63 protein-coding genes, 5 pseudogenes and 3 riboswitches are annotated in these 92,505 nt (G+C 73.9%); of the genes and pseudogenes, 22 read left to right on the forward strand and 46 right to left on the reverse strand.

What is annotated here, in order from left to right; all coding sequences use genetic code 11:
* From ACFVUH_RS31760 to ACFVUH_RS31835, 16 genes are all read right to left on the reverse strand, one after another.
* Nucleotides 1–12,290: type I polyketide synthase (locus tag ACFVUH_RS31760; RefSeq protein ID WP_387916854.1), on the reverse strand; the 12,290-nt coding region annotated here is incomplete at its 3' end.
* Between the two features lie 95 nt (nucleotides 12,291–12,385).
* Entirely contained in the window at nucleotides 12,386–13,990 is a 1,605-nt protein-coding gene (locus tag ACFVUH_RS31765) for a GMC oxidoreductase (RefSeq protein ID WP_387916939.1), read from the reverse strand.
* Between the two features lie 120 nt (nucleotides 13,991–14,110).
* Nucleotides 14,111–14,311 carry a ferredoxin gene (locus ACFVUH_RS31770; RefSeq protein WP_355359646.1) on the reverse strand — a complete coding sequence of 67 codons (201 nt, stop codon included), beginning with the start codon at nucleotides 14,309–14,311 and terminating at the stop codon, nucleotides 14,111–14,113.
* 8 nt (nucleotides 14,312–14,319) lie between these two features.
* The gene (locus ACFVUH_RS31775; RefSeq protein WP_355359643.1) at nucleotides 14,320–15,414 is read right to left on the reverse strand and encodes a cytochrome P450; all 1,095 of its coding nucleotides are present in this window, start codon (nucleotides 15,412–15,414) and stop codon (nucleotides 14,320–14,322) included.
* A gap of 501 nt (nucleotides 15,415–15,915) precedes the next feature.
* The gene (locus tag ACFVUH_RS31780) at nucleotides 15,916–18,654 is read right to left on the reverse strand and encodes an ATP-binding protein (protein WP_387916857.1); all 2,739 of its coding nucleotides are present in this window, start codon (nucleotides 18,652–18,654) and stop codon (nucleotides 15,916–15,918) included.
* Complete coding sequence (locus ACFVUH_RS31785) at nucleotides 18,626–21,565, reverse strand: AAA family ATPase (RefSeq protein WP_387916859.1); 2,940 nt, start codon at nucleotides 21,563–21,565, stop codon at nucleotides 18,626–18,628. The genes ACFVUH_RS31780 and ACFVUH_RS31785 overlap by 29 nt, the downstream gene beginning before the upstream one ends.
* A 9-nt stretch (nucleotides 21,566–21,574) precedes the next feature.
* Complete coding sequence (locus ACFVUH_RS31790; protein WP_387916861.1) at nucleotides 21,575–24,472, reverse strand: LuxR C-terminal-related transcriptional regulator; 2,898 nt, start codon at nucleotides 24,470–24,472, stop codon at nucleotides 21,575–21,577.
* Nucleotides 24,473–24,889: 417 nt separating this feature from the next.
* Nucleotides 24,890–25,669 (reverse strand): GntR family transcriptional regulator, encoded by a 780-nt coding sequence (locus tag ACFVUH_RS31795; RefSeq protein WP_355359634.1) that lies wholly within the window; start codon nucleotides 25,667–25,669, stop codon nucleotides 24,890–24,892.
* 180 nt (nucleotides 25,670–25,849) lie between these two features.
* Entirely contained in the window at nucleotides 25,850–26,647 is a 798-nt protein-coding gene (locus ACFVUH_RS31800; protein WP_387916862.1) for a TSUP family transporter, read from the reverse strand.
* Entirely contained in the window at nucleotides 26,644–28,068 is a 1,425-nt protein-coding gene (locus ACFVUH_RS31805) for a rhodanese-like domain-containing protein (protein ID WP_387916864.1), read from the reverse strand. Before ACFVUH_RS31805 ends, ACFVUH_RS31800 begins: the two co-directional genes overlap by 4 nt.
* Before the next feature lie 121 nt (nucleotides 28,069–28,189).
* Complete coding sequence (locus ACFVUH_RS31810; RefSeq protein WP_387916865.1) at nucleotides 28,190–29,389, reverse strand: FAD-dependent oxidoreductase; 1,200 nt, start codon at nucleotides 29,387–29,389, stop codon at nucleotides 28,190–28,192.
* Between the two features lie 171 nt (nucleotides 29,390–29,560).
* Entirely contained in the window at nucleotides 29,561–29,932 is a 372-nt protein-coding gene (locus ACFVUH_RS31815) for a DUF6508 domain-containing protein (protein WP_387916866.1), read from the reverse strand.
* Nucleotides 29,925–31,100 carry an ADP-ribosyltransferase gene (locus ACFVUH_RS31820; protein WP_387916867.1) on the reverse strand — a complete coding sequence of 392 codons (1,176 nt, stop codon included), beginning with the start codon at nucleotides 31,098–31,100 and terminating at the stop codon, nucleotides 29,925–29,927. The genes ACFVUH_RS31815 and ACFVUH_RS31820 overlap by 8 nt, the downstream gene beginning before the upstream one ends.
* Nucleotides 31,101–31,695: 595 nt before the next feature.
* A complete protein-coding gene (locus tag ACFVUH_RS31825; protein WP_387916868.1) occupies nucleotides 31,696–32,364 on the reverse strand; it encodes a transglycosylase family protein in 669 nt (222 codons plus the stop codon).
* Nucleotides 32,365–32,618: 254 nt separating this feature from the next.
* Complete coding sequence (locus ACFVUH_RS31830) at nucleotides 32,619–35,477, reverse strand: SdrD B-like domain-containing protein (RefSeq protein WP_387916869.1); 2,859 nt, start codon at nucleotides 35,475–35,477, stop codon at nucleotides 32,619–32,621.
* A 210-nt stretch (nucleotides 35,478–35,687) separates the two neighbouring features.
* Nucleotides 35,688–36,524: a helix-turn-helix transcriptional regulator gene (locus ACFVUH_RS31835; protein WP_355359616.1), complete on the reverse strand. Its 837-nt coding sequence runs from the start codon at nucleotides 36,522–36,524 to the stop codon at nucleotides 35,688–35,690.
* 112 nt (nucleotides 36,525–36,636) lie between these two features.
* Between ACFVUH_RS31835 and ACFVUH_RS31840 the strand changes: the two genes are divergently transcribed.
* From ACFVUH_RS31840 to ACFVUH_RS31860, 5 genes are all read left to right on the forward strand, one after another.
* On the forward strand, nucleotides 36,637–37,899 hold the full coding sequence (locus ACFVUH_RS31840) for a CynX/NimT family MFS transporter (RefSeq protein ID WP_387916871.1): 1,263 nt from the start codon (nucleotides 36,637–36,639) through the stop codon (nucleotides 37,897–37,899).
* Nucleotides 37,900–37,960: 61 nt separating this feature from the next.
* A complete protein-coding gene (locus tag ACFVUH_RS31845) occupies nucleotides 37,961–38,569 on the forward strand; it encodes a DUF2087 domain-containing protein (RefSeq protein WP_387916872.1) in 609 nt (202 codons plus the stop codon).
* A gap of 118 nt (nucleotides 38,570–38,687) precedes the next feature.
* Nucleotides 38,688–39,479 carry a 3-hydroxybutyrate dehydrogenase gene (locus ACFVUH_RS31850; protein WP_387916874.1) on the forward strand — a complete coding sequence of 264 codons (792 nt, stop codon included), beginning with the start codon at nucleotides 38,688–38,690 and terminating at the stop codon, nucleotides 39,477–39,479.
* Nucleotides 39,480–39,621: 142 nt separating this feature from the next.
* Entirely contained in the window at nucleotides 39,622–40,902 is a 1,281-nt protein-coding gene (locus ACFVUH_RS31855; protein ID WP_355359605.1) for a lipase, read from the forward strand.
* Between the two features lie 11 nt (nucleotides 40,903–40,913).
* Entirely contained in the window at nucleotides 40,914–41,942 is a 1,029-nt protein-coding gene (locus ACFVUH_RS31860; protein WP_387916876.1) for an alpha/beta fold hydrolase, read from the forward strand.
* Between the two features lie 75 nt (nucleotides 41,943–42,017).
* On the opposite strand, the gene ACFVUH_RS31865 is transcribed toward ACFVUH_RS31860, so the two are convergent.
* The 3 genes from ACFVUH_RS31865 to ACFVUH_RS31875 all read right to left on the reverse strand — a co-directional run bounded on the left by ACFVUH_RS31865 (nucleotide 42,018) and on the right by ACFVUH_RS31875 (nucleotide 45,900).
* Entirely contained in the window at nucleotides 42,018–42,437 is a 420-nt protein-coding gene (locus tag ACFVUH_RS31865) for an SRPBCC family protein (RefSeq protein WP_387916877.1), read from the reverse strand.
* A gap of 58 nt (nucleotides 42,438–42,495) precedes the next feature.
* Entirely contained in the window at nucleotides 42,496–43,506 is a 1,011-nt protein-coding gene (locus tag ACFVUH_RS31870) for an aldo/keto reductase (protein WP_387916879.1), read from the reverse strand.
* A 375-nt stretch (nucleotides 43,507–43,881) separates the two neighbouring features.
* The gene (locus ACFVUH_RS31875; protein WP_387916881.1) at nucleotides 43,882–45,900 is read right to left on the reverse strand and encodes a heavy metal translocating P-type ATPase; all 2,019 of its coding nucleotides are present in this window, start codon (nucleotides 45,898–45,900) and stop codon (nucleotides 43,882–43,884) included.
* Nucleotides 45,901–46,004: 104 nt separating this feature from the next.
* On the opposite strand from ACFVUH_RS31875, the gene ACFVUH_RS31880 reads away from it, so the two are divergent.
* The 3 genes from ACFVUH_RS31880 (at nucleotide 46,005) to ACFVUH_RS31890 (ending at nucleotide 47,895) form a co-directional block, all read left to right on the forward strand.
* The gene (locus tag ACFVUH_RS31880) at nucleotides 46,005–46,412 is read left to right on the forward strand and encodes an ArsR/SmtB family transcription factor (RefSeq protein WP_387916883.1); all 408 of its coding nucleotides are present in this window, start codon (nucleotides 46,005–46,007) and stop codon (nucleotides 46,410–46,412) included.
* Nucleotides 46,413–46,742: 330 nt separating this feature from the next.
* On the forward strand, nucleotides 46,743–47,324 hold the full coding sequence (locus tag ACFVUH_RS31885; protein WP_387916885.1) for a hypothetical protein: 582 nt from the start codon (nucleotides 46,743–46,745) through the stop codon (nucleotides 47,322–47,324).
* 49 nt (nucleotides 47,325–47,373) lie between these two features.
* The gene (locus ACFVUH_RS31890; protein ID WP_387916886.1) at nucleotides 47,374–47,895 is read left to right on the forward strand and encodes a DUF6529 family protein; all 522 of its coding nucleotides are present in this window, start codon (nucleotides 47,374–47,376) and stop codon (nucleotides 47,893–47,895) included.
* Nucleotides 47,896–48,018: 123 nt separating this feature from the next.
* Here the strand turns inward: ACFVUH_RS31890 and ACFVUH_RS31895 are convergent, their stop codons facing one another.
* The 3 genes from ACFVUH_RS31895 to ACFVUH_RS31905 form a co-directional block, all read right to left on the reverse strand.
* The gene (locus ACFVUH_RS31895; protein ID WP_355359583.1) at nucleotides 48,019–48,567 is read right to left on the reverse strand and encodes a TetR family transcriptional regulator; all 549 of its coding nucleotides are present in this window, start codon (nucleotides 48,565–48,567) and stop codon (nucleotides 48,019–48,021) included.
* Between the two features lie 104 nt (nucleotides 48,568–48,671).
* Nucleotides 48,672–50,348, reverse strand: coding sequence for a glycoside hydrolase family 13 protein (locus ACFVUH_RS31900; protein WP_387916887.1), 1,677 nt, complete (start codon nucleotides 50,346–50,348; stop codon nucleotides 48,672–48,674).
* Nucleotides 50,345–51,781, reverse strand: a complete 1,437-nt coding sequence (locus ACFVUH_RS31905) for an MFS transporter (protein WP_387916889.1) — start codon at nucleotides 51,779–51,781, stop codon at nucleotides 50,345–50,347. Before ACFVUH_RS31905 ends, ACFVUH_RS31900 begins: the two co-directional genes overlap by 4 nt.
* Nucleotides 51,782–52,632: 851 nt before the next feature.
* Between ACFVUH_RS31905 and ACFVUH_RS31910 the strand changes: the two genes are divergently transcribed.
* The 6 genes from ACFVUH_RS31910 (at nucleotide 52,633) to ACFVUH_RS31935 (ending at nucleotide 57,091) form a co-directional block, all read left to right on the forward strand.
* Nucleotides 52,633–53,697: a fatty acid desaturase family protein gene (locus ACFVUH_RS31910; RefSeq protein WP_387916891.1), complete on the forward strand. Its 1,065-nt coding sequence runs from the start codon at nucleotides 52,633–52,635 to the stop codon at nucleotides 53,695–53,697.
* Between the two features lie 62 nt (nucleotides 53,698–53,759).
* Complete coding sequence (locus tag ACFVUH_RS31915; protein WP_387916941.1) at nucleotides 53,760–54,905, forward strand: glycosyltransferase family 4 protein; 1,146 nt, start codon at nucleotides 53,760–53,762, stop codon at nucleotides 54,903–54,905.
* A 20-nt stretch (nucleotides 54,906–54,925) separates the two neighbouring features.
* A complete protein-coding gene (locus ACFVUH_RS31920) occupies nucleotides 54,926–55,834 on the forward strand; it encodes an alpha/beta fold hydrolase (protein ID WP_387916893.1) in 909 nt (302 codons plus the stop codon).
* A 135-nt stretch (nucleotides 55,835–55,969) separates the two neighbouring features.
* On the forward strand, nucleotides 55,970–56,437 hold the full coding sequence (locus ACFVUH_RS31925) for a nuclear transport factor 2 family protein (RefSeq protein WP_387916895.1): 468 nt from the start codon (nucleotides 55,970–55,972) through the stop codon (nucleotides 56,435–56,437).
* Nucleotides 56,438–56,471: 34 nt separating this feature from the next.
* Nucleotides 56,472–56,756 (forward strand): thiamine pyrophosphate-binding protein, encoded by a 285-nt coding sequence (locus ACFVUH_RS31930; RefSeq protein WP_387916896.1) that lies wholly within the window; start codon nucleotides 56,472–56,474, stop codon nucleotides 56,754–56,756.
* A 71-nt stretch (nucleotides 56,757–56,827) separates the two neighbouring features.
* Complete coding sequence (locus ACFVUH_RS31935; RefSeq protein WP_387916897.1) at nucleotides 56,828–57,091, forward strand: hypothetical protein; 264 nt, start codon at nucleotides 56,828–56,830, stop codon at nucleotides 57,089–57,091.
* A gap of 76 nt (nucleotides 57,092–57,167) precedes the next feature.
* Here the strand turns inward: ACFVUH_RS31935 and ACFVUH_RS31940 are convergent, their stop codons facing one another.
* The gene (locus tag ACFVUH_RS31940) at nucleotides 57,168–57,854 is read right to left on the reverse strand and encodes an alpha/beta fold hydrolase (RefSeq protein ID WP_387916898.1); all 687 of its coding nucleotides are present in this window, start codon (nucleotides 57,852–57,854) and stop codon (nucleotides 57,168–57,170) included.
* 60 nt (nucleotides 57,855–57,914) lie between these two features.
* Between ACFVUH_RS31940 and ACFVUH_RS31945 the strand changes: the two genes are divergently transcribed.
* A complete protein-coding gene (locus ACFVUH_RS31945) occupies nucleotides 57,915–58,337 on the forward strand; it encodes an SDR family NAD(P)-dependent oxidoreductase (RefSeq protein ID WP_387916900.1) in 423 nt (140 codons plus the stop codon).
* On the opposite strand, the gene ACFVUH_RS31950 is transcribed toward ACFVUH_RS31945, so the two are convergent.
* From ACFVUH_RS31950 to ACFVUH_RS31980, 7 genes are all read right to left on the reverse strand, one after another.
* Entirely contained in the window at nucleotides 58,316–58,750 is a 435-nt protein-coding gene (locus ACFVUH_RS31950) for a hypothetical protein (protein ID WP_387916943.1), read from the reverse strand. The two genes, ACFVUH_RS31945 and ACFVUH_RS31950, sit on opposite strands and share 22 nt — an antisense overlap.
* A gap of 168 nt (nucleotides 58,751–58,918) precedes the next feature.
* The gene (locus tag ACFVUH_RS31955; protein WP_387916902.1) at nucleotides 58,919–59,251 is read right to left on the reverse strand and encodes a hypothetical protein; all 333 of its coding nucleotides are present in this window, start codon (nucleotides 59,249–59,251) and stop codon (nucleotides 58,919–58,921) included.
* 18 nt (nucleotides 59,252–59,269) lie between these two features.
* Complete coding sequence (locus ACFVUH_RS31960; RefSeq protein ID WP_355359522.1) at nucleotides 59,270–60,091, reverse strand: ECF transporter S component; 822 nt, start codon at nucleotides 60,089–60,091, stop codon at nucleotides 59,270–59,272.
* Nucleotides 60,088–61,731: an ABC transporter ATP-binding protein gene (locus ACFVUH_RS31965; RefSeq protein WP_387916904.1), complete on the reverse strand. Its 1,644-nt coding sequence runs from the start codon at nucleotides 61,729–61,731 to the stop codon at nucleotides 60,088–60,090. Before ACFVUH_RS31965 ends, ACFVUH_RS31960 begins: the two co-directional genes overlap by 4 nt.
* Complete coding sequence (locus ACFVUH_RS31970; RefSeq protein WP_387916906.1) at nucleotides 61,728–62,957, reverse strand: CbiQ family ECF transporter T component; 1,230 nt, start codon at nucleotides 62,955–62,957, stop codon at nucleotides 61,728–61,730. The genes ACFVUH_RS31965 and ACFVUH_RS31970 overlap by 4 nt, the downstream gene beginning before the upstream one ends.
* A 10-nt stretch (nucleotides 62,958–62,967) precedes the next feature.
* Nucleotides 62,968–64,194 carry a hypothetical protein gene (locus tag ACFVUH_RS31975; protein WP_387916908.1) on the reverse strand — a complete coding sequence of 409 codons (1,227 nt, stop codon included), beginning with the start codon at nucleotides 64,192–64,194 and terminating at the stop codon, nucleotides 62,968–62,970.
* A 35-nt stretch (nucleotides 64,195–64,229) separates the two neighbouring features.
* Nucleotides 64,230–67,115 carry a prenyltransferase/squalene oxidase repeat-containing protein gene (locus ACFVUH_RS31980; protein ID WP_387916909.1) on the reverse strand — a complete coding sequence of 962 codons (2,886 nt, stop codon included), beginning with the start codon at nucleotides 67,113–67,115 and terminating at the stop codon, nucleotides 64,230–64,232.
* A 103-nt stretch (nucleotides 67,116–67,218) separates the two neighbouring features.
* Nucleotides 67,219–67,358: riboswitch (cobalamin riboswitch) on the reverse strand.
* A gap of 82 nt (nucleotides 67,359–67,440) precedes the next feature.
* Nucleotides 67,441–67,518: riboswitch (cobalamin riboswitch) on the forward strand.
* A gap of 127 nt (nucleotides 67,519–67,645) precedes the next feature.
* Between ACFVUH_RS31980 and ACFVUH_RS31985 the strand changes: the two genes are divergently transcribed.
* Entirely contained in the window at nucleotides 67,646–69,073 is a 1,428-nt protein-coding gene (locus ACFVUH_RS31985) for a hypothetical protein (RefSeq protein WP_387916911.1), read from the forward strand.
* A 99-nt stretch (nucleotides 69,074–69,172) separates the two neighbouring features.
* Here ACFVUH_RS31985 and ACFVUH_RS31990 read toward each other — a convergent pair whose 3' ends face one another.
* The 5 genes and pseudogenes from ACFVUH_RS31990 to ACFVUH_RS32010 all read right to left on the reverse strand — a co-directional run bounded on the left by ACFVUH_RS31990 (nucleotide 69,173) and on the right by ACFVUH_RS32010 (nucleotide 73,144).
* Nucleotides 69,173–69,637 (reverse strand): flagellar hook-length control protein FliK, encoded by a 465-nt coding sequence (locus ACFVUH_RS31990; RefSeq protein ID WP_387916913.1) that lies wholly within the window; start codon nucleotides 69,635–69,637, stop codon nucleotides 69,173–69,175.
* A 29-nt stretch (nucleotides 69,638–69,666) separates the two neighbouring features.
* Entirely contained in the window at nucleotides 69,667–70,728 is a 1,062-nt protein-coding gene (locus ACFVUH_RS31995) for a prenyltransferase/squalene oxidase repeat-containing protein (RefSeq protein WP_387916914.1), read from the reverse strand.
* Between the two features lie 101 nt (nucleotides 70,729–70,829).
* A riboswitch (cobalamin riboswitch) is annotated at nucleotides 70,830–70,969 on the reverse strand.
* A gap of 151 nt (nucleotides 70,970–71,120) precedes the next feature.
* The gene (locus ACFVUH_RS32000) at nucleotides 71,121–71,894 is read right to left on the reverse strand and encodes an enoyl-CoA hydratase (protein WP_387916942.1); all 774 of its coding nucleotides are present in this window, start codon (nucleotides 71,892–71,894) and stop codon (nucleotides 71,121–71,123) included.
* A gap of 48 nt (nucleotides 71,895–71,942) precedes the next feature.
* Nucleotides 71,943–72,401 (reverse strand): annotated as a pseudogene (locus ACFVUH_RS32005) (CbtA family protein); the annotation flags it as partial.
* Nucleotides 72,365–73,144, reverse strand: coding sequence for an adenosylcobinamide amidohydrolase (locus ACFVUH_RS32010; RefSeq protein ID WP_387916916.1), 780 nt, complete (start codon nucleotides 73,142–73,144; stop codon nucleotides 72,365–72,367). The gene ACFVUH_RS32010 and the pseudogene ACFVUH_RS32005, both read right to left, overlap by 37 nt.
* A gap of 275 nt (nucleotides 73,145–73,419) precedes the next feature.
* Between ACFVUH_RS32010 and cobF the strand changes: the two genes are divergently transcribed.
* Nucleotides 73,420–74,181, forward strand: a complete 762-nt coding sequence (gene cobF, locus ACFVUH_RS32015; protein ID WP_387916918.1) for a precorrin-6A synthase (deacetylating) — start codon at nucleotides 73,420–73,422, stop codon at nucleotides 74,179–74,181.
* A gap of 316 nt (nucleotides 74,182–74,497) precedes the next feature.
* Here cobF and ACFVUH_RS32020 read toward each other — a convergent pair.
* The 7 genes and pseudogenes from ACFVUH_RS32020 to ACFVUH_RS32050 form a co-directional block, all read right to left on the reverse strand.
* A pseudogene (locus ACFVUH_RS32020) lies at nucleotides 74,498–74,638 on the reverse strand (hypothetical protein); the annotation flags it as partial.
* Nucleotides 74,639–75,029: 391 nt separating this feature from the next.
* Entirely contained in the window at nucleotides 75,030–79,763 is a 4,734-nt protein-coding gene (locus ACFVUH_RS32025; protein WP_387916920.1) for a DNA repair ATPase, read from the reverse strand.
* 14 nt (nucleotides 79,764–79,777) lie between these two features.
* Nucleotides 79,778–81,787, reverse strand: a complete 2,010-nt coding sequence (locus ACFVUH_RS32030; protein WP_387916922.1) for a flotillin family protein — start codon at nucleotides 81,785–81,787, stop codon at nucleotides 79,778–79,780.
* Between the two features lie 50 nt (nucleotides 81,788–81,837).
* The gene (locus ACFVUH_RS32035) at nucleotides 81,838–82,428 is read right to left on the reverse strand and encodes a hypothetical protein (protein ID WP_387916924.1); all 591 of its coding nucleotides are present in this window, start codon (nucleotides 82,426–82,428) and stop codon (nucleotides 81,838–81,840) included.
* Between the two features lie 153 nt (nucleotides 82,429–82,581).
* On the reverse strand, nucleotides 82,582–83,691 hold the full coding sequence (locus tag ACFVUH_RS32040) for a PucR family transcriptional regulator (RefSeq protein WP_387916926.1): 1,110 nt from the start codon (nucleotides 83,689–83,691) through the stop codon (nucleotides 82,582–82,584).
* 414 nt (nucleotides 83,692–84,105) lie between these two features.
* A pseudogene (locus tag ACFVUH_RS32045) lies at nucleotides 84,106–84,448 on the reverse strand (glycosyltransferase family 2 protein); the annotation flags it as partial.
* A gap of 375 nt (nucleotides 84,449–84,823) precedes the next feature.
* Complete coding sequence (locus ACFVUH_RS32050) at nucleotides 84,824–85,438, reverse strand: CPBP family intramembrane glutamic endopeptidase (protein ID WP_387916928.1); 615 nt, start codon at nucleotides 85,436–85,438, stop codon at nucleotides 84,824–84,826.
* A gap of 355 nt (nucleotides 85,439–85,793) precedes the next feature.
* Here ACFVUH_RS32050 and ACFVUH_RS32055 point away from each other — a divergent pair, with 355 nt between their 5' ends.
* Nucleotides 85,794–86,171 (forward strand): hypothetical protein, encoded by a 378-nt coding sequence (locus ACFVUH_RS32055; RefSeq protein WP_387916929.1) that lies wholly within the window; start codon nucleotides 85,794–85,796, stop codon nucleotides 86,169–86,171.
* Nucleotides 86,172–86,286: 115 nt separating this feature from the next.
* Nucleotides 86,287–86,427, forward strand: a complete 141-nt coding sequence (locus ACFVUH_RS32060) for a hypothetical protein (RefSeq protein WP_355359480.1) — start codon at nucleotides 86,287–86,289, stop codon at nucleotides 86,425–86,427.
* A 333-nt stretch (nucleotides 86,428–86,760) separates the two neighbouring features.
* Here ACFVUH_RS32060 and ACFVUH_RS32065 read toward each other — a convergent pair.
* Together ACFVUH_RS32065 and ACFVUH_RS32070 are read right to left on the reverse strand one after the other, a co-directional pair.
* Nucleotides 86,761–87,285, reverse strand: a pseudogene (locus ACFVUH_RS32065) (MFS transporter); the annotation flags it as partial.
* Nucleotides 87,282–88,658, reverse strand: a complete 1,377-nt coding sequence (locus tag ACFVUH_RS32070) for an NAD(P)-binding domain-containing protein (protein WP_387916931.1) — start codon at nucleotides 88,656–88,658, stop codon at nucleotides 87,282–87,284. The pseudogene ACFVUH_RS32065 and the gene ACFVUH_RS32070, both read right to left, overlap by 4 nt.
* 290 nt (nucleotides 88,659–88,948) lie before the next feature.
* Between ACFVUH_RS32070 and ACFVUH_RS32075 the strand changes: the two genes are divergently transcribed.
* Both ACFVUH_RS32075 and ACFVUH_RS32080 read left to right on the forward strand, forming a co-directional pair.
* Entirely contained in the window at nucleotides 88,949–89,308 is a 360-nt protein-coding gene (locus ACFVUH_RS32075; protein WP_387916932.1) for a metalloregulator ArsR/SmtB family transcription factor, read from the forward strand.
* Nucleotides 89,309–89,965: 657 nt separating this feature from the next.
* A pseudogene (locus ACFVUH_RS32080) lies at nucleotides 89,966–90,154 on the forward strand (IS5/IS1182 family transposase); the annotation flags it as partial.
* 92 nt (nucleotides 90,155–90,246) lie between these two features.
* On the opposite strand, the gene ACFVUH_RS32085 reads toward ACFVUH_RS32080, so the two are convergent.
* Nucleotides 90,247–91,050: an NAD(P)H-binding protein gene (locus ACFVUH_RS32085; RefSeq protein ID WP_387916933.1), complete on the reverse strand. Its 804-nt coding sequence runs from the start codon at nucleotides 91,048–91,050 to the stop codon at nucleotides 90,247–90,249.
* A 242-nt stretch (nucleotides 91,051–91,292) separates the two neighbouring features.
* Between ACFVUH_RS32085 and ACFVUH_RS32090 the strand changes: the two genes are divergently transcribed.
* The gene (locus ACFVUH_RS32090) at nucleotides 91,293–91,487 is read left to right on the forward strand and encodes a hypothetical protein (RefSeq protein ID WP_387916935.1); all 195 of its coding nucleotides are present in this window, start codon (nucleotides 91,293–91,295) and stop codon (nucleotides 91,485–91,487) included.
* Between the two features lie 33 nt (nucleotides 91,488–91,520).
* On the opposite strand, the gene ACFVUH_RS32095 is transcribed toward ACFVUH_RS32090, so the two are convergent.
* The gene (locus ACFVUH_RS32095) at nucleotides 91,521–92,312 is read right to left on the reverse strand and encodes an alpha/beta fold hydrolase (protein ID WP_387916937.1); all 792 of its coding nucleotides are present in this window, start codon (nucleotides 92,310–92,312) and stop codon (nucleotides 91,521–91,523) included.
* Nucleotides 92,313–92,505 lie beyond the last annotated feature (193 nt).

The raw sequence follows: 92,505 nt of genomic DNA on the forward strand, positions 1-92,505 counted from the left end.
GGATGGTCGAACACCAGCGTCGCCGGCAACCGCACCCCGCAGGCCGCGTTCAACGCGTTCCGCAGCTCCACCGCCGTCAGCGAGTCGAAGCCCAGGTCCTTGAAAGCCCGTTCGGGATCGACCTGCTCCGGGGAGGCGTGGCCGAGCGCGGTCGCGATCTGCAGCCGGACCAGGTCCAGCAGGAGGCGCAGCCGCTCGGCCTCGGCCAGTGGGGCCAGCCGGCCGGCCAGCGTGCCGGAGTCGCCCGCGGCCGGGGCGTCGACGGCCCGGGTCCGTCGACGGCCGGCCCTGACCAGCCCGCGCAGCAGGGCCGGGACCTCCCCGTCCGCCGCCCGGACGCGCAGCCCGGCGGTGTCCAGCCGCACCGGGAAGAGCACGTCACCGTCGGTCGCGCACGCGGCATCGAACAGGGCGAGCGCGTCGGCGGAGTCCATCGCGGCCAGGCCCATCCGCCGGATCCGGGCCAGGTCGGCGGTGGCGAGCTTGCCGGTCATGCCGCTGCCCTCGGCCCACAGGCCCCAGGCCAGCGAGACGCCCGGCAGTCCGGCCGCCCGGCGCCGCTGCGCGAGCGCGTCCAGGAAGGCGTTCGCCGCCGCGTAGTTGCCCTGCCCGGCGCCGCCGAGCGTGGCGGAGACGGAGGAGAACAGCACGAACGCGGACAGGTCCAGGTGCCGGGTCAGCTCGTGGAGGTTGAGCGCCGCCGCCACCTTGGGGCGCAGCACCCGGTCCATCCGCTCGGGTGTGAGGGCGGAGACGACGCCGTCGTCCGTCACGCCGGCCGCGTGCACCACGGCCGACAGCGGGCGGTCGGCGGGGACGGTCGCGAGCAGCGCGGCGAGCGCGTCGCGGTCCGCGACGTCGCAGGCAGCGGTGACGGGCTCGGCGCCCAGGGCCGCGAGCTCGGCCTCGAACTGTTCCGCTCCCTCGGCCGCGAGTCCGCGGCGGCCCACCAGCAGGAGGTGCCGGACGCCGTGCTCGGTGACCAGGTGGCGCGCCACCAGCCGGCCGAGCGTGCCGGTCGCGCCGGTGATCAGCGTGGTGCCCTCGATCGGGAAGCTCCGGTCGGTGTCCGGTCCCGGGTCGGCGGTCTTCGCCAGGCGGGGCAGCAGGAGGCGACCGTCCCGCACGGCGAGCTGCGGCTCACCACTGCCCAGCACGGAGGGCAGCACCTCGGCCGCGTCGGTGTCCCGGTCCAGGTCGACCAGCACGAACCGGTCCGGGTGTTCCGACTGCGTCGAGCGCAGCAGGCCCCAGACGGCGGCCTCGGCCGGGTCGAGCGTTGCGGGTGCGCCGTCGGGTGCGGTGGCGTGACGGGTCACCACCACGAGACGTGCGGCGCTGAACCGTTCGTCGGCGAGCCAGCGCTGTACGAGCCGCAGCGCGCGGTGGCCGGCGGCGCGGACGGCGTCGGCCGAGCCCGCGACGTCCAGCGGTTCGGTCGGGTCGGGCGCCGCGGAGACGACCGCCACGTAGGCGGGTACCGGCGCACCGCTGTCGACGGCCTGCGCGAGCACGGACAGCTCGGCCTCGGCGGTGGAGGCCTCCAGCGTCAGGACCGCCGGCGCGGGCACCGCCTCGCTCGGCGGCGCGCTCACCCAGTCGAGCCGGAACAGCGCGTCCTGGCGGGTCCCGGCCGCGACGCGCAGCTGCTCGGCGTCGACCGGGCGCAGCACCAGGCGGCCGACCGTGGCGACCGGCAGGCCCGCGCCGTCGGCGACGAGCACCGACACCGTGTCCGGTCCGGCCGGGGTCAGCTTGATGCGGAGGACGGCGGCGCCGCCGGCCCGCAGGTCCACCTCGCCCCAGGAGAAGGGCAACAGGCCCTGTCCGGTCTCGGTGCCGGAGAGCAGGCCGAGCCAGGAGGCGTGCAGCGCGGAGTCGAGCAGGGCGGGGTGGAGGCCGAAGGCTCCCGCCTGCGCGGCGGCCACGGCGGGCAGGGCGGCCTCGGCGAACAGGTGCTCGCCCTGCCGCCAGGCCCCGCGCAGGCCGCGGAACACCGGGCCGTAGCCGAAGCCCAGCTCGTCCAGCCGGTCGTAGAGGTCGCCGGTGTCGACCGGGGTGGCGCCCGGGGGTGGCCAGGCGCTCAGGTCGAACGGTTCGGTCGGTGCGGGCCCGCTCGCGAGCGTCCCCCCGGCGTGGCGGGTCCACTGCTGCTCGTCGAGCCGGTCCTCCGGCCGGGAGTGCAGGTCGAGCGGGCGCCGTCCGTCGTAGTCCTCGGGGCCGACGGTGAGCCGAAGTTGGACGCCGCCGTGTTCGGGCAGCACCAGCGGGGCCTCCAGGGTGAACTCCTCGACCCGCTCGTGGCCGACCTGGCGGCCCGCGCGCACGGCGAGTTCGACGAAGGCCGTGCCGGGTACCAGCACCACGCCGGAGACCGCGTGGTCGGCCAGCCAGGGGTGGGTGGCCTGCGAGAGCCGCCCGGTCAGCACCGTGGTGCCGTCCGGAAGACCCACCACGGCTCCCAGCATGGGGTGTTCGGCCTCGGCCTGGCCGATCGCGGCCGCGTCGGCGGCCGTCGGCATCCGGAGCCAGTAGTGGCGGCGCTGGAAGGCGTAGGTCGGCAGGTCGACGCGTCGGGCGCCCCGGCCGGCGAGGACCGCGTCCCAGTCGAGGGCGACACCGTTGGCGTACAGGTGGGCGAGGGCGGTGGTGAACGCCTCGGCCTCGGCGTGGTCCGCGCGCAGGGCGGGCACCAGGACGGCGGGGCCGTCCGCCCGCGTCTCCCGGGCCATCGGGGTCAGCACGGCGGTGGGGCCGAGCTCCAGGAAGGCCGTCGCACCGCCGGCCGCCAGGGTTCCGACGGCGTCGGCGAACCGGACGGCGTGCCGGACGTGCCGCACCCAGTACTCGGGGTCGGCCAGCTCCTCGGCGGTGAGGAACTGTCCGGTGAGCGTGGAGACGATCGGCAGCGCGGGCGGTGCGAAGGCCACGCGCTGCGCGACCTCGCGGAAGCCCGCCAGCATCGGCTCCATCAGCGGCGAGTGGAAGGCGTGCGACACGGCGAGCCGCTTCGTGCGACGACCGTCGGCCGCCAGCAGGCCGACGACCTCCGCCACGGCCTCTTCGGTGCCCGAAATGACCACCGACGTGGGACCGTTGACGGCCGCGATGCCCACCAGGTCCTCACGGCCGGCCAGCAGCGGCAGCACCTCGGCCTCCGCGGCCTGCACCGCCACCATCGCGCCACCCGAGGGCAGCTCCTGCATCAACCGGCCACGTGCCACGACGAGTTCGGCCGCAGCGGCCAGCGAGAACACGCCGGCCACGTGGGCGGCGGCGAACTCGCCGATCGAGTGGCCGGCGAGGAAGTCCGCCCGCACGCCCCACGACTCGACGAGCCGGAACAGCGCGACCTCCACCGCGAACAACGCCGGCTGGGTGAACTCCGTCCGGTTCAGCAGCTCCGCGTCCTCGCCGAACACCACCTCACGCAGCGGCCGTTCGAGGTGGGCGTCCACGGCGGCGCAGGCCTCGTCGAAGGCCTCCGCGAACACCGGGAACGCCGCGGACAGTTCGCGCCCCATCCCCAGCCGCTGGCTCCCCTGTCCCGAGAAGAGCAGCGCCACCCGGGCGCCGTCCGGGCCGGCCGCGCCGCGCACCAGCCGCGGCGCCGGCTCCTCGTTCGCCAACGCGGCCAGTCCGGCCAGCAGTTCGTCCCGGTCCCGGCCCACGATCACCGCGCGCCGCTCCAGCGCGGCCCGCCCGGTGGACAGCGAGAACGCCAGGTCGGCGAGGTCCAGCTCGGGGTGCTCGTCGAGGTGGGCGGCGAGCCGCCGGGCCTGGGACGGCAGGGCGTCGGCGTCCTTGCCGGACACCACCCAGGGCAGCGGGAGGTCCACCGCCTCCCCGGGTTCGCCGCCCTCGACCACGGCCACGGCCGGAGCCGCTTCCAGGATGACGTGGGCGTTGGTTCCGCTGACCCCGAAGGCCGACACGCCGGCCCGCAGCGGGCGGTCGGCGTCCGACGAGGACCACGCCACCGGCTCGGTCAGCAGCCGCACCGCGCCCGCCGACCAGTCCACGTGCGGGGTCGGCTCGTCCACGTGCAGGGTCTTCGGCAGCAGCCCGTGCCGCAGGGCCAGCACCATCTTGATCACGCCGGCCACCCCGGCCGCGGCCTGGGTGTGACCGATGTTGGACTTCAACGACCCGAGCCACAGCGGCCGTTCACGGTCCTTCCCGTAGGTCGCCAGCAGCGCCTGCGCCTCGATCGGGTCGCCCAGCGTGGTCCCGGTGCCGTGCGCCTCCACCGCGTCCACGTCCGCCGCCGACAGTCCGGCGTTCGCCAGCGCCTGCCGGATCACCCGCTGCTGCGACGGCCCGTTCGGCGCCGTCAGCCCGTTCGACGCACCGTCCTGGTTGATCGCCGACCCCCGCACCACCGCCAGCACCGGATGCCCGTTGCGCTCCGCGTCCGACAGCCGCTCCAGCAGCAGCATGCCGACGCCCTCGCCCCAGCCGGTGCCGTCCGCCGCCGCGGCGAAGGCCTTGCAGCGGCCGTCCGCGGCCAGCCCGCGCTGCCGGCTGAACTCCACGAAGACGCCGGGGTCGGCCATCACGGTCGCGCCGCCGGCCAGCGCCAGTGTGCACTCCCCCTGCCGCAGTGCCTGCACCGCCAGGTGCAGGGCCACCAGCGAGGCGGAGCAGGCCGTGTCCACCGTCACCGCCGGCCCCTCCAGGCCGAAGACGTAGGCCAGCCGGCCGGACATGACGCTGGCGGCGCGTCCGGTGAGCAGGTAGCCCTCGACACCCTCCGGGGAGCGGCCCGGGCCGGAGGCGTACTCCTGGCCGTTGGAGCCGACGAAGACGGCGGACGGCGTCCCCCTGAGCGTGGCCGGGTCGATGCCGGCCCGCTCGAAGGCCTCCCAGGTGGTCTCCAGCAGCAGGCGCTGCTGCGGGTCCATGGCCAGCGCCTCGCGCGGCGAGATCCCGAAGAAGCCCGCGTCGAACGCGGCGGCGTCGTGCAGGAACCCGCCCTCGCGGGCGTAGGTGGTGCCGAGGTGTTCGGGGTCGGGGTGGTAGAGGGTGTCGAGGTCCCAGCCGCGGTCCTCCGGGAAGCCGCCCAGTGCGTCGGTGCCGTCGGCCAGCAGGCGCCACAGCTGCTCGGGCGACTGGACCCCGCCGGGGAACCGGCAGCTCATCGCGACGATCGCGATCGGCTCCCCGTCGGTGCCCGGGGCCGCGGGGCGCACCGCCTCGCTGCCCTCCTCGCGCTGCCCGCCGGCCTCGGCGTGCAGGTAGTCGGCCAGGGCGGCGGGGGTGGGGTGGTCGAAGACGACGGTGGTCGGCAGCCGCATGCCGGTCGCCGCGGACAGCCGGTTGCGCAGTTCGACGGCGGTCAGCGAGTCGAAGCCGACCTCGCGGAAGGCGCGTCCGGGCTGGACGGCGGACGGGCCGGCGTGGCCGAGCACGGTGGCGGCCTGGGCCCGCACCAGGTCCAGGACCGTGCGCGCTCCTTCGGCCTCGGACAGGCCCGCCAGCCGCTGGGCGAGCCCCGGCCGGCCCGCGCCGCCCCCGGCCCCGGCGCCGCCGTCGGCGTCCGCCGCGGCCCGGCCGCCGTCCAGCAGCCGGCGCGCCTCGGGCAGGTCGTCCAGCAGCGGGTAGCGGCCGGTGACGGCGAAGGCCGCCACGAACCGGTCCCAGGCGATGTCGGCGAGGGTGACCGCGGTGTCGTCGTGCTCCATGGCCCGGCGCAGTGCCTCGATGCCGAGGTCGGCGCGCATCGGGACGATGCCGCGTCGGCTGAGGTGCTGTTCGACGGCGCCGCCCATCATGCCGCCGGTGCCCCAGGAGCCCCAGGAGACGGCGGTGGCGGGCAGGCCCTGGGCCCGGCGGTGGTGGGCGAGCGCGTCCAGGAAGGCGTTGGCCGCGGCGTAGCCGCCCTGGCCGGCGTTGCCGACGACGCCGGCGACGGAGGAGAACAGGACGAAGAAGTCCAGGTCGCGGTCGGCGGTGAGGTCGTGCAGGTTGACGGCGGCGTCCACCTTGGGGCGCAGGATCCGCTCCAGGCGCTCGACGGTCAGCGCGTCGAGCACGCCGTCGTCCAGCACGCCGGCGGCGTGCACGACGCCGGTGAGCGGCGGAACCGCCGGGTCCCCGTGTTCCCCCGGCTCCCCCGGGCCGCCCGGCTCCGCGGACAGCGAGTCGAGCAGTTCGCGCAGCTGCTCCCGGTCGGCGACGTCGCAGGCGACGATCGTGGTACGGGTACCGATGGCCTCCAGTTCGGCGCGCAGTTCGGCGGCGCCCGGCGCGGCCTGACCGGCGCGGCTGGTCAGCACCAGGTGTTCGGCCCCCTCGTGCGCCAGCCAGCGGGCCACGTGGGCGCCGAGGGTGCCGGTGCCGCCGGTGAGCAGGACGGTGCCGCGCGGGCGCAGTCCGGCGCGGGCGGGGGCGGCGCTCGCGGCGGCCCTGACCAGGCGCCGGCCGAGCGCGGCGCCGTCGCGGACCGCCAGCTCGTCCTCACCGCGCGAGCCGCCCAGGGCGCCGGTCAGCACGGCGAGCGCCCGGTCGTCCAGGTCCTCCGGCAGGTCGATCAGGCCGCCCCAGCGGTGCGGGTACTCAGCCCCCACCACGCGCCCGAGGCCCCACAGCTGGGCCTGCAGCGGGCTGCGGAGCGGGTCGTCCGGTCCGGTGGAGACGGCGCCCGAGGTGAGGCACCAGAGCGGGGCGCCGAGGTCGGCGTCGCCGAGCGCCTGGACGAGGGCGACGGTCGCGGCGAGGCCGGCCGTCACCCGGTGGTCGGCCGGCTCGTGCTCCTCCTCCGCCAGCAGGCACAGCACTCCGGTGAAGCCGGCGGTGTCCAGCGCGCCCAGCCGGGCCGCCAGCTGCCCGCGGTCCTCGGTCGGCTCGACGGCCAGCAGGTGGCTGCGCGCGCCGTGCTCGGACAGCGCGCCGCGGATCGCGGTGAGCCGGGGCCGCTCGTCGGCGGACGCGGGGGCGACGACCAGCCAGTTCCCGGTCACCGCCGCCGGGGTGCGCGGCAGGCGCTGCCAGCCGATCCGGTAGCGCCAGCCGTCGACCGTGGCGGTCTCGTCGGCCTGCCGGCGCCAGGCGGCCAGGCCGCCGAGCAGGTCGGCGAGCGCGGCGTCGGCGTCCAGGGCCAGGGTGTCGGCCAGGGCCTGGAGGTCCTCGCTCTCGACGGCCTCCCAGAAGCGGGTCTCGGCCGCGTCGCGGACCGCCGGGGCCGCGGTGGCGGGCGCCTCGGGGTCCAGCCACAGGCGGCGGCGCTGGAAGGGGTAGGTGGGCAGGGCGGGGGTGCGCGCGGGGCGGCCGGGGAAGACCGCCGGCCAGTCGACGTCCACCCCGCGGACGTGGGCCTCGCCCAGGGCCCGCAGGAAACGGTCCGGGCCGCCCTGTCCGCGGTTGAGCGAGCCCACCACCTCGACGGGCGTCCCGGCGGCCTCGGCGCTCTCCTGGACGCCGATGGCGAGCACCGGGTGCGGGCTGATCTCGACGAACACCTGGTGGCCGTCGTCCAGCAGCCGCCGGGTGGCGGGCTCGAACCGCACGGTGCGGCGCAGGTTGCGGTACCAGTAGGCGGCGTCCAGCACCGCGCCCTCGACCGGCTCGCCGGTGACGGTGGAGTAGAACGGCACCTGCGGGGCGCGGGGCGTGATGCCCGCCAGCGCCTCGGCGAGTTCGTCCTCGATGGCCTCGACGTGGGCGCAGTGCGAGGCGTAGTCCACCGGCACCCTCCGGGCCCGTACGCCGTCGAGCTCGCAGCCGGCCATCAGTTCGTCCAGCGCGTCCGCGTCGCCGGACACCACGACCGAGCGGGGGCCGTTCACGGCGGCGACGCCGATCCGCCCCTCCCAGCGGGCCAGCCGCTCGGTGACCTCCGGCAGCGACTGCGGCAGGGCCACCATGCCGCCGAGTCCGGCGAGCCGGCCCAGCACCTGGCTACGCAGCGCGACGACGCGGGCCGCGTCGTCGAGGTCCAGGGCACCCGCCACGCAGGCGGCGGCGATCTCGCCCTGGGAGTGGCCGACGACGGCCGAGGGCCGGACGCCGCAGGAGGTCCACAGCTCCGCCAGGGACACCATGACGGCCCACAGCACGGGCTGCACGACGGCGGCGGCCTCCAGCGTCGGCGCGCCCGGCGCGCCGCGCAGCACGTCCTCCAGCGACCAGTCCACGTACGGGGCGAGCGCTGCGGCGCAGGCGCGCATCCGCTCGCGGAAGACCGCCGAGCCGTCCAGCAGGTCGACCGCCATGCCGGCCCACTGCGAACCCTGGCCGGGGAAGACGAAGACCACCCGCCGTCCCTCGACGGCCAGGCCCCGGGCGGTGTTCGGGGCGTCGCCGCCGTCGGCCAGCGCCCGCAGTCCGGCGGTCAGTTCGGTGTGGTCCGCGCCGACCACCACCGCCCGGTGCTCGAAGGCGGTGCGGGTGCGGGCCAGGGCGTGGCCGACCTCGTCGGGGCGCAGCCCGGGGTGGGCCTCGGCCAACGCGAGCAGAGCGCGGGCCTGGGCGGCGAGCGCCTCGGGGCCGCGGGCGGACACCAGCCACGGCACGGGCTGCGCCGCGCTCCGCGGACCGTCCTCGGCCGAGGACTCGTTGGGCTCCTTGGGCTCGGCGGGCTCGACGCGGTCGACGAGGTCGACGGGGTCGGCGGGCTGGTTCGGCTCGTCCTGGTCGGCCGGCGGCGCCTGTTCGAGGATGGCGTGGGCGTTGGTGCCGCTGATGCCGAACGAGGAGACGCCGGCCCGGCGCGGGCGGTCGCCGGAGGGCCAGTCGACCGGCTCGGCCAGCAGCCGCACCGCGCCCGCCGACCAGTCGACCCGGGTGGAGGGCTCGGCCGCGTGCAGGCTCCTCGGCAGGACTCCGTGCTGCAGCGCGAGGACGGTCTTGATGACGCCGGCGACGCCGGCCGCGGCCTGGGTGTGGCCGATGTTCGACTTGAGCGAGCCGAGCCACAGCGGCCGGTCGGCGGGCCGGTCCTGACCGTAGGTCGCCAGGAGCGCCTGCGCCTCGATCGGGTCGCCGAGCGTGGTCCCGGTGCCGTGCGCCTCCACCGCGTCGACGTCGGCCGGGGTGAGCCCGGCGCCCGCCAGCGCCTGGCGGATGACGCGCTGCTGGGCGCTGCCGCTGGGGGCCGTCAGCCCGTTGCTGGCGCCGTCCTGGTTGATCGCGGTGCCGCGCAGCACCGCCAGCACGGGGTGGCCGTTGCGCCGGGCGTCGGACAGCCGCTCCAGCAGGACCATGCCGGTGCCCTCGGCGAGGCCGAAGCCGTCCGCCCGGTCCGAGAAGGCCTTGCAGCGGCCGTCGGGCGCGAGCGCCCGCTGGCGGCTGAACTCCAGGAACATGCCCACGGTGGGCATGACGGTGGCGCCGCCGGCCAGGGCCAGCGAGCACTCGCCCGAGCGCAGCGACTGCGCGGCCAGGTGCAGCGCCACCAGGGAGGACGAGCAGGCGGTGTCCACCGTGACCGCCGGCCCCTCCAGGCCGAAGGAGTAGGCGAGGCGTCCGGAGGCGACGCTGGCGGTGCTGCCGGTCAGCAGGTAGCCGCCGAGTTCCTCGTCGGCCAGGTGCAGGCGCGGGCCGTAGTCCGGGGTCATGACGCCGACGAAGGTGCCGGTGCGGCTGCCGCGCAGGCTCCGCGGCACGATGCCGGCCCGCTCGAACGCCTCCCAGGCGGTCTCCAGCAGCAGGCGCTGCTGCGGTTCCATGGCCAGCGCCTCGCGCGGCGAGATGCCGAAGAACTCGGGGTCGAAGTCGGCGGCGTCGTGCAGGAAGCCGCCCTCGCGCTGGTAGTAGTGCCCGGCCAGGCCCGGCTCGGGGTCGTAGAGCGCGTCGACGTCCCAGCCGCGGTCGCGCGGGAGGGCGGAGGCGGTGTCCTCGCCGGCGCTGAGCACCCGCCACAGCTCTTCGGGCGTGTCGATCCCGCCGGGCAGGCGGCAGCTCATCGCGACGATCGCGATCGGCTCGTCCCAGGCGGCCACCGTCTCGTCGTCGGCCGCCTGCCCGACCCCGCCGAGCGCCTCGGCCAGGAGGCGGCGTGCCAGGGAGCCGGGGGTGGGGTGCTCGAAGACCACGGTGTGCGGGAGGGCGAGTCCGGTGGCCTCGCCCAGCCGGTTGCGCAGTTCGACGGCGCCGACCGAGTCGAGGCCGAGGTCGCGGAAGGTCCGGTCGACGCCGGCCCCGCCGGTGCCGGCGCGGGCGAGCAGCGCGGCGGTCACGGCGTGGACCAGGTCGGTGGCGACGCGTTCGTGCTCGCTCGCGGGCAGGGCGAGCAGCCGCTCGCGCAGGCCCGGGCGCCCGGCCGCCGGGGCGGGTGCGTCGCCGGGCCGGCGGAAGGCGTAGGTGGGCAGCGGGACGTGACGCCGGGCCGGGGCGTCGAAGGCCGCCGTCCAGTCGACGGCCGCGCCCCGGACGTGCGCCTCGGCGAGCGCGGTGTGCAGGCGGCGCGGCCCGCCCTGGTCGCGGCGCAGCGAGCCGAGCGCGACGGCCGGGCTGTCGGCGAGGACGGCGCTCTCCTGCATCGCCGCGGTCAGCGAGGGGTGCGGGCCGATCTCGATCAGCAGGTCGTGGCCGTCGGCCAGCAGCGCGCCGGTGGTCCGCTCGAAGCGGACGGGCCGGCGCAGCAGCGCGTACCAGTGGGCGGCGTCCGCCTCCCGGCCGTCGATGCGGGCGCCGTCCAGCGAGGAGTAGAGGGGGGTGTGGGCGGTGCGCGGGCGCAGGTCGGCCAGGCCGTCCAGCACCTGGTCGCGGATCTCCTCGATGTGGGGTGAGTGCGCGGCCATGTCCACGGCCACCTGCCGGGCGCGCACTCCGCCGGCGTTCAGCTCGGCGAGCAGGTCGAGGGCGGCGTCGGTGTCGCCGGAGACCACCACGGAGGTGGGACCGTTGTACGCGCTGACCACCACGCGGCCGTCGTAGGGTGCCAGCCGGGGCGCCAGCTGCGCCTCGGACAGCGGCACCACGACCATCGCGCCGCGGCCCGCCAGCGTCGCCTCCGCGCGGCTCCAGACGGCGACCACCCGGGCCGCTTCGGGCAGCGTGAGCGCGCCCGCGAGGTGGGCGGCGGCGACCTCGCCGAGGCTGTGGCCCGCGATGGCCTCGGCCCGCACTCCGCAGGCGCGCCAGGTCTCGGCGAGGGCCACCTGGAAGGTGAAGAGCGCGGGCTGGATGACGTCCACGCCCGCGAAGGGCCGCGCGCCGGGGGCGTCGCGCAGCACGTCGAGCACGTCGAAGTCCAGGTGGGGGGCGAGGGCTTCCCGGCACGCCTCGGCGGCCTCCCGGAACGGGGCGCAGGTGTCGAGGAGTCCGGCGCCCATGCCGACCCACTGCGCGCCCTGGGGCGGCAGCACGAAGGCGGTCCGGGCCGGGCCGGCGGTGCCCCGTACCAGGTTGGCGGCGAGGTCGCCGTGCGCCGTGGCCGCCAGTCCGGCGAGCAGTTCCGCGCGGTCCTCGCCGAGGACGACGGCGCGGTGGGCGAACCGGTGGCGGGTGGTGGCGAGGGCGTGGCCCACGTCGGCCGGGCGCAGGTCGGGACGGGCGGTCAGGTACTCGTGGAGGCGCTGCGCCTGGGCGCGCAGTGCCTCGGGGTCCGCCGCGGAGACGACCCAGGCCACCGGGGCCGGGTCGGTCGCGGGTTCGGTCGCGGCCTCGGTCTCGGTGGCGTCGGTCTCGGGCGTCACGAGGCGGCCGTCCCCGCGGAGCACCGCGTGGATCCGGTCGCCGTCGGCGAGCGCCCGGGCGAGCGGCTTGAGCAGGACGGCAGCGTGGCCGCCCGGCTCCGACGGCCCCTCGACCCCGTCCGGCCCGTCCGGCCCGGGGAGCAGCGGGTCCGGGCCGGCGACGAGCGCGAGGCCGCGTCCACCGCCCCGCAGGCTCGCGCGGGCGGCGTCCACGGCCGCCCGCGCGGACCGCGTGACGGTGACGGCCGCGCCGCCGTCGGCCAGACGCAGCACCGCGCCCACCAGCTCGGCGAAGGCGAAGACCGAGGCGGCGTCGGAGTCGGGGTCGAACTCGGGGTCGTCGGAGTCGGCGTCCGAGGTCCCGGGCCCGCCGTCCTCCGCCGCCTCCGGCGGCAGGGCGAGGAAAACACCGACGCCCTCGCCCGCCGCCGCCGCGGGGACGACACCGGCGTCCTCCAGGGCCTCCCAGAGCGGTTCCAGCAGCACGGCCCGGCCCGGGCCCGCCACGGCGGGCCCGGCGGACGGCAGACCGAAGAACTCCGCATCGATCTCGCTCGACGGCCGCGCCGGGCGACGGGCCGCACCGATGACCGCGATCGCTTCCTCGGTCGCCGTTCCGAACGCGGGCACAACCGAATCGAACTCGCTCATTACCATGCTCCATCGACCTGATGAATGACAGCCAGAACCGTGCTTTTCCGCGCGGACGCAGCGCCGCGTCCGGGAAGAAATCCGCCTGGGCCGGCCTAGGCGACCGTGATGTCCTGCTGGATGATGCGCTCGATATTGCGCTCGGCGAGCGCGGTGATGGTCACGAAAGGATTGACACCGATCGATCCCGGAATCAGCGAACCGTCGGTGACGTAGAGGTTCTGGTAACCGGCGACCCGGCCGTACGCGTCGGTCGCCTTTCCGAGCACGCAGCCGCCGAGCGGGTGGTAGCAGAAGTCGTCGGCGAAGCTCTTCGCCGAGCCGCCGAACAGGTCGTAGCGGTACATCGTGACGTTGGCCGCGTTGATCCGGTCGAACAGCGACTTGGCGGCGGCCACGGCGGGCGCGTTCTGGGCGCGGGTCCACTGGAGCTTCGCCCGGTCGGTGGCGGCGTCGTAGACGAAGGTGCCGCGCTGCGGGTTCTTGGTGATCGCCAGGTAGAGGCTGACCCAGGTCTCCAGGCCGGCCGGCATCGGCGCGATCTCCGCGAAGACCGGGGCGGCCGCGTTGTCCCAGTCGTCGATGCCCATCGCGGGGATCGACGACTGACGGGCGCCGGTGGTGTCCCACAGGTGGTTGGCGCGCGCGGTCATGATGTTGCCGTTGGGGCCCCAGCCGGCCCCGATCTCGGCGTTGAGGTTCGGCAGCGTGCCGGTGTCGCGGGCGCGCAGCAGCAGTTCGGTGGAGCCGAGGCTGCCGGCGCCCAGGAAGAGGTGGCGACAGGAGATCCGCCGGGTCTCCAGGACCTTTCCGGCGGTGTCGATGCGGTCCACGCCGAGCAGGTAGGTGCCGTCGGCCTGCCGGGTGATCGTCCGCACCCGGTGCAGGGTCTGGATGGTGACCTTGCCGGTGCCGAGCGCGGCGGCCAGGTAGGTCTTGTCCAGGCTCTGCTTGCCGTGGTTGTTGCCGTAGATGACCTCGCCGGCCAGCGCGGACTTGGGCGCGGTGCCGGCCGCCTCCCGCTGCATGTGGCCGAAGTCGTAGACGTTGGGCACGAACACGGTGCCCAGCCCCGCCCTGGCGGCCGCCGCCCGCGAGACCCGGGCGTACTGGTACCACTCGGTCTGCTCGAACCAGTCCTGCGGGATGTGGTTCACCTGGAGCATGGTGTTGGCGCGCGGGAAGTACCGCGCGTACATCTCGGCGGCGTCGACCTGCGGGAGCACCTCCTCGAAGTAGCTGCGCCGCGGCTGCACGGCCATGCCGCCGTTGACCAGCGAACCGCCGCCGACGCCACGCCCGACGTAGACGGACATCTGGTCGTAGGCGACCCGGTCCAGCACGCCGGCGTAGGACTCGATGTCGCGGTTGACCACGTCGAGCCAGAGGAAGGAGCCCAGCGGGGCCTCGGTGCGGGTCTTGAACCAGCTGGAGCGCTTGTCCGGGCTGAGCATCCCGCTGTAGACGTTGCCGTCCGGGCCGGGCTGGTTCCACAGCTGGCCCATCTCCAGCATCAGCGTCTGGACACCGGCCTCGCCGAGGCGCAGCGCGGAGACCGCCGCGCCGTAGCCGGTACCGATCACCACCGCCGGAACGAAGGTGGCGTCGGTGCCGGAGGAGGCGGCCGAGGCGGCGAAGGCGCGCCGGCCGGTGGCGATCGTGGTGGTGCCGCCGAGGGCGGCGGCGCTCAGCGCGGCCATGCCGAGCAGGCGGCGGCGGGACAGGCTCTGGTTCTCGGACACGCTCGCGGTACCTGGCCTTCCGACCCGGGGGCACCGGGTCCTCGTGGAAACGGGGTCTGGGCGTACGGCCGGCGGGGTTCAGCCGTTCTCGTGCACCGTGATGGCCGTGCACGGGCAGCGGTGCGCGGCTTCGCGGACGGCGGGGTGGAGGGCGGCCGGCGGCTCGGGGTCGAGCAGGACGACGGTGCCGTCCGCGTCGTCCTGGTCGAACACCTCGGGCGCGGTCAGCGTGCACATGCCCGCGCTGCAGCAGAGTTCCTCGGAGATCTCGATCCGCATCGGACGGGCTACCAGGCCACCGGGAGCCGGTAGACGCCGTAGACCTGCATGTCGTGGCGGAGTCCGACCTCCTCGGCCGGCACCGCCAGGCGCAGCCCGGGGAAGCGCCGCAGCAGCGCGGTCAGCCCGGAGCGCAGCTCGATCCGGGCGAGCTGCTGGCCCAGGCACTGGTGGACGCCGTGGCCGAAGGCGAGGTGGTTGGCCATCTCCCGGGTGATGTCCAGGTCCTCGGGGTCGGTGTACCGCTCGGGGTCGCGGTTGGCGGCCGCCAGGGAGATCATGACCACCTCGCCGGCCTTGACCAGGGTGCCGTCGATCTCGACGTCCTCCAGCGCGGCGCGCGTCGGGCCGTGGTGCACGATGCTCAGGTAGCGCAGCAGTTCCTCCACCGCGCCCTCCACCAGCGAGGGGTCGGCGCGCAGGGCGGCCAGCTGCTCGGGGTGGTTGAGCAGCGCGAAGGTGCTCAGGCCGATCTGGTTGGCGGTGGTCTCGTGGCCGGCGACCAGCAGCAGGAAGGCGATCGAGGTGACTTCCTCGTCGGTGAGGTTGCCCTCGCCGGTGATCAGGCCGCTCAGCAGGTCGTCGCCGGGCTCGGCCCGCTTCGCCAGGACCAGGCCGTGCAGGTAGGAGCCGAGGCTGCCGAAGGCCGCCGTGACGTCCTCGATGGAGGCGCCGAAGCTGCTCCACACCTCGGCGTCGTGGTGGAACTTGGCGCGGTCCTCGTAGGGCACGCCGAGCAGTTCGGTGATCACCAGGGTGGGGATCGCCAGCGCGAAGTGCTCGAAGAGGTCGGCCGGGGAGCCGATCCGCTCCATCTCGTCCAGCCGCTCCTCGATGATCCGCTCGATCCACTCGGTGAGCAGGCGCATCCGGCGGACGGTGAACTGGCCGACGAGCAGCTTGCGGTAGCGCTGGTGCTCGGGGGCGTCGTGCTGGATGAACATGCCGGGCGGGGCCGCCGGTGCTTCCTCCAGCACCGCGGAGCGCGGAACCGGCGGGTGCTTGAGTTCGCCCCGGGCGCTGAACCGGGAATCGGCGAGCACCGCCCGGGCGGTGGAATATCCGGTCACCAGCCAGCCGAGGTGGCCGTCCGCGAATGCCATCCGGGATATCGGGGCCGTTTCCCGCAGTTTCCGGATCTCGGCCGGCGGATTGAAGAATCCCTCGCGGACCGTCGTGAAAGTCATGGGCCGTGCCGCGGTCATATTTCGCCTTCCAGGAGTTCCTGAGGATTCGCACGGGCACGGGGGCCACCTCACCCCGTGCCGCAATGCGCCGTGCCAGCCGCGGTCATGACACTATGAAGGCGAAAGGAAGACTGTCAACGAAATCCAATACCCGCGGCACTAACCCTGTGGAGGCGGCGCGGGGGTTCGGTTACCCGGGGGTTCGGCGGGGACTTCGGTTCGGTTCGGTACGGTCGGCCGACGGTGTGATCTGGGCCGCTTCGGTTCGGTACGGTCGGCCGCGGGGCGGCCCGGCGCGCTCCGGTTCGGTACGGCCGCGGTACGGCCGCGGTCCGGGGACGGCCACCGACGGCCCCGGCGGACCCGACGGACCCGGAACCGTCCCCGACGGCCCCGGCCACCCGGGGCCGTACCGGCTCAGGCCGGCGGCGCCGCGTCGCTCGGCAGCAGGTGCGCCACACCGGCGAGTTCGGCCCGCCCCGCGACGTCCAGCTTGCGGTAGGCCTGGGTCAGGTGCTTCTCGACCGCCCGCGTGCTCACCTCCAGCCTGCCGGCGATCTCCTTGTTGGACACCCCCTGCGCGGCGAGCGCGGCGACCCGGCGCTCGGCCCGGGTCAGTGTGGCCGGCCCCAGCGACTGGGCCAGCTCCCGCAGTTCACGCGCGGCCAGGTCCGCCAGCCGGGGCGCGCCACCGGCCAGCGCCTGCTCCCGGCCCCGGCGCAGGTGCGCCTCGGCCTCCGGCCGCCCCTGCGCCCGCAGCCGCCGGCCGAGCAGCACGCCGGTCCTGGCCCGTTCCATCCCGTTGACCGCCCCCTCCAGGGTGGTCAGCGAGGCCCGCAGCAGTTCGATGCCGCCCTCGCCCTCGGTCAGTTCGCCCTTGACCCGCTGAGCCCGTCCGATCGGCCCGGGCGCGCCCCAGGCCAGTGCCCGGGCCAGCTCCTCGTCGACCAGTTCGTGGGCCCGGGCGCCCTGGCCCATCCGCAGCCACAGGCCGGCCGCCCAGGTCCGCCAGGGGACCACCGCGGGGTTGCGCCAGTCGGCCCGCTCGACCGAACGTCCCCAGTCCAGCACGTACTCCAGCGCGGTCGGCAGGTCGCCGCGGGCCGCCGCGCCCGAGGCGCGCACCAGTTGCAGCATCGAGGGGCTGTGGCCGTGGTCGATGCTCTCGCCGTAGGCCTCCAGCAGGCGCTCCGTCAGCTCGCCGTCGGTGGTCTCGATGGCGGCCCGGACCACGGCGGCCATCGACTGGATCGGTGCCCACTGCGCCGCCCCCAGGTCCAGCACCTCGCGTGCCTGCGCCCGGGCCCGGGCGAACAGGCCCTGGGCCAGCAGCAGCTGGGTGAGTTCCAGGCCGATCAGCGCCTGCGGCACGGGCGCCCGCTCACGGCGGGCCGCCTCCCCGGCGGCCTCCAGCCAGGGGCCGACGGTCTCGATCGAGTCCGTCGCGATCAGGGTGTCGGTCAGCAGCGGCAGGGTGGTGTACACATGGGCCGGCGAGGCGGGCTCGTAGCACAGGATCCGGTTCGCCAGCGGAGCGACCTCCGCGGCCGTCAGCCGCTGGGCCACGGTGGCGCCGTGCAGCAGGACGGTGACCAGCTCGCGCTCGGCCGCCGTCTCCAGCGGCGGCGTGGGGCCGAGCGTGCGCAGCCGCTCGGCGGATCCGGCGAGCAGTCCGGGGCCGGCCACCGTCACGTGCCGCAGCCGCGCCTCGATCCGCAGGGCCGGTTCACGGTCGTCGCCGGCCTGCGCGGGCGCCCCGGCCAGCTCCTCGGCCGCCTTCGCGACCAGTTCGACGCTGGGCGGCGGGCAGCCGCCGAGCAGCGCGGGGGGAAGCCACCGCACCGCCAGGGCCCGCTGCTCGGCCGACGGGAGCAGCAGCAGGGCCTGCACGACGTGCCGCATGGCCGCCGCCGGGTCGAAGGTCCGTTCGATGGCGGCCAGGTCCAGCAGCAGGGCGGCCCGCTCCGGTCCGGTCGCCGCCCCGTCCAGCAGCAGCCGCCGCAGGTAGCGCGCGGCGTCCGCCGGGGCCGCTCGGCGCACCGCCGCCACCGCGGCCGAGCGCAGGACCTCGGCCGCCCAGCCGTCCTGGCACCAGGTGGTGGCCAGCAGCTGGGCCGCCGCCTGCTCGACCGGGTAGCCCGCGTCGTGGAGCAGGACGGCGGCGCGGCGGCGGCTGTCCTCCTGCTCCGCCGGTGACATCGACTCCTCGACCGTCTCCCGGACGTACCGGTGGACGAAGTTCAGGGTCCGGCCGCAGCTCAGCAGGCCGAGGCGGCACAGCACCCCGACCGCCTCGGAGCAGCCGGTCCCGTCGAGCCCGGCCAGCCGGCCCACGAGTTCCGGGTCCGCGTCCTCCCCGAGCACGGCGAGCGCCTTCACCACAGCCCTGACGGGTGCGGGCTGGGCCGCCAGCGCGGCGAGCAGCCGCTCGCGCACGGCCGGCAGCCGCAGCCCCGCGACCGCCTCCACCGGGTCGGCGAACACGCCTCCCGCCTCGACCAGTTCGGCCAGCACCGCGGTCAGCAGCATCGGGTTGCCGGCGCAGGCCTCGTGGCAGGCGGCGGCCAGCGCGGGGTCCGCCAGCCGGTCCAGCCGCTCGGCCACCAGCGCCGCCGTGTCCGCCGCGAGGAGCGGTTCCAGCCGCAGCACGCGCGAGGCGCTGTCGGACAGCGCGTGGATCCGCGGCTGCTCCGCGTCCGGATCGCCGTCGCGCACGGCGACGACGAGCAGGATGCCCAGGCTCGCCGGCCGCCGCGCGAGCCGGCCGAGCCAGCGCAGCGAGGCGGCGTCGGCCCACTGGAGGTCGTCCACCAGGAGCAGCAGCGGCTCGCGGGCGCTGAACTCGGCCACCGCGGCGGCCAGTTCCGCGAAGAACCGGGCGTCGTACGGTGGTTCGAGGGCCGCCCCGGGCAGCAGCGGCTCCAGCAACTGGTCCACCACCCCGAGGGTCAGCTCGCGTTCCAGGACGGCCCCGCTGGCGCTGAGCACCCGCAGGCCGCGCCGGCGCGCGAGCGGCGGCAGCGCCCTCAGCAGCGCCGTCCGGCCGGTCCCGATCCCGCCGGTGACGACGAACAGTGAGCCCCGGCCCCGCCCGGCCGCCTCCATCGCCGCGGTGAGTGCGGCGAGTTCACGCCGCCGGCCGAACAGGCGCGCCATCCTCGGTCCTTTCGTCATGTCCCGGCGCCGAGGCCAGCGCCGGGGCCAGCTCGGGTCGCCCGGAGATGCCCAACTTGCGGTACGCCTTGGTCAGATGCAGTTCGACGGTGCGCAGCGTCACCGACAGTTCGGTCGCGATGGCGCGGTTGGCCAGTCCTTCGGCGGCAAGCGCGGCGACGCGCCGCTCGGCGGTGGTCAGCGCCTGCCGGCCCGGCCGCGCCGCCGCCTCCGCATCCGTCGCTGCCCCGGGTCGCGGCCGGCCGGCTACCGAGGGCGCCACGGTCCCCGGCGCCGTTCGCCCCGGCGGCGCCGGCGGACCGGCCGGCGCGCGACCGGCCGGCGCGGGTCCGCTCCTCAGCAGGCCGTCGACGGCCCCCGGGCCGGACACCGCCGCCGTCCCCACCGCGACCAGCGCCTGCCGGTACTGCCAGCTCGCGGGTTCACCCCGGGCCGGGTGCCCGGCCCCGGGGTCCGCCGTACGCGCCCGGCCGGGCGCCGCCGGGCCCGGGCCCCGGCCCGGTTCCCGCTCGACGGCGCCCGCGGCCCGCAGCGCCCGCGCGAGCGTGCGCGGCGCGCCCCAGACCAGGGCGAGACGGCGCTCCTCGGCGATCAGTCCGGCCGCCCCGGCGTCGTCCGCGAGCAGTGCCCGGGCCCGCGCGGCCGCCGAACGCCAGGGCAGCAGGGCGGGGTTGGCCACCTGCCGGGCGAGCAGCAGCCGCCCGCACTCGTGCAGGTCGCCCAGTGCCCCCTCGGCGTCCGCGCCGGCCAGCCGCACCCGGCCGCGGGCATAGGCCAGGTAGGCGCGGGCCATGCCGCCCCCGGCCTCCTCCGGCCGCGCCGCCGCGGCCGAGCGCTCCGCCCCGGCCAGGTCGCCCCGCGCCAGGTGCGCCATCGTCCGCAGGGCCGGCAGTGCCGGGGCCAGCAGCGGGTGCGCGCAGCGCTCCGGCAGTACCTCCTCGGCCCGGTCCAGCAGCACCGCGGCCTCCTCGGCGCGGTCCTCGCCCAGCGTCGCCAGCGCCTTGATCAGCAGCGCCAGGGCGGCCACCGCCCGGGCGTTGGAGCGGTGCGCGCGGGCCAGCACGGCGTCCAGGCCCAGCTGCGCCTCGGCCACGTCCTCGGTGAGGACGAGCGCGTGGCAGGCCGCCACCTGGGCGGCCAGCGGCGTCCCGTCCAGCACCGCCGGGGCGAGCGCCGCGCGGGCCAGCTCCCTGGTCCGGGTGAGGTCCCGTCCGCGCAGCGCCGACAGCCAGGCGGCGGCCCCCGCCTCCGCGGGTTCGACGGGCCGGCGGGGCAGCTCGGCCACCGCCGGACGGTGCGGCTCCCGCGCCGCCCCGTCCTGGCCGTGCCGGGCGATCCAGAACAGCGCCCGCAGCGCGGCGCGGTCCCGGGCGCCGACACCCGGGACGGCGCAGACCCCGGCGATCAGCGGCACCGCCGAGGCGAAGTCGCCCCGCGCCACCAGCAGGTCGGCCGCGCGCACCCAGGCGGGCCCGGCGCTCGGGTCGACCGGGTCGAGCAGCGCCTGGTGCAGGAAGCGGTCGCTGCCCTCCGGCGAGGCGGGAAGCGCCAGGATGCTCAGCTCGGTGAGGATCTCCACCCGCAGGCGCGGGCCCACGGGTTCGCGCAGCGCGCGCCGCAGCAGCCGGACCGATGCCTCCTGATCGCCGGCGGCCCGCAGCCGCGCCGCTTCCCGGCGCAGCACCTCCACCGCCCAGGGCGCGCCGATCACCCGGGCGCCGAGCAGCATCCTGGCCGGCGTGCCGTCCGGGAGGGCCGCCCGGTTCGCCAACTCGGCCGCGCAGGCGAACAGTTCCTCGCGCTGCTCGGCGCCGAGGCCGGCCAGGGCGGCCTCGGCGGCCCGCTCGGACCGGAACGCCGGGCGCTCCCCCGGTGCCAGCAGGCCGGTCCCGGAGAGGAGTTCCAGGGCCCGCGCGGTGTCCATCGACCGAGGCCACACCAGGGCGGCGATCATGTCCGGGGTGCCGTCGCTCCCGCACACCGCGATCGCCCGCAGCACGTCCAGCAGCGCCTCGGGCAGGACGCCCAGGGTACGGACCGCGCGGTCGCGGACCGCCTCCGTCGCGTACTCGCGCAGCCGCGCCGCCCGGTCGGGTGCCGCCGGCCGGTCCGGCCCGGCGTGGCGGTCGGGCCGGGCGAGGAGGTCGGCGACCACCCGCAGCACGGCGGGGTTGCCGTCCACGGCGAGCGCCGCGGCCTCGGCGAGCTCCGGCTCGACCGGCTCCCCGAGCGCCCCGGCCAGCAGTTCGCCCGCCCCGGCCGGCGACAGCGGGTCGAGTACGAGGGTGTGGGCGGCGACGGTCCCCGGGTCGGCGAGCGGGCACAGTTCGATCCGCTCGCCGGGCCCCGGCGCCAGCGCGTCGCTGCGCGCGGTCAGCAGCAGGACCGGGGCACCGGCCAGCCGGCGCGCCAGCGCCTGGAGGAGGCGCAGCGACTCCACGTCGGCCCACTGCACGTCGTCGACCACGACCAGCAGCGGCCGGTCGCGGGCCGCCGCGAGGAAGGCGCGGCAGAGCCGCCCGGACAGGGCGGCGTCCGGCGCCGCGCCGGGCCGCAGCAGCTCCCGCGCCAGCGGCGAGTCCCGCGGCGCGATCGCCGCGTGCAGCTGGGCGGCCACCGCGTGGCGCACCCCCGTCTCCTCCCAGCACGCCTGAGCGGCGGCGACCCGCACCCCGGCCGCGGTGGCCAGCTCCTCGGCCCGGCGCAGCAGCGCGCTGCGTCCGGCACCGGGCACGCCCCGCACCTCGACCAGCGCCGAACGCCCGTCCCGCAGCCCGCGGAGCAGGTCGTCCAGCAGCCGCTGCTCCCGGTCCCGCTCGACCAGCCGTCCGCTCGGCCCGCAGGTGCCGGCCGGTGTCCGGCGTGCCGCTTCCTCGGTCCTCCCCTTGACCACTGCCCGCCCCTAGCGACTCGGTGCGTGGACGTGCTCCGCCTCGTTCCTCGGCCGGCGTCTGGGGGCCGCGCCGGATCCCCTCGCCGGGACCAGGTCGGTGCGGCCCCGTACGTCGAGCTTCCGGTAGATGTTGGTGAGGTGCATCTCCACCGTCCGGGGGGTGATGAACAGCTGTTCGGCGATCTCCCGGTTGCTGACGCCGGTCCTGACGAGGGTGGCGATCCGCCGCTCGCTGCGGGTGAGCGTGTCGAGCGGGGAGACGGCGATCTGCGGCATCCGGCCGCCCGCGTCGGCGAGCAGCCGGCGCGCGGCGGCGCTGAGCAGGTGGTAGCCGCACCGGGTGGCCGTCTCGATCGCCTGCCGCAGGTGCCGGCGGGCGCCCGGCAGGTCGTCGCGCAGCAGCAGCTCGCGGCCGAGCCGGTAGCGCGCCTCGGCCTGCGCGAGGCGGGCCGGGGACTGTTCGAGCACCTCCACGGCCTCGGCGAGCCGTTCGGTGCGGGCCGCGCCGGTGGCGATCACGCCCGCGGCCACCAGGCCGAGCCCGCGGGCGCGGGCGGTGCCCCAGCCGTCCACCGCCTCCTGGACCTGGGCGACGATCCCCGCCGCCGCCGCGGTACGGCCCTGGCCGGCCAGCGTGGTCGCGGCGGCCAGCCACCACGGCGCCAGCACCGGATTGGCCACCCCCGCCTCCGCCAGGCTGCGGCCGCACCGCTGCCACAGCTCCACCGCGCCGTCGAGGTCGCCCAGCGCGCGCCGCAGTCGGCCCCCGACGTAGAGGTACTGGTGCCACTCCCAGATCTGCTGGTCCAGGCCGGCCGGGCGGATCCGGTCGAGCACGGCGGCGGCCTCCGTCACCTCGCCGCGCGAGAGCAGCACACTGCCCAGCTCGACGGCGGGCAGCGGCCAGACCGTGGCCCGGTCGTCCCGCTCCGCGAGGGCGACCGCCGTGCGGGCGACCGTCTGCGCCCCGGCGAGGTCGCCCACCCCGTGCAGGGTGTGGGCGCGCCCGGCCAGGACCGACAGCCGCATCCAGGGCTCGTGCAACGCGATGCCGTTGGACAGCGAGCGGGGCAGCGCCCCCAGCGCCTCCTCGACCTCGTCCGCCAGGCCGAGGACCAGCGAGGAGGCGAGCGCCTCCCACCCGGCGGGCACGGTCTCCTCCACCCGCAGGGCCCGCCGGGCCAGCGCCACGGCCTGCCGGGCCGGACGGCCGGTCAGCGCGGCGAACACGCTCATGCCGGAGAGCAGCTGACGCTCGGCCGGACTGTCGCCCCGGGGCACCGGCCAGCCGCCGACCAGCGCCCCGACCGGCGCCATCGTCGACTTCCCGTTGACGGCGGCCACCAGCAGGGCGGACTCCAGCGAGGTGCGCAGCTCCCGGTCGGCCGGGAGCGGGTCGGCGCCCAACTGCCGGCGCAGGTCGACGAGCGCCGCGCCGAGCACCCGGACCGCCTCGGGGACGTCGCGCGAACCGAGGGCGGCCCGCCCGTACTCCAGGGCGATCGACGCCCGCTCCCGCACCCCGTCGCTCTCCCGCAGGGCGTGGCGCAGCTGCTCCAGGGCGGCGGCCGGCGCCACCCGGGCCGAGGCCCTGGCCAGTTCGATCCGCACGTTCCGGCGCTCGGTCCCGCCGAGCTCGGCGGCCAGCGCCCCGCGCAGGTAGCGCGCCGCCGCCCGGGCGGTCGCCCCGCCGGGCGACTGGGCCGCCGCCTCGCGCAGCACGGTGAGCATCCACGGCTCCGGCAGTTCGGACAGCAGGGCCAGCTGGTCCGCCACCTCGGCCGCCGGGCGCCCGGCGTCGTTGAGCACCCGGGCCGCGCGCAGGCGCAGCCGTTCCAGCTCCGGGCCCGGCAGCTCGGCCAGCACCGCGGCCCGCACCGCCTCGGCCATCGGCGCCCCCGGACCGGGCCCGATCACCCCGAGGCGCCGCAGCCCGTCCAGTGCGAGGGCCGGCCGGCTGCCGCCGACCCCGCAGAGCGACCCGAGCAGATCGGGGTCGGCGCAGCCGAGGACGGCCAGCGCCACGGCCACCTGGCGCACCTGGCGCGGTTCGGCGGCCAGCGCGGTGCGGGCCGCGTCGACGCCGACGGCCTCGCCGAGCACCCGCAGCCGGTGCAGCCCGCGCTCGTCAGGGTGCACCCCGGCCGCGCGCAGCCTGCCGAGCAGCCGTTCCAGCAGCAGCGGGTTCCCGCCGCAGAGCGCCCGGCAGCGCCGTACGAACCGCTCGTCCGGCAGGCCGCCCAGGGCGCGGGCCACCGCCCGGCCGGTCTCGGCCTCGCTCAGCGGGCCGAGTTCCAGGAGCGCGCAGCAGCCCTCGGCCAGGATCTCGGTGAGCATCGCCGTGCCCGGGCCCTCGACGGCGGTGCGCTGGGAGAGCAGCACCAGCAGCGGACGTCCGGCCGCGCGGCGCAGCAGGAAGTGCACGCATCGCAGCGACTCCTCGTCGCACCACTGCGCGTCGTCCAGGACGAGCGCCAGCGGGCCGGCGGCCAGCAGCTCGACGGCGTGCCCGTAGACCTCGCGCTGGACCGCGAAGGCGGCCCTCGCCGCGGTGGCCCCGGCGGGGTCCGGCCGCACGCCGAACAGTTCGCGAACGGACCGGTACCCGCGCCCGCTCCGCTCCCCCTCTCCCCCCTCGTTCCCCCCGGCCCCGTTCCCCTCGGTCCCCGGCGCCGGGCCCGCCGACCGACGCACCGTCGTACCGGCCTCCGACACCCGCCCGGCCACCGCGTCCAGCAGCCGGCTGCGCCCGATCCCGGCCGGTCCGCGGACCAGCACTGCCCGTGCGACGCCCCCGCGCGCCTCTTCCGCCAGTCTGAGCAGCCCCGCCGGTTCAGCGACTCGATCGATCTCGCGTATCCCGGTTCGCCGGCCCATGGCGTTGTGCACGCCCATGACGTCTCCCATCCCCGAAACCCTGCATCCCCGCCCCCGGTTTGATCGACGCGATCCGGTCGGCTTCGGCTTTCCCGACGAAGCCGACCAAACCCGATCGGAATCGATGTTAGCCTCACCGCCGGTGACTGATGATCAACTTTGAGCTAAGAGACGGCCGAAGCCCGCCCTACGGCGCGCGGCCCGCCCGGACCGCCACCCCGGCCGTTCACCCCGGCCAGGACCTCGGCCGCGGCCCCGGCGGCCAGCCCAACGGCGCTGGTTCGTGAACGACCCCCCTTCGCGGGGTCCCATGACCGGGACCGGCAAGCACATCGGACACAACGGCGTGAACTGCACTATGCATGTCATGCCAACGAGCCGAACCCGCTACCCTCCGCCCCCGACCGTCTCCGCCCGCGTTCCCCTGCCGTTCCCGCCGCGTTCCCGTCAGGGTGTCTGGACCGGGGCGCCCAGCCGGTAGTCGTGCGCGGTGAACGCGGCCGCGACGGCGAAGCGGTCCGCGCGGACCAGGGTCTGCCGCCATTCGATCAGGCGCCCCTCGGCGTCCCGGCCGAGCCGGTCGATCGCGAGCAGCGCGGTGGTCGGCGGGCAGTCGAGCAGGATCCGCTCCCCGCGGCCGGGGACCACGGCGCGGATGCGCTCCCAGCCGCCGCCGATCCGGCTGCCGCAGTGACGTTCCAGCTCGTCGTAGAGCGAGGTGCGGGTGAAGTCCACGTCCAGCAGCGGGCGGGCCACGTCGGCCGGCAGCCAGACCCGGTCCACGGCGAGCGGCTCCTCGTCGGCCAGACGGACACGTTCGAGGTAGACCAGCGGCGTGGACTCCTCGAGCCCCAGGCGGGCGGCGATGACCCCGTCGGCTCGCTGGTCGAGCGCGCGCACGACGCTGCGCTGGACGGCTCCGACCTCCTCCACCGCGCGGAACAGGCTGTACGCCTCGCCGACGTCCTGCTCCAGCGGGCGGCTCGCGGTGAACCGGGAGGCCCGGCCGCGCTGAGCACTGACCACGCCCTCCTCCCGGAGCGTGCGCAGGGCCTCGCGCACGGTGTGCCGGCTGACCCGGTACTCGGCGACGAGGTCGTGCTCACCGGGGAAGACGTCGCGGAACTCGCCCTCGTCGAGCCGGCGTTGCAGGTCGGCGCGCAGTTGCGCCCAGAGCGGATTGCCCGCCGATCGGGTCAGCGGCCTGGGGCCCGGCTCGGAGGTCACGGCGCCGTCCTGGGGGTCAGGGATCGGATGGGTGGTGCGGGATCGGGTGGTGCGGGACACGCCTTGAATGTTCGTACCTTGACGGGGAGAGCACAAAATCGGCGCCCGGCGGGACCGGCGGGCACCGACGGGGTGGCCGCCGCCCGGGCGGGGTGTCCCGGGCGGCGGTCGTGGGAGCCGTCAGACGAGCACGCCGACCAGCATCGACCCGGCCACCGCGAGCAGCACGGCGGCGAAGGCCCGCTGCAGCGCGGCGCCGGACAGCTTGGCGGCCAGTCGCTTGCCGTCCCAGGCCCCGAGCACCGCGGCGCCCACGAACGGTCCGAAGACCGCCGGGTCGAGCGAGATGCCGGTGACCGTCAGCCGGGTGGCGAGGGAGACCAGCGAGTTGACGAGGACGACCACCAGGCTGGTGGCCACCGCCTTGCGCATCGGCAGCCGGAGCACGGACACCAGCGCGGGCACCGCGAGGAAGCCGCCGCCGACTCCCAGCAGCCCGGTCACCGCCCCCAGGCCGGCCCCGGCCGCGAGCGTGCCCAGCTGGCTGCCGCCCGGGCGCCGGTCGCCCTCGAGCCCTTCCTCGGACCGGCCGGCCTCGGCCGGCGTGCGCCGCGCGGCCCGGGTGCCGCGCAGCATCGCCGCGGCGGCCAGTGCGGCGAGGACCGCGAACGCACAGGTCAGCACCGGCTGCGGGATGCGGTGGGCGAGCCCGGCCGCCCCGGCGGCCGGGAGCACGCCGGCCGCGGCGAACAGCCCGCCGGTGCGCCAGCTGATGGTGCCGGTACCGGCGTGCCGGGCGAGCGCGGTGACGGACGTGGCGGTGACGATGACCAGGCTGGTGGTCCCTGCCTCGGCGGGCGAGACGCCCAACAGGTAGACCAGCGCCGGGACGGCGAGCACTCCCCCGCCACCGCCGAGCGCGCCGAGGGCCACGCCGACCACGGCTCCGCAGAGCAGAGCGGTGATCAGGACGCTCACGCCGTGACGCCGTCCGGAGCCCGGTCCGCGGCGTGGACGACCTCACCGTTCCAGGCGGCGAAGCCGCCGCGCAGGTCGACCGCCTCGAAGCCGCGGGCCCGCAGCACGGACGCGGCCACCGAGGAGCGGTTGCCGCCCGCGCAGATCACGGTCAGCGGCTGCTCGGTCGGCAGCTCGGCCAGCCGGGCGAGCAGTTCGGGCAGGGGGACGAGCCGGGCGCCGGGGATGCCGCCCTTCTCCCGCACCTCGCCCGGGCCGCGCACGTCCAGCAGCTCGAACCCGCCCGTACCCTCGGCCAGTTGCTCGGCCAGGGTGTCGGCGTCCACCCGTCCGGCGGCGGTGAGGTGCTCCGCGCCGACGGCGTCCACCGGACCGGCCAGGGCGCCCAGGACGCGGTCGAAGCCGATCCGGGCCAGCCGGTTGCGGGCCTCGACGACGGTGTCCGGGTCGCCGCACAGGATGATGGCGTCCTGGGCGTCGAGCACCTGGCCGGCCAGTTCGGCGAACCGGCCGCCGAGCGGGATGTTGACCGCGCCGTGCAGGTGGGCCGCGGCGAACGCCTCCGGCTCCCGGGTGTCCAGCACGGTGGCGCCGCCGGCCCTGGCCGCGACGAACTCCTCTGCGGCGAGCGCGGGGACGGGGGTGTCCTCGTCGAGGACCGGACGGGCCTGGCGGTTGCGCACCGAGGTGAACGCGAAGTAGGCGGGCGCGGCGGGCTGACCGGCGGTCACCACGGCGACGAACGCGTCCTCGGCCATCTCGGCGAGCGCGTAGTTGCCGCGGCGCTGGTTGCCGATCGTGCAGCTCAGCTCGGTGGAGAGGTTCTTGCCGCAGGCCGAGCCGGCGCCGTGCGCGGGGTAGACGCGGGTGTCGTCCGGCAGGGTGAGCAGGGCGCGGGTGGACCGGTACAGGTGGCGGGCCATCTCCTCGGCGGACCGGCCGCGCGAGCTGAGCAGGTCGGGGCGGCCGACGTCGCCGATGAACAGCGTGTCGCCGGTGAGCACGCCGAACGGGACGTCGTCACCGGCGTGCTCGCGCACGACGACGCAGATCGACTCCGGCGTGTGCCCCGGGGTGTGCAGGATCTCCAGGTCGACCTCGCCGAGGCTGAGGCGCTCGCCGTCGCCCACCGGGTCGGTGTCGAAGTCGAGCGCGGCGGCGGAGCCGTAGGAGATGCGCGCGCCGGTGCGCTCGGCCAGCTCCAGGTGGCCGGAGAGGAAGTCCGCGTGGATGTGGGTCTCGATGACCCGCTCGATGGTCAGGCCGTGCTGTTCGGCGGTGGCGAGGTACTCGTGCACATCGCGCTGGGGGTCGACCACGACGGCCCGGCCCGTGGTGCGGTCACCGACGAGGTACGAGGCGTGGGAGAGGCAGTCCAGGTAGAACTGCACGAAGACCAGCGGTCCGGCGGGCTTCGACATCGCAAGCTCCTGAAGGTGGACGGTGGGTGCGCCCCGCGGCTTTCGGACGGGGCACGGGTGGGCTGGCCGCACGGCCCGGACGGCGGGCTGCGGCGGGGGATCCGGGGTGTGCCCGGCAGGGTCAGGCGAGTCCGCGGAGCATGAGGTTCCAGTAGAGGAACGGCAGGCCGCGCCGCTTGAGGTGCCACATGTCGGTGCGCTCGCGGATGGTGTTGATCACCGGGATCGACGGAGTGGGCCGGCCGCTGTAGTCGAACTCGGCGAGCAGCATCTTGTTGCGCGCGGTGGTCAGCGGGCAGGACGCGTAGCCGTCGTAGGAGGCCTTCGGCTCGCGGCCGTTGAGCACGGCGAGGAGGTTCTCGACGAGCACGGGCGCCTGCTTGCGCACCGCGGCGCCGGTCTTGGAGTTCGGGGACGAGCCGGCGTCACCGAGCGCCCACACCGTGGGGTAGCGGACGTGCCGCATGGTGTGCTTGTCGATCTCGACGTAGCCGGCCGGGTCGTCGGCACCGGCGAGCGGGCTGCGCTTGATCCAGTCCGGGGCGCTCTGCGGCGGCACCAGGTGGGCGACGTCGTACGGCAGGGTCGTCGTGCCCCCGGTCCCGAGGTCGGTGACGACCACCTCGCGGGCCTCGGGACGCACCTCGGAGACCTCGCTCCCGTAGTGGACCTTGATCCCGTAGCGGCGCACCACGTCGTCGAGCACCCGGGCGAACTCCGGGACGCCGAAGATGGCGGCGCCGGGGATCACCAGATGGACGTCCATCCGGCCGAGCACGCCCTCCTTGCGCCAGTGGTCGGCCGCCAGGTAGGCGATCTTCTGCGGGGCGCCGCCGCACTTGATGGCCCCGGTCGGCATGCTGAACACCGCGCTGCCGGAGCGGGCCTCACGGATGAAGCGCCAGGTCGCGGGGGCGTACTGCGGCAGGTAGTTGCTGGACAGCCCGTCCCTGCCGAGCCCGGCCTCCAGGCCAGGCACCCGGTCCCAGTCGAGCTGGATGCCGGGGCAGACGACGAGGTGCTCGTAGGAGACCGTGCCGCCGTCGTCCAGCGCCACCTCCCGCGCCTCGGGATCGATGGCGACGGCGGCCCGGCGGATCCACGCCACACCCTTCGGCATGACGGACGCCTGCGGCCGGATGCTCTCCGCCAGCGGTGCCCGTCCGCCGCCGACCAGCGTCCACAGCGGCTGGTAGTAGTGGTGCTCGCTCGGATCGAGCACCGCGACGTCCTGCTCGCCGGCCCGACGGAGCCGGGCCGCGACCGAGATCCCCGCGGTCCCGCCGCCGATGATCACGATCCGGTGATGCTTGGTTATCAAGGGGCCTCCCCGGCCTGACCAAATGTACGGACATTAAAGTAGGACCGAGCCGTCATGGCTCGCAAGATTTGTCCGTACATTTTGCCTCCGGGGCACGGCCGGCCCACGGCAAGGGCGCCGGCCGGCCCTCATGAGCCATGAGGGCCGACCGGCGCCCGATGCGGCGCGCGCCTAGAGCGCGCCGGTCTCCACCAGCGCCTGGAGCCGGTCGACGACCGTGCCCAGGGTGCCGTCCTCCTCGATCTGTTCGAGGTGACCGCCGACGAAGCGGTCGATCCGCAGGTGCGCGGTGGCGATCCGGCGGAGCGTGTCGGCGTCGGCCGAGGCGATGAAGGAGGGATCGGAGATCCGGCCGTCCTGGTACGGAGCCCAGTTCTTCCAGTCGAAGCCCTCCTCGACCAGGCCGCGGGCCGAGGCCACCACGGCGAAGTGCTCGACGGGGGCCAGGCCCAGCGGCAGCCGGACGGGCGCCGCGGCAGCCTCCGGCGCCGGTCGGTACAGGGCGATGATCTCGCGGGCCGATTCCTGTGTCAGCTCAGGCATGGTCCGAACCTCCGCACCAGTTGGTCAGGATCTCGTGGACGGCGAAGTTCCAGAAGTCCTTCGGGTTCTCCTTACGGGTGTCCACCTGGTAGGTGAGGTCGCGCGGGAACAGCACCTCCTCCTCGTTGGGGAACTCCGAGTAGTCCCACACCTCCGCGCCGGTCCGGCCGTCGATGTCGAGAAGGGCGTTGGTGGCGAACCCCTGGGCGACCTTCCGGTCCGTGCTCGTGCTCGTGTACGAGGTGTTGAGGATCTTCGCACCCACCACGTGCTTGGCCAGGCGATCCGCCTTCATGTTGTCACCGCGGTAGGTCGTGCCGAGGTGGAGCTTCAGGTTCCACAGGCCGGAGTCGATGGCCTCGAAGAGCGGCAGCAGCTGCCGGTACTCCGGGTCGGTCGGCTTCTTCTTGTACAGCACGGAGTTGATCGCTTTGTAGTAGTTCGTCGTGTAGATGCTGACCGCCACGGCCTGCCGATAGGTCACCGAGGCCGGCAGCTTGATGCTGCCGATCTTCGCTTTCGCCTGCTTGACGTACACGTCGTAGTCGGCGGGCAGCTTGAGATCGAACACGTTGTCGTAGTTGTTCTTGATCTCGGTGAACGCGGGCGTCAGCTGGTCGCCGAGTTCCTTGGTCAGCGCCACGACCTCCACGGTGGACACCTTGGTGGTGTTCGACGACGCGTAGTGCGCCGCCGCCCAGGTGAGCGCCGACAGCACTTCCTTCGGGTCCGCCTTGCGCGCTCCGGTGCACACCAGGGACGTGGCGACGCGCACCGGCTCGGTGGGATAGAAGCAGGCGAGCGCCTGGAAGATCGCCCGGACCGGGACCCCGGCGTCGGCGTCCCAGTCCTTCGGTTCGAAGACCAGGATCCGCTTGAACTGGATCCCGGGGGCCGTCACCGGCTTCGAGATCCAACAGGGCAACAGGGGTCGGTAGTCCTTGGCCTTGTCCTTCGCCAGGGCTTCGACGGAGACGCCCGCCTTGGCGAGCGCACCCACCAGGCTCCCCTCCGTCGGGGTGTAGTCGTCGGGCAGGCAGGAGACGACGAGGACATCGACCGCGTCGGCCGACGCCAGTTTCGTCAGGTCCCCCCACAGGAACTGGACTGTTCGCTCGTCCTTGTCAGGATGGTCGACCTTGAAACTGTCGATCTTGGTCAGGGCCATGGTTGGTCCGCCTTGAACTGTTCGGGGTCCGCCGGGGAGGAAGGCACCTCCCCGGCGGTCGGGGCACGACGGTCGTGACAGGTCAGGGGTGGTTACTCCTTCAGCTTCGCGAGCGGGGCGTCGACATGGATGTTGGAGTTGCCCGGGATGTCGGGACTGCCCTGGCCGGCATCGCCGCTGCGCGGCGGACAGGGGCCGCGGTCCCGGCCGCGTCCGGCGCAGCACGGGTACGGACGGGCCCCGGCACGTCCACCGTAGGCACGGAGGCGGACGGGTCGCCAGGGCCGGTCCGGTCCGGTCCGCACGAAGCGCGAACATGCTCACCGGGCGTCACCGGGCCCACCCTGCGGCGCAGTCCGGCCCGGTCGCCACCGCCGACCCGTGCACGGTGCGGAGTCACCTGTCCGACCACTCGAACGGCGTAGCGCCCCGGCTAACGCGGCCGGTCGTGCGCCCGCCGTGGAACGGTCGGACATCCACGACCGCAGAGGTCGTGGGCGTCCCGCCCGCGAGGACCGCGCGCGAAGCGGGCCGACGCCGATCCCGACTCCCGCCGAGCTGCTCAGCGCCCTGCCGCGCCGACCGCGCTTTCCCTCTACGGCTCCAGGACGAGGACCTGGCCGGGCAGCAGCAGGTCGGGGTCCTCGCCGACGGCGTCGCGGTTGAGCTCGTACAGCGCCGGCCAGCCACCGGCGATCCCGGACGCCTCCGCGATGTCACTCAGGGTGTCGCCGTCACGCACCGTCCACGAGCCCTCGGCGACCGCCTCCACCTGGTGTCCCGCCGCACCGGTGCGGGGGGACGCGGGCACGGCGGGCGTCTGCGGCCGGGTCCGCGCGGGCCGGTCGCCGCGCTCCCGGGTCTCGGCCCGGGCGGCGGGAGGCTCGCCCCCACGGGCGATCCGCGCACCGCACGCCGCCCACGGCGCCAGGCCCCGACGGCCGGCCAGGCGCTCGGCCACCGCGATCTGCTGCTCCCTCGTCGCCCGGTCCGCACGCGGCGCGTACGCCGGCCCACCGTTGGCACGCCAGGTCGCCGCGTCGAACTGAAGACCCCCGTAGTAGCCGTTCCCGGTGTTCGCGCTCCAGCGCCCTCCGCTCTCGCAACGGGCCAGCGCGTCCCAGTCCACCCCGGTACCCGCCCCCGTGCGCACCGACGCCGCGTCGGCCGGCGGCGTACCCGGCCCTGCGAGCACGGCGAGGAGGACGAGCAGCGGGAGCAGCAGGACCGGCAGACGGCGCACCGGCGCGGGTACGAACGGCATGAGAACTCCACACCTCGGGAACAGGGACCGGGCAGCGAAGCGCCCGCGTCATCCGTCCCCAGGCGATCCGTCCCGCCGTCAGGACGGCCGGTCACCTCCTCCGGGCGGCGGCCCCGGACCACTCCAAGGGCCGCTCCGCCTCCGTCCAGGAGGGACGGCGGCCGTCGGCCTGGGCGGCGTGGGTCTGAACACGCGCAGGCCCTCCCCCGGACCGCGGACCGGGAGAGGGCCTGCCACCACCACAGGGTCGGACGCTAGTGGCGCCGGGCCCTGCGCCGGCGGAGCTCCACGAGGGCCCAGCCGAGGACCGTGAACGCCACGGCCGCGACCGCCGTCGGTACGACCCCGTCCTGTCCGGTGTCGGCCAGGCGCGAGCCGGGCGCGGCACGCGGCGCGGCCGGTGCGGCCGGCGGGGCCGGCGACGTGGCCGGCGTGACCGCTGCCGCCGGAACCGCCGGTGCCGGCGCCTCGGGCGCGGCCGTCGGCGCGGGCGTCGGCGTGGCCTCCGGGGTGCTCACCGGCACGGTCGGGGTCACCGTCGCCGTCGCGGTCACCGTCGGCGTCGGCGTCGGCGTCGGCGTCGGGGCGGGCAGCAGCCGGTTGACCACGGTCGCCGAGACCCCGGCGTCGAGGTTCTCGGAGTTCAGCACCAGCGCGCCGGACACCGGGTTGTCCGGAACCGCGTAGCCCTCCGGCGGGCTGATCTCCTGCCAGTAGTACGTTCCCGGTTCGACCGTGGACGTGCAGAGTCCGTCGGCCCCGGTCGTACAGGGGTCACCGACCCGGGTGTCGGGCGCGTCCCCGGAGGTCTGCGGCCCGTCGGTGCCGTTCGTCTCCCGCCACAGCGCGAACCGCGCCCCCGCCAGCGGCTTTCCGTCCTGGTCCTGCTTGACCAGCCGGACCGCGCCTTCCTGGCGGCGGAAGCCGAGGTCGAAGGTGTGGTCGTTCTCGCCCGGTCCGCCGGTGGTGAGCGTCCGTTCCGGGTAGCGGGCGCCCTCCGGGACGGTGCCCTTGGAGTCCACGAAGCGGTTGTCGCCGACGCCCGCCTCGGTCGGCACCCACCGGTACAGCGGCCCGCCCGACGCGTAGTCCGCCGGGTTGTCCATCCTGATCGTGTACTTGGTCCTGGGCTTCAGGCCGCCGGGCACGTTGGAGTCGTCGAAGTAGTACTCGCCGCGCGGTGTCGTGGTCGTCGACGCGACCAGCTTGCCGGACTCGTCGTAGAGGTTGACGGTGGCACCGGGGACCGGGCTCTGGCTCGGGCTCTGGACGCCCTTGCGCTCGGGGTCGTACCAGACCCGGTTGCCGATCTGCATCGGCGCCTGGTCGCAGAGCACCTCCAGGTCGCCCATCGAGGCGCCCTTCCCGAAGGCGGGCCTGGCGGTCGAGGCGTTCAGGCCCAGGCCGGAACCGGCGGCCCTCGTCCCGTCGCGGTTGGTGAACATCGTGCCGATGCGCCACGCGGTGTCGGTGGGGTCCACGGCCGAGATCGCGATGGAGTCCTCCACCTTGGACAGCGCCATGCCGGCGTAGGCCGCGTTCGGGTGGTAGCCCTGGAAGGTGCCCACGCTGAAGAACCTGGTCCCCCGCGTGGTCGTCCCGCAGCCGAGGTTGGTGTCCATCACGTACATGCCGTCGGAGAGGCACGCCTTGTTCAGGTCACCGCCGGCCGCGAAGTTGTGGTACGTCGTGGGGTCGCCGGTCCGCGGGAACGCCGTCGCCTTGTCGGCCAGCCGGTCGCGGAACGCCAGCAGCATGGACCCGTCGGTCTCGAAGGCGATCTCGGCCAGCTCGGGCTCGGGGTTGGCGTAGAAGCCGGTGCCGGTGCACGCCTTGCCGTCCTGCTCGGCGGGGATCGTGTCCGTCCACGGGAACCAGCCCGCCCCGGGGCAGAGGCCCTTGGCCGAGACCGCGCGCGGGTAGTCCAGGGGCTGGTTCAGCACCGCCCGGCCGAAGGCTCCGGTCGCCGGGTCGAAGGGCAGGACGACCGCGCGCAGGTCCGAGGCCTTCCCGGTCGACTCGCCCGAGCAGACACCGCCGAGGTAACCGACGCCGTCCTGCACGCCCAGGCCGAACGGACGCCAGTCCGCCGGCGAGGGGCAGCCCGGGTCCGGAATCGGGTAGGAGGCCTCCGGCGCCGACGCGGTCGCCCCGGTCGCGTCGTAGCGGTACAGCCTGCGGTTGTCGAGGTTGACCACGAACAGGTCGCGGCCGTCCTCGGAGAGCTTCAGGGCGCCCAGGCTCTCCTTGCCCGGCGCGGCGAGGAAGGCGTCGTCGGCGGCGCCGACACCGTGCACCGACGCCCCCGCGTCCGGGACGGTGGTGAACAGCGAGGTCGTCCGGTTCGCCGGGTCGGTGACGTAGATCGCGCCGGCGCCCCCGGGGCCGTACGTGGTGTCCCGCTTGGCCAGCGCCGAACTGAACAGCCGCTTGCCGGACTTGCTCCACCCGATGCCGTAGACGGTGCCGGTCTCGGCGTTGGTGGCCAGATTCGTCGTGTCCGTGTTCTCGCCGCGCGCGCCGTAGGGGAAGCTCACCAGCGTGCGCGGGTTCTGCGCCTCGCTCGTCGCGGGCTGGCAGGCCGTGACCAGCGTCGCGTTCTTCTGGCAGTAGTCGCCGGGGTTCCACAGTCCGGTCGTGTACGTGACGTTCCGACCGCCGGCGAGGTCGACGAACTCCTCGTTGCTGCTCAACTGGTTCGGCGCGCCGTCCAGGCCCTGTCGCGACGCGAAGGCCGGGAACAGCAGGCCCGGTTTCGGGTTCACGACCTGGACCCGGTACTTCCCGCCGGCGGACCGGGCCGTGCCCGGCGCCAGGGTGACCGTGCCGTCGGCGGCCGTCACCCCGGTGACCTCGGCGCCGTCGTCACCGCTGAGGACCACCGTGACCCCGCCGATGCCGGGCTCCAGGACCGGGCTCCACACACCGGTGGCGTCGACCGCCCGCACCACCCGCACCGTCACCGAGCCGTCGGCCTCCTGCGGATACGCCGCCGGAGCCGCCAGCATCGAGCAACTCCCGATCCCCAGGGCGAGCACCGCGACCCGGCCCACCGCGCGGCGGCCGAGCGATCCCGGCCGTCGCCGCCCCGGCCCGCGCGCGGCACCGGTCATCTCTTCACTTGTAGGTGTCATTCCCGCTCTCAGTGTTCAGGCGAAGATCCGCCTCGTGGCCCGAATCCTAGAGGAGGTTCGACAATCCCTTGATCAGTCAGGCGAATTGACGTCAAATCACCCCTATCCCGCCCAGCCCGGACATCTTCTCTACGGGACACCGACACACCGTCGCCCCTGGGCGCCGCTCCGGCGCCCCTTGACCCCGGATCAGGAAATGGTCCGCAGACGGCCCGGCGAGCGGCGCCGGAGCCGGTCCAGGCTCTCGGCCGTGGCGTCGTCCTCGGGGAGGAAGACCACGAGCTGCTGGGAGTCGCCGGGCAGTTCGAGGGTCTCGCGGAGCAGCCGGAGGCGGTGCCCTTCGGGGTGGTCGAGCCGCAGGACGCCGCGGGGCGGCACCTTGGCCAGGTTCAGCCGGCGGGTGAACTCCTCGCCGGCGACGGGTGTCAGCTCGGCGGTGAGCCATTCCAGGTTCTCCAGGGACGGCGTCCGCCAGAGGTCGAAGGTCTGCTCGTCCGCGACGGCGTCCCAGTCGGTGAAGAAGGTCCGGGCCCGGGGGTCGGTGAACAGGTAGTGGTTGAGGTTGGGACGCTCCGCGTCGAACAGGCCGGCCCCGCCGGTGACCGCCCGGTAGCCGGAGGTGTGGGCGAGCACGTCGCCCAGCCGGTTGGTCACGATCGCCACGCCCGGTTCGAGGAGTTCGAGGGTGCGCAGCACGGACGCGCGCACCCGCCGGGAGGGTGGCACGGGCCGGATGTCGACGGTGCAGGCGTCGCCGGTGATCTTGGCGAGGTACCGCAGGTGGGTGCGCTCCGACGCGTCCAGGCACAGCGCGTCGGCGAGCGCGTTGACCACCGCCGGCGAGGGGTTGCGGTCCCGGCCCTGTTCGATCCGGGCGAGGTACTCCACACTGACGTCGGCCCGGTTGGCGAGGTCCAGTCGGCGCAGCCCGGGCGAGCGGCGGCGGTGGCGCTCCGGCAGTCCGAGGAGTTCCGGTTGGACGGCGTCGCGCTTGGCCCGGATGAAGTTGCCCAATGGCGTGCCCACGTTTCGAGCATAGGGGCGCCGCCGCCGCGCGCGAGGCGCGGAGGGTGGCCCTCCAGGGGCCAGGCTGAGGAGGGCCTCGCTGCCCGCCCGCCCACCGGCCGATGCTGACGGCATGGAAAACACGTCGACGCGACGCACCGGTCAGGTGCTGCTGGTGTGGGGACTGCTGGTGGTGGCCGCGAACCTGCGGGCGAGCCTGACCGGTGTCGGGCCGCTCCTGGACCGCGTGCAGTCCGACCTGGGCCTGGCTCCGGCCGTCGCGGGTCTGCTGAACACGCTGCCGCTGCTGGCCTTCGCCGGCCTGGCGCCGCTGGTGCCCGGACTGACCGCGCGGTGGGGGGCGGAACGACTCCTGGGCGGCGCGCTGGTGGTGCTGGCGCTCGGTGTCGCGGTCCGCTGGATTCCGACGACGGCCGGCCTGTTCCTCGGTACCGCGCTGATCGGTGCGGGGATCGCGGTGGGCAACGTCCTGCTGCCGAGCCTGATCAGGCGTGACTTCCCGACCAGGGTGGGCCTGCTGACCAGTGCCTACGCCACGGTGATGGGCGGGGTGGCGGCGGTGGCCTCCGGGGTGGCGGTGCCGATCGCCCAGGCCGCTCCCGGCGGTTGGCGCACCGCGTTGGGCTGCTGGGTGGTCCTCGCGCTGGTGGCGGTGCTGGTGTGGCTGCCGCAGTTGCGGACTCCCAGGCCGAGCGGTTCGAGCGGTCCAAGCGGTCCGGGCAAGCCGGCGCGCGGCGGGCAGCGGCTGCCCTGGAGTTCCGGACTGGCCTGGGCGGTCACCGCCTTCATGGGGCTGCAGTCGCTGGGCTTCTACGTCATCGTGACCTGGCTGCCGCAGGTGTTCCAGGACAACGGGGTCGACCCGGCGACGGCCGGTTGGCTGCTCTTCGTCTTCCAGGTGATCGCCGTACTGGCGAGCCTGGCGGTTCCCCGGGCGATGCGCCGGGCGCGCGACCAACGGGGGTTGGCCGCGGTCTGCTCCGCCGTCCTGCTGGTCGGCTACGCCGGCCTCTTCGCGGCACCGGGGTGGGCGCTGCTGTGGAGTGCGGTCCTCGGCCTCGGCGGCGGCGCCTGTCTGGTGCTCGCCCTGGTGTTCATCGGCCTGCGGGCCCCGGACGCGGCCTCGGCCGGCGCGCTGTCGGCGATGGCGCAGTCGGTCGGCTACCTGCTGGCGGCCGTCGGGCCGGTGGTCTTCGGCCTCCTGCATTCGCTGGGCTCCGGCTGGCGGGCCCCGCTCCTGCTGATGGTCGCCGCGGCGGCCGCCCAGACGGCGGTGGCACTGGTGGCCGGGCGCGGCACGGTGCTCCCCGCGCGCGGGCCCCGGCCCGAACCCGCCGTTCCAGCGGCGAAGAGCGGTGTGTCGAACGGACGGTGATCCGTGTACCTTCCACCGGAAAGCACGGCGCTGAGCACGTCGGAAAGGATGTTCTCCCCCCATGACACCCGAAATGACGCCCGAAGTGACGCCCGAACAACTCGCCGTCCAGCTCGCCGATCCGGTGCGGCGCCGGGTGTTCTCGGCGGTCGCCCTGGGCGCGTCGACCTCCTCCGAGGTCCTGACCGTCTCGGGGCTCGCCGCGCCGGACGCCGCCCCGGCGATCGGACGGCTCGTCCGCGCCGGGCTGCTCGTCCAGGGGCGTGGCTCGGTGGCCCTGAACGACGGGGCCCTCGCCGCCGCCGCGGACACCGCCGCCCGACGGGTGGCGGACCAGGCGGCGAACGACCAGCCCGACCCGCGGCTGCGCGGCCACCTCCGCGGCGGCGTCCTGGTGAACCTGCCGGACCCGGACCCGGACCCGGAGCAAGAACCGGAGCAGGAGCAGGAGCAGGACGCCCGGCGCGCGGTCCTCGGGCACATCACCGCACGCACCTTCGCGCCCGGCGACGAGTACGACGAGCGGACGGTGACCGACCGCCTGCGGCCGTGGTGCGAGGGCGGCGCACTGGACGCCGTCGCGCTGCGGCGCGTCCTCGTCGACGAGGGACTCCTGGCCCGGGCCGCCGGACGCTACCGGGTCACCGCCCCGGTGGGCACCGCCGGCTGAAGGCCGGCCGAGGGCCCATGAGGGCGACGCACTGTGGTGGTGGCCACCACCATCCGGGGCGCAACTGTGGTACCGGGGGACGTGTGCCCGACCCCGCCGGGTTCCTAGCGTGGCGGCCATGGAAAACACCGAGAGCACCGGCGGCCGGACCGCCGCCCCGGCTGGCCGCTTCCTGACCGGGCGGAAGGCCCTGGTGACGGGCGCGGCGAGCGGCATCGGCCGGGCGTGCGCCACCGCCTTCGCCGAGGCGGGCGCGCACGTCTACGTCGTCGACCTGGCGCGGGACGCCGCCGAGGCCGTGGCGGCGGAGATCGGCGGCACGGCCCACGTGGTCGACCTGGCGGACCCGGAGGCGGTGGACGCCCTTCCGGACGACGCCGACGTCGTGGTGAACAACGCCGGGCTCCAGTACGTGGCGCCGATCCAGGACTTCCCGGTCGAACGCTTCGTGCTGATCCAGCGCGTGATGGTCGAGGCGCCGTTCCGGATCGTCCGGCGCACCCTGCCGCACATGTACGGGCGCGGGTGGGGCCGCATCGTCAACATCTCCTCCGTGCACGGGCTGCGGGCGAGTGCCTTCAAGTCGGCGTACGTGACGGCCAAGCACGCCCTGGAGGGGTTCAGCAAGGTCGCCGCCCTGGAGGGCGCGCCGCACGGCGTCACCAGCAACTGCATCAACCCCGGGTACGTGCGCACGCCCCTGGTGGAGAACCAGATCGCCGCGCAGGCCGCCGCGCACGGCATCCCGGCCGAGGAGGTGGTGGAGCGGATCATGCTCGACCGCACCGCGATCAAGCGGCTCATCGAGCCCGAGGAGGTCGCGCGGGCCGCCCTCTTCCTCTGCGGCCCGGACGCGGGTTTCGTCACCGGTGCGTCCATCCCGCTGGACGGGGGCTGGACCGCCCGCTGACCGACCGGCACTCCACCCCCTGGCCAGGTGGCCGACGCCCACACCGTGCCGCCCGAGGTATGCGCCGCCGACATAGGGCGCACGCCGCGGCGTCCCTAGGGTGTCACGCACTGGACCCTCGGTGTGGAGGAGTGAACGCGGTATGTGGAGAAGCGGACGTGGCAGGCGCAGAGGCTTCGGCTGGCTGCTGGCGAGCGTGCTGGCGCTGATCGGCGCGGTCGTCCCGGCGGTGCCGGCCTCGGCGGCGGTGCCCTCCAACCTGACGCTGGAGGCGACCTACAACAGCGTCGCCAACGGCTGGGACCGCGTCGAGCGGTACCTCGACACCACCCCCGGCTTCCAGCAGGAGCAGTATCCGCCGGACGGCCGCGGCAACCAGGACGGCCAGCGGCTCACCTTCTTCGGCGGCGTCAAGCAGCCCTTCTCGGGCCGCTTCCTGCTCTACTCGGCCCCGGGCTGGAACACCGGCTCGCACCAGGTCCCGGTGCTGCTGGTGCACGGCGCCAACGACAACCCGGACCGGGCCTGGGCCAATCCCGGTGAGTCCGGCGGCTACGGCTGCGGATCCGTCTCCTGTCCGGGCACCGGTCTGATGCAGTACCTGTCCGGGCGGGGCTACCGGGTCTTCGCGGTCGGCTTCGCGCACAAGCAGGGCGACAACCTGATGCAGGCCCAGGCGGTCGGCGACGCCGTCGCGCTGATCCGCGCCAAGCTCGGCGTCCCCCAGGTGGACGTGGTGGGCTGGAGCAAGGGCGAGATGTCCGCACGTTCCTACGTGTCCTCGGTCAAGCCCTCCTGGGGCCGCCCGTACGCGGGCGACGTGCGCAAGCTGATCACCATGGGCGGCCCGAACGGCGGCTACGACTACCCGTTCGCCCACGGGTGGGCGCACGACTTCTCCATCTGGCCGCAGTGCGGCGGCCAGGTCAACGCCCCGGCACCGCACCTGCGGATGACCTGCTACGGCACCTACACCGCGCACCCGGAGTTCTCCTTCGCCCCCTCGGGCGGCTACGACGTCTATCCCGGGCAGCGGCAGATGCTGGCCCGCTGGGACTCGGTCTTCGGCATCGACCAGACCCAGCAGGACTGGTACACGACCTACTACGGCGGGCAGGGCTTCTACACCGACGGCGGCGGCATCCAGGCCGCGATCAACGCCGGCTCGCTGATCGCCCCGCTGCACCAGGCCGGGGTGCCCGCCTCGGTGACGACCTACCTCCTGGCGGGCGGCGCGCCCAGCGTCGTCGGCATCTTCAACGAGAACCGCGCCCCCAGCGACGGCGTGGTCTTCGTGGCCAGCGCCCTGGACACCACCGGCATCGCCACCGTCGGCGGCACCGCGCTGATCTCCCTCGCCAACCACCTGCAACTCGGCTGGGACGGCGCGGCGAGCGCTCAGGTCGCCGGCTGGCTGAACTGAGGACACGCCCGATGATCACCGATCGACTGATCACCACCGAGCGGCTGACCGTGAACCACGCCGAGATCGAGGGCCGCACCGGCGAGCCGGTGGTCCTGGTCCACGGCAACGTCTCCTCCGGCGTGTTCTGGCACCCGACCATGGCCGACCTGCCCGAGCGCTACCGCCCGCTGGCGCCCGACCTGCGCGGCTTCGGCGGCACCGAGCCGCTGCCGGTGGACGCCACCCGGGGCCTGCGCGACCACAGCGAGGACCTGCTCTCCTACCTCCAGGAACTGTCCCTCGGCCCGGTGCACCTGGTCGGCTGGAGCATGGGCGCCGGGGTGGCGCTGCAACTGCTGCGCGACCACCCGGAGCTGGTCCGCTCGCTCACCCTGGTCAACCCGGTCTCCCCGTACGGCTTCGGCGGCACCCACGGGGTGGACGGAAAGCTCAACTCGCCCGACGGCGCGGGTTCCGGCGCCGGCACCGCGGCCGCGGAGTTCGTCCGGCTGCTGGGCGAGGGCGAGTCGGGCGCCGGGTCGCCGTTCGCGCCGCGTTCGGTGCTGGACACCGCCTACGTCAGCGCGCCGCTGGCCGAGCCGGACCGCTATGTGGCCGCCATGCTGACCACCCGGACCGGGGAGGACCACTACCCCGGCGACAGCCGGCCGAGCGACACCTGGCCGGGCGTCGCGCCCGGCGAGCGGGGCGTACTCAACTCCATGGCGCCGGTCCACTTCCGGATCGACGACCTGGAACTGGTCGAACCGAAGCCGCCCGTCCTGTGGATCCGCGGTTCGGCCGACGTGATCGTCTCCGACACCTCGCTGTTCGACCTCGCCCACCTCGGGGCGATCGGCGCGGTCCCCGGCTGGCCCGGCGCGGACGTCTGCCCGGCGCAGCCGATGGTGGCGCAGACCCGCGCCGTCCTCGACCGCTACGCCGCCGCCGGCGGGCGGGTGCGCGAGGTGGTCGTCGAGGGCGCCGGGCACAGCGTGCACCTGGAACGGCCGAAGGAGTTCCTGGCCGCGCTGGTGGAGGTGCTGGACGGGGCCTGACGACGCGGCCGTCACAGCCCCGTGGCCCCGGTCCGCCGCTGTGCGGGCCGGGGCCACGGGGCTGTGCGGTGCCGTTCAGCCGGCGAGGGTCCGGTGGAGGGCGTCGAGGCCGTCGGCGTAGATGCCGGTGAAGAGGTCGACGACCTCCTGCTCGGTGGCGTTCACCGGGTTGAACCGGCCGGACCACTGGACCTCGGCGAGGTCGTCGCGGCCGGGGACGGCGTGCACGCGCAGGGTGGAGACGTAGCCGTCGACCGGGAACGGAGCCTGGAGGATGGCGTAACTGTACTGGCGCTCGGTCTCGTTGAAGTCGACGAGGCGCTCGACGATGACCTCGCCCTCGGGGTTCCTGAGGCTGCGGACGCGGCCGCCCTGGGAGGCGACGCTCTCGGGGATGTAGGGCAGCCAGTCGGGGAGGGCGTCGAAGCCGCCGATGAGGTTCCAGACCTTCGCGGGGGTGGCGGGGACGGTGCGACTGACGGAGGTGGAGGCCATGGTGACTTCTCCTGGTGGGGGCGTGTGAGGGGTGCGGGGTTGCAGGGGCTGGGGGTGCTCAGGCGCCGTTGGGCAGCGGGGCGGCCGGGCTGACCAGGCCGGCGGCGCGCAGGTCGGTCCAGAACGCGGCCGGGACGTTCTCGTTCAGCGCTGCGGTGTCCTCGGCGATGCGGCTGGGCCTGGTGGCGCCGGGGATGACGGCGGCGGTGGCCGGGTGGGCGAGGGAGAACCGGAGGGCGGCGGCCTTGATGGAGACGCCGTGCGCGGCGGCGAGGTCCTTGAGCCGGCCGACGCGCTCGATGATCTGCGGCGGGGCGGCCTGGTACTCGAAGTGGGTGCCGCCGGCCAGGATGCCGGAGCTGTAGGGGCCGCCGACGACCATGTCGACGTTCTGCTCCTGGGCCATCGGCAGCAGGCGCTGCAGGGCGTGGTCGTGGTCGAGGAGGGTGTAGCGGCCGGCGAGCAGGAAGCCGTCGGGCTGCGGCTCGTCGAGGGCGAGGGTCAGCTCGATGGGCTCGGTCTTGTTGACGCCCAGGCCCCAGGCCTTGATGACGCCCTCGTCGCGCAGGCGGGACAGGACGCGGAAGGCGCCGGTGCGGGCCTCCTCGAACTTCTGGAGCCAGGCGTCGCCGTGGAAGTCCTGGGCGATGTCGTGGACCCAGACGATGTCCAGGCGGTCGGTGCCCAGGCGCTTGAGGCTGTCCTCGATGGAGCGCTCGGCGGCGTCGGCCGTCCACACGTGGAGCATCTTGTTGGGGTTGCCGTGCTCGAACAGGCCGCCCTTCTCGCCGAGGTCGCGGGCGCCCTCCTCCTTCTCGTCGAGGATGACGCGGCCGACCTTGGTGGACAGCACGTAGGCGTCACGGGGCTTGGTGGACAGGACCTCGCCCAGGCGCTCCTCGGCGAGGCCGGCGCCGTAGAACGGGGCGGTGTCGTAGTAGCGGACACCCTGCTCCCAGGCGGCCTCGACGGTGGCGGCGGCCTCCTCGTCGGGGATCGCGCGGAACATGTTGCCGAGCGGGGCGGTGCCGAAGCCGAGCTTACCGGGAAGGATCTTCTTCAGGGACATGACAGTGCCTTTTCGATCAGCATGGCCGAGGACGCGGCGGCATCCCGGGCGCAGGGGGTGAGACATGAAGGGGTGGATGCCTCAAGGGGCGGACGCAGGGCGTTCCAGATAGATGCGGAAGCGCCTTACATGTGAAGACAATAGTTGCAGACGCTCGCTATTGCAAATGCTCAACCGCCACCGGGTTCCGGTGGCGGTCGCCCGGGGCAACCCCCGACGTCGGCCAGTAGCCGGCCGCCCAGCCCGGCGGGCTGGGCGGCGTGATCGAGGCCGGGAGCCTTCGGCGTACCGCGGCAGCAGCCCCGGCAGACGGTCACGGTGCAGCGGGCCGCCGCCCCGGGGCGGGAGCCGAGGCCTTCTCGCGCGCACGGCGGCTCACCGGCGGCCCTCGGCGGCGGCCCGCTTCCAGGCGGCGTCGCGCAGCAGGCGCAAGCCGTTCAGGCCGACGATCACGGTGGAGCCCTCATGGCCGAGCACGCCCAGCGGCAGCGGCAGGGTGGCGACCAGGTCCCACACCACCAGCACGCCGATGAACACCGAGGCGATCACCAGGTTCTGCACCACGAAGGAGCGGGCCCGGCGGGAGAGCGCGACGACGGCGGGGACGGTGGCGAGTTCGTCGCGGACGATCACCGCGTCGGCGGTCTCCAGGGCGAGGTCCGAACCGGCCCGGCCCATCGCGAGGCCGGTGTGCGCGGCCGCGAGCGCGGGGGCGTCGTTGACACCGTCGCCAAGCACCAGCACCTTGCGCCCGGCCGCCTCCCACTCCTTCACCGCGGCGACCTTGTCCTGCGGCAGCAGCCCCGCCCGGATGTCCGTGATGCCCACCTCGCCGGCCAGGCGCTTCGCGGCGCGCGCGTTGTCGCCGGTCAGCAGGACCGGAGCGGTCCCGGTCAGCGCGGTCAGCGCGCCGACGGTTGCGGGGGCGTCCGGACGCAGGCGGTCCGCGATGCCGAGGACACCGGCCGGGACGCCGTCGACCTCGACGAGGACCGCGGTGCGACCGCCGTCCTCCAGCTCGGCCGCGATGGCGGCGGCCCGGGCGCGGATGCCGCTGTCGGCGCCTCCCCCGCCCTCCGGCCGGCAGACGCCTCCCCGCAGCCGGGCCGGGGCACCGACGGCGACGGCGCGGCCCTCGACGGTGGCGGTCACACCGATGCCGGGGGCGGAGGAGAAGTCCTGCGCCCCGGCCGGGGTGAGCCCGCGGGTGCGGGCGGCGTCCACGATCGCGCGGGCGAGCGGGTGCTCGCTGGGGTGCTCGGCCGCCGCCGCCAGCGCCAGCAGCTCCTCCGCGGTGAAGCCGGTTCCGGCCAGCGGACGGACGTCGGTGACGCGCGGAGTGCCCTCGGTGAGCGTGCCGGTCTTGTCCAGAGCGACCGCATCGACCTGGCCCAGGCGCTCCATCACCACGGCCGACTTGACCAGCACACCGTGCCGTCCGGCGTTGGCGATCGCGGAGAGCAGCGGCGGCATGGTGGCCAGCACCACGGCGCAGGGGGACGCGACGATCATGAACGTCATCGCCCGCAGCAGCGAGCCGGTGAAAGCGGCGCCGAAGGCCAGCGGGACAGCGAAGACCGCAAGGGTGGCGACGACCATGCCGATCGAGTACCGCTGCTCGACCTTCTCGATGAACAGCTGCGTCGGCGCCTTGGTCTCGGACGCCTCCTCGACCATCTTCACGATGCGGGCGATCACCGAGTCGGAGGCGTCCCGCTCGACCTTCACCCGCAGCGCGCCGGTGCCGTTGAGGGTGCCGGCGAATACCTCGTCGCCGACCGTCCTGGCGACCGGAAGCGGCTCGCCGGTGATGGTGGCCTGGTCGACGTCGCTCGCGCCGTCCAGCACCCGCCCGTCGGCGCCGATCCGCTCGCCCGGCCGGACCAGGATCGTGTCGCCGACGGCCAGGTGACCGGTCGGCACGGTCTCCTCGGTGCCGCCGTCGAGCAGTCGGGTCGCCGTCGTGGGGGCGAGGTCGAGCAGTCCGCGCACCGAGTCGGCGGTGCGGGCGGTGGCGATCGCCTCCAGCGCACCGGAGGTGGCGAAGATGACGATCAGCAGCGCGCCGTCCATCACCTGCCCGACCGCCGCCGCGCCCAGCGCCGCGACGATCATCAGCAGGTCGACGTCGAGCGTCTTCTCCCGCAGCGCCTGAAGGCCCGCCCAGGCCGGCTCCCACCCCCCGGTCGCATAGGCGAGCGCGTACAGCGGCCCCCACGCCCAGGCCGGGGCGCCGGTCAGCTGCAGCGGCAACGCGATCAGGAACAGCACCAGCGAGGCGGCGGCCCACCGGGCCTCCGGCAGGGCGAAGATCCGCGTGCGCCGCCGGGGCGCGACAGTCGCGGGCGCCGCGGCAACCGCGGAAGCGGAGCGCTCGGTCAGGGTGGAGGACATGGCAGGCAGGACCCTTCGCACAGGCCATGGGCAGGATCAACGACTCAACTCACAATACAGGAACATATGAACAGCTCTTCATTTATGGTCTGTAGTATTGGCCCATGGGTCATGGAGCCGCTCCCCCGAAGAACGCCGTCCCGCGCACACGCCTGGACGCGTCCAACGCCGCCCGGGTGGCCAACACTCTCCAGGCCCTGGCCACACCGTCCCGGCTGCTGATCCTCGCCCGCCTGCGCGAAGGCCCCTGCGCCGCCACCGAACTCGCCCACGAGGTCGGCATGGAACAGTCCGCCTGCTCCCACCAGCTTCGTCTGCTGCGCAACCTCGGCCTGGTCGTCGGCCGGCGCCAGGGCCGCTCGGTCGTCTACGCGCTGCACGACAGCCACGTCGCCGAACTCCTCGACCAGGCCGTCTATCACACCGAGCACCTGCGCCTCGGCCTGAGCGACGCGGCCGAGGCCGAGGCCGAGGCCGACGGATCGGACCCGGCGCTCGACCCCACGACCTGACCGGCCCTCCCCGCACCGGATGAGCGGATCGCGTGTCCGCGCCCGCAGGACGATGGAGGGCGCGGCGATGACGACGAGCACGAGCACGAACGGCGAAGCGGCGCGGCACCCTGGCGGCCGCGGCCCTGGCAGGACTCGCGGCCACACCGCCCCTCACCGCCGCCGACCCGGCGGCAACCCGGCGGCGATCACCCACCCGGCGCCACGCCTTCGGCCGATCGGCTTCACCCGCGTCCCCCGACGCGCTGACTGTCCGGCGCGCCGCCGGGGCCGCGTCGGGCCGCTCTGGCCGTAGTGGTGCCCAGAGTCCTCGACCCGCCGGAGAGCCCCATGAACCAGCGCCGCCTCGCGGCCGTCTCGCTCGCCGCCGTCACCCTGCTCACCGCGGTGTGCGGCGGTTGCTCCAGCAGCAAATCGACCACCAGCCAGTCAAGCCCCTCCCCCGCCGCGACGCAGCCGACCAGCACCGCCACCAGCACCGCGACGAGTACCGCGACGAGTACCGCGACGAGTACCGCCACGAGCAGCCCGACCGGTGCGGTCGGCGCCGCGATCGTCGCGACAGCACCCATCGGCCAGTTCGGCGACATCCTGGTCGACTCCCAGGGCATGACCCTCTATCTCTTCGAGAAGGACACCTCCACCGCCTCCACCTGTTACGGCGACTGCGCCGCGGCCTGGCCGCCGGCCCTCACCGAGGGCGCCCCCACCGCCGCCCACGGCGCCGACCAGACCAAGCTGTCCACGAGCACCCGCACCGACGGCAAGACCCAGATCGTCTACAACGGCCACCCGCTCTACCACTTCCAGGGCGACAAGGCCCAGGGCGACACCAACGGCCAGGAGTCCACCGCCTTCGGCGCCAAGTGGTACGTCGTGAACCCGGCCGGCAACAAGGTCGAGAGCAGCTGATCCGGTGACCGGCGACGAGCGCCCGGCGTCCGGACGAACGCTACGGGCCGTGCTCTGGGCGCTCCCGCCGGTCGCGGTCGTGGTCGGCGTGTTCTGGTTCGGCCGCGCACACACTCCCGAATACGCCACCGCCCTGTTCGGCGCCCGATTCGGTGACGCCCAGCAGCTGAAGGCCGAGCTCGGCACCGCCCTGCTCGGCCTCGCCCTGATCCAACTGCTGCTCGCACTCTGGCTGTACGGGCGACTCCCCGGCCTGGGAGCGGCACCACGACCGGTCGGCCGGATCCACCGGCTCGGCGGCCTCGCCGCCTTCCTGCTCTCCCTGCCGATCGCCCGGCACTGCCTGGTCGCCTACGGGGTGCAACTGACCGACGCCCGCACCACCCTGCACTCACTGAGCGGCTGCTTCCTCTACGGCGCCTTCGTCGCCAAAGTGATCGTCGTCCGCCACCGACGGCTGCCCGGCTGGGCCCTGCCCGCCGCCGGCGGCGCCCTCGTCCTCACCATCGCACTGCTCTGGTACTCCGCGGCGCTCTGGTACCTCAACGGCTACCACGCCCCGGGCTTCTAGCCACAACAACGGCCTGCGCGAGGAGACGGTGGCCACGCTCACCGAGGCCGTCTCCGTCCGGAGCGTGAACCCGACGTATCCGCATCGACGGCACGGTGAGCCGCGGTACCGAACGCCCAGGGTTCAGCGGGCGCCGAGTCCGGCCAGTCGCTGGAGGGCGTGGCGCATCTGATCGACGGTCTGCGGGCGTGTGTCCAGGGTGAGGTGCGTGGACGCGCCCTCGATGTACGTGTTGATCGCTCGGGCTGTTTCCTCGTCGAAGTGCGCCCGGAGTGCGGTGAATCCGGCGTCGATCATCTCGTGGACCAGCGGGCGGAATTCGGCGCGGCGAGAGGCGATGGCGTACAGCTCGTACGTGAGATGGTAGATGTTCTGGTCCTCGCCGAAGTCGTCGTAGATGAGCGAGATCACCGCATCGATGGCGTCGGCGGGTCCTTCGGTGTGCTGGAACCTCTTCCGGACGATGTCGCGGATCCGCTGGGTGAAGCGGTGGAACGCCTCGTAGAGGAGTTCGTCGATGCCGGAGAAGTGATACGTCATCGAGCCGAGCGGGACTCCGGTGCGCTTGGCGACCGCTCGGTGGGACGTTCCTGCCACGCCCTGTTCCGCGATGCAGTCGACGGCGGCGTCAATGATGCGGTCCCGACGTCCCGCGTCGACTTGCCTGGCCATTCGGTTCCGCCTCCGGACTGCGTATGGGCTGCGCGTTGTACGGGGACGATCGTACGCGAGCCGACACGGCGGGTGGCCGCCCCGTCGGGCGACCACCCGCTGGTCTAGTCCGTCAACCAGACGGCGCAGTCGGTGGGAAGGAGGTCCGTCACGCCGTCCGCGCTCGCCACGAGCACTCGCGCGCTCGCGGGAATCGGCCAGGGCTCGGAGCCGAGGTTGAGCACGATCCGGGTGGTTCCCCGATCGTTGGTGACGTCCAGTGCCACGACGTCCGGTCGGAGGTCGACGAGCGCGAGCGACCCGTTCCCCAGCTGTCGCTGCCGCCGTACGGCGAGCAGGCTCCGGTAGAGCTCCAGCGTGGAGCCGTCACGGCCGCGTTGCCGGTCCACGGCGTAGTCGCCGAAGTCGGCGGGCTGCGGAAGCCACGAGGCGCCGGTGTCGTTGAAGCCGAACGCCGGGGCGTCCTTCTTCCAGGGGATCGGCACCCGGCATCCGTCGCGGCCGAGGCGGTGCCCGCCCCCACGAAGGAAGTCGGGGTCGGTGCGGGCCTCGGCGGGGAGCTCGATCACCTCTCGAAGGCCGAGTTCCTCACCTTGGTACAGATACGAGCTGCCGGGGAGGGCGAGCATGAGCGCCGTCGCCGCCCGCGCCCTGCGCAGCCCGAGTCCGGTGTCCGGCCGGGGCTCGGTGGCCTCGAGGATCCACGGTGCCATCGTCGGGTCGGCCCGCACGAGCCGGGTCGCGTGACGAATGACGTCGTGGTTCGAGAGCACCCAGGTCGCCGGCGCGCCGACGGAGTCCGCGTTCCGCAGCGTGGTCCTGATCTGCGCCCGCAGGGCATCGGCGTCCCAGGTCGCGCGCATGTAGTCGAAGTTGAACGCCTGCTGGAACTCGTCCGCTCGCACATACAGGGCGAGCCGGTCGTGGGGCGTCACCCAGGCCTCCGCGACCATCGCCCGCTCCCCGGGGTAGCTGTCGAGGATCGCCCGCCACTGCTGGTAGATGTCGTGGACGCCGTCCTGGTCGGCGAACGGCACGGCGTTGGTGGGGAGCGCGCCCCTGTTGTACGCGTCCCAGTCGGCATCGAAGTCCAGAAGGCCCGGCGCCTTGACCAGGTGATGGGCGACATCGATCCGGAAACCGTCGACGCCCCGGTCCAGCCAGAACCTCAGTGTCCCCGCGAACATCTCCCGTACTTCGGGATTCTCCCAGTTGAGATCGGGCTGCTTTCGGTCGAAGAGGTGCAGGTACCACTGCCCGTCCGCCACCTGGGTCCACGCCGGTCCCCCGAACTCGCTGGGCCAGTTGTTCGGCACCCCGGGCGAGTCGACGAACCAGTACCGGTCACGCTCGGGAGAACCCGGACCGGCTGCGAGTGCCGCCTGGAACCAGGGATGCTCGTCACTGGTGTGATTGGGCACGATGTCGATGATCACCCGGATACCGAGCGCGTGTGCGGTCGCGATCAGGTCATCGGCATCGGCGAGAGTTCCGTACATCGGATCGACGTCGCGGTAGTCGGCGACATCGTAGCCGCCGTCCGCCTGCGGGGAAGGATAGAAGGGGGAGATCCAGATCGCGTCGACACCGAGGTCGTGAAGGTAGGCGAGGCGGTTCCTGATGCCGCCGAGATCGCCGTTCCCGTCGCCGTCCGAGTCGGCGAACGAGCGCGGGTACACCTGGTAGATCACCGCGGTGCGCCACCATTCCGCGGTACCGAAGGCCTCATGTATGTGTTCGACGGCGGAATCGGGTGTCGCGTGGTGCGTTCGCGGGCTCATGCCGCGCCCTCCGGAGCGGGAGAAACGGACTCGGCGCGGCGCTTGCGCAGGTCCGCGAGGATCTGCGGGTGCTCCTTGTCGAGGTGGTAGAAGGCCAGGACGGCGGCCATCGCGATGGCGAAGATCAGGGGCAGCCATATGAAGACGAAGTCGATCGCACCGAGGGCGGATGCCGGCTGGTTCGCGCCGCCGCCCTCCCGGAAACCGCCGAATCCGAGCATCCAGCCGATGGCGACACCGCCGAGAGCGCCGCCGATCTTCTGCCCGATGGTCGCGCCCGCGAAGACGAGCCCTTCCGCGCGAATACCGCTGCGCCACTCCTCGTACTCGATCGTGTCGGCGACCATGCCGAACAGAACCGCGAACATGCTTCCCACGCCGACGCCGCCGATCGAGAGGCCGGTGAGGACGACCGGAAGCGCCGTGGGGGCCGTCGCGATGACCAGTTGCCCCACGACCATCGCGGCGCATCCGAGCAGCGAGATGTTGCGCTTGCCGATCCGCCTCACCAGGGGGATGGCGAGGAACACACCGGCGAATTCGACGATGGTGCGGAACGTGAAGAGCATCGTCGCGAGGTTCTCGTCACCGAGCGCGTACTGGGCGTAGTACGGGTAGACCCCGACAAGGCCGTACGCCGACAGCAGCAGGATCCCGAGGAGTGTGAGCTGGAGCCAGTACTTGTTGCGCAGCAGCGACGCGAGACCCTCACGGGTCGTGAACGGACGGCCCGCCGCCACGGCGGGGGTGGCCGCGTCGGACGAACCGGCCTCGTCCGACGCGCGATGCGAACCGATGCGCTCCTTGCAGAACACGAACACGATGAAAAAGAGGACGACGGCAAGTCCGCCGTACAGGGAGAACGTCAGCGTCCACGCGCCGGCGCCTCCCCCGAACGCGTCGACGAGGGGCATGGTGAGCGCGGCGACGATGAGTGTCCCCACATACGCGCCGACCATGCGGAACGTGCTCAACAGGCCGCGTTCCCCGGAGTCTTCGGTCATCAGAGCACTGAGAGCCCCGTAGGGGATGTTCATCGCGGTATAGATGACGACACCGGAGAGCATGTAGGTCGCGAATGCGTAGACTATTTTCCCGGTCTCGCCGAGGTCCGGCGCCGAGAACAGAAGTGCCGCACTCACGCCATAAGGAACGGCGAGGAAGAGCAGCCACGGCCGGGCTTTTCCGAACCGCGAGGTGAGCTTCTCCATCAGGACGCCGACGGCAAGGTCCCAGACTCCGTCAAGCAGGCGGGCCACCAGGAACATCGTGCCGACGGTAGCTGCCGGAATTCCGACAACCTCGGTGTAGAAGAACATGAGGTATGTGCCCGTGGCGACATACACGAGGTTGAACGCGAGGTCGCCGGTCGAGTAAGCGACTTTCTCCGGAAATAGGACACGGCCTGTCGCCGAGCCGCCGATTCTTGACATCACAAACGGTCCTTTCGAGGCTCCGGAAGAGCGCCTCGTCGCTGAGGTGAGGAAAGGCATGCGTTGCGCACACGCACCCCGCTTCATGGGCGGTACGCGGAGTCGCTGTCGGCGGCCGTTCACGCCGAGATGATGTACGACCGTACATCATCGATGTGTACGACCGTACATCAAGCGTTCGTCCCGCGCTAGCCTGGTATTTCGTGAGCCGATGCGGCTTTCGTCCAGCGCCTCGACCCGACGGCCGGAGGTCGTCGGCCACCCCTGCGGCCTACCAGGACTGCCGCGGGTGGCCTGTCCTCACCCGCCCGCGCAACCAGGTCCCCGCGCGGGCACCGGGACTCGCCCACGCCCTGGTCGTCCGCAGTGAGCGCGCCCGCCTCGACGGCGCGGACGACAGCGACGCGCCGAACCGAGCTGCACGAACTCGCCGGCCGGATGCCTCGACGCGGTCTGCGGCGACACGCGTTGGCCCACGAAGATCAAGGTGTACCAGCGCAACGCCGCGATCGACCGGGTGAGGTACCCGCTGGTGGGCGGGTCCACGGGATCCATCTGCCGGGCCCCTGGGCCCCGGCCCGCCGTCGCCGGGGACGAACGCCCGAGCCGAATCGGGCCCATGGCCTGCGGCGGAGCCCGCGCCTCCCGGCGGGACCCGGCGACGGGGTCGTGCGGGCCATCGACCACCGAACAGCGGATCGGGGACCGGCGGCAGCGGCTCACCCGATCGGGTCGCTGTCGCCCGCAGTGCGGAACGGTGGCGATTCGCGCGCGGAAGAATCGGATCCTCCCCGCCCGGGCGACGGTGTGCGGCCCCGGGCGGCCGGGGCGCGCCGAGGCCAGGGGGTGGCATGACCGTTCAGGACCCTTCGCAGGACGGGACCGTCCGGCGTGGTGAGTTCGCCGAGCTCCACCGGCGGGTGGCGGAGGCCGGTCTGCTGCGTCGGCGCCCGCTGTACTACGCGTGCCGCGGTGCAGCGCTCGTCGCGGCGCTGGCGGGGCTGCTGGTCTGCTTCGTGGCGCTCGGCGCGAGCTGGTGGCAGCTCGGCCTGGCGCCGCTGTTCGCCCTGCTGTTCGGCCAGTTGGCGCTGCTCGGCCACGATGTCGCGCACCGCGCGGTGTTCGCCGACCGCCGGACGACCGACCTGGTGGGCATCGTGCTGGGCAACCTGGTGGTCGGCATGAGCTATGGCTGGTGGGTCGACGACCACAACCGGCACCACGCCCACCCGAACCGCGTGGGCCACGACCCGGCCGCCGACTCCCTGCTCTTCGTTCGCAGCACCGAACAGGCCCAGCGGGCCAAGGGGTTGCGGCGGTTCGTGGCGCGGTACCAGGCGGAGCTGTTCTTCCCGCTGCTGTCCCTGCAGGCGCTCGGCCTGCTGGTCGCCACAGGCGTGACCCTCGTCCGCGGAACCGTGCGCCACCCGTTGCTGGAACGCACCCTCGCCGGCCTCCACTACGCCCTCGCCGCCGCCCTCACGACCACCGTGCTCGCACCGCTCCAGGCGCTCGCCTTCACCGTGCTGTTCGTGGCCCTGCTCGGCGTCCACCTGGGCTGCGTCTTCGCCCCCAACCACAAGGGCATGCCACTGACCGGCCCCGACGCCGAGCGCACCGACTTCCTCCGCCGGCAGGTGCTGCCCTCCCGCAACCTGCGGGCCGGCCGGTTCGTCCACGCCCTCTTCGGCGGACTCGGGTACCAGATCGAGCACCATCTCTTCCCCACCATGCCGGCGGCGGCACTGCGCCCGGCCTCGCACCTGGTGCGCGCCTACTGCGCGGAGGTCGGAGTGCCGTACGCCGAGGCGGGCCTGACCGCATGCTTCCGGGAGATCCTGCGGGACCTCCGCACGGTCGGCCGCTCCGTCCCGGCCCGCCCAGGGGGCGCAGCCGCGGCGGAGGCCGCCCCGTGAGCGGGGTACCGCCCCGGCCGTCGGCGCCCGCCCCGGACGGCCCGGCAGCCGGCGGCGGGCGGCTGCGGGTGGTGATCGTCACCGAGTCCTTCGCCCCACAACTCAACGGCGTGGCTCACAGCGTGCTGCGGACCGCCGAACACCTCCTGGCCCGCGGGCACTTCCCGCTCGTGGTGACCCCGGCGACACGCCGACGCGACAGCGGGCACCGCCGCGCCGCGTACGACTGCGAGGTGGTCCGGGTCCCGTCCCTCCCGCTGCCCGGCTACCCGGAGGTGCGGATCGCCCTGCCCGGGCATCAGGTGGCCGAGGCCATCGGACGGCACCGCCCGCACGTGGTCCACCTGGCCGGCCCGTTCGTGCTCGGGGCGGCCGGAGCCGCGGAGGCCCGGCGAGCGGGCGTCCCCGTCGTGGCGGTGTACCAGACCGACCTCGCCGCCTACGCCCGGACCTACCTGCCCTTCGCCGGGGCGGCCGGGGCCCGGCTGGCCTGGCACCGGCTGCGGCAGATCCACGCGGGGGCCGCGCGGACCCTCGCGCCGTCCCGGTCCGCCCTCGACGCCCTGACGGCCCACGGCGTCCCCCGGGTCCACCTGTGGCCGCGCGGCGTCGACTGCGTACGGTTCCACCCCGGCCACCGCGACGAGGTCCTGCGCCACCGACTCGGCCGGCCCGGAGAGGTCCTGGTCGGCTACGTCGGACGGCTGGCGGTGGAGAAGCAGGTCGACCGGCTGGCCGAGGTCTCGCGGCTCCCGGGCGTCCGGCTGGTCGTGGTCGGCGACGGCCCTTGCCGCGCCCGGCTGGCCGCCGCACTGCCGGACGCCCTCTTCCTGGGCCGCCGCACCGGGCACGAACTCGCCCGGCTCTACGCCTCGTTCGACCTCTTCGCGCACCCCGGGCCGTTCGAGACCTTCGGCCAGACCCTCCAGGAGGCGATGGCCAGCGGCCTGCCCGTGGTCGCCCCGGCGGCCGGTGGGCCGCTCGACCTCGTCCGCCCCGGACGCACCGGCTTCCTCGTCCCGCCCGGCGCGGGCTCCGGCTTCCGGGAGGCCGTGGAACGGCTCGCCCGGGACCCGGAGCTGCGCCGCGCGCTCGGCCGGGCGGGCCGGACCGCGGTGGCCGGACACAGCTGGGCGGCGGTCGGAGACCGGCTGGTCGACCACTACCGGCTGGCGGTCGCGGAGTCCGCCGGAGCCGGGCGCATCTGACAACACGGAACGGACCCGTCATGCACCAGCCGCTCGCCGCCGAGTACGCTCCCAGCACGCGCCCGGACGCCGACACCGCCGTCCTTCTGCACGGGCTGGGCGGCTGGACCCACAACTGGGCCGCCCTGGTCGAGCGCCTCCGGCCGTCGGTGCACTGCCTGGCGCTCGACCTCCCCGGCTTCGGCCGCTCCGCTCCCCCGCCCGACGGCCTCGTCACCGTCCGGGGCCAGGCCCTGGCCGTCGCCGGTCACCTCGATCGCACCGGGCACCGACGGGTCCACCTGGTCGGCAACTCCCTCGGCGCTCTGACCGCCCTCCACCTGGCCGCCCACCGCCCGGAACTGGTCGCCACACTGACCCTCATCTCCCCGGTCCTGCCCGCCCTCCCGCCGCCCCCGGCCCTGCGCATCTCCCTGCTCGGGCTGCCGGGCGCCTCCCGCCTGCACGCCCGGCTGCTGTCCGCGCGCGGCCCCGAGCGGGACCTCGACGACCTCTACCGCCTGATCTACGCCGACCCCTCCCGCGTCGGCGCCGCCCAGCGGGCCACCGAGTCGCGCGAACGGCTGCGCCGGGCCGCCCTCCCCCACACCCGGGACATGCTGGCCGAGGGCGTGCGCGCGGTCGTCCGCACCCACCTGCGGCCCGGCGCGGCGTCACCCTGGCGCCAGGCCGCCCGCGTCACCGCCCCCACCCTGCTCGTCTACGGCCGCGACGACCGCCTCGTCCCCTTCCGCACGGCCACCCGGGCCTACGCAGCCTTCCGCGACGCCCGACTCCTCGCCCTGCCCGGAGTCGGCCACGTCGCCATGCAGGAGTGCCCCGACGCCGTGGCCACGGCCTTCCGCGGCCTGCTCTCGGAGCCCGGCCGCTCCCGCACGGCACACCGTTCCCGCAGTGGCACACCGCACCCGGCCGCTCCGAGCGTGTGACCTGCCGCAGGCCGGCACTGCCCGGGAGAAGGGAAGGTTCGCAGTTCACCGGCGGCGTCCCGCTCGTCCGGTTGCGGGGCGCCCCGAGCCGGTGCTCTCCTGCTGGTGTCAGGCAGCACGAGGATCGGAGCCGATGTGCCCTCCCCCGACGCCGTCCCACCTCAGGAGGCCGCCGACCGGCTGGCCATCCGCCGGCTGGTCGACGCCTACGCGCACTGCGCGGACCGCCGGGACGCCGCGGGCCAGATGGCCCTGTTCACCGACGACACCCGCTTCCTGGTCCACATGGACGCCACTGCCGCCGAACCGACCCAGGAGTTGCGCGGACGCACCGCCCTCGCGCCGGTCTTCGACGATCTCAACCAGTACCGGGCCACCACCCACTTCAACGGCCAGAGCACCGTCACCCTCGACGGCGACCACGCCGAGGGCGAGACCTACTGCCTCGCGCACCACGTCTCGTCCGGCCCGGACGACAAACGCACGATCATGATCGCGTCCATCCGTTACCTCGACCGGTTCGTCAAGCAGGACGGCGACTGGCTCTTCGCCGAACGCCGACTGCTGGTCGACTGGACCGACACCCGCCCCCTCAGGCCCTGACACCCCAAATCCTCGGGCGAAGGCGATGGCACCGATGGCTGAGCGATCCACTGTCCGCACCGTGACGTACGACCTGCTGCGCACACTCGGACTCACCACGGTCTTCGGGAACCCGGGCTCCACCGAGGAACCCTTCCTCCAGGACTTCCCCCCGGACTTCCGCTACGTCCTGGCCCTCCAGGAAGCCTCCGCCATCACCATGGCCGACGCCTTCGCCCAGGTCACCGGCCGCCCCGCGCTGGTCAACCTGCACTCCTCGGCCGGCACCGGCAACGCCATGGGCAACCTGGTGGCGGCGTACCACGCGAACACCCCCTGATCGTCACCGCCGGCCAGCAGCACCGGGAGCTGCTGATCGGCGAGCCGTACCTCGCCAACCGCGAGGCCACCGTGCTGCCGCAGCCCTGGGTGAAGTGGTCGTACGAGCCGGCCCGCGCCGAGGACGTCCCCGAGGCCTTCATGCGCGCCTACGCTCTGGCGCTCCAACCGCCCGCCGGGCCGGTCTACCTGTCGGTCCCGATGGACGACTGGCAGCAGCCGCTGCCCGGCTTCACCCGGGTACGGACGGTGAGTCCCCGGGTGGCCCCCGACCCGGAGCGGCTGCAGGCCTTCGCCGAACGCATCTCCGCCGCCCGGCGGCCCGCACTGACCTGACGCACGGCCGGCGCGGCACCCTGATCGCCGCTGACCTACCGCGAGCGCCGCCAGGAGAGAGCCGTTCGACGGGTGCCTACGCTTCGAGGGACTTCGCGGCGTCGCGGATGATGTCGAGGACGAAATCCGGGTGCGAGAGCATGGGCACGTGGCTGCTGTCGACGGCGTAGGTCTTGGCGCCCATGCGCTCAGCGGCGGCCCGCTCCAGGTCCGGGTTCACCGTCCGGTCGTTGTTCGCGACGATGCACCAACTCGGCTTGGAGCGCCAGGCGGTGCCGGGTACCTGCTGGTCGAACAGGTCGGGGACCGGCACGGCGCCCACGGCCCGGACGAGCTGCTGCTCGGCCGGCGGCAGATCGCCGCAGAAATCGCCGGTGCCCGACTCCTTGAGCCAGATCCGGCCGTGGGAGATGTCGATGTGATCGAACACGGGCGTACGGGGGAACTTGTTCTGCTGTTCCTGCGAGGTCTCGTCCTCGTCCGGGCCGAGCGCGGCGATGTAGACCAGTGCGCCCACGCGATCGTGAACGCCGGCCTTGGTGATCAGGGTCCCGCCGTAGGAGTGACCGACGAGCACGACCGGGCCGGGCACGTGGTCGATGGAGCGGGTGACGCACGCGACGTCGCTTTCGAGCGAGTCGAGGCCGTGCTGCGAGCTGGAGACCGCATGCCCCTCGGCCTGGAGCGCGGGAATGAGCTTGTTGAAGCACGACCCGTCGGCCCAGAGCCCGTGAGCGAAGACGATGCTGGCCTTGCTGGCCATGGGTTCCTCATTTCGTCGTCATCGAGCCATGATGATCCGGTTACACCAGGTAGCCATGCTATGACTCGTCGCAGCCGGCCGCGACGCTGCTCCTTCCGCCTCCGTCTGCGGGTTCGGACTGCCGTGGTCCTGTTGGAACTGGGGCCGACGCCGTCCACCCGACCACCGGCGTCACCCATCGACGTGCTGGTGAACAATGTCGGAGCAGTGCGCCCGAGGGTGGATGGCTTCCTGAACGTGACAGACGAGGACTGGGGCTGGGCCCTGAGTGTCAACCTCCTGACCGCCGTCCGTGCCACCCGAGCCGCCCTGCCGCACCTGCTGGCCTCTGGCGCGGGATGCATCCCGACACAGCGGCGAAGGTCCGGCCCCATGTACAGGTGGTGGCCGGGTTGCTGCGGGCCGGGGATCACATTCTGCTGGTTCGTGAGGTCGTCGCCGACGGGGGGCCACTCGCCTGGTCACTGCCCGGCGGTGGGTTGACACGGGTGAACTGCTCCACGAGGCCTGCCGATCGCAGCGGCGAGGACCTCGTCCACCAGCCCGTGGACGTCGCCGTGGAACGCCCGGGCATCCGCCCCTCGGGACCGGTACTCGTTCACCGGTGTTTCGAGTTGGACGAACGAGTCGGCGGACCTCTCGGCGAAGAAGCACGTCCAGCGGACCAGTCCTCGGCCCTGGTGCGCTGCCGCGACCCTGAGCACACGGTCGGCCGACCCGGACTCGCCGTTGAGATGGCGCCCCTCTCCCGCATACCCGTCCAGGTGGACCACCTCACCTCCCGGTGAGCCGGTCATTCCGCCGAACTTCGGTATGTACCGGCTCAACAGGTCGTGCTTGAACCGGCTGGGCAGCGCCGGCGCGGTCCAGTACTCCCCCGAGGTACCCTTCGACATCCGTCCCTCACGGCCCGAGACCCGCACGACTCGTCGACCGTTCCGGGGTGGGCGAGCCGCAGCCCGTCCGTAAAGACCGCCGTCCGGCAGTACCACATGCGACAGCCGTATCACCGGTGGTCAACGCAGTCCCGGCCGCTCCTGCTCCGACAGCGGGGCCACGCGGCGTCACTCCCCGCGCACGTCGGAACCGCCGGACGACGCGGCACCGGCCGGCAGTGCCGCACGGACGTCGTCGAGCAGCTCGGAGAGCCCGCGACCCGGATCCATCCGATCCTCCAGGTCTGCGAGCAGCTCGGCGGGAAGCTCCGCCAGCAACTGCTCCACCTCGCTCAGCAGCCTGCGCCCGTGGCGCAGCTCCTGTTTCATCCGGGCGACCAGGGTCTGCAGTCCTCCGACCCGCCGCCGGTTGGCCTCCAGCCCGTCGTACTGCTCCGGGGACAGGACGACGACCCGCACCCCGTCCACTGTCGCTGTCCAGGGCTTCCCGGCCTTCGGCATGGTGATGACCCTTTCCGGTTAACGGACTGGTTCCGCGGCCGGCCGGCCGGTGGCCTCCGGCTTCTCGAAGCGCACGGTGGGTTCGAAGTTGGCGCGGCGGGCGGCGCGGCGGAAGACGGTGAGGACGGCGGGGCCGACGACGAGGACGGCGGTGAAGGTGGTGACGGCGCGACCGGTGTCCCAGCCGAGGGAGGTGGCGAGGTCGAAGAGCAGGTAGCGGTGCCACTGCTCGGTGAAGGGGAGACCGGGGAGGTAGGCGATGGAGCTGTTCGGGTCGGTGGAGAACGGCCAGAAGGAGAGGTTCAGCAGGAACCCGAAGAGGTAGCCGGAGAAGGCCCCGTAGGCGGCCAGCATCGGGACCTCCCAGCGCCGCCTGGTTCGCGGGAGCAGCCCGGCGAGCAGGCCGACGAAGGCGCAGCCGAACATCTGGTAGGGCATCCACGGCCCGACGCCCCCGGTGAGGAGGGCCGAGGCGAACAGGGAGGTGCAGCCGAGGGTGAAGCCGAAGCCGGGCCCGAAGACGCGTCCGGCGAGGACGAGGACGAAGAAGACCGTCTCGACTCCGGCGGTGCCGGCGCCGAGCGGGCGGAGTCCGGCGTTGACGGCGGAGAGGACACCGAGCATGGCGAGGGCCTTGGCGTCGATGCCGCCGGAGGCGATCTCGGCGATCACGACGGCGAGGACCAGGACCAGCAGGGCGCCGAAGATCAGCGGTGGGGCGTAGTTGGAGCCGAACTTCCCGGGGGCGACGACGAACGGCCAGGTGAAGGCGACCAGGCCGATGAAGGCGGCGAGGGCGACGACGACGCGGGCCCGGCCGGGGATCCGGACGGCGGTCATCGGGCGGCCTCCGTGGGCTCCAGGGCCTCCGCCACCTGGGCCACCGTCAGGTAGGGCAGTGGCGCCAGAATCTTGGCGGTCTGCGGGGCGAAGGTGGGTGAGGCGACGATGACGTCGGCGGTGGGGCCGTCGGCGACGATCTCGCCTTCGGCCATCACCACCACCCGGTCGGCGGCGGAGGCGACGAACTCGACGTCGTGGGTGGAGACCATGACCGTGCGTCCCTCGGCGGCCAGGGCGTCGACGATGCCGACGAGCGCCTCCTTGGCGTGGTAGTCGAGCCCTCGGGTGGGTTCGTCCAGCAGCACCACCCGGGGTGCCGCGGCCAGCTGGATCGCCAGGACGAGGGCGAGTTTCTGGCCTTCGGAGAGGTCGCGGGGATGGCTCTCGTCGGGGATTCCGGGGGCGAGACGGTCGAGGATCTGCCGTGCGGTCGCCCCGGCGGCACGGCCGGACTCGCGGTCGCCCTGGCCGAGTTCCTCGGCGACCGTCTCCAGGTACAGCAGGTCGGTGGGGGTTTGCGGAACGAGTCCCACCAGCCGGCGGGCCTCCGCCGCGGAGCCCCGCTTGGGGTCCTTGGGCTGTTCTCCGTCGATCCGCGCGACCCGCACGCTGCCGCCCTGCCGGGGCCCGGAGCCCTGGAGGGCCCAGAGGAGGGACGACTTGCCGGAGCCGTTGCGCCCCATCAGGGCGGTGACCTCGCCGGCCCGCAGCTCCAGTCCGGCCTCCCGGACAGCGGTCACCGGACCGTGGCGGACGACCACCTTGCGGGCCTCCAGCACGGTCTCCCCCGTCGTGACCGCCGGGCGCGGCGGGGGGACGCGCACCTCGGTGAGCCGCTCGCGCAGCGGCGCGGCGGCGCGGCGGGCGTCGCGGACGGAGAGCGGCAGCGGCTGCCAGCCGGCCAGGCGGCCGAGGTCGACGACGGGCGGCGCGACCGTCGTGCCCCGGAAGACCTCGGCGGGCGGGCCGTGCACGAGGGTGCCGTCACCGGGCAGGTAGGCGACCCGGTCGGCGTACTGGACGACACGCTCCAGACGGTGTTCGGCGAGCAGCACGGTGACGCCGAGGTCGTGGACCAGGCGGGTGATCGCGGCGAGCACCTCCTCTGCGGCCGTCGGGTCGAGCGCGGAGGTCGGCTCGTCCAGGACCAGGACCCGGGGGTGTGCGGTGAGTACGGAGCCGATGGCGACCCGCTGTTGCTGGCCGCCGGAGAGCTCGTGAAGCGCGCGGTGCCGCAGGTCGACCAAGCCCAGCAAGTCGAGGGTCTCCTCGACGCGCTTGCGCATCACCTCCGGCGGGACCGCCAACTGCTCCATGACATACGCGAGTTCCTCCTCCACCGTGTCGGTGACGAAGCCGGCCAACGGGTCCTGCCCGACCACACCCACCACGTCGGCCAGTTCGCGCGGCGGATGGTGCGCGGTGTCCCGGCCGTCGACGGTCACCCGGCCGCGCAGCGTGCCGCCGGTGAAGTGCGGGACCAGGCCGTTGACGGCGCCGAGCAGGGTGGACTTGCCGACGCCGGTGCGGCCTACCACCAGGCAGAGTTCGCCCTCGGGGACGCGCAGGTCGACGTCGCGCAGGACCGGAGCGGTCGCACCGTCGTACACCACGCCGACCTGGTCGAAACGGATCACTTGGTCACCTCGGTGGACGAGCGGTCGGTGCTGTCGGTGCGGGCGGGCGCGGCCGTCCCGGCACGCGGACGGGGCACGGCGCCGGGCACCGGCGGGCGGCCGGGTGGCGGTGCGATCACGCCGGCGGCGCCGGCCAGCAGCAGGGCGAGCACCGGCACGAGCGGCAGCGTCGGCCAGCTCAGCGGATAGAGGGAGGGGTTGAGATCGGTCACGTCGTAGCCGACCGTGGCGAACAGCAGGACGGCGGCGGCCACACCGCAGCCGGCGACCCCGAACTCGGCGGCACGCCAGCGGTCCGGGCGGTAGGTGGTGCGCCGTACCCGCCGTCCCCCGAGCAGCAGCCCGGCCACGCACAGCCCGGCACCCGCCACGAAGGCGGGCAGTCCGAGCGCGGCCGGAGCGGTTCCGTCCAACAGCCCGTACACCCCGGCGCACAGGCCGCACATGCCGAGCAGCATCAGGGCTCCGGTGGTCCGGCGGGAGCGGCGGGTGGCGGTTCCCGAGCGTCCGTAGCCGCGCGAGTCCATCGCGGCGGCCAGGTGCAGCGAGCGTTCCAGGGCGTCCTCCAGGACCGGGACGACGATGCTGCGCAGCGCGCGCACGCCCTTGGCCCGGCCCGCCCGCAACCGCCGCGCCCGCGCGACCCGTTGGACGCTCTGCACGAGTTGCGGGGCGACGCTGAGCGAGACCGTCACGGCGACGCCGAGCTCGTAGAGCGCGCCGGGCAGAACACGAAGGGTGCGTTTGGGGTTGGCCAGGGTGTTGGCGGCGCCGATGCAGCAGATCAGGCAGGCGAGGCGCAGTCCGTCGAAGGCCGCCGAGAGGGTGGCCTCCAGGGAGACCGGGCCGCCGATCCGGATGCCCGCGTACCAGGCGGGGGTCGGAATGTGGGGCAGCGAGAAGAGCAGGTGGTCGTGCGGGGTGATGCCGGTGGCGAAGACGCAGCGGAACACCACCCGGATCGCCACCACCGTGAGCGCCAGCGCCAGGTAGTACTTGAAGCCCCGGGCCCACGGAGCCTCCGTGCGGCGGGCGGTGACGACGTAGCCGAGGACGGCGAGGACGAGTAGGAGCAGCAGCGGGTTGGTGGTGCGGCTCGCGGCGGTCGCCAGGGCCAGGGCCCAGGTCCACCAGGCCAGGGGGTGAAGGTCGCGCGGGCTGCGCCGGCCTCCCCCGGTGCGCCCGGAGGCGGGTCGGGGGAGGCCGATGTCGTGTGTGCCGGGCATGGTCACCCGGTCACTCGGCCCGGCGGCGTCGGCGCGCGACGCCGAAGGTGACCAGCCCCAGGAGCACCAGGAGGGCACCGCCGACCACGGCGGGGACCATCGACCCGGCATCGTGCGGAGCCTCGGCCGCCGGGGCCGCGTCCACCACGAGCGGACCTGCGGCGTTCACGGACGCCGACGGGGCCGGTGTCTCGGTCGGGGACTCCTGCGCGGGAGCGGTCTCGACGGCCGCAGGCGTCTCCGACGGCGCCGGAGCGGGCGGCTCGGTGCTCTCGCCGCTCGGGGCCGGGGGCTCCATGGTCTCCGGTAGCGGCACCACTGCGGTCGGCACCTCGGCCGGCGGGGTCGTCGGCCGGGGAGGAGCGGCGCCGGAGGTGGCGCTCGGGGCCGCGGTCGGCCGCTTCGGCGCCGTACCTCCACCGCTTGCGCTGCCGCCGCCGGAGGATCCGCCCGGTCCGGTGCCACCGCCGGAGGACGTCGAGCCGCCGGTGGAACCGGTGCCTCCGGTGGATCCGGTGCCACCGGACGAGTTGCCACCGCCGGACGGGTTGCCACTGCCGGACGAGCCGCTCACGCCGGACGAGGTACCACCGCCGGCCGCCGCACCGCCGGTGGAGCCACCGGTGCTGCCCCCGCTGGAACCGCTGGTGGAACCGCCGGTGCTGCCGCTTCCGGGGTCGGTCGATGGCGAGGGCTGGGCGGGGGTGGTGGCCGTTCCACCGCCGGGCACCGTGTTGTGGGCGCGCACGGTGTCCGGCGAGAAGGTGGGCCGCCCCTCCGTGCCCTCGATGTTCGTCCCCCCGAAGATCCACAGGTCGACACTGCCCGGCTTCGGCTGGTAGCTCATCGCGCCCAGTTGGCTGTACGACCACTCGTTCTGGCCCGGGTCCGCGTGCCAGTACGACCAGTAGGCCGTGGCCGGGGGCGTCAGGACGCACTTCTCCTGGTCCGGGGCGGGGAACTGCTTGCCGCCCTGGAACCCGCTGTAGCCGATCCGGCAGATGAACGCCGGACCGTCGTGCCCGGTGCCGGTGGTCTTCCAGCCGCCCTGGTTGAGCAGCGCGTAGCCGGTGGTGGGGGTCGTGCCGCAGGAGCGCAGCAGCGGCCCGCCCCACTTGCCGAAGTCCACGGCGAGCACCACACCGGAGCTGGTGGTGCACTGCTCGATGGGCAGTGGCGCCGCAGTCGCCGGGGTCGCGGCCGTGCCGAGCCCGCCGGACGCGAGGGCGAGCGTCACGCCGGCGGCTCCGAACAGCCGGCCGAGCCGCCGGGTCACCGGTGACGCCCCGGGGTCGATCCCGCGCGGCGGCGGGCGATCAGGACCGCGCCCGCTCCGACGGCGGCCAGCAGGGCCGCGGCGGTCGCCAGACCCAGCGTCTCGGCTCCGGTGCGTGCCAGGCTTCCGGTGTCCGTCCCGGCCCGCGTGGCATCGATCGGCGCGCCGCCGCGTCCTGCGCCACCTCCGCCACCTCCGTCATCCGGGACCGGAGCGCTGGTGGGGACGTCCCCGGGGGTGGTGGCGTCGGCGAACGTTCCGGTCGGTGCCGGGGAGGCGGTGGCTGTCGGGGAAGCCGAAGGGCTGCCGCTCGCGGTCGGGGTCGAGGTCGCCGTGGGGGTCGGAGAACCGGTCGGCGTCGCGGTGGTGGTGGAGGTCGGGGTGGAGGTGGGGGAACCGCCGAGGTCCCGGCGCAGGGTGCCGAAGGAGATCCCGGTGGCGCCTCCCACCGCCTGGGCGGAGGCCCGCACGTCCGAGCCCCGCTGGCCCTCGGAGGCGACGTTGAAGCCGCCGTCGCCGTTCTGCTGTCCGGCGAGGAAGTCGAGCGCCTTCGCGATCCGGGGGGCGTACGCGGACTGGCGCAGACTCATGCCCTGGACGGCGAGCGCGGCCGAGTTGGTGGAGTTGCCGGCCGCGCCGGGGAAGCCCCCGTCCGGCAGCTGCCGGCCCGCCAGCCAGGAAACGCCCCTGTCGACCGCCTGGGCGGCCTCGGTGCCGGGGACGAGCGCGAGCGCCATGGCCGCCATCGCGGTGCTGTCCACGTCGGAGTCCCCAGTGGCGGGGATCAGGCTCGGCCAGGAGCCGTCGGCGTGCTGGAGGCTCTTCAGGTAGGCGACCGCGGAGTCGGCGTTGGCGGAGTCGCCGGCGCGCAGTTGCGCCATGATGCCGAGCGCCTGGGAGAACACCGAGGTGGCATAGGTGTAGTTGCCGGGGCCGGCGCAGCCGGTGGCCGCGTCGGCCTTGGCGCAGACGGCCGCGGCGAGGGCGGCGATCAGGTCGTGTCCGCCGAAGGCGCGCGGGTCGCGGCCGACGGCCTCGGCGAGCAGCGCCTCCTTGGCGATGGAGCCGCCTCCGGCGAACTCGGTGCCGATCGCGGTCCAGTCATTGACGGTGCGCTCGGCGCCGTCCTTGCCCTGCTGGTCGAGGAAGTCCACGATTCGGCGCAGGGCCGGGTCGTCCGTACCGGTGGCGGCGAGCGCGAAGGCTCCGTCGATGGTGAGGCCGAAGTCCGCGAAGTCCGGGAAGCCCTCGTAGTAGTGGCCGCCGATCAGGTTCGCCGGGGCGGTGAGGTACGCGCTGCCCTTGGTCAGGTCGGGAGTCCGGCCGGTGGGCGTGGTCGGCGCGGTGGTGGCGCCGTTCGGGTTGTGGCGGACGGTGGTCGGGTCGGTGCCGGTCAGGGCCAGAATGGCCTGTTCGGTGGAGGCCGGACCGGACTCGGTGGTCGACTCGTCGGGGCCGAAGCCGCCGTCCTCGTTCTGCCGGGCGCTCACCCATGCCTTGGCGGCCGTCTCCTTGGCCCCTTGGCCGGTGGCCCGCAGGACCTGGGCCGCAGCAGCGGTGCTCACGGTGTCCCCGGCGGCACCGACGTAGGGGAGGTAGGAGCCGTCGGCCTGCTGGCTCGCCGCGAGCCAGTCCGATGCCTTCTGCGCGACGGCTTCGCCCCCGACCGTGCCACGGAGCGCGAGGACGGTGAGGCCGGTGGCCACCGGGTCCGACTCGCAGTAGCCCCCGGCCACGATCATCGAACCGGCGGTCCCGCCGTCGGCGCACTGGAGGACGGTGAAGCGGGCGAGTGACTGGGGAGGCGGCGTGACGCCGGCACCTCGCAGGGCGATCACGGCCCATGCCTGCGCCCAGGAGGACGCGGCGCCGTGGAAGTCCCCGGCGGCCGTGCACTTCCCGTTCTCGCCCTGCCCGGTGCACACGTGGTCGGTGAGGGCGGCGATCAGGTCGCGGCCGCCGAAGTCCCGGGGATCGCCCTCGGTGCTCTCGGCGACCAGCGCCAGCAGGGCGGCGGCCTTGGCGTCGGGCTTCCCGGCGGGTCCGTCCGGGTACAGGAAGGCGTCGGCGTGCGCCGCGAGGTAGGCGACGATCTTGCGCAGAGCCGGGTCCTGGGTGCCGGCAGCCGCCAGGGCGATCGCGGTGAGGGAGGTCCGGGGGAAGTCGGGGCCCTCGAAGGCCCAGTTGCCCATGTACTCGCCGTCGACCAGCTGCCCGGCCAGCCAGGACGCCGCGGCCTTCGGGTCGCCCTCGGAGGACGTCGGGGCGGTCGGGCTCGGGAAGGCGGTCGGCGTCGCGGTGGGCGACGGTCCACCATTCTTGGCGCGAATAGAGTCCGGGGTGAAGGTCGGCTTCCCGCTGGTACCGCCGATGTCGGTGCCGCCGTACACCCAGGCCTCGACCTCGCCGGGCTTGGGCTTCTGGGTGGCAGCGCCGAACCGGCTGTAGGACCAGGTGTCCTGACCGGGCTCGGCGATCCAGTACGACCAATAGGCCGTCGCCTGCGGGGTGTTGGTGCAGGGCTCCTCGGCGGGTGTCGGGTACTGGGTACCGCCGTTGAAGCCCCCGTTGCCGAGCCGGCAGATGAAGGCCGGTCCGTCGTGCTCGGTACCGGCGGTGCTGAAGCCCGCGTTGTGCAGCAGGTTCATCCCGGTCGTGGGACGGGCGTCGCAGCCCCGCACGACTCCGCCGCCCCAGTGACCGAAGTCGACGGCGACGATCGCGCCGGCGGTGGCCGTGCATTCCTCGATCGGGTCGGCGGCGGCCCGGCCGGGGTGGGCCAGCAGAAGAGTGCCGCCCGCGGCAACCGCGACGGCACCGGTGGCGAGAAGGGACGTGAGCCCTCTGAATCCGCGGCTCGTACGGCTGTTCCTGGCCCTCACTGGCGACTCCCCGATCGGTCATCGGGTCCGCACGGCGCAGCCGACGGCTCCCCCCATGAGGAACCGCCCCGACCGCGTCGCAGTCCACGACGACGCAAGCACTTCTGTGACAAGGCCTCGGTGCAGGCATTCCGGCTCATCCGCCGCTGGGGCGGATCTACGGTTGCGGGTCAGCGCCGGAATCGGACCGGCTTCCCCTGATACCGAGGATGAAAAACCGGTTCATCAGACCACGTCTGCGGATCGGGAGTCAACGGTGCGTCATGTCGCCTTCCCCACCTCGTCGACCGTCCGATGGTGCGGTAGCGTCCGCGGTGGCCGAGCGGGGGAACCCGGTGCGAATCCGGGGCTGACGCGCAGCGGTGTGGGGTGGTGTCCTACGGCACCCCGAGCCCGAATGCCCGCCCGGCCGAGAACCACGGCGAAAGCCTGCCCACGCGATCCGGGCGGCGGCCGCTCCGGCCGTCGCGCTCCTCGGGAGCGCCGGGGTCGGGGCCGGGTCGGCGCCCGCCACCCCAAGGAGCCGTTCCGTGACCTTCCTCACGACGCCCCGCACCACCTCCTCCCGCCTCACCTCCGCCGTGACCGTGTCACTGGCGGCCGGGGCGCTGCTGTTGTCGGCCGTTCCGGCCCACGCGACCGCCACCCCGGCCCAGATAGCCACCTCCAAGAGCACCGGCGTCACCTACCTGAAGTCCCTCCAGGCCGCCGACGGCAGCTACGTCACCGGTGGCGGGCTCTCCAACGAGTGGGCCTTCAGCGCGCTGGCCGCGGCCGGCACGGCGGCGGCCGACGTGACTCCCGGCGGCGACATCACCAAGAACGCCCGCCTCGTCTACCGCAACCAGCTCGCGGCCGCCGGCTGGCCGGGCACCTCGCCGGTCGCCACCGACTACCAGCGGGGCACCCTGAACGCCTACGCCGCCGGCATCGACCCGGCCCGCGTCGGCCCGGGCCGTAACCTGATCGCCGACGCGGTCTCGTACTGGCAGACCGCCGAACCCGGTTACTGGGGCCCGTCCGCCAACTTCAACGGCACCGTGTTCGGTCTCCTCGCCCTCGGCGGCGCCAGGACCCAGAGCGGTGCCCAGCGCATCCCGCAGTCCCTGTTGGACGCCTCCGTCACGGCCGTGCGGGCCAACCAGCACACGGACGGTGGCTGGAACTACACCAAGGCCGCCGGTGACCCCACCGAGCTCGGTACGGGCAGCGACATCGACATGACCGGGGCCGCGATGGCTTCCCTGTGCGTCGGCGGCGTCCCCAACACCGACCCGGCGGTCGTCGCCGCCAAGAACTTCTTCAAGGGCAAGCTGCTGGCTTCCGGGGCGTTCAACGCCATGTGGGGCGTCAACACCGACTCCAACGGCTGGGCCGTCTCCGGCCTGAACGCCTGCGGCATCAACCCCCAGGGCGCCGACTTCACCAGCGGCACCGGCAAGACCCCGATCGACTTCCTGATCTCCCAGCAGTTCAAGCCCGGCGGCGGCTTCAAGTACCAGCCCACCGACACCACCCCCTCCCCCTACGCCTCCGTCGACGGCCTGCGCGCCGTCGCCGGCGCCGGCTTCACCGCCGCCCCGCCCGCACCGGCCACCGCCGGCGAGCCGACCTGGTCCGCCACCACGAGCTTCACCGCCGGGACGGCCGCCAGGCTCGCCCTGGTCGTCGACGACGGCACCGGCGCGCTCAAGGTCTGCGCCGTCACCGTCAACCCGACCGGCACGACCGCGACGCTCGGCGACGTCCTCGACGCGGCCGCCACCGCCACCCCGGGCGGTTGCGTCACCGCCGTCACCCCCGCCACCGGCGGCGGGACGATCACCGCGCTCAACGGCACCGCCAACAGCGGCTCCTCCACCTGGAAGGTCAGCCTGGACGGCGCCACCGCCACCGCCGCCACCCGGGCCACCATCGTCCACGTGGGCGACACCGTCTCGCTGCGCTTCGGCAGCTGATCCGGGACCGGCCGCACCGGACGGCCTGACCACCCCTGGAACCGCCGGTGCCCCGGTCTCCGTCGCGGAGGACCGGGGCACCGGCTGTGCGAACGGGTGTCAGGGGGCGGTGATGCCCGGCTGTGCACCCGCGCCGAAGGCCCAGCCCTCGACATCGCCGGGGGCCGGGTTGTAGCTGGCGGCGCCGAGGCTGCTGTATGACCAGGGTCCGCCGTGCTGGGCGTGCCAGTACGACCAGTACGCGCTGCCGGTGGGGTTGGTGCAGGTCGTCGGCAGGGCGTTGATGGTGCAGACGAAGCCGGGGTAGCGCGGGTGGAAGGTGTACGAGAATCCGGCGCCGGTGAGCGCGGCGAGTCCGCTGGCCGGGTCGCCGGGCGCGCAGCCGGTCTGGATGCCGCCGCCGACGGCGGTGAAGTCGACCACGACGGTGACGCCGGTGGTGCCGGTGCAGGCGGCAGCCCGGGCCTCGGGGGCGTGCACGGCGCCGGCGCCGAGGAGGCTCACGGTCAGCGCTGCGACGGCGGCGAGCGAGCCGAGGGTGCGGCGGGTCAGGTGCTCGGTCATCAGGTCTCTCCTCGTGCGGTCGCGGGCGGTCAGGGGGTGGCGGGCGCGGGGCAGGCCAGGGTGGGCGCGTCCTGGCGCGCACCGGCGGCGGAGAGGGTGGCCAGCGGGGTGCCGGCCAGGCCGAGGACGGCCTGGCCGGTCGCCCGGGCCGCGTTGCCGGGGTTGAAGCCGGAGGCGTCGTAGGCGACCGCGCCGCGCACGGCCGGGTCGGCGTCGCAGCGCTGCTGGAACTTGACCAGGCGGCTCCAGCCCTTGAGACCGGCGCCGAAGCGGGCGTTGGAGAGCAGCGCCTGGGTCGCGAGACCGGTGGAGTTGGCGTTGGACGTGGTGGACCCGGCGGCCGAGAAGCCGCCGTCGGCGTTCTGGTGGGCGGTCAGCCAGCCGAGCCCGGCGGCCGCCTTGGCCGCGCGGCCGGTGGCGGCGAGCGCCTGGACGGCGAGGGCGGTGGCGTCCGTGTCGCTCGTGCAGGCGGCCTGGCCGAAGGAGACCGGGAAGCCACCGTCCGCGCACTGGCTGCCGGCCAGGAAGTCGACGGCGGCGGCCGGGGCGCCACCGGGGGTGCGGTGCAAGGCGATCAGGGCGAGCGACTGGCCGAAGGCGTTGCTGTAGTCGCCCCACTGGGAGCGGTCGGAGAAGCGGCCGCTCGGGGCCTGGAGCGAGCGCAGCCGGGCGGGCAGGTCGACGCCGCCGAACGCGGTCGGGTCCGCGCCGCGCACCTCCGCGGCGAGCAACAGCTTGGCGGTGGCGCCCGCGTAGGCCTCGGTGGTGCCGTCGCCGAGGTAGCCGGTGAGGATCGCGGGCTGCGCGAGCCAGGCGGTCGCCCTGGCGGCGGCGGTGTCCGCGCTGCGGGAGGCCGCGAAGGCCAGGACGGCGTCGATGGTGAGGCCCTGGTCGGGGTAGGCGGTGCCGTCGAAGACGGACTCGAAGTGGTCGCCGTCGACGAGCCGGCGGGCCAGCCATCCAGCTGCGGCGGTGTCCGGACGGATCGTGGGCGAGTCCGCCCCGACCGGTGCGGCGACCGCCGGAAGGGCAGTGGCAAAGGCGATGGCCGGTATCGCGAGGAGTCCGAGGGTGCGGCGGAGCGTGGTCACGAGGTTCCTTTCCGGGCCTGGACGCAGGGGCCCGGAGGGAGCGTCGGCGCGTGCCGGGGCAGCCCACGGAGCTCCGGCCCGCAGACCACGACGGGAGGAGTGGACGACACATCTCCGCCGACGGGTACTCGGGCTCGCCGCCGACACGGGGTCGACGGCCTACCGTTGCGGGTCAGCGCCGGATTCGGACCGGCTTCCCCCGACGGCGGAGTCGGAACATGACGGCCCATCATGACGAGGCGTGAAACGAGGGTCAAGAGCCCAGTACGACCAATCGCGGGAGGACCCGTCAGGTCGTCGACGACCGACCTCCGGGAAGCACCGGACCGGTCCCGGACGTCCCACGACCGTGGTGCGGCGCCCCTCTACCGGGCGCCGCACCGCGGCGGGCGTCAGCGGTGGGTGAAGGAGGCCGGGCGCTTCTCGGCGAAGGCCGCCATGCCCTCCTTCTGGTCGGCGGTGGCGAACGTGGCGTGGAAGAGGCGGCGTTCGAAACGGACGCCCTCGGCGAGGGTGGTCTCGAAGGCGCGGTTGACGCTCTCCTTCATCATGATCGCCGCCGGGGCGGACATCGCGGCGACCTTCTCCGCCGTCGCCAGCGCTTCGGCGAGCAACTCGCCCGCCGGGACGACGCGGGAGACCAGGCCGGCCCGTTCGGCCTCCTCGGCGCCCATCATCCGGCCGGTGAGGCACAGCTCCATCGCCTTCGCCTTGCCGACCGCCCGGGTGAGGCGCTGCGAGCCGCCGATGCCCGGGATGACGCCGAGCTTGATCTCCGGCTGGCCGAACCTCGCGGTGTCGGCGGCGAGCAAGATGTCGCAGAGCATCGCCAGTTCGCAGCCGCCGCCCAGTGCGTAGCCCGCGACGGCGGCGACGACCGGCTTGCGGAGACGGCCGAGCTCGTCCCAGGCGGCGAACCAGTCGCCGAGGTAGGCGTCGACGAACTCCAGCGACCGCATCTCCTTGATGTCCGCGCCGGCCGCAAAGGCCTTCTCGGATCCGGTGATCAGCAGGCAGCCGACCCCCGGGTCGCGGTCGAAGTCCCGTGCCGCAGCGATGACTTCGTTCACCCATCCGCCGCTCGGCGCGCGGAGCAGGCACCCCCGAGTGACCGCCGCGGGTGCGCAGACCCCGGCGACCTGCCCCACCTCTGGCACCGAACCCACCGAGCGGTGCAGCGGCCCCGCAACGCGACCGAGCACGACGTTGTCCGGCAGGACGAGGGCGAGCACGGCCATCACCACGGCGTAGCCGAGGCCGGCCGCGACGACGGCGTTCCAGGTGCCCAGACGCGGAGCCAGGCGCTTGCCGAGGATCACCGCGGCGACGCCGATCAGCACGCTGAGCGCGATCATCAGGAAGAACAGCGCGGTGCGCTTCCCGATGGTGTCCGGGTTGCCGACCGCCGGCGGCATCGCCGGGTACTTGAGAAACGTGCCCGACCCGGCGGCCGCGCCGCACGGCGGCGAGTCCGTGCGGCAGTTCTGCGCCCGGGTGGGCGCCTGGCTGGACGGCACGGCGGCCGCGCTGGGCGGCCGGGTGCTGGTGGTCGCCGAGCCGGTTTCGACGGCTCCTGGGTGGCGCACCCCGGCCGGTCGTCCTGAGGCTCCTGCGGACGGCTCATCACCCACCCCGCTCACCGGCCGGCGTGCAGGACGTTCTCGCGGCAGCACTCGGGGCTCGGCCCCTGATGGGGTACGGCAGGTCCACGGTCCCGCCGCCGGCGGTCGCGCTCAGCCCCGTCGAGCACGGCTCGGTGCACGGCACGGGCCAGCCGGGACCCCCACACGGAGCGCGGGCCGCCGAACGGGTCGGCCGCCGCAGGCGTGTCCGGTGTGCGGACGGCCACGCACACCGCGTCGGACGGCGTCCCGGAACAGTCGTACCCGGCCTCCAAAAGGGCTTGCACCTTGGCCTCGGTGGCCGTCGCGAGCAGGTTGACCAGACCGCCGTCGGTCACCTGGGCCGGCACCACCGCGAGGATGTTGATCGTTCCGGGAACGAACGCGCCCGGCGCGAACAGGACGGGCACCGACGCGGCGGGGTCAGCGGCCCACGTCGGGACCCCGATGCCGGTCGTCACCAGGGCAACGACGCCACCGTCCTCGCTCCACGTGCAGTCGTCGACCTCGGCGGCGGTCATCAGGCCGACGCCCGGCCCGCTCAGGCCTTCGGCCGCCGCGAGCTCCGCCAGGTGCCGATCGGGGTCCATGCGGGAGTAGCCGGACCTGACCTGGGCGTTCAGCACCCAAGCGCGCTCGCCGAGCCCCCCGCCCAGGACGGCACTGCTGACCATCCGCCACCCCGGGCCGGCCTCCCACACCAACTGGTGGCGGCACGAGCCGTCCTCCGTCCGGGCACGCCGCAGGACGACGGGTGGCCGCTGCTCCGGCACGAAGCTGTCCGTGGTACTCACCTCTCGGCACTCGGGATCCGCCCAGCCCTCCCCCGGCTCTCGGGCGCGCGGTGGCCGCCGGCCGGGGCGGCCGGGGATTCCAGCGGCCCGCAGCATCCGCAGCCGTTCCTCCCCCGCCCGTATCCGCGAACGTATCACTGCCTCCGGTTCGCCGAATTCGCCGGAACCCACCCGCTCCCTACGAGGAATCCGCAGGTGGCGCGGCCCGCGGGGAGGTGTCCGGTCGCGGCCGACGCCGGCGACCACCGGGTCCGGGATCCGGCAGAATCGCGGTCATGCGGCAGATCATCGTCATCGGCATCGGTGCGGGCGACCCGGACCACCTCACCCTGCAGGCGGTCAAGGCCTTCGCCCGCACCGACGTCTTCCTCCTCCTCGACAAGAACGAGCAGCGCCAGGACCTCATGCGCCTGCGGCGGCGGATGATCGAGGAGCACGCCCGGCCCGGTCATCGCGTGGTCGAGGTACCGGACGCCGAGCGCGACCGGACCACCCCGGCCTACACCGAGGCCGTCGAGGACTGGCGCCGGCGTCGGGCCGAGCTGGTCGGCCGGCTCGTCGCCGAGGAACTCGGCCCGGACGGCACGGGCGCGCTCCTGGTCTGGGGCGACCCGAGCCTGTACGACAGCGTGACCGCCGTCCTCGACGAGGTCCTGACCGCCGACCCGGGCGCGTTCCGCTACGAGGTCGTGCCCGGGATCAGCAGCGTCTCGGTGCTCGCCGCACAGCACCGCACCACCCTCACCCGGGTGGGCCACCCGCTGCGGATCACCACGGGCCGCCGCCTGGCCGAGGACGGCTTCGGCCCTGGGAGCGAGGACACCGTGGTGATGCTCGACGGCCAGGCCGCCTTCGACCGGATCGACCCCGAGGGCGTGCACATCCACTACGGCGCCTACCTCGGCGCCCCGGACGAGATCCTGGTCTCTGGTCCGCTCGACGAGACCGCCGCGGAGATCACCCGCCGGCGCCGGGAAGCCCGCGAGCGCAAAGGCTGGATCATGGACACCTACCTGCTCCGCCGCACCGAGGACTGACCGGCCGGCACCCGGCGGGCGCGCAGGGCCCGGCCGGCGCCTCCGGCGGCGCCTGTTGCAGCACGCGCACGCGTGCGCTACTCACGCCGAGCTGTCGCCGGGTGGCCGGCAGGCTCTCGTACTCCCGGTCTGTGAGGACGGTCAGGACCTGCCCGTTGATGCGGAAGCGGCGCGCTGCTGGTCTCCTGCTCATGCAGGGCCCCCTTCCTCACGGCGGAAACGCGCTTCCCCGCGATCGTCCATGAGGAGATGGGAGGCGCCTGGGGCGGGCGCGGTACTCGTACCGCGCCCGCCCTCTCGCGCTCACGCCGGTCTGTCAGCCGGCGACTTCCTCCCGCAGGCGGCGGGCGGCACCGACCAGGCTCTCCAGAGAGGCCCATGTCTCCGCCCAGCCGCGGGTCTTCAGGCCGCAGTCGGGGTTGACCCACCGCCGCTCGGCCGGGATCGCCGCCAGTCCGGCGAGCGCGGCGCCGCGCTGCCACCAGCGGCGCGTCGGCGCGGCGCCCTGCCCGAAGTCGGTCAGCGCGGCGCGGGTGACCCGCAGCGCTTCGCTGTTCAAGTCCTCTGACTGCTCGGTGAGTTCTTCCAGCAGCCGGGTGTCGATGTGCTCGCTGGCCATCATGTCCCGTCTCGGCTCGGCGGCCCGGCCGAATGCCGGACCGCTTCCTCCCGGCCTTCGGCACCCTCCCCGCCCCGGCTTGGCCGCCGGGCCGGAACCGACGGCGATTCACCTGTGCGGGTGAGTTCACCGGAGGCAAAGTTGACGGCACGGACCGGTTCCTCACCGGGGCCGGTACGTCGTCCCCGGCCCCGGCCCGATACCACCACCGTCCCGCGCGGCGGTGGCGTCAGTGCGCGTTCGGGCTTCCCGTTCGGAGTGTCTCCCAACGGGATTCCTCGTCGGCGGTGAGGGTGCCCCGCAGTTCGGCGAGCTTGAGGAGCTGGGCTTCCGCCGCGGCACCGAGGGTCCGGGCCTCGGCGCGGTAGTGGTCGGTGACGAGGGCGTCGACTTCGGTGTCGTCCATGGTGGGAACGACGCGCCCGGCGATCCTGGCCATGTTCCGGTACGAGCCCTGGAGCAGGAACGGCGGCTCGGTCCGGCTGCTGTCGGTCCGGGCGGCGGAGTCGATGTAGGCGCGGTTGACGGCGAGGACGGTCGTGCGGATCCGCAGCAGCTTGGCCAGGACCGCGGTCATCCGCTCGGTCTCGGCCGCGGACCACGGCCGGGAGAGCGCCCGCCCCGCGGGTTCTCCGGCGGCCAGGCGCAGCAGGGTCTCCAGGTCGGCGTGTTCGGCGGTGGCCAGCGGTGCCAGGTGGGGGTTGGCGGTCAGAACGTTCTCGATGAAGCTGAGGGCGAAGAGGTCCTCGCGGCCCGCGACGACGTCGCCGAGGTCCCACACGTCGGCGCGGTTGGCGAGCATGTCGGGGATGCGGAAGGCCCGCCCGGATTCGGAGTAGGGGTTGGCGGCCATGACGACGGCGAAGCGCTTGCCGCGCAGGTCCCACTCATGGGCCCGGCCGTCCCGGACGCCGTCGATGCGGCGCTGGGCGTCGCACAGCGGGATGAAGCGCTGGAGGAGTTCGGGTGAGGTGTGCTGGACGTCGTCGAGGTGGAGGAGGACGTTGCTGCCGGCGTGGAGGGCGAAGTTGACCTTCTCGATCTCGCGCCGGGCGGTGGCGTCGGGAGCGTCGGCCGGGTCCAGGGAGGTGACCCGGTGCCCGAGAGCCGGGCCGCTGACCTTGACGAGGAGCAGGCCGAGGCGGTCGGCCAGGTAGTCGACGAGGGTGGTCTTGCCGTAGCCGGGCGGGGAGACGAGCAGGAGCAGGCCGCTGCGGTCCGTGTGGGCGGTGCCGCCGGCCGTGCCGAGCTGCCTGGCGAGGTTGTCTCCGACGAGGGGGAGGTAGACCTCGTCGATGAGGCGGTTGCGGACGAAGCCGTTGAGGGGCGCGGGCCGGTACTGCTCCAGGCGCAGCCGGGTGCGCTCGGTGTCCAGTACGCGGGTGCGCGCCCGCTGGAAGGCGCGGTACGCGGGCATCGTGTCCCTGCGGAAGTCACCGGTGCGGGTGAGGAGTTCGTCCAGGCGGAGGACGAGGGTGCCGCCGTGGACACGCGGGTGGTCGCCGCGCAGGCCGGTGACGGTTGTCGCGACGGGGCCGTCGACGCGGTAGCGGGGCAGGTTCGGGGCAAGGAGCGCGGCTGTTGCCTCGGCGAGGTCGCCGGGATCCGCCGGGTGGCCGGTGGCGGCCGTGAACGCCTCCAGCCAGGCGGTTGCCAGTTGGTGGCGGACGGCCAGACGGTCGGGATCGTCGGGGATCGTGGCGAGGGCCTCGCCGAGGTGCTGGGCGCCCGGAGTGGCGTGGAAGCCGTCGAGCAGGGCGGTGGCGGCGGGTTGTGCGACGAAGCCCGCGGTGCGGTGGGCGAGTTCGTCGACGAGGTAGTGGCCGGCCCGGGCCTGTGGCAGCCCTGATCGCCCGGTGAAGTCGTCGACCGCTCGGTCGAGTTCGTCGGCGAGCAGGCCGAGGGCGGGGACGGCGCCGAAGCTCGCGCGGACGGCGGTGAGCGAGCGGGCCCGGGCGGTCCAGATCGTCCTGGCCGTCTCGTCGGCGCCGTGGGTCCAGAAGAGCTGGGCGACGGCGCGGGCGGCGGCGGGGTGGCGCAGCAGGCCGGCGGCGGCGTGCAGTTCGAGCAGGGTGCGGAGGATCGCGGTGGCGTCGTGGTCGTGCACGCCGCGCTGGTGTCCTTCGTCGTGGCGTTGTTCGGCCGCCCGGCGGACGATGTCGGACAGTGCGCCGGTCGCGGCCGCGGCCCGGAGGCCCTGGAGGCCGTCGGCTTCGGCGTCGAGGAGCAGGCTCGCGGCGAGGAGTTCGGCCCGGTAGACCTCCGGGGTCTCGGAGACGAGGGGTTGGTCCCAGAACCGTTCGGTGGCCGCGAAGGCGGGGTCGGTGACAGGCGCGCGGTAGTCGGTGCCGGTGAGGGCGAAGGTCGGGCAGCCACGCCGGGCGACGAGGGTGAGTTCGGGGCGCTGTGTGGCGATGGTGAACAGGTGGCGGCCCAGGCGTACCGTACCGGGGCCGCCGGTGGCCGGGGCGGCGCGGTCGCGAAGGGCGTGGTGGGCCTGCTCGCGCGCCGCGTGCAGGCGGCCGGCGACTTCCTCGGCGCGTACGGGGTCGCCGAGTGCGGCCAGTCGCTCGGCCAGCTGCCGGATCTTGGCGGCCATCGGGTCGGTGGCGAGCGCGGTGTCGATGTCGGCCGGGGAGCCGAGGGCGGCCAGGCGCGGGCGCAGGGCGTGGAGGAGGCGGTCGGCGGAGGCGGTGAGGCGGTCGGCCTGACGGGCCTGCTCGTCGAGGAGGGTCTGGCGGCGGGCGGTGAGGGTGTCGTGGATCTCGGTGCGGCGGCCGGCGAGTTGTTCGGTGAGCACGGGGTCGGCGTCGGCGAACCGGGTCTCCAGCTGCTCGATGCGCAGGAGCAGTCGGGTGAGTTCCTCGTCGCAGCGCCGGGGGGTGTCGGCGGTGGCCAGTGCCGTGGTGGTGGCCTGGGCGAGCAGGGCGGACTCGGCGGCGAGTTCGGCGGCGGCTTCGCGGGTGCGCAGTTCACGGCGGCGGACGGTGAGGGTGGTGCGGGCGCGGTTGAGCAGTCCGAGGACGTCGGTGAGGCGGTCCAGGACGGCGGTTCGGACGGTGGCGTCGGCGAGGTCGAGCGTGGTGACCAGTTCGGAGACGGTCTGCAGCGCCTCGGTGTGTTCGGCGATCAGGTCCGCGAGAGGGGTGGCGTCGGCGGCCGTGGTGAGTGCTTCGGCCGCGACGGTGAGGTCGGCGGCCTGCCGGTGCTGGTCGCTGAAGGCGTCCGGCTCGGCAAGGAAGGCTACGGCCCGTTGTGCGGCCTCTGCGGTGCCCTCCGCGAGGTGTGCGGCGAGCCGGTCGACGCGGTGGGTGTCGACGCGCCGCAGCGCGCGCAGGGCCTCGACCTGTGCGTGGGCGCGGCGCAGTTCGGCGAGTCGGGCGATCCAGTCGGCGGCGGAGGCGGGGACGCTGTCGTGGACGGGGCGCAGGAGGTGTTCGACGTGGTCGCTGGTCGTGGCGACCGCGGCCTCCGCGTGGGCGGTGAGCCGGGTGGCGGTCCCGTGTTCGGTGATGGCCTGCCGCGCCGTTTCACGGATGGCGGTCAGGGGTTGGTGGAGGTCGCCGAGGCCGGGATCGGCCAGCCAGTGGTGGCGGTCGGTGGTGCGGGCGCACGCGGCGAGGACGGCCTGGTGGCCGGCGGCGGTCTCGGTGGGTGCGGCGGCCAGACGGGCGAGGGCCAGGCAGTCGGCCAGGCCGCGGACGAGGTCGGGGTTGCCGATCCGGGCGAGCGGGCCGTGCCCGGCCGCCCGGGTGGTGGTGTGCGCCTCGTCGGTGAACGGGGTGCGCCAGATCTGTGCGGGGTGCAGGCGGGCTGGTTCGTCCGTCGTGCGGGGAGCGATGAGCGTGCCGTCGCCGAGCAGCGCGTGGCCCTGGCTGAGGAGGGGTGAGGTCGCTTCCTGGCGGACGCTGTTGTAGGGGAGCAGCAGGGTGCGCCCGTCGGTGGGGTCGCGGAAGGTGAAGAGGGTGTCCTCGCCGTTGGGGGAGGTGATCGTCCGCTCGTGGCACAGGCCCTCGGTCGGCTGGTCGAACGCCCGGTGGGTGCCGTCGGTGAGGACGTAGCCGCCGGGGAAGGCCAGGCCCTGGTCGGCGGGCAGGAGCAGGCAGGACTGGCCGAGGGCGTCGACGCGCACCGTGCCGCCGGTGGGCAGGTGGCAGACGAGGTGGCGGAACGTCCGCTCGCGGTAGGGCCTGATCCGGAGCAGCAGCAGGGTGCCGAGGCGTCCGTAGGCGATGTCGGCGTCGGCACGGGTCTGGTGCGGTTCGTCCAGCGGTTCCTCGTGGACGGTGCGCCCGGCCGGGGTGGCCAGGCGCAGCGTGCCGCCCTCCGTCGTCAGGACGAGTTCGCCGTCGAGGGACACGGCCGGCGGGCGGCCCGGCAGGTCGTGCTCCGCGGTGATCGCGGTCCAGCGGAGCTGTGGGCCGTCGGCCGGTGTGTGGTCGCGCTCGCCCCGGGCGTCCAGGTAGGAGGGGGTGCCGTCGGCTGCGAGGTGCCAGCGCAGGACCCGCAGGTCTCCCCGGGCCGGGCCGGTGCGGAAGACGGCCAGCAGCCTGGCGCCGAGGAGTCGCAGCTGTTCGAGGCGGGCGTCGCGGTAGTACCGGTGCAGTTCCTCGAAGTCCTGCCGCAGCCGGGGGTCGTCGAGGAGGCCGGGTACGGCCGTGACGGGCGCGGCGCTGAGGTCCGGGTGGTGGAGGGTGAGGATGTCGTCGAGGCCGGGCGCGGGGCCGGTGGTGTGCTGCCAGCCGGCCAGGACCAGGCCACCGACCGCCACCGCGTCCCGCAGGACGCGGGGCTCGGTGGTGGTGAGCCGTCCGGTGCCGGCGAGTGCCGGTTCGCCGCCCCCGAACTCCGCGACCCGGCGGGCGTTGAGCGCCTGTGCGCGCTCCGCCAGGTCGGCCGCGGCCCGGGTCAGGCGGGCGCGCAGTACCTCGTAGGTGTCGGCGTCGACGACGTCCTCGCTCACCTGTGCCGCCCTTTCTACTTCTTCGTGCCGTCGAGGACCGCGAGCGGGGTTTCGGCGACGCCGAGCCGCTTCGCCGAGGCGAGCAGTTGGGTGAGCGGTCCGGTCTGGTCCCCGCCGGCGCCGATGAGCTTCATCAGCAGGGCGGAGACGGTGAGGTTCTGCACGTCGGCGGTCGAGACGGAGGAGAGCACCCGGGTGAGGTCCGCGGTGAAGTCGGCGCTGCCGTCCAGCCAGGGTCCGGCGAGGGTACGGGCGGTATCGGAGTTGGCGACGAACGCGTCCACCGCTTTGCCCGCGGAGACGGACTGCACCAGGCGGTCGAAGAACACCGAGTCGCCGCCGACGATGTCGATGGTGGCCTTCTCCAGTCCGGCCGCCACCAGGGCGGCCTGGGCCTCGGCGATCTGCCGCTGGGTGTCCAGGTGCGCGAGGCGGACGTCCTTGTCGGCGGCCAGGCGCAGCCGGTACTCCTCGTGGCCGCGGCCGGCCTCGTCGAGGGCGGCCATGGCGGCGGCCTTCTCGGTCAGTCCCTCGGCTTCCGCCTTGAGCTTCGCGCCGATCTCCAGCGCCGCTGCGCACGCCTTCTCCGCGAGGACGGCGGCCTCCGCCAGGCCGACCTTCTCGATCGCGACGGCCTCCTGTTCGCGCACCCGCGCCTGGGCGAGGCCTTCGGCGGCGGCTTCCGCCTGGATGCCCTCGGCGAGGCGGATCTTGCCGGCTGCGTCCAGCTCGGCGGTCTGGCGGCGGGCCTCGGCCAGGACGAGGGACTCGCGCGCCTTGTGGTCGGCGGCCTGCTCGGCGGCCTCGGCGGCCTTGATGTCCTTGACCAGTTGTTCCTGCGCCTCGGCCTCGGCCTGGATGACCACGGCGCGGCGCCGGCGCTCCGCCTCCTCGACCGTGCGCAGGGTCATGATCGACTCCTCCTGCTCGGCGACGGTGCGGTCCACCGCGACGCGCTCGCGGACCACGTCGGCGACCTGCCGCTTCTCCTCCTCGACCTCCTTGTCCTTGGCGATCCGGGCGAGCTCGGTCGCGCGGTCACGGCCGATCACCTCCAGCAGGCGGTCCTTCTCGATGCGCTCCGCCTCGATCGCGATGACCCGCTCGCGGTTCTTCTGCGCCACGGCGACCTCGCGGGCCTGGTTCTCCCGCTGGATGCCGAGTTGCTCCTCGGTCCTGAGGAAGGCGGCCTGGGCCCCGAGCCGCTCCTCCTCCTGCACCTTGGCGATCTCCGCCTCCTCCTTCGCCCGGAGGGTCTCGATCTCGCGGCGCTGGCGGATCTCCGCGTCCGCCTGGCGGCGCTCCAGCTCCAGGACGGCCTCGCGGGCGTCGACGTTCTGCCGGGTGATCTCCTTCTCCTCGGTGCGCTGGTACTCATTGGTGCGCACGTGCTCGATCGCCGTCAGCTCGGTGATCTTGCGGATGCCCTGCGCGTCGAGGATGTTGTCGGCGTCGAGCTGCTTCAGCGGCGTCTGTTCCAGGTGGTCGATCGCCGCGTCCTCCAGGCTGTAGCCGTTGAGGTCGGTGCCGATCACAGCGATGATCTGGTCGCGGAACTCGTGCCGGTGGGTGTACAGGTCGGTGAAGTCCAGCTGCTTGCCGACCGTCTTCAGTGCCTCGGAGAACTTCGCGGCGAACAGGTCCTGCAGCGTCGCCTGGTCGCTGGCCCGGGCCGTGCCGATCGCCTGGGCCACCTTGATGACGTCCTCGACCGTCTTGTTCACCCGCACGAAGAACGAGATCCGGATGTCGGCGCGGATGTTGTCCCGGCAGATCAGGCCGTCGCGGCCGGTGCGGGAGATCTCGATCGTCTTGACCGAGATGTCCATCTGCTCGGCGCGGTGCAGCACCGGCAGAACGACCGCACCGGTGAAGGTCACGTCGACCTTCCGCGCCCTTGAGATGATCAGTGCCTTGCCCTGCTCGACCTTGCGATAGAGGCGGCTGGTGAACAGCAGCAGCGCCAGGGCGACGAGCAGGACGACGGCGATGAGCACGCCGAAGCCGACAGCGATGGTGTCCATCACGAATCCCTTGTGTGGAAAGGCAGTCCGAAAACGGGGCGGCGAACGGGTCAGCCGCCGAACGGACCGGAGTCGAACGCGGTCACGAGGAAGCACTCGCCCGCGGGGTCGTAGTCGAAGATCAGCGCGGTCCGGCCGACCGTCAGCCCGGGCTCCCCGGTCAGGGAGCGCACCTGGACCACCGCGCTCGACCCGTCCTCCGCGACGACCTCCGCCTGCCCGAAGTCGTCCGTGACCCGGCCGGTGCGCACCACGCACAACCGGCCCACGAAGTCATGGCGCCGCAGTGCCCGTTCACGGGGCAACCGGTCGGCGATCGGACGCAGCACCGCCCTCGTCCCCACCCAGCCGGCGGCCAGAGCGACCACCAGGACGACGGACCGCGCCGGCACCCCGGCGGTCAGCGCCGAACCGGAGAGGCTCACGAACCAGGCAATGGCGACGAGCATCGAGCCCGTGACCGTCACCGGCACGCCGCCCGGCCCGAGCGCGGCCAGGACTCCCCCGCGGGTGTCGACACCCTCTCCCCCGTCCAGGGCGTCGACACCCGGGCCACCGAGCAGCACCAGCACCCAGTACCCGATGACCACCAGCAACGCGAAGCTGAACAGCGCCGTGGGATAGCCCAGAGCGACCTCCACGAATCCCGGCACCCGTTCCACCCCCGTCGCCCCGCGTCGCGGCACCGTTCGGTGCCACGGCAATCCTTGCGAGCGAAGGCCTGTTCGCACATTGCCAGGACCAGGCAATCTTTATGCCGCGTTAACACCCTGGGTCGCGCAGGCGGGCACGACTCAGAGCGGTTGCTGGGGCCATCCCAGCAGGCGGGCTCCCATCGCCGCCGTCTCCAGGGTGTAGCGGTGCAGCGGATCCGAAAGGTCGTACCCGGTCAAGGACTTGATCCTCGCGAGTCGGTACGACAGCGTCCGCACGCTCACCCCGAGCCGCCGAGCGGCCTCCGCGTTCACGTATCCCGCCTCCGCCTGCACCGCGATCGTCTCCAGCAGTGCCCCCGCCCCGCCCCGCGCCCCGCCCAGCGGGCCGAGCACGCTGCGCACCAGATCCGCGATCGCCGCGCGGTCCCGCATCAGCACCGGGAACACCAGGAGCTCCTCCGCCCGCAACAACACGGCCGGCAGGGCGAGCCGATCGGCGAAGTCCAGCGCCCCCAGGGCCTCCTCGTAGCTGCGGACCACCCCACCCGCCCCGGAGTGACGCCGCCCGACGGCCACTCGCCGGGCCGGTCGGTAGCCGACGCCCGGCCCGAGCACCAACTGCGTGAAGAAGTCCAGCACCGCGCGCTCGCTGTCGGGAGCGACGCACAGCAGCCGGCCGTCCTTGCTCGCCAGCAGCACGTCCCGTTCGCCGAAACGGCCCACCAGCTCGCGTTCCACCCTCCGCACCACCGGGTGCACGTCGCCGTACGGCTCCTCCCCGACCGCCACCGCGACGGCGTGCGCGCCGGCCAGCCGCAGCCCGAAGCGCTCCGCCCGTTCCGCCAGCAGCCCCGGATCGCTGCGCCCGTACAGCAGGTCGTCGATGAACTCGCGCCGCAGCGACTCCTCCTGACGCACCGCGAGCCGCTGCGCCCGCTCGTGGCCCTCGCCCAGGGCGGCGAGCGAGGCGTCCGTCGCCGCGAGGACCGCCTCCCCCGCCCGGCGCAGCTCGCCGAGCGTGGTGGCCCCGGCTATCCCCGGCAGGGCCTGCCACTGCGCACGAGTCGCCCCCAGGCACTGCGCGACCACCTCTCGCAGCCCCTGCCCCGCCTCCGCACTGTGCTCACCGAGTTGCCGCAGCCCCTCCAGCTCCGGACGCCGGAGCTGCCGGCCCGAACGGGAGACGTCCGCGAGCAGTTCCACGTACTGGCGGACCAGCCCGGTGGGCAGGCCGCCGTTCCCCGTCATCGGGCCTGCTCCGGCCCCGGAGCGGGCACGACGCCCTCTTCGGCGCTCCGGGGGGCTGCCCCGGGTGGCAGGACGGGCTCGAAGCACACGACGGACAGCACAGGAGCTCACCCCATGTCGACGAGGAGCGTAGGGGGCCGCTCCACTACCCGCCGACCAGACTTCCCGGCACACCGGGCAGAACCCTACCGTCCCCTTGACGGTTCCTTGATGTGCGGTCGGCAGCGGGCATCCGCCGTCCTGTGGTGGCGGCTGCGCGTTGGGCGAGTTCGACCGGTACGTGGCCTGGCTCAGGAGCACGCCCGGCGCGACCCCCGACTGGTTCACCGACTCTGCCGCCGCGGCCGTCCTGGCAACCTGAGCCGACGTCCAACTGCACGCCGTCCGCACCTGACCGGCGACTGGGCCCGGCTGTCAGAAGACCGGCGGCCGGCCCAGCTTCGCCATCTTCACCCACGGTGCTCCACCGCATCGGCCTCCTCGGCTGGCACGACACCCGCACTCCCTCGAAGAACCCGCCCCACCACGCCTTCAAGCCGTCCATAGGTGGGCGGCGCAGCAGGGTGTAGGCGATCCAGGAGGTGAGGTAGACGGGCACGAGCGCGGCGGGCAGGTAGCGCTTGGCGAGCCAGACGCGGTTACGGGCGGTCATGCGGTAGTAGGCGGCGTGGCGGGCCGGATCGGTACGGGGGTGCTGGAGGACCAGGTCCGCCCGGTAGTCGATGCCCCACCCGGCGTCCAGGGCGCGCCAGGCGAACTGGCGGCGCTGGCTCGGTTGTACGAGTGGGCGGTGCAGCACGATCTGATGCCGGCCAGCCCGGTGGTCATGCGGTCGGTGCCCGGTCGGAGCGGCGGGCGTGGCCAGGCACCGGCGGCGTCGGCGAAGAACGCGAGGGCGAGCGAGGTGCGCCGGCTGACGCCGCGGGCGTTCTGCCGCTGGGTGGAGGCCGGGCTGCTCGGGTTCGGTGCCGATGGTGTGCCGGCGCCGGGGTGGGCGGGGCAGATGACCGACCGTAACGGGGCCTTCGTCGACCTGCTGTTCTCCTCCGGGGTACGGCTGGCGGAGGGCGCCGTGCGAACGAGTGATGCCCCCGCCCGGGTGGGCGGGGGCATCACTGGTGGATCGGCCGTGTCAGTGGCCGGCGGTGCGGTGGGCCGTCGGCGCGGACGGGGCGCCGGCCCCGGTGTTGGCCGGGGGTTCGACGGTGCGGCGCTTGGCGATCACGAGGACGATCAGGACGACCTGGAGCACGATCGGCAGGACCATGCCGGGGGAGGCCTTGGGGTCGGTGCCGACCGCGTTGGAGACGAGGCTGAAGTCCCACAGGCCGTGGACGAGCATCGGCAGCAGCAGGACGCCGCCGACGCGCAGGCACAGGTAGAAGAAGTAGCCGGAGGTGGAGACGATCACGGCTTGGAGGATGGCCTGGGCACCTTCTCCGAAGGCGTTGCTGACGTGGACGACGCCGAAGACCACGGAGGACCACAGGGCGACCTTGCCCTCGCTGAGTCCGGCGCGTTTGAAGACCTGGACGCCGATGCCGCGGAACATCAGCTCCTCGCCGATGCCGACGAGCGCGGTCATCGCGACCAGGGCGAGCACCAGGGAGGCCGGCTGGTCGGCGAGGTTGGGGTAGTTCACCGCCAGGACGGCGACCACCAGCATCGAGACGGGGACGAACCGCACCCAGCGCCGCACCGGTGCGCGGTAGTTCAGGACGCTGCCCCACCAGCCGAGCCAGGTCACGACGCCCGGTTCTCCATGGACACAGTTTGATGACAGGGCCGCTTCGGCCGATCCCGGGGCCTGCCCCACCCATGAGGTGGCGGGCCGGTTCGTCCGCCTCGCGGGATGCTCGCGATCCGTCGGGATCGGTCAGTTTCGATCTTTCCCCGCGCACGGCCGGGCGGGCTGATGGAATGACCGGCGACCAAGGCCCTTTTCTGCATCGTGGAGTTCCCGTGAACTGGCTGGACGCCGTCCTGAAGATCATCACCCCCCTCGAACCGATCATCGTGCCGCTGATCACCAGCAACCGTGACGTGAAGCACGCCATCAAGCCGATCTCCTGACCCGCCCACTGCGACGAAGCGGAAGGACCGTGCGCTTCACCGCCCTGCTCCGGGGGATGGCCTCGACGTTCCTTCGGCCCCGGCCGCCCAGGACCGAACGGGACCAGCCCCTCACCCGCGCCCAGATCCTCGCCCTCCTGGACGAGCTGCCCGTCAGCGAATGGCGCTACGACTGGGACCCCGACACCCTGCACATCGGCCCCATGGCCCAGGACTGGCGGGCCGCCTTCGGCTACGGCCGGCGCGAGACGACCATCGACGTCGTCGATTCCCAAGGCGTCCTGATCGCCGCCGTCCAGGAACTCTCCCGCCGCCTGCGCCACCTCGAACAGCAGCACGCCGCACAGCCGCCCTGCCGCTGCGCGCACGCCCACACGCCCGAACCCGATCCCGCATCCGCACCGTGAAGGAGCACTCCATGACCCTGACCCAGGCGATCATCGACCTGCTCAACGCCCTCGGCCCCCTCATCACCCCGCTCTGACCACCCGACCACCCACGGCACCGGGAGGACCCGCCCCCGTGAACACCACCCGCCGCGCCGCGACCGCGGCCGCCGCGCTCACCCTGAGCACACTCGCCCTGCTCGGCTCCACCGCCGTGCTGACCTTCGGGACCTCCATCCCCCAGATCTTCCACCTGAGCGTCGGCATCGGCACCTGACCCGGCACACCACCCGGGACCGCCGGCGGACCGGCCGTGACCGTTGATCGGGAACGGCCGGTTCGCCGCTTGCGGGACCGGGCCCGCGGCCGGAAGGCTCCGGAGGAGTCGCGCTCCGGGCACCGGAGTGCAGCACGAGCAAGAGGGGCGGGGCAGAGAACGTGAGGGCTCGGGCAGATCGTCTGCCCGAGCCCTCACGCCGGTTCGGTACAAGATGGCACGGCCGTATCGGCGCGCTACAAAGTGAAAAGGTCGTTGCGCACCCCGGAGCCGGGGTAGTTGCACTTGTGGACGATGACCGGCGCACCGTCATTGAGGCTGGCGTCGGACGGCCGACGGCGCCCGGTAAGCCTCGGGCCAGGGCGCGCGCAGGGAGAGCGCGTGGGCGGGCACGGTCACGACGGCGAGCAGCAGGGCCAGGACGAGGTAGGTGGCACGCCAGCCGAGATGCTGGGACAGGGCCTGCGTCAGCGGCGCGAACACCGTCGAGGCCAGCCCGCCGGCCAGGGTCAGCGTGGTCAGCGCCCGCACATGGTCGGGTTGGCGCCACCGGGTGAGCGCGGCGAACGCCGGCTGGTAGAAGGTGGCCGCCATCGCCGTCCCGGCCAGGAGCCGGCCGACGAGGATGCCCACGAGCGCGGAGACGAGCAGGGCCGCCGAGAAGGCGGCCGTGGCCGCTGCGGCGGACCACGCGGTGGTCTCGGTGATGCGGGAGGACAGGACCGGGAAGGCGCAGTAGAGGATGCCCTAGCCGGTGATCTGGGCCAGGCACAGCGCCGGCAGCGCGGCGCGAGGCCGTGACGGGGCCGAGGTCCCGGTCGCGGCCCCGCCGAGGCGGGTGGTGGGCTCCGGGGTCAGCAGCCGCCGGTCGAGGGCTGGGTGGGCGCGCCGAGGCCGATGCTCAGGACCTCGGGCGCGGCCGGGACCGAGCAGCAGCCACCGCCGGCCTGCTCGTCCTCGGGCTGGTCGAAGAGGCCGGCGCCGCCGCACACTCCGGTCTCCGGAAGGGTGAGCTCGACGCGGGCCGCGGCCTCGTGGTCCCCGGCGAGGGCGGCGGCGATCGAGCGGACCTGCTCGTAACCGGTCATCGCGAGGAACGTCGGGGCCCGCCCGTAGGACTTCATGCCCACCAGGTACACGTCGCTCTCCGGGTGGGCGAGCTCGGCGGCGCCGTGCGGGTAGACGGTGCCGCAGGAGTGCTGGTTGGGGTCGATCAGCGGGGCGAGGGCGGCCGGAGCCTGGAGGCGCTCGTCGAGGCCGAGGCGGACTTCGGAGAGGAACGACAGGTCTGGGCGCAGGCCGGTCAGCACCAGCACCTCGTCGACGGGCTCGCTGTGGCGGCCGTCCTCGGCGACCAGCACCAGCTGCTCGCCCCGCGGCTCGACGGCTGTGGTGCGGAAGCCGGTGAGCGCGGAGGCGTGCCCGTCGTCGACGGCCTTCTTGGCCCGCAGGCCGAGTGCGCCGCGGGCGGGCAGCTCGTCGGCCTCGCCGCCGCCGTAGGTGGAGCCGGTGATGCCGCGCCGCAGCACCCACACGGCGTGCGTGCCGGCCTCCTCCTGCGCCAGGTCTGCCAGGTAGGCGAGGGCGGTGAACGCGGAGGCGCCGGTGCCGACGACCGCGGTGCGCCTGCCCGCGTACCGGGCGCGCACGACGGGGTCCTTGAGGTCCGGGACGCGGTAGGAGATCCGGCCGCTCGCGGCGCGCTCGCCGAGGGCGGGCAGGCCGTCGGCCCCGAGCGGGTTGGGGGTGGACCAGGTTCCGGAGGCGTCGATGACGGCGCGGGCCAGGACGCGCTCCTCACGGCCGTCGGCGTGCTCGATGTGGACGGTGAAGGGCTGCTCGTCGCGGCCGGAGTCGACGATGCGGTCCCGCCCGGCGCGTGCCACCCCGGTCACCCGGGAGTCGTAGCGCACGCGCTCGCCGAGGACGTCGGCGAGCGGCTGGAGGTACAGCTCCGCCCAGTCGCCGCCGGACGGGTAGGCGGCGCCGTCGGGGCGGACCCAGCCCGTGGGGGCGAGGAGCTTCTCGGCGGCCGGGTCGACGACCTCGGCCCACGGGGAGAACAGCCGCACATGGGCCCACTCGCGTACCGCCGTCGCGGCCGAGGGCCCGGTTTCCAGGACGAGGGGCTCGATGCCCTGCTCGATCAGGTGCGAGGCGGCGGCCAGGCCGATCGGGCCGGCCCCGATGACGACGACGGGCAGCTCGGACCCGGCAGCGGAGGCATTCACAGCAGTTCTCCCTTGCTTCGACATCTGTCGATGACCTGTTGTGCTGCCAGCATGGCATCTTGCTTCGATGGGCGTCAACATAGGCATTCATCAAATCAAGGGTCGACTCCGGCGGCCGGAAGCCCCGACACCGCCGCAGTCCACCCCGCGCACGCCGCCACCGCCCATCCGGACGGCGGTGCGACTCCACCCGGGCCGGAGCGCGGTGCGCATCGGACTCTCGCCTCACCGACCGCCCGCCTCGAAGGACTCCACTTCCCTCCTGATTCAACAAGTGTCAATATTGATGCATGTCGAATGTGAAGACGCTGCCGCTGGCGGAAGCGGCCGAGGTGGTGCCGTGCTGCCCGCCGCTGACCTCCGCCGACCTCTCCGAGGCCGACGCGATCACGATGGCCGCCATGTTCAAGGCTCTCGCCGACCCTGTGCGACTGCGGCTCTTCTCCCGGGTCGCGTCCCATCCGGACGGTGAGGCCTGCGTGTGCGACATCCAGGACGTCGGGGTCTCGCAGCCCACGGTGAGCCACCATCTGAAGAAGCTGCGTGATGCCGGCCTCCTCTCGTCCGAGCGGCGCGGCACGTGGGTCTACTACCGGGTCGAGCCCGGTGTCCTTGCCGCCATGGCCGCCCTGCTCGCCGACCGGCACTGATCCGCAGGGCCCGCCTCCTGGTGCGGGCGGAGGCCTTCGGCACGGCCGCGACCGCCACGTCCTGGGGCGGGTGGTCATGTCGCGCATCTCCGACCGCTGCGCGTACACCGGCGGCATCGGAGTGCTCCGTCTGTGCGGTGCCCCGGCCGCCCCGCGGCCGGGGCACCGCTCCCACCCCCCTCTCGGCACTCATCACCTCGACCGGGCCGGCCGGGATCTGGACCGTTCAGTCCGCGAGCTTCCCCGAGAACACCACCGGCCTCGCCCTGCACCGGCGCCCACGGTTTCCGCTCCATCGGCATCCGCGAACGGTTCGGCCGCCATCGCGGCGTCCGGCGCGATGGCGCTCTCGTCGAACAGCGCAGTGGCACCGCGGTGTGCACCAGGAGGGCCAGGGGCTTCGAGAACCCGATCACCGCAGTTCGGCGTGATGGGGATCAGGCCGCCCGGAACGTGCTGGGCCCGGTCTGGAAACGTTGAACGTGTCGCCGCTGGTCATGGTGCTTCTCGTGGTTGAGCCTGGGCCATCTGACCGCTGAGCTTAAGAGGTCGCGCAGACAGGCGCGATGGGGCACCTCGGGAGAAGAAGAGACACAGGGCCTGGTGATCACGGGGCGGCGACGCTCTGTGATCACCAGGAGACCTGTGCCTGCCTTGATCCGCAACCGCCGTGACGAGTGGATCCGGCTCGCAGTCTTCATCCGGCTCCCGCATATCGCCCTGGCGGCGTACGACCGCATCGTCGGGCTCGTCCTGGACCAGATCGCCATCGATGGGTCGATCACCAAAGCACCCGGAGGCGGAGAAGCCGCCGGACACTCACCGGTCGACCGGGGCAAACAGGGCCCGAGTTCTCACCAGCTCCAGCGAAGCACCAAAGGAGAACGAGCTGTATCCCTTGAACTACCAGGACCCTGGAGGCCGTCGGCGGCGGTCGGTTACGGCATCGCCTCGAATGCCTCCCGATGGTCGCGTGCCCACTGCTCAAACGTGCCCGCCGGCCGGCCGAGCACCCGCGGCACGTGATCGGTGACGTAGGCCGCACCGCCGGCGCGCGCCCAGCCGACGCCGGTGCGCATCCCGGCCGGCAACTGGTCGAGCGCATTCGTGTCGGTGATCCTGACCGGCCGTTCCAGCACGCCCTCCAGGATCGCCGCCTGGTCCGCGAACGTCAGCAGCTCCGGCCCGGTCAGGTCGTACCGCTGCCCGTCATGCGCATCGCCGGTCATGGCGGCGACGGCGACCGCAGCCACGTCCCTCGGGTCGACGATGGCCTGCCGGGAGTCACCGGTCAGGTTCGGGATCGGCTCTCCGGCCTGGATCAGCGCCCGATGCCACAAGACGTTCGAGGCGAAGCTCGGCGGGCGCAGCATCGTCCACACGAGCCCGCTGGCCTCGATCGCCTCCTCCGCGGCAAGGTGCCACGCGCCGACGGTCGCCCCGTCGAACCGCTCGCCGCTGCCGATGGCGGACAGCTTGACGATCTTACGGACGCCTGCCGCCCGGGCGGCCGTGACCAGGGCGACGTCCTGGTCCGCTGTTGGTACGGGGGGCACGGTTACGAGGAAGACCGTGTCGATGTCGGCCACTGCGCGCGCCAGCGACGCCGGGTCGTCGAAGTCGGCCCGCACCCCGCCGGGCCGCTCGCGGCGGGACATCGCCCGGAACGGTAGGCCGCGCTCGGTCAGCAGGCGGACGACGTGACTGCCGATGGTGCCGGTGGCACCGGTAACAAGGATCATGTCCCGACGATGACAGCGCTCTCACGGCTCCTGATAGGAAGTTTCGGCACTATTGATTTCTCCGGGGTTGGTGGGAGCCGCGTCTCCACAGAGTTCGGGAGCCGGTGGTTCTCCGGTGAGTTCGGGAGCCAGCTGGTGTGATGGCGTGCGACATGCCGCTTTTGGAGTAATCAGCACGCTTGTGGGCCGTTAGGTCGTCACACCGCGCCAGTTGATCATGGTCCAGGTCAGGGGAGACCGCTATGAACAGGTGGCGTGAGGTGCTGTTCGAGAGGATCCGCCGGGCTCACCGGGAGGGAGTGTCCGGACGGGAGCCCGCCACGCGGTTCAAGGTGTCGCGGAGCACCGTGAAGCAGGCGTTGGAGTCGCCGGTGCCGCCGAAGCGGAAGCCACTGCCGCCGCGCCCGGGCGTGCTGGAGCCGGTGAAGGGCTGCTGAAGTGCTCCTCGGCGCCGTGCGGCCGGCCTCGGCTCACTGAGCCAGGTGTCGCTCCAACGCGGCGAGGAATGCGTCTGGGTTCTCGAGGTGGCAGGCGTGGTCGCCGGGCAGTTCGAGAACCCGGGTATCGGGAAGCCGTTCGTCGAGGACGGCGACGACCCTCTTGAGCCAGTCGGTGGTCGCGGAGCCGTGGACCAGGAGGACAGGGCACCGGATGTCGGCGAGTTCGGCGACGTCGCGGTCCGGCCGGTCAGCCTGCGCCGAGCTCCAGGACAGGGCCATCCGGTGCGGGACCCAGCGCGGCCAGGCGGGGTGGTCGCGGGCCTGCTCCTTCGACGGTGCGAGTCCGGCGAGTTCGAGGAACTCGGCCAGGTCATCCTCGCTCACGTCCTGTCCGGCCAGCGCGTGCAGGAACTGGTTCAATCGTGCGACCTCGGGGGCGGACTCGCCGAGGCCGTCGAGGATCCAGTACGCGGCGGGCTCCACGAGCGTCAGCGTCCTCACCCGCTCCGGATGGGCCAGGGCGAACTCGACGAGGGCCCGTCCGCCGCCGGACCACCCCGTGAAGTCGGCCGTCTCGACCCCGAGGGCGTCCACCGTCATGAGCAGTGATTCACGCTCGATCGCCGCGGTGTACCCGGCGTCCCCGCGCTCGCCGGCCGAGCCGAGCTCATTGTGGATCGGCTGCACCCTGACGGTCCGCCGCCTCGCCGACAGGGCGTCCGCGAGCGGCGTCCACGACACCCATCCAGTGAGCCCGCCAGGCACCAGGACGACCGGTGGCCCCTCACCCTTCACCTCGTTGACCAGGACCCTCGGTTTCATCGTCCACCTCCGACGGGTCCCGACCCCCGGGGCCCGCGCAGCGAACCTATCGACACTGGCACGACTGCTCCCCCGGACGCTCCGCCCACGCCAGCACATCACCCGATCCATACCGTTCGTCGTGGGCCGTTCCGGTCATTCGTAGGATCGGGGCACCCAGGGGTGCTGGGTATGGCTGTCACCCGACCGCCGA

The sequence above is a fragment of the Kitasatospora sp. NPDC058032 genome, from assembly GCF_042885845.1.
Classification (GTDB): Bacteria; Actinomycetota; Actinomycetes; order Streptomycetales; family Streptomycetaceae; genus Kitasatospora.

Bases quoted from the DNA above. Each gene is read 5' to 3' on its own strand.
- ACFVUH_RS31880 (WP_387916883.1), top strand. From the start codon at position 46,005: ATGGGTCATGGAGCCGCTCCCCCGAAGAACGCCGTCCCGCGCACACGC.
- ACFVUH_RS31970 (WP_387916906.1), bottom strand. From the start codon at position 62,957: ATGCCCGGCACACACGACATCGGCCTCCCCCGACCCGCCTCCGGGCGC.
- cobF (WP_387916918.1), top strand. From the start codon at position 73,420: ATGCGGCAGATCATCGTCATCGGCATCGGTGCGGGCGACCCGGACCAC.
- ACFVUH_RS31830 (WP_387916869.1), bottom strand. From the start codon at position 35,477: ATGACCGGTGCCGCGCGCGGGCCGGGGCGGCGACGGCCGGGATCGCTC.
- ACFVUH_RS32085 (WP_387916933.1), bottom strand. From the start codon at position 91,050: ATGATCCTTGTTACCGGTGCCACCGGCACCATCGGCAGTCACGTCGTC.
- ACFVUH_RS31940 (WP_387916898.1), bottom strand. From the start codon at position 57,854: ATGGCCAGCAAGGCCAGCATCGTCTTCGCTCACGGGCTCTGGGCCGAC.
- ACFVUH_RS31765 (WP_387916939.1), bottom strand. From the start codon at position 13,990: ATGGCCGCGCTGAGCGCCGCCGCCCTCGGCGGCACCACCACGATCGCC.
- ACFVUH_RS31790 (WP_387916861.1), bottom strand. From the start codon at position 24,472: ATGGGAGACGTCATGGGCGTGCACAACGCCATGGGCCGGCGAACCGGG.
- ACFVUH_RS31875 (WP_387916881.1), bottom strand. From the start codon at position 45,900: ATGTCCTCCACCCTGACCGAGCGCTCCGCTTCCGCGGTTGCCGCGGCG.
- ACFVUH_RS31955 (WP_387916902.1), bottom strand. From the start codon at position 59,251: ATGCCGAAGGCCGGGAAGCCCTGGACAGCGACAGTGGACGGGGTGCGG.
- ACFVUH_RS31865 (WP_387916877.1), bottom strand. From the start codon at position 42,437: ATGGCCTCCACCTCCGTCAGTCGCACCGTCCCCGCCACCCCCGCGAAG.
- ACFVUH_RS32090 (WP_387916935.1), top strand. From the start codon at position 91,293: ATGAACAGGTGGCGTGAGGTGCTGTTCGAGAGGATCCGCCGGGCTCAC.
- ACFVUH_RS32040 (WP_387916926.1), bottom strand. From the start codon at position 83,691: ATGACGGGGAACGGCGGCCTGCCCACCGGGCTGGTCCGCCAGTACGTG.
- ACFVUH_RS31770 (WP_355359646.1), bottom strand. From the start codon at position 14,311: ATGCGGATCGAGATCTCCGAGGAACTCTGCTGCAGCGCGGGCATGTGC.
- ACFVUH_RS32095 (WP_387916937.1), bottom strand. From the start codon at position 92,312: ATGAAACCGAGGGTCCTGGTCAACGAGGTGAAGGGTGAGGGGCCACCG.
- ACFVUH_RS31815 (WP_387916866.1), bottom strand. From the start codon at position 29,932: ATGCCTGAGCTGACACAGGAATCGGCCCGCGAGATCATCGCCCTGTAC.
- ACFVUH_RS31945 (WP_387916900.1), top strand. From the start codon at position 57,915: ATGACTCGTCGCAGCCGGCCGCGACGCTGCTCCTTCCGCCTCCGTCTG.
- ACFVUH_RS31825 (WP_387916868.1), bottom strand. From the start codon at position 32,364: ATGCCGTTCGTACCCGCGCCGGTGCGCCGTCTGCCGGTCCTGCTGCTC.
- ACFVUH_RS31895 (WP_355359583.1), bottom strand. From the start codon at position 48,567: ATGGCCAGGCAAGTCGACGCGGGACGTCGGGACCGCATCATTGACGCC.
- ACFVUH_RS31845 (WP_387916872.1), top strand. From the start codon at position 37,961: ATGACACCCGAAATGACGCCCGAAGTGACGCCCGAACAACTCGCCGTC.
- ACFVUH_RS31855 (WP_355359605.1), top strand. From the start codon at position 39,622: ATGTGGAGAAGCGGACGTGGCAGGCGCAGAGGCTTCGGCTGGCTGCTG.
- ACFVUH_RS31930 (WP_387916896.1), top strand. From the start codon at position 56,472: ATGGCTGAGCGATCCACTGTCCGCACCGTGACGTACGACCTGCTGCGC.
- ACFVUH_RS32075 (WP_387916932.1), top strand. From the start codon at position 88,949: ATGTCGAATGTGAAGACGCTGCCGCTGGCGGAAGCGGCCGAGGTGGTG.
- ACFVUH_RS32030 (WP_387916922.1), bottom strand. From the start codon at position 81,787: ATGGACACCATCGCTGTCGGCTTCGGCGTGCTCATCGCCGTCGTCCTG.
- ACFVUH_RS31905 (WP_387916889.1), bottom strand. From the start codon at position 51,781: ATGTCAAGAATCGGCGGCTCGGCGACAGGCCGTGTCCTATTTCCGGAG.
- ACFVUH_RS31990 (WP_387916913.1), bottom strand. From the start codon at position 69,637: ATGACCGAGCACCTGACCCGCCGCACCCTCGGCTCGCTCGCCGCCGTC.
- ACFVUH_RS31960 (WP_355359522.1), bottom strand. From the start codon at position 60,091: ATGACCGCCGTCCGGATCCCCGGCCGGGCCCGCGTCGTCGTCGCCCTC.
- ACFVUH_RS31860 (WP_387916876.1), top strand. From the start codon at position 40,914: ATGATCACCGATCGACTGATCACCACCGAGCGGCTGACCGTGAACCAC.
- ACFVUH_RS31885 (WP_387916885.1), top strand. From the start codon at position 46,743: ATGAACCAGCGCCGCCTCGCGGCCGTCTCGCTCGCCGCCGTCACCCTG.
- ACFVUH_RS31850 (WP_387916874.1), top strand. From the start codon at position 38,688: ATGGAAAACACCGAGAGCACCGGCGGCCGGACCGCCGCCCCGGCTGGC.
- ACFVUH_RS31775 (WP_355359643.1), bottom strand. From the start codon at position 15,414: ATGGCATTCGCGGACGGCCACCTCGGCTGGCTGGTGACCGGATATTCC.
- ACFVUH_RS31805 (WP_387916864.1), bottom strand. From the start codon at position 28,068: ATGTCGAAGCCCGCCGGACCGCTGGTCTTCGTGCAGTTCTACCTGGAC.
- ACFVUH_RS31820 (WP_387916867.1), bottom strand. From the start codon at position 31,100: ATGGCCCTGACCAAGATCGACAGTTTCAAGGTCGACCATCCTGACAAG.
- ACFVUH_RS31840 (WP_387916871.1), top strand. From the start codon at position 36,637: ATGGAAAACACGTCGACGCGACGCACCGGTCAGGTGCTGCTGGTGTGG.
- ACFVUH_RS31870 (WP_387916879.1), bottom strand. From the start codon at position 43,506: ATGTCCCTGAAGAAGATCCTTCCCGGTAAGCTCGGCTTCGGCACCGCC.
- ACFVUH_RS31920 (WP_387916893.1), top strand. From the start codon at position 54,926: ATGCACCAGCCGCTCGCCGCCGAGTACGCTCCCAGCACGCGCCCGGAC.
- ACFVUH_RS31910 (WP_387916891.1), top strand. From the start codon at position 52,633: ATGACCGTTCAGGACCCTTCGCAGGACGGGACCGTCCGGCGTGGTGAG.
- ACFVUH_RS31950 (WP_387916943.1), bottom strand. From the start codon at position 58,750: ATGTCGAAGGGTACCTCGGGGGAGTACTGGACCGCGCCGGCGCTGCCC.
- ACFVUH_RS31900 (WP_387916887.1), bottom strand. From the start codon at position 50,348: ATGAGCCCGCGAACGCACCACGCGACACCCGATTCCGCCGTCGAACAC.
- ACFVUH_RS31780 (WP_387916857.1), bottom strand. From the start codon at position 18,654: ATGGCGCGCCTGTTCGGCCGGCGGCGTGAACTCGCCGCACTCACCGCG.